The sequence below is a fragment of the Escherichia sp. E4702 genome (assembly GCF_963883545.1).
In the GTDB taxonomy this organism is placed as follows: Bacteria; Pseudomonadota; Gammaproteobacteria; order Enterobacterales; family Enterobacteriaceae; genus Escherichia.
The window spans coordinates 55,921-171,263 of the sequence record NZ_CAWORF010000011.1 but is presented as its reverse complement, the minus strand read 5'-3'; the positions used below and the strand labels follow the sequence as shown (position 1 = coordinate 171,263).

At 51.8% G+C, this 115,343-nt stretch carries 96 protein-coding genes and 3 pseudogenes (2 of these 99 only partly in view); 35 read left to right on the top strand and 64 right to left on the bottom strand.

Annotated elements, in window-relative coordinates; all coding sequences use genetic code 11:
- Together rcsD and rcsB are read left to right on the top strand one after the other, a co-directional pair.
- Window positions 1-853, top strand: partial view of a phosphotransferase RcsD gene (rcsD, locus tag AACU94_RS05210; protein ID WP_135489052.1) — the 3' end only. Its footprint begins 1,820 nt before the window's first position; 853 of the gene's 2,673 nt are visible here — the last part of the coding sequence; the start codon falls outside the window, past its left edge; the stop codon is at window positions 851-853.
- Window positions 854-869: 16 nt separating this feature from the next.
- A complete protein-coding gene (rcsB, locus tag AACU94_RS05205) occupies window positions 870-1,520 on the top strand; it encodes a response regulator transcription factor RcsB (protein WP_042290573.1) in 651 nt (216 codons plus the stop codon).
- Between the two features lie 287 nt (window positions 1,521-1,807).
- Here rcsB and rcsC read toward each other — a convergent pair whose 3' ends face one another.
- The gene (gene rcsC / locus AACU94_RS05200; protein ID WP_130221906.1) at window positions 1,808-4,657 is read right to left on the bottom strand and encodes a two-component system sensor histidine kinase RcsC; all 2,850 of its coding nucleotides are present in this window, start codon (window positions 4,655-4,657) and stop codon (window positions 1,808-1,810) included.
- A gap of 167 nt (window positions 4,658-4,824) precedes the next feature.
- Between rcsC and atoS the strand changes: the two genes are divergently transcribed.
- From atoS to atoB, 6 genes are all read left to right on the top strand, one after another.
- A complete protein-coding gene (gene atoS, locus AACU94_RS05195) occupies window positions 4,825-6,651 on the top strand; it encodes a two-component system sensor histidine kinase AtoS (protein ID WP_135489051.1) in 1,827 nt (608 codons plus the stop codon).
- Window positions 6,648-8,033, top strand: coding sequence for an acetoacetate metabolism transcriptional regulator AtoC (gene atoC / locus AACU94_RS05190; protein ID WP_135489050.1), 1,386 nt, complete (start codon window positions 6,648-6,650; stop codon window positions 8,031-8,033). Before atoS ends, atoC begins: the two co-directional genes overlap by 4 nt.
- Before the next feature lie 195 nt (window positions 8,034-8,228).
- Window positions 8,229-8,891 carry an acetate CoA-transferase subunit alpha gene (atoD, locus tag AACU94_RS05185; RefSeq protein WP_130257496.1) on the top strand — a complete coding sequence of 221 codons (663 nt, stop codon included), beginning with the start codon at window positions 8,229-8,231 and terminating at the stop codon, window positions 8,889-8,891.
- On the top strand, window positions 8,891-9,541 hold the full coding sequence (locus tag AACU94_RS05180) for a 3-oxoacid CoA-transferase subunit B (protein WP_135404799.1): 651 nt from the start codon (window positions 8,891-8,893) through the stop codon (window positions 9,539-9,541). The genes atoD and AACU94_RS05180 overlap by 1 nt, the downstream gene beginning before the upstream one ends.
- Window positions 9,538-10,860, top strand: coding sequence for a TIGR00366 family protein (locus AACU94_RS05175; protein WP_130217052.1), 1,323 nt, complete (start codon window positions 9,538-9,540; stop codon window positions 10,858-10,860). Before AACU94_RS05180 ends, AACU94_RS05175 begins: the two co-directional genes overlap by 4 nt.
- 25 nt (window positions 10,861-10,885) lie before the next feature.
- Window positions 10,886-12,070, top strand: coding sequence for an acetyl-CoA acetyltransferase (gene atoB, locus AACU94_RS05170; protein ID WP_135489049.1), 1,185 nt, complete (start codon window positions 10,886-10,888; stop codon window positions 12,068-12,070).
- A gap of 73 nt (window positions 12,071-12,143) precedes the next feature.
- Here the strand turns inward: atoB and AACU94_RS05165 are convergent, their stop codons facing one another.
- The 6 genes from AACU94_RS05165 to gyrA all read right to left on the bottom strand — a co-directional run bounded on the left by AACU94_RS05165 (window position 12,144) and on the right by gyrA (window position 24,209).
- On the bottom strand, window positions 12,144-12,920 hold the full coding sequence (locus AACU94_RS05165; protein ID WP_135487508.1) for a YfaP family protein: 777 nt from the start codon (window positions 12,918-12,920) through the stop codon (window positions 12,144-12,146).
- Window positions 12,921-12,924: 4 nt separating this feature from the next.
- Entirely contained in the window at window positions 12,925-14,574 is a 1,650-nt protein-coding gene (locus AACU94_RS05160; RefSeq protein WP_135489048.1) for a YfaQ family protein, read from the bottom strand.
- On the bottom strand, window positions 14,575-19,089 hold the full coding sequence (locus AACU94_RS05155; protein ID WP_205713091.1) for an alpha-2-macroglobulin family protein: 4,515 nt from the start codon (window positions 19,087-19,089) through the stop codon (window positions 14,575-14,577).
- 35 nt (window positions 19,090-19,124) lie between these two features.
- Window positions 19,125-19,748 (bottom strand): DUF1175 domain-containing protein, encoded by a 624-nt coding sequence (locus AACU94_RS05150; protein ID WP_135489047.1) that lies wholly within the window; start codon window positions 19,746-19,748, stop codon window positions 19,125-19,127.
- The gene (locus AACU94_RS05145; protein ID WP_135489046.1) at window positions 19,745-21,433 is read right to left on the bottom strand and encodes a DUF2138 domain-containing protein; all 1,689 of its coding nucleotides are present in this window, start codon (window positions 21,431-21,433) and stop codon (window positions 19,745-19,747) included. The genes AACU94_RS05150 and AACU94_RS05145 overlap by 4 nt, the downstream gene beginning before the upstream one ends.
- Before the next feature lie 148 nt (window positions 21,434-21,581).
- Entirely contained in the window at window positions 21,582-24,209 is a 2,628-nt protein-coding gene (gyrA, locus tag AACU94_RS05140) for a DNA topoisomerase (ATP-hydrolyzing) subunit A (protein ID WP_001281237.1), read from the bottom strand.
- Window positions 24,210-24,355: 146 nt separating this feature from the next.
- Here gyrA and ubiG point away from each other — a divergent pair, with 146 nt between their 5' ends.
- Complete coding sequence (gene ubiG / locus AACU94_RS05135) at window positions 24,356-25,078, top strand: bifunctional 2-polyprenyl-6-hydroxyphenol methylase/3-demethylubiquinol 3-O-methyltransferase UbiG (RefSeq protein ID WP_000990772.1); 723 nt, start codon at window positions 24,356-24,358, stop codon at window positions 25,076-25,078.
- 140 nt (window positions 25,079-25,218) lie between these two features.
- Here ubiG and yfaL read toward each other — a convergent pair whose 3' ends face one another.
- Entirely contained in the window at window positions 25,219-28,977 is a 3,759-nt protein-coding gene (yfaL, locus tag AACU94_RS05130) for an AIDA-I family autotransporter adhesin YfaL/EhaC (protein WP_135489045.1), read from the bottom strand.
- 679 nt (window positions 28,978-29,656) lie between these two features.
- Here yfaL and nrdA point away from each other — a divergent pair.
- From nrdA to yfaE, 3 genes are all read left to right on the top strand, one after another.
- Window positions 29,657-31,942 carry a class 1a ribonucleoside-diphosphate reductase subunit alpha gene (gene nrdA, locus AACU94_RS05125; protein ID WP_135487503.1) on the top strand — a complete coding sequence of 762 codons (2,286 nt, stop codon included), beginning with the start codon at window positions 29,657-29,659 and terminating at the stop codon, window positions 31,940-31,942.
- 141 nt (window positions 31,943-32,083) lie between these two features.
- Window positions 32,084-33,214 (top strand): class Ia ribonucleoside-diphosphate reductase subunit beta, encoded by a 1,131-nt coding sequence (nrdB, locus tag AACU94_RS05120; RefSeq protein WP_130207160.1) that lies wholly within the window; start codon window positions 32,084-32,086, stop codon window positions 33,212-33,214.
- Window positions 33,214-33,468, top strand: coding sequence for a ferredoxin-like diferric-tyrosyl radical cofactor maintenance protein YfaE (gene yfaE / locus AACU94_RS05115; RefSeq protein ID WP_130217032.1), 255 nt, complete (start codon window positions 33,214-33,216; stop codon window positions 33,466-33,468). The genes nrdB and yfaE overlap by 1 nt, the downstream gene beginning before the upstream one ends.
- 53 nt (window positions 33,469-33,521) lie before the next feature.
- Here yfaE and inaA read toward each other — a convergent pair whose 3' ends face one another.
- The 3 genes from inaA to glpT form a co-directional block, all read right to left on the bottom strand.
- Window positions 33,522-34,172, bottom strand: a complete 651-nt coding sequence (inaA, locus tag AACU94_RS05110) for a lipopolysaccharide kinase InaA (protein ID WP_135489044.1) — start codon at window positions 34,170-34,172, stop codon at window positions 33,522-33,524.
- Window positions 34,173-34,411: 239 nt separating this feature from the next.
- Window positions 34,412-35,488 (bottom strand): glycerophosphodiester phosphodiesterase, encoded by a 1,077-nt coding sequence (glpQ, locus tag AACU94_RS05105; RefSeq protein WP_135489043.1) that lies wholly within the window; start codon window positions 35,486-35,488, stop codon window positions 34,412-34,414.
- 4 nt (window positions 35,489-35,492) lie between these two features.
- On the bottom strand, window positions 35,493-36,851 hold the full coding sequence (gene glpT, locus AACU94_RS05100; protein ID WP_064526704.1) for a glycerol-3-phosphate transporter: 1,359 nt from the start codon (window positions 36,849-36,851) through the stop codon (window positions 35,493-35,495).
- Between the two features lie 271 nt (window positions 36,852-37,122).
- Here glpT and glpA point away from each other — a divergent pair, with 271 nt between their 5' ends.
- The 4 genes from glpA to AACU94_RS05080 all read left to right on the top strand — a co-directional run bounded on the left by glpA (window position 37,123) and on the right by AACU94_RS05080 (window position 42,306).
- Entirely contained in the window at window positions 37,123-38,751 is a 1,629-nt protein-coding gene (glpA, locus tag AACU94_RS05095) for an anaerobic glycerol-3-phosphate dehydrogenase subunit A (RefSeq protein WP_135489042.1), read from the top strand.
- A complete protein-coding gene (gene glpB, locus AACU94_RS05090; protein ID WP_135489041.1) occupies window positions 38,741-39,997 on the top strand; it encodes a glycerol-3-phosphate dehydrogenase subunit GlpB in 1,257 nt (418 codons plus the stop codon). The genes glpA and glpB overlap by 11 nt, the downstream gene beginning before the upstream one ends.
- Window positions 39,997-41,187: an anaerobic glycerol-3-phosphate dehydrogenase subunit GlpC gene (gene glpC / locus AACU94_RS05085; protein ID WP_001000392.1), complete on the top strand. Its 1,191-nt coding sequence runs from the start codon at window positions 39,997-39,999 to the stop codon at window positions 41,185-41,187. Before glpB ends, glpC begins: the two co-directional genes overlap by 1 nt.
- Before the next feature lie 192 nt (window positions 41,188-41,379).
- Complete coding sequence (locus tag AACU94_RS05080; protein ID WP_135489040.1) at window positions 41,380-42,306, top strand: ISNCY family transposase; 927 nt, start codon at window positions 41,380-41,382, stop codon at window positions 42,304-42,306.
- Window positions 42,307-42,348: 42 nt separating this feature from the next.
- On the opposite strand, the gene yfaU is transcribed toward AACU94_RS05080, so the two are convergent.
- From yfaU to AACU94_RS05050, 6 genes are all read right to left on the bottom strand, one after another.
- The gene (yfaU, locus tag AACU94_RS05075) at window positions 42,349-43,152 is read right to left on the bottom strand and encodes a 2-keto-3-deoxy-L-rhamnonate aldolase (protein WP_130257805.1); all 804 of its coding nucleotides are present in this window, start codon (window positions 43,150-43,152) and stop codon (window positions 42,349-42,351) included.
- 16 nt (window positions 43,153-43,168) lie between these two features.
- Window positions 43,169-44,458, bottom strand: a complete 1,290-nt coding sequence (locus AACU94_RS05070; protein ID WP_135489039.1) for an MFS transporter — start codon at window positions 44,456-44,458, stop codon at window positions 43,169-43,171.
- Between the two features lie 56 nt (window positions 44,459-44,514).
- Entirely contained in the window at window positions 44,515-45,720 is a 1,206-nt protein-coding gene (gene rhmD, locus AACU94_RS05065) for an L-rhamnonate dehydratase (protein ID WP_135489038.1), read from the bottom strand.
- A 14-nt stretch (window positions 45,721-45,734) separates the two neighbouring features.
- Window positions 45,735-46,517 carry an IclR family transcriptional regulator gene (locus tag AACU94_RS05060; RefSeq protein ID WP_135489037.1) on the bottom strand — a complete coding sequence of 261 codons (783 nt, stop codon included), beginning with the start codon at window positions 46,515-46,517 and terminating at the stop codon, window positions 45,735-45,737.
- Between the two features lie 219 nt (window positions 46,518-46,736).
- Window positions 46,737-47,939, bottom strand: coding sequence for a nicotinamide mononucleotide deamidase-related protein YfaY (locus AACU94_RS05055; protein ID WP_135489036.1), 1,203 nt, complete (start codon window positions 47,937-47,939; stop codon window positions 46,737-46,739).
- 99 nt (window positions 47,940-48,038) lie between these two features.
- Window positions 48,039-48,581 carry a YfaZ family outer membrane protein gene (locus AACU94_RS05050; protein WP_130207171.1) on the bottom strand — a complete coding sequence of 181 codons (543 nt, stop codon included), beginning with the start codon at window positions 48,579-48,581 and terminating at the stop codon, window positions 48,039-48,041.
- Between the two features lie 279 nt (window positions 48,582-48,860).
- On the opposite strand from AACU94_RS05050, the gene nudI reads away from it, so the two are divergent.
- On the top strand, window positions 48,861-49,286 hold the full coding sequence (gene nudI, locus AACU94_RS05045; RefSeq protein WP_135489035.1) for a nucleoside triphosphatase NudI: 426 nt from the start codon (window positions 48,861-48,863) through the stop codon (window positions 49,284-49,286).
- Between the two features lie 38 nt (window positions 49,287-49,324).
- On the opposite strand, the gene ais is transcribed toward nudI, so the two are convergent.
- Entirely contained in the window at window positions 49,325-49,927 is a 603-nt protein-coding gene (gene ais, locus AACU94_RS05040) for a lipopolysaccharide core heptose(II)-phosphate phosphatase Ais (protein ID WP_130217014.1), read from the bottom strand.
- 319 nt (window positions 49,928-50,246) lie between these two features.
- Here ais and arnB point away from each other — a divergent pair, with 319 nt between their 5' ends.
- From arnB to arnF, 7 genes are read left to right on the top strand one after another with little or no spacing between them, the layout of a single operon-like run.
- Window positions 50,247-51,386 (top strand): UDP-4-amino-4-deoxy-L-arabinose aminotransferase, encoded by a 1,140-nt coding sequence (gene arnB, locus AACU94_RS05035; RefSeq protein WP_135489034.1) that lies wholly within the window; start codon window positions 50,247-50,249, stop codon window positions 51,384-51,386.
- Between the two features lie 3 nt (window positions 51,387-51,389).
- Window positions 51,390-52,358: an undecaprenyl-phosphate 4-deoxy-4-formamido-L-arabinose transferase gene (gene arnC / locus AACU94_RS05030; RefSeq protein ID WP_130221923.1), complete on the top strand. Its 969-nt coding sequence runs from the start codon at window positions 51,390-51,392 to the stop codon at window positions 52,356-52,358.
- Window positions 52,358-54,340 (top strand): bifunctional UDP-4-amino-4-deoxy-L-arabinose formyltransferase/UDP-glucuronic acid oxidase ArnA, encoded by a 1,983-nt coding sequence (gene arnA / locus AACU94_RS05025; RefSeq protein ID WP_130207176.1) that lies wholly within the window; start codon window positions 52,358-52,360, stop codon window positions 54,338-54,340. The genes arnC and arnA overlap by 1 nt, the downstream gene beginning before the upstream one ends.
- Window positions 54,337-55,230 carry a 4-deoxy-4-formamido-L-arabinose-phosphoundecaprenol deformylase gene (gene arnD / locus AACU94_RS05020; protein ID WP_135489033.1) on the top strand — a complete coding sequence of 298 codons (894 nt, stop codon included), beginning with the start codon at window positions 54,337-54,339 and terminating at the stop codon, window positions 55,228-55,230. The genes arnA and arnD overlap by 4 nt, the downstream gene beginning before the upstream one ends.
- Window positions 55,227-56,879: a lipid IV(A) 4-amino-4-deoxy-L-arabinosyltransferase gene (arnT, locus tag AACU94_RS05015; protein ID WP_135489032.1), complete on the top strand. Its 1,653-nt coding sequence runs from the start codon at window positions 55,227-55,229 to the stop codon at window positions 56,877-56,879. Before arnD ends, arnT begins: the two co-directional genes overlap by 4 nt.
- Entirely contained in the window at window positions 56,876-57,211 is a 336-nt protein-coding gene (arnE, locus tag AACU94_RS05010) for a 4-amino-4-deoxy-L-arabinose-phosphoundecaprenol flippase subunit ArnE (RefSeq protein ID WP_130217002.1), read from the top strand. Before arnT ends, arnE begins: the two co-directional genes overlap by 4 nt.
- The gene (gene arnF / locus AACU94_RS05005) at window positions 57,211-57,597 is read left to right on the top strand and encodes a 4-amino-4-deoxy-L-arabinose-phosphoundecaprenol flippase subunit ArnF (protein WP_130217000.1); all 387 of its coding nucleotides are present in this window, start codon (window positions 57,211-57,213) and stop codon (window positions 57,595-57,597) included. Before arnE ends, arnF begins: the two co-directional genes overlap by 1 nt.
- Here arnF and pmrD read toward each other — a convergent pair.
- From pmrD to AACU94_RS04960, 9 genes and pseudogenes are all read right to left on the bottom strand, one after another.
- Window positions 57,591-57,857: a signal transduction protein PmrD gene (gene pmrD, locus AACU94_RS05000; RefSeq protein ID WP_135489031.1), complete on the bottom strand. Its 267-nt coding sequence runs from the start codon at window positions 57,855-57,857 to the stop codon at window positions 57,591-57,593. The genes arnF and pmrD overlap by 7 nt on opposite strands.
- Window positions 57,858-57,966: 109 nt before the next feature.
- Complete coding sequence (gene menE / locus AACU94_RS04995; protein WP_130216996.1) at window positions 57,967-59,322, bottom strand: o-succinylbenzoate--CoA ligase; 1,356 nt, start codon at window positions 59,320-59,322, stop codon at window positions 57,967-57,969.
- Window positions 59,319-60,281: an o-succinylbenzoate synthase gene (menC, locus tag AACU94_RS04990; protein ID WP_130216994.1), complete on the bottom strand. Its 963-nt coding sequence runs from the start codon at window positions 60,279-60,281 to the stop codon at window positions 59,319-59,321. The genes menE and menC overlap by 4 nt, the downstream gene beginning before the upstream one ends.
- Window positions 60,281-61,138, bottom strand: coding sequence for a 1,4-dihydroxy-2-naphthoyl-CoA synthase (menB, locus tag AACU94_RS04985; protein WP_000639996.1), 858 nt, complete (start codon window positions 61,136-61,138; stop codon window positions 60,281-60,283). Before menB ends, menC begins: the two co-directional genes overlap by 1 nt.
- 14 nt (window positions 61,139-61,152) lie before the next feature.
- Window positions 61,153-61,911, bottom strand: coding sequence for a 2-succinyl-6-hydroxy-2,4-cyclohexadiene-1-carboxylate synthase (gene menH, locus AACU94_RS04980; RefSeq protein WP_135489030.1), 759 nt, complete (start codon window positions 61,909-61,911; stop codon window positions 61,153-61,155).
- A pseudogene (menD, locus tag AACU94_RS04975) lies at window positions 61,908-63,577 on the bottom strand (2-succinyl-5-enolpyruvyl-6-hydroxy-3-cyclohexene-1-carboxylic-acid synthase). Before menD ends, menH begins: the two are co-directional and overlap by 4 nt.
- 88 nt (window positions 63,578-63,665) lie before the next feature.
- Window positions 63,666-64,961 (bottom strand): isochorismate synthase MenF, encoded by a 1,296-nt coding sequence (gene menF / locus AACU94_RS04970; RefSeq protein ID WP_135489029.1) that lies wholly within the window; start codon window positions 64,959-64,961, stop codon window positions 63,666-63,668.
- Between the two features lie 78 nt (window positions 64,962-65,039).
- Complete coding sequence (gene elaB / locus AACU94_RS04965; protein ID WP_000070621.1) at window positions 65,040-65,345, bottom strand: stress response protein ElaB; 306 nt, start codon at window positions 65,343-65,345, stop codon at window positions 65,040-65,042.
- Between the two features lie 54 nt (window positions 65,346-65,399).
- On the bottom strand, window positions 65,400-65,861 hold the full coding sequence (locus tag AACU94_RS04960) for a GNAT family N-acetyltransferase (protein WP_135489028.1): 462 nt from the start codon (window positions 65,859-65,861) through the stop codon (window positions 65,400-65,402).
- Window positions 65,862-65,925: 64 nt separating this feature from the next.
- Here AACU94_RS04960 and rbn point away from each other — a divergent pair, with 64 nt between their 5' ends.
- A complete protein-coding gene (rbn, locus tag AACU94_RS04955) occupies window positions 65,926-66,843 on the top strand; it encodes a ribonuclease BN (RefSeq protein ID WP_130207200.1) in 918 nt (305 codons plus the stop codon).
- A 112-nt stretch (window positions 66,844-66,955) separates the two neighbouring features.
- On the opposite strand, the pseudogene AACU94_RS04950 reads toward rbn, so the two are convergent.
- Window positions 66,956-67,730: pseudogene (locus AACU94_RS04950) on the bottom strand (YfbK domain-containing protein).
- 137 nt (window positions 67,731-67,867) lie between these two features.
- Between AACU94_RS04950 and AACU94_RS04945 the strand changes: the two are divergent.
- Window positions 67,868-68,839 (top strand): M28 family metallopeptidase, encoded by a 972-nt coding sequence (locus tag AACU94_RS04945; RefSeq protein WP_135489027.1) that lies wholly within the window; start codon window positions 67,868-67,870, stop codon window positions 68,837-68,839.
- Window positions 68,840-68,941: 102 nt separating this feature from the next.
- A complete protein-coding gene (locus AACU94_RS04940; RefSeq protein WP_000525358.1) occupies window positions 68,942-69,445 on the top strand; it encodes a YfbM family protein in 504 nt (167 codons plus the stop codon).
- Window positions 69,446-69,513: 68 nt separating this feature from the next.
- Here the strand turns inward: AACU94_RS04940 and nuoN are convergent, their stop codons facing one another.
- The 14 genes from nuoN to lrhA form a co-directional block, all read right to left on the bottom strand.
- Entirely contained in the window at window positions 69,514-70,971 is a 1,458-nt protein-coding gene (nuoN, locus tag AACU94_RS04935; protein WP_000156701.1) for an NADH-quinone oxidoreductase subunit NuoN, read from the bottom strand.
- A 6-nt stretch (window positions 70,972-70,977) separates the two neighbouring features.
- Window positions 70,978-72,507: an NADH-quinone oxidoreductase subunit M gene (gene nuoM / locus AACU94_RS04930; protein ID WP_130216980.1), complete on the bottom strand. Its 1,530-nt coding sequence runs from the start codon at window positions 72,505-72,507 to the stop codon at window positions 70,978-70,980.
- Between the two features lie 165 nt (window positions 72,508-72,672).
- Complete coding sequence (gene nuoL / locus AACU94_RS04925) at window positions 72,673-74,514, bottom strand: NADH-quinone oxidoreductase subunit L (RefSeq protein WP_001056622.1); 1,842 nt, start codon at window positions 74,512-74,514, stop codon at window positions 72,673-72,675.
- The gene (gene nuoK / locus AACU94_RS04920) at window positions 74,511-74,813 is read right to left on the bottom strand and encodes an NADH-quinone oxidoreductase subunit NuoK (RefSeq protein ID WP_000612644.1); all 303 of its coding nucleotides are present in this window, start codon (window positions 74,811-74,813) and stop codon (window positions 74,511-74,513) included. The genes nuoL and nuoK overlap by 4 nt, the downstream gene beginning before the upstream one ends.
- Entirely contained in the window at window positions 74,810-75,364 is a 555-nt protein-coding gene (gene nuoJ, locus AACU94_RS04915) for an NADH-quinone oxidoreductase subunit J (protein ID WP_000393511.1), read from the bottom strand. The genes nuoK and nuoJ overlap by 4 nt, the downstream gene beginning before the upstream one ends.
- Before the next feature lie 11 nt (window positions 75,365-75,375).
- Window positions 75,376-75,918, bottom strand: a complete 543-nt coding sequence (nuoI, locus tag AACU94_RS04910; protein WP_000172749.1) for an NADH-quinone oxidoreductase subunit NuoI — start codon at window positions 75,916-75,918, stop codon at window positions 75,376-75,378.
- A gap of 14 nt (window positions 75,919-75,932) precedes the next feature.
- Entirely contained in the window at window positions 75,933-76,910 is a 978-nt protein-coding gene (nuoH, locus tag AACU94_RS04905; protein WP_000118507.1) for an NADH-quinone oxidoreductase subunit NuoH, read from the bottom strand.
- A complete protein-coding gene (gene nuoG, locus AACU94_RS04900) occupies window positions 76,907-79,633 on the bottom strand; it encodes an NADH-quinone oxidoreductase subunit NuoG (RefSeq protein ID WP_135489026.1) in 2,727 nt (908 codons plus the stop codon). The genes nuoH and nuoG overlap by 4 nt, the downstream gene beginning before the upstream one ends.
- 52 nt (window positions 79,634-79,685) lie before the next feature.
- On the bottom strand, window positions 79,686-81,023 hold the full coding sequence (nuoF, locus tag AACU94_RS04895) for an NADH-quinone oxidoreductase subunit NuoF (RefSeq protein WP_000789500.1): 1,338 nt from the start codon (window positions 81,021-81,023) through the stop codon (window positions 79,686-79,688).
- On the bottom strand, window positions 81,020-81,520 hold the full coding sequence (gene nuoE / locus AACU94_RS04890; RefSeq protein ID WP_000545042.1) for an NADH-quinone oxidoreductase subunit NuoE: 501 nt from the start codon (window positions 81,518-81,520) through the stop codon (window positions 81,020-81,022). The genes nuoF and nuoE overlap by 4 nt, the downstream gene beginning before the upstream one ends.
- A gap of 2 nt (window positions 81,521-81,522) precedes the next feature.
- Window positions 81,523-83,325, bottom strand: a complete 1,803-nt coding sequence (gene nuoC, locus AACU94_RS04885; RefSeq protein ID WP_000247878.1) for an NADH-quinone oxidoreductase subunit C/D — start codon at window positions 83,323-83,325, stop codon at window positions 81,523-81,525.
- A 93-nt stretch (window positions 83,326-83,418) separates the two neighbouring features.
- Window positions 83,419-84,081, bottom strand: a complete 663-nt coding sequence (gene nuoB / locus AACU94_RS04880; RefSeq protein WP_000386733.1) for an NADH-quinone oxidoreductase subunit NuoB — start codon at window positions 84,079-84,081, stop codon at window positions 83,419-83,421.
- Between the two features lie 15 nt (window positions 84,082-84,096).
- The gene (nuoA, locus tag AACU94_RS04875; RefSeq protein ID WP_000062997.1) at window positions 84,097-84,540 is read right to left on the bottom strand and encodes an NADH-quinone oxidoreductase subunit NuoA; all 444 of its coding nucleotides are present in this window, start codon (window positions 84,538-84,540) and stop codon (window positions 84,097-84,099) included.
- Between the two features lie 621 nt (window positions 84,541-85,161).
- Window positions 85,162-86,100 carry a transcriptional regulator LrhA gene (gene lrhA / locus AACU94_RS04870; protein ID WP_130216970.1) on the bottom strand — a complete coding sequence of 313 codons (939 nt, stop codon included), beginning with the start codon at window positions 86,098-86,100 and terminating at the stop codon, window positions 85,162-85,164.
- A gap of 924 nt (window positions 86,101-87,024) precedes the next feature.
- Here lrhA and alaA point away from each other — a divergent pair.
- Both alaA and yfbR read left to right on the top strand, forming a co-directional pair.
- Window positions 87,025-88,242, top strand: a complete 1,218-nt coding sequence (gene alaA / locus AACU94_RS04865) for an alanine transaminase AlaA (RefSeq protein WP_064526608.1) — start codon at window positions 87,025-87,027, stop codon at window positions 88,240-88,242.
- Between the two features lie 83 nt (window positions 88,243-88,325).
- A complete protein-coding gene (yfbR, locus tag AACU94_RS04860; RefSeq protein WP_135489025.1) occupies window positions 88,326-88,925 on the top strand; it encodes a 5'-deoxynucleotidase in 600 nt (199 codons plus the stop codon).
- A 59-nt stretch (window positions 88,926-88,984) separates the two neighbouring features.
- Here yfbR and AACU94_RS04855 read toward each other — a convergent pair whose 3' ends face one another.
- From AACU94_RS04855 to yfbV, 4 genes are all read right to left on the bottom strand, one after another.
- On the bottom strand, window positions 88,985-90,817 hold the full coding sequence (locus AACU94_RS04855; protein ID WP_130216966.1) for an SLC13 family permease: 1,833 nt from the start codon (window positions 90,815-90,817) through the stop codon (window positions 88,985-88,987).
- 86 nt (window positions 90,818-90,903) lie between these two features.
- Window positions 90,904-91,554: a hexitol phosphatase HxpA gene (hxpA, locus tag AACU94_RS04850; RefSeq protein WP_130216964.1), complete on the bottom strand. Its 651-nt coding sequence runs from the start codon at window positions 91,552-91,554 to the stop codon at window positions 90,904-90,906.
- 10 nt (window positions 91,555-91,564) lie between these two features.
- Entirely contained in the window at window positions 91,565-92,059 is a 495-nt protein-coding gene (locus AACU94_RS04845) for a YfbU family protein (RefSeq protein WP_064526599.1), read from the bottom strand.
- Between the two features lie 83 nt (window positions 92,060-92,142).
- Window positions 92,143-92,598, bottom strand: coding sequence for a terminus macrodomain insulation protein YfbV (gene yfbV, locus AACU94_RS04840; RefSeq protein WP_000106627.1), 456 nt, complete (start codon window positions 92,596-92,598; stop codon window positions 92,143-92,145).
- A gap of 338 nt (window positions 92,599-92,936) precedes the next feature.
- Between yfbV and ackA the strand changes: the two genes are divergently transcribed.
- From ackA to yfcC, 3 genes are all read left to right on the top strand, one after another.
- Entirely contained in the window at window positions 92,937-94,139 is a 1,203-nt protein-coding gene (gene ackA / locus AACU94_RS04835; protein ID WP_130207228.1) for an acetate kinase, read from the top strand.
- A gap of 73 nt (window positions 94,140-94,212) precedes the next feature.
- Window positions 94,213-96,357 (top strand): phosphate acetyltransferase, encoded by a 2,145-nt coding sequence (gene pta / locus AACU94_RS04830; protein ID WP_130207230.1) that lies wholly within the window; start codon window positions 94,213-94,215, stop codon window positions 96,355-96,357.
- Between the two features lie 190 nt (window positions 96,358-96,547).
- Window positions 96,548-98,068 (top strand): putative basic amino acid antiporter YfcC, encoded by a 1,521-nt coding sequence (gene yfcC, locus AACU94_RS04825; RefSeq protein WP_135489024.1) that lies wholly within the window; start codon window positions 96,548-96,550, stop codon window positions 98,066-98,068.
- A gap of 204 nt (window positions 98,069-98,272) precedes the next feature.
- On the opposite strand, the gene yfcD is transcribed toward yfcC, so the two are convergent.
- Genes yfcD through yfcF form a run of 3 tightly spaced genes read right to left on the bottom strand, consistent with a single transcriptional unit; the run spans window position 98,273 to window position 100,125 of the window.
- Entirely contained in the window at window positions 98,273-98,815 is a 543-nt protein-coding gene (gene yfcD, locus AACU94_RS04820) for an NUDIX hydrolase YfcD (protein ID WP_130207234.1), read from the bottom strand.
- Window positions 98,816-98,873: 58 nt separating this feature from the next.
- Window positions 98,874-99,425 (bottom strand): phosphodiesterase, encoded by a 552-nt coding sequence (yfcE, locus tag AACU94_RS04815; protein ID WP_064526570.1) that lies wholly within the window; start codon window positions 99,423-99,425, stop codon window positions 98,874-98,876.
- A gap of 55 nt (window positions 99,426-99,480) precedes the next feature.
- Window positions 99,481-100,125: a glutathione transferase gene (yfcF, locus tag AACU94_RS04810; RefSeq protein ID WP_135489023.1), complete on the bottom strand. Its 645-nt coding sequence runs from the start codon at window positions 100,123-100,125 to the stop codon at window positions 99,481-99,483.
- Between the two features lie 134 nt (window positions 100,126-100,259).
- Here yfcF and yfcG point away from each other — a divergent pair, with 134 nt between their 5' ends.
- Genes yfcG through AACU94_RS04795 form a run of 3 tightly spaced genes read left to right on the top strand, consistent with a single transcriptional unit; the run spans window position 100,260 to window position 102,240 of the window.
- Window positions 100,260-100,907: a GSH-dependent disulfide bond oxidoreductase gene (gene yfcG, locus AACU94_RS04805; RefSeq protein WP_130216956.1), complete on the top strand. Its 648-nt coding sequence runs from the start codon at window positions 100,260-100,262 to the stop codon at window positions 100,905-100,907.
- Window positions 100,908-100,963: 56 nt separating this feature from the next.
- The gene (gene folX, locus AACU94_RS04800; RefSeq protein ID WP_130207240.1) at window positions 100,964-101,326 is read left to right on the top strand and encodes a dihydroneopterin triphosphate 2'-epimerase; all 363 of its coding nucleotides are present in this window, start codon (window positions 100,964-100,966) and stop codon (window positions 101,324-101,326) included.
- 20 nt (window positions 101,327-101,346) lie between these two features.
- The gene (locus AACU94_RS04795) at window positions 101,347-102,240 is read left to right on the top strand and encodes a TIGR01777 family oxidoreductase (RefSeq protein WP_135489022.1); all 894 of its coding nucleotides are present in this window, start codon (window positions 101,347-101,349) and stop codon (window positions 102,238-102,240) included.
- Window positions 102,241-102,287: 47 nt separating this feature from the next.
- On the opposite strand, the gene AACU94_RS04790 is transcribed toward AACU94_RS04795, so the two are convergent.
- The 15 genes and pseudogenes from AACU94_RS04790 to AACU94_RS04720 all read right to left on the bottom strand — a co-directional run.
- Complete coding sequence (locus AACU94_RS04790; RefSeq protein WP_135489021.1) at window positions 102,288-103,178, bottom strand: Rpn family recombination-promoting nuclease/putative transposase; 891 nt, start codon at window positions 103,176-103,178, stop codon at window positions 102,288-102,290.
- A gap of 196 nt (window positions 103,179-103,374) precedes the next feature.
- On the bottom strand, window positions 103,375-104,148 hold the full coding sequence (hisP, locus tag AACU94_RS04785) for a histidine ABC transporter ATP-binding protein HisP (RefSeq protein ID WP_130260569.1): 774 nt from the start codon (window positions 104,146-104,148) through the stop codon (window positions 103,375-103,377).
- Window positions 104,149-104,155: 7 nt separating this feature from the next.
- Window positions 104,156-104,872 carry an ABC transporter permease gene (locus tag AACU94_RS04780; protein WP_000569948.1) on the bottom strand — a complete coding sequence of 239 codons (717 nt, stop codon included), beginning with the start codon at window positions 104,870-104,872 and terminating at the stop codon, window positions 104,156-104,158.
- The gene (hisQ, locus tag AACU94_RS04775; protein ID WP_064526547.1) at window positions 104,869-105,555 is read right to left on the bottom strand and encodes a histidine ABC transporter permease HisQ; all 687 of its coding nucleotides are present in this window, start codon (window positions 105,553-105,555) and stop codon (window positions 104,869-104,871) included. The genes AACU94_RS04780 and hisQ overlap by 4 nt, the downstream gene beginning before the upstream one ends.
- Window positions 105,556-105,644: 89 nt before the next feature.
- Complete coding sequence (gene hisJ / locus AACU94_RS04770) at window positions 105,645-106,427, bottom strand: histidine ABC transporter substrate-binding protein HisJ (protein ID WP_113264275.1); 783 nt, start codon at window positions 106,425-106,427, stop codon at window positions 105,645-105,647.
- A gap of 220 nt (window positions 106,428-106,647) precedes the next feature.
- Window positions 106,648-107,430, bottom strand: coding sequence for a lysine/arginine/ornithine ABC transporter substrate-binding protein ArgT (argT, locus tag AACU94_RS04765; protein ID WP_064526540.1), 783 nt, complete (start codon window positions 107,428-107,430; stop codon window positions 106,648-106,650).
- Between the two features lie 264 nt (window positions 107,431-107,694).
- A complete protein-coding gene (gene ubiX, locus AACU94_RS04760; protein ID WP_000825688.1) occupies window positions 107,695-108,264 on the bottom strand; it encodes a flavin prenyltransferase UbiX in 570 nt (189 codons plus the stop codon).
- Window positions 108,265-108,358: 94 nt separating this feature from the next.
- Entirely contained in the window at window positions 108,359-109,876 is a 1,518-nt protein-coding gene (gene purF, locus AACU94_RS04755; protein ID WP_135489020.1) for an amidophosphoribosyltransferase, read from the bottom strand.
- A 36-nt stretch (window positions 109,877-109,912) separates the two neighbouring features.
- Complete coding sequence (gene cvpA / locus AACU94_RS04750) at window positions 109,913-110,401, bottom strand: colicin V production protein (RefSeq protein WP_000262113.1); 489 nt, start codon at window positions 110,399-110,401, stop codon at window positions 109,913-109,915.
- 258 nt (window positions 110,402-110,659) lie between these two features.
- A pseudogene (gene dedD / locus AACU94_RS04745) lies at window positions 110,660-111,321 on the bottom strand (cell division protein DedD).
- Window positions 111,311-112,579, bottom strand: a complete 1,269-nt coding sequence (gene folC / locus AACU94_RS04740) for a bifunctional tetrahydrofolate synthase/dihydrofolate synthase (RefSeq protein ID WP_135489019.1) — start codon at window positions 112,577-112,579, stop codon at window positions 111,311-111,313. Before folC ends, dedD begins: the two are co-directional and overlap by 11 nt.
- A gap of 73 nt (window positions 112,580-112,652) precedes the next feature.
- Entirely contained in the window at window positions 112,653-113,567 is a 915-nt protein-coding gene (gene accD, locus AACU94_RS04735; RefSeq protein WP_064526523.1) for an acetyl-CoA carboxylase, carboxyltransferase subunit beta, read from the bottom strand.
- Window positions 113,568-113,722: 155 nt separating this feature from the next.
- Window positions 113,723-114,382 carry a DedA family protein gene (locus AACU94_RS04730; protein WP_000364330.1) on the bottom strand — a complete coding sequence of 220 codons (660 nt, stop codon included), beginning with the start codon at window positions 114,380-114,382 and terminating at the stop codon, window positions 113,723-113,725.
- A gap of 82 nt (window positions 114,383-114,464) precedes the next feature.
- On the bottom strand, window positions 114,465-115,277 hold the full coding sequence (gene truA / locus AACU94_RS04725; RefSeq protein ID WP_001283597.1) for a tRNA pseudouridine(38-40) synthase TruA: 813 nt from the start codon (window positions 115,275-115,277) through the stop codon (window positions 114,465-114,467).
- A protein-coding gene (locus AACU94_RS04720; RefSeq protein ID WP_130207262.1) for an aspartate-semialdehyde dehydrogenase crosses the window boundary here: on the bottom strand, window positions 115,277-115,343 show its end. The gene runs 947 nt beyond the window's last position; only the last 67 of its 1,014 coding nucleotides appear in the window; the start codon falls outside the window, past its right edge; its stop codon occupies window positions 115,277-115,279. The genes truA and AACU94_RS04720 overlap by 1 nt, the downstream gene beginning before the upstream one ends.

The window sequence follows — 115,343 nt, the reverse complement described above, 5'->3', positions numbered from 1 at the left end:
CATTCTGGACACCGGAGATGGCATAAGCATTCATGAAATGGATAATTTGCACTTCCCGTTCATCAACCAGACCCAAAGCGATCGCTACGGTAAGGCGGATCCGTTAGCATTCTGGTTGAGCGATCAACTGGCGCGTAAGCTAGGCGGTCATTTAAACATCAAAACGCGCGACGAGCTTGGTACACGTTATTCCGTGCATATCAAAATGCCCACTGCGGAACCGGAAGTAGAAGAGGAAGAAGAGCGTTTACTGGATGATGTTAGCGTGATGATGGACATAACTTCCGCAGAAATTCGGAATATTGTCACTCGCCAGTTAGAAAATTGGGGGGCAACCTGCATCACACCGGATGAAAGATTAATTAGTCAAGATTATGATATCTTTTTAACGGATAATCCGTCTAATCTTACTGCCTCTGGCTTGCTTTTAAGCGATGATGAGTCTGGCGTACGGGAAATTGGACCTGGTCAATTGTGCGTCAACTTCAATATGAGCAACGCTATGCAGGAAGCGGTCTTACAATTGATCGAAGTGCAACTAGCGCAGGAAGAGGTGACAGAATCGCCTCTGGGCGGAGATGAAAATGCACAACTCCATGCCAGCGGCTATTATGCGCTCTTTGTAGACACAGTACCGGATGATGTTAAGAGGCTATATACTGAGGCAGCAACCAGTGACTTTGCTGCGTTAGCCCAAACGGCTCATCGTCTGAAAGGCGTGTTTGCCATGCTTAATCTGGTACCCGGCAAGCAGTTATGTGAAACGCTGGAACATCTCATTCGCGAGAAGGATGTCCCAGGAATAGAAAAATACATCAGCGACATTGACAGCTATGTCAAGAGCTTGCTGTAGCAAGGTAGCCTATTACATGAACAATATGAACGTAATTATTGCTGATGACCATCCGATAGTCTTGTTCGGTATTCGCAAATCACTTGAGCAAATCGAGTGGGTGAATGTTGTCGGCGAATTTGAGGACTCTACAGCACTGATCAATAACCTGCCGAAGCTGGATGCGCATGTTTTGATTACCGATCTCTCCATGCCAGGCGATAAATACGGCGATGGCATAACCTTAATCAAGTACATCAAGCGCCACTTCCCAAGTTTGTCGATTATTGTTCTGACCATGAACAACAACCCGGCTATTCTTAGCGCGGTACTGGACCTGGATATCGAAGGGATCGTTCTGAAACAAGGTGCGCCGACCGACCTGCCGAAAGCGCTCGCCGCGCTACAGAAAGGTAAGAAATTTACTCCGGAAAGCGTTTCTCGGCTGTTAGAGAAAATCAGTGCTGGCGGTTACGGTGACAAGCGCCTCTCACCAAAAGAGAGTGAAGTTCTGCGCCTGTTTGCCGAAGGCTTCCTGGTTACCGAGATTGCTAAAAAGCTGAACCGAAGCATTAAAACCATCAGTAGCCAGAAAAAATCCGCAATGATGAAGCTGGGTGTCGAGAACGATATCGCTCTGTTGAATTATCTCTCTTCTGTGACGTTAAGTCCGGCGGATAAAGAGTAATCTCCCGACAGGCCAGATAAGCACCGACCGCCGGATGCGGCGTAAACGCCTTATCCGGCCTACAAATTCCATTATTTCAATGGATTACAATAATGTAGGCCAGATAAGACGCGTCAGCGTCGCACCTGGCATTTGCACCGATTACCGGATGCAGCGTAAACGCCTTATCCGGCCTACGATTCCCATTATTTCAATGGATTACAATAAGGTAGGCCAGATAAGACGCATCAGCGTCGCATCTGGCATTTGCACCGATTACCGGATGCAGCGTAAACGCCTTATCCGGTCTACGATTCCCGCGCTTTCCTGACCCTCTCCGCATACATCGTCAGCGTCTGTTTGATGACATCCAACGTCACTGGCTTAGACAGACAGCTATCCATACCGGACTCCAGACACCGCTGTTTCTCTTCAGCCAACGCATTGGCCGTTACCCCTATTACCGGCAACGTCAGTCCCAACTGGCGGATACGTTGCGTTAACCGGTAACCATCCATATTCGGCATGTTGACATCACTTAGCACTATATCAATGTGATTCTTACTAAGGACATTAAGTGCATCAACACCATCATTCGCCGTCTTACACTGATAGCCCAACGATCCAAGCTGATCGGCCAACAGACGACGGTTAATTGGATGATCGTCTACGACCAGAATCATCATATCGTCGTTATTGCTGACCACTTTGTCGGTCGACGGCAGAGAGTTAGCAGGATCGTCGCTCTCCATTTCTATCAGATAGATGCGCGCCAGCAATGCCGGTAGCTCGTGCGGGGCTGCCACACTGTGTACCCATTCACCAGGCGCTTTCTCCAGAGGAATACCGATATGGCGACGACAGAAAGTCACAACCGCCCTGCCCTGCCATTTTTTACTCACCACATCATCGGTGATCAACACATCTTCGGGAGTCGGTTCCTGCCCTTCGTATGTTGCAACGACTATGCCGCTACGCTGCAAACTGGTTTCCAGGAACTGACAGAGCGACGCATTGCGTACCGCCAGCCAGCAACGTTTACCCGTTAATCCTTCGACACCTTTTTTCTGCGGATACTGCGCGCCATACAGTGGAATACGCACCGCAAACTGGCTGCCCATTCCCGGTTCAGAATCCACCGAGATGTCACCGTCCATCATGCTGATCAGTTTTTCACAAATCGCCAGCCCCAGACCAGTACCCTGGAAGTTACGCTGTACGCCCGTCCCTACCTGGAAGAATGGATCAAATAACCGCACCACTTCTTTAGCTGGAATGCCCACCCCGGTATCGCGTACGCGAATAGAAAGATAATCACCATCAACGCGAACATGCAGAACAATGCAGCCGGTATCGGTAAATTTAATAGCATTACTCAACAGGTTGGAGATCACCTGCTGTAAGCGCATTGGGTCGCCATTGAGCGCCATCGGTACATCTGGCTCAATAAAACAGTACAAACCAAGTTGCTTGCGTACCACCAGCGGCAAATAGTTGGCGGTGATGTGGTTCATGACTTCGCGCGGTGAAAACTCGCGTGGTTCGATTTTCAACTGTTCCGATTCAATCTTCGAGAAATCGAGAATGTCGCTAATAATCTTCAATAACAGGCTGGAAGAGTTATTCATTGCCGTCACCAGACGGTCAACACCTTTTGGTAACTCTTTGGTTTGTAATAGATCCAGGTTGCCGATAATGCCATACAGCGGCGTTCGCAGTTCGTGGCTGACGGTTGCAAGGAACATCGATTTTGACTGGCTCGCCTGTTCTGCTGCCTGCGCCATTTCTTGCAGCGACTCTTCCATCTTCACACGTGAAGACACATCGACCAGTACGCAAATTGCCACGTTTTCATTACGATAGCGCGAATGAACAAAGCTGATTTGCAGGTTGGTATTGTTACTGGTAAGGACATCGACAAAATTGACCTGCTGGCCACAAATAATTTGCGTCAGCCGTTGGCGATCCTCATGCGTAAGCATGTTGAGATAGGTATGCGCCAGTTCGTTACTCAAAATATTAACGCCATCGACAGTTCGCAAAATGCAGATCCCCACAGGCGCAGAGGCGACTATCTTGCGGTTAAACTGCTCATGCTCTTCCAGTCGCTGGGCGTCACTTTCCGCCGGAATAAAAATACGTCGCTCATACATTCGTGCGAGGGTAAACAATGCAGCACCCGCAATCACGTTCAGCAAAATCGCGTTAAGTATCAACATGCGAATACGTTCCAGCACCTGATCAACAGGCACGGAATAGACAATACTTAGCGAAGACGGCGGTAGATTTTTTTTCAGCACCAGCTCACGGAAACCTGGCGTATAGCCAAACCAGGATCGCTCCTGCATCCAACGCGGTTCGGCTTTAATCTTACTTTCCGGTCCGGTCAGCGAAATCAGGGTATGGCCATTTTCATCAAGAATGGTGACGCCCATCGGCAACGTCCCCGGCAGGAAGAAGTTCTCCATCCGAATTGTCTGTTCTACGCCTAAAAGCGCTTGCAAACGGTTTGCCAGATAAACCGGCGTCAGCGCGTAGAAATATCCCACCCCAGGACGCGGCCCTTCACTGATCCAGAAAAGGTTACTGCCACTGTCATCCTGTGGCGCGTTACGATATTTGTTAATGCGTTCATGCAGGGCTTTCAGAGCGGTGTCACGTTCGACGGGCATATCACGCAGGCCAAAGTTAGCCATACAGAGGTTATCGCTGCCGATTAAAAACACACGGTTGAGATCGTAAGCCGCAGAGAAGTTATCGCGCCAGTAGCGCATAAACCACGCCAGTGACTCCAGGGATCCTCGCCAGGTGTTGCTCATTGCGGAACAATCGGAATCAGCAAACAGCGGTTCGAAAACCGGCACATCCGCTTGCGTTTCACGCCCACGCGGAGAAAGCACGCCGTTTTCCACGGATAAGCGATTTTCAGCAATGTACTTCAGCTCTTTCATGACATCAGAGGTGCGCTGAATAAACCGCTGAGCCTGATCGGAGCTCAGATTAAATTCCTGACGAATCTCAGATTCTCGTTGATGTAAAGCGTTGACGATGTAAAACACTGATGAAAAAGCAATCAACAGCCAGATCAATAACGCCAGCGCTCTGAACATGTAGCGCGAGACTTTCAGGGTTGTGCGAAAAGAAGCAAGGTATTTCAAAGGGGCGAAGCTCCGCCTCAGGTGACCGATGGAGTGTGGTTAAGGTAGCGGTAAAAGCGTGTCACCGCAATGTTCTCTCTTCTCTGGAATATGATACACCGCCGAGAAATCATTACCTTAACCCCTGATAATCGTCGTTTGCCTGAAAAACAACCCGGATACCCAGCATGCACTCTCTGAAGTGGTTGTACCCACGTCGTCTGCGCAACCAGCTCATTATGATGGCAATCCTGATGGTCATCATTCCGACGCTATCTATTGGTTATATCGTAGAAACTGAGGGTCGGTCAGCGGTCTTATCTGAAAAAGAGAAAAAATTAGCGGCGGTTGTGCAGTTGCTGAACGCCGCACTGGAAGAACGCTTTGCGCTTTACCAACATCTGCCTCGTGAGGCACGCATCCGGGCGCTGAATCATGAGTTGGCTCCTATTACCGAACGTATTACCCAAGCTTTTCCCGGTGTCGGGGCTGGCTATTACCACAAAGAACTGGACGCAATTATCACTTATGCCCCATCGGCACTCTATCAAAGCAATGTAGGTATTAGTATCACCCCGGATCATCCCGGCAATATCGTCATGCAAACCAACACGCCACAACTCTTTTCCGGCAGGCAAGTCCGCGGCGATATTATGAATTCCATGATCCCAATAGAACGCCAGGGCATCGTGCTTGGTTATATCTGGGCGAATGAATTAACAGAGGATATTCGTCGTCAGGCATGGAAAATGGACGTGCGGATAATCATTGTCCTTTCTGCCGGTCTGCTGATTAGCCTGCTGTTGATTGTGCTTTTTTCTCGCCGTTTAAGCGCCAACATCGATATCATCACTGCGGGTCTGTCGACGCTGGCGCAGAATAATCCGACGCAATTGCCACCGCTACCTGGCGAACTAGGGCAAATCAGCCGTTGTGTGAATAACCTTGCCGACGCGCTTCGTGAATCGAAAACACTCAATGACCTGATTATTGAAAATGCCGCCGATGCAGTGATTGCCATTGACCGACAAGGCGATGTGATCACCATGAATCCTGCAGCGGAAGCCATCACCGGATACAAACGTCAGGAACTGGTAGGCCAGCCTTACGCCACCCTCTTTGCCAACACCCATTTTTATAGTCCGGTTCTTGATACGCTGGCGCATGGTATCGAACATATGGCGCTGGAAATCAGCTATCCCGGACGCGACCGAACCATTGAAATCAGCGCCACCACCAGCCGAATCCATGACGGACATGGAGACATGATTGGCGCTTTAGTGATTTTCTCCGATCTGACGGCACGTAAAGAAAGCCAACGGCGACTGGCGCAGACAGAAAGACTCGCCACCCTTGGGGAACTGATGGCAGGCGTAGCGCATGAAGTACGCAATCCTCTCACCGCCATCAGGGGTTACGTGCAAATCATTCGCCAACAGACACCTCAGCCAGAACATCAGGAATATCTGTCAATTGTACTGAATGAGATTGATTCGATTAACAAAGTTATTCAGCAGCTTTTGGATTTTTCCCGCCCACGTAAAAGTCAGTGGCAGCAAGTGTATCTCAATGCCCTGATCGAAGAGACGCTGATCCTTGCCCAAACCTCCGGCGTACAGGCACGGATCGACTTTATTACAGAGCTTGATCCTTCACTAACAGCGATCGTGGCTGATCGGGAACTGCTCAAGCAGGTAATCCTGAATATGTTGATCAATGCCGTGCAAGCTATCACCGCACGGGGTGAAATCCGCATTCGCACATGGATGTATACGGCCAACCAGCAGGCGATCACGATTGAAGACAACGGCTGCGGCATCGAGCTGTCTCTACAGAGAAAAATCTTTGATCCCTTCTTTACCACTAAAGCGTCCGGCACAGGACTTGGCCTTGCCTTAAGCCAACGAATTATTAATGCGCACCAGGGCGATATTCGCGTCGCCAGCCTGCCCGGCTGCGGTGCCACATTCACCCTTATCTTACCGATTGATCCGCAGGAAAATTTGCCCTTATGAATGCTGTTTACCGAATCCTGATTGTTGACGACGAAGAGAATGTGCGTCGCATGCTATCCACCGCTTTTTCTTTGCAGGGGTATGACACTCATTGCGCCTGTAACGGCAATGAAGCATTGCCACTGTTCACCCGTGTGCAACCGGACGTGGTGCTGATGGATATCCGTATGCCGGAAATGGATGGTATCAGTGCGTTAAAAGCGATGCGTGGTCATAATCCACGCACGCCCATTGTCCTGATGACCGCATATGCCGAAGTCGAAACGGCAGTAGAAGCCTTACGCAGTGGTGCGTTTGATTACGTCATCAAACCGTTTGATCTGGATGAGCTGAACCTGGTCGTGCAGCGCGCATTGCAGTTGCAGTCAATGAAAAAAGAGATTCGCCAGCTACATCAAGCGCTAAGTGCCAGTTGGCAGTGGGGCCATATATTAACCAGTAGCCCGGTCATGAAGGCGATCTGCAAAGACACGGCAAAAATTGCCCTCTCGCAGGCCAGCGTGTTAGTCAGTGGCGAAAGCGGTACTGGTAAGGAGCTGATTGCCCGGGCGATCCATTACAACTCCCGCCGCGCCAATGGGCCATTTATTAAAATTAACTGTGCCGCGCTACCAGAATCCCTGCTGGAAAGCGAACTTTTTGGTCATGAAAAAGGCGCATTTACCGGTGCACTGACCCTGCGCCAGGGACTGTTTGAGCGTGCCGACAGCGGCACATTATTCCTTGATGAAATTGGTGAAATGCCGTTGGTATTGCAGGCTAAATTGTTGCGCATTTTGCAGGAGAGGGAATTTGAACGCATAGGCGGCCATCAAACCATCAAAGTCGATATTCGCATCATTGCCGCTACCAATCGCAACCTGGACGCGATGGTAAAAGAAGGAACTTTCCGTGAAGATCTCTTTTATCGACTCAACGTGATTCATTTAATGTTGCCGCCACTTCGCGAGAGACGAGAAGACATTTCCCTCTTAGCCAATCATTTTTTGCAAAAATTCAGTAGCGAAAACCAACGCGATATTATCGAAATCGACCCCAGCGCAATGTCATTGCTTACCGCCTGGTCGTGGCCTGGCAATATCCGTGAGCTTTCTAACGTCATTGAGCGCGCGGTGGTAATGAACTCGGGGCCGGTGATTTTTGCAGAAGATCTACCACCACAATTTCGCCAGCCTGTCTGTATGAATCACGATGTGAAAAGCTCGCCACCGGGCGAGCGCAATCTCAAAGAAGAAATTAAGCGCGAAGAGAAACGGATCATTATTGAAGTGCTGGAGCAACAGGAAGGAAACCGTACTCGCACCGCGCTGATGCTCGGTATCAGTCGCCGTGCGTTAATGTACAAACTGCAAGAATACGGCATTGATCCAGTCGGTGCGTAAGACAAAAACTGCTATGCAGAAATTTGCACAGTGCGCAAAATCCTGCATAGCAGTGCAATATCCCCTCACCACCATCCTCCTTTTTATTTCAATATTTTCAATATATTAGAAATTATTTCCGCATAATTTCATTCTGGCACTCCCCTTGCTATGCCTTCTGTGTACCCACAACGGTGTATTCAAGAGGGATAAAAAATGAAAACAAAATTGATGAGCATAGAGGACGCCGCCAGCTTCTTTCGTGATGGCATGACCATTATGGTTGGCGGTTTTATGGGAATTGGCACGCCTCCCCGCCTCGTTGAGGCATTACTGGAATCCGGTGTCAGGGATCTGACCTTAATCGCCAATGACACGGCATTTATTGATACTGGTACTGGCCCGCTGATTGTCAACGGTCGGGTCAGCAAAGTCATCGCTTCACATATTGGCACTAACCCGGAAACCGGACGGCGCATGATTTCTGGCGAAATGGAGGTCGTTCTCGTACCGCAAGGTACATTGATTGAGCAAATTCGCTGTGGCGGTGCCGGACTTGGTGGTTTTCTCACCCCAACCGGTGTCGGCACCGTCGTCGAAGAAGGCAAACAAACGCTCACCCTCGATGGCAAAACCTGGTTGCTTGAACGTCCATTGCGGGCAGACCTGGCGTTGATCCGCGCCCACCGTTGCGACGCACTCGGAAACCTCACCTACCAACTCAGCGCCCGCAACTTTAACCCCCTGATTGCTCTCGCAGCAGACATCACGCTGGTGGAACCCGACGAACTGGTCGACACCGGCGAATTGCAACCTGACCACATTATCACCCCCGGCGCTGTTATCGACCACATCATCATTCCACAGGAGAGCAAATAATGGACGCGAAACAACGTATTGCGCGCCGCGTGGCGCAGGAACTTTGTGATGGTGACATCGTTAACTTAGGGATCGGTTTACCCACAATGGTCGCCAATTATTTACCGGAGGGTATTCATATCACTCTGCAATCGGAAAACGGCTTCCTCGGTTTAGGCCCGGTCACGACAGCGCATCCCGATCTGGTAAACGCTGGCGGGCAACCGTGCGGTGTTTTACCCGGTGCAGCCATGTTTGATAGCGCCATGTCATTTGCGCTAATCCGTGGTGGTCATATTGATGCCTGTGTACTCGGTGGCTTACAGGTCGATGAACAAGGCAATCTCGCCAACTGGGTCGTGCCAGGAAAAATGGTGCCTGGTATGGGTGGTGCGATGGATCTGGTGACCGGGTCGCGCAAAGTGATCATTGCCATGGAACATTGCGCCAAAGATGGTTCAGCAAAAATATTACGTCAATGCACCATGCCGCTAACCGCGCTTCACGCAGTTCATATGCTGGTGACAGAACTGGCGGTGTTCCGCTTTATCGATGGCAAGATGTGGCTCACTGAAATTGCCGAAGGTTGTGATTTAGAAACTGTGCGTGCCAAAACTGAAGCGCAGTTCACCGTAGCTGATGATCTTTTGCTCCCACAGGGGGCGCTATGATCGGTCGCATCTCGCGTTTTATGACGCGCTTTGTCAGTCGCTGGCTTCCCGATCCCCTGATCTTCGCCATGCTACTGACATTAATCACCTTTGCCGTAGCTCTCTGGTTAACGCCACAAACCCCTCTCAGCATGGTGAAACTATGGGGTGACGGCTTCTGGAATCTGCTGGCATTCGGGATGCAGATGGCGCTCATCATCGTGACCGGACATGCACTCGCCAGTTCTGGTCCGGTGAAAAGTTTGTTACGTACTGCGGCGTCAGCAGCCAAAACGCCTACCCAAGGGGTCATGTTAGTCACCTTTTTTGGTTCCGTCGCCTGCGTAATCAACTGGGGATTCGGTCTGGTGGTTGGCGCAATGTTTGCTCGCGAAGTTGCACGTCGGGTACCAGGTTCCGACTATCCGTTGTTGATCGCTTGCGCCTATATCGGCTTTCTCACCTGGGGCGGTGGTTTTTCCGGCTCAATGCCGCTACTGGCAGCAACACCGGGGAATCCCGTTGAGCACGTCGCAGGGTTAATTCCGGTCAGCGATACCCTGTTTACTGGCTACAACATCTTTATCACCCTGGCCCTGATTGTGGTGATGCCGTTTATCACCCGCATGATGACGCCTAAGCCTTCCGACGTGGTGAGTATCGATCCGAAGCTGTTGTTGGAAGAAGCGGATTTCCAGAAGAAGCTCCCTGCAGACGCCCCACCTTCAGAGAAACTGGAAGAAAGTCGCATCCTGGCGTTGATTATTGGTGCTCTGGGCATTGCTTATCTGGTGCTGTACTTCTCCGAGAAGGGATTCAACATCACCATCAACACCGTCAACCTGATGTTTATGATTGCCGGTCTGTTGTTGCATAAAACGCCGATGGCCTATATGCGGGCGGTAAGTGCGGCTGCGCGCAGTACTGCCGGGATTCTGGTGCAATTCCCCTTCTATGCCGGGATCCAGTTAATGATGGAACACTCCGGCCTCGGTGGCCTGATCACCGAATTTTTCATCAATGTCGCCAACAAAGATACCTTCCCGCTGATGACCTTTTTTAGCTCTGCGCTAATTAACTTCGCCGTGCCTTCTGGCGGTGGACACTGGGTTATTCAGGGGCCATTCGTCCTTCCTGCCGCGCAGGCGCTAGGGGCCGATCTGGGTAAATCAGTAATGGCGATAGCTTACGGTGAACAGTGGATGAACATGGCACAACCGTTCTGGGCGCTACCTGCACTGGCAATAGCCGGACTCGGTGTCCGCGACATCATGGGCTATTGCATCACTGCCCTGCTCTTCTCCGGCGTCATTTTCGTTATTGGTTTAACGCTGTTCTGACGGCAACTTTATAAAAGGAAGAAAAATGAAAAATTGTGTCATCGTCAGTGCGGTACGTACTGCCATCGGTAGCTTTAACGGTTCACTCGCCTCCACCAGCGCCATCGACCTGGGGGCAACGGTGATCCAGGCCGCTATAGAACGCGCAAAAATCGATTCACAACACGTTGATGAAGTGATTATGGGTAACGTGTTGCAAGCCGGGCTGGGGCAAAATCCGGCACGTCAGGCGCTGCTAAAAAGCGGACTAGCTGAAACGGTGTGCGGATTCACGGTCAACAAAGTGTGCGGTTCAGGTCTGAAAAGCGTGGCGCTTGCTGCACAGGCGATTCAGGCAGGTCAGGCACAGAGCATTGTGGCGGGGGGTATGGAAAATATGAGTTTAGCGCCCTACTTACTCGATGCAAAAGCACGCTCTGGTTATCGTCTGGGAAACGGGCAGGTTTATGACGTAATCCTGCGCGATGGCCTGATGTGCGCCACCCATGGTTATCATATGGGGATTACCGCCGAAAACGTGGCTAAAGAGTACGGAATTACCCGTGAAATGCAGGATGAACTGGCGCTACATTCACAGCGTAAAGCTGCAGCCGCAATTGAGTCCGGTGCTTTTACAGCCGAAATCGTCCCGGTTAATGTTGTCACCCGGAAGAAAACCCTCGTCTTCAGTCAAGACGAATTCCCGAAAGTGGATTCTACGGCTGAAGCGTTAGGCGCATTGCGCCCGGCCTTCGATAAAGCAGGAACAGTCACCGCCGGGAACGCGTCTGGTATTAACGACGGTGCTGCCGCTCTGGTGATTATGGAAGAATCTGCGGCGCTGGCAGCAGGCCTTACCCCCCTGGCTCGCATTAAAAGTTATGCCAGCGGTGGCGTGCCCCCCGCATTGATGGGTATGGGGCCAGTACCTGCCACGCAAAAAGCGTTACAACTGGCGGGGCTGCAACTAGCAGACATTGATCTCATCGAAGCTAATGAAGCATTTGCCGCGCAGTTCCTTGCCGTTGGGAAAAACCTGGGCTTTGATCCTGAGAAAGTGAATGTCAACGGCGGGGCCATCGCGCTGGGGCATCCTATCGGTGCCAGTGGTGCTCGTATTCTGGTCACACTATTACATGCAATGCAGGCACGCGATAAAACGCTGGGGCTGGCAACACTGTGCATTGGTGGCGGCCAGGGAATTGCCATGGTGATTGAACGGTTGAATTAACGAACAAAAACGCCCGATAGCGAAAGTTATCGGGCGTTTTCTTGAACATCGACAGCGAAGGTAACCCCATTACTCACCAGTCAAAACTTTTCACCAGCGTTAGTTCACCTGCATTACGCATCGGTACAATAAAAGTTTCCTGTTTCTCATTGACCGACCCTTCATCGGTGATCAGCGTCAGTTGGGCGGTCGTCAATTCCGTTTCGCTGCGTCCGCCAAAGTAGTTGATATACACCTGATAGCGCCCGTGAACTGGCGCTGGCATGGCGAAAATCTCAGGTCCGTACCCCGTCGTGACATCCATATCCAGTGCACCACTGTTTTTCAGCACCGTGTTACCGTACCAGGCATGTTCACCATCAGGCGTAACGACATGAAGATCGAGGTCAGTATTGTCCGTATCCCACGAGAGAACCAGCCGTAAACGCGCGCGAATTGCTCCAGCGCCCGGCGTTGAGTAAAACTGCATTTTTTGTCGGCTTTGCCCATCGGGGCTGATGACCTGCACGCTGTTACTGCCTTCCGTGAAAATATAAGGGCGTGCAAATGAACCATCGGATTCAATTCTCTGCGGCATACTGGCACCGTTGACCACCAGTCGCCCCTGCTGGACTTTACCCGCCGCAGCATAATTTTTTATTTTGCCGCGGATTTGCGCAGAGATATTTTGATCATCAGCCATGTTGACAGATGACGCGGGGTAATTGATCGACTGTGAAAAACTGGCATCTTCGCCCTCTGCCGGATGCCAGCCAGAGAGCGGCGCATCAATCTCGACTTCCTGCACACCTTCACTGTGAGCGACAGGCGAAAGCGCCACCAGTAACAACGGAAGAAAAATCTTTCGCATAGCATTAGTCCATTAATAATTGTCGGGTCAGCGTTTCGATATAGTTCTCATCAAGCCCGGTGGGATAACCATCAAAGGCCAGGTGAAGATACTCATGGGTTAAATCAAGACGATCCTGAAGCGTAAAGAAGTTACGAATAAACAGCCGTTTCTGCTGCCGATCGGTAAAGGGGAATCCCGAGGCTAAACGGCAAACCGCAAATACATCTGGTTCGTTGTAACCCGTCTCGCCTTGTAACACGCGTCGCCACTGGGGCATTTTTTTCGCCAGCCAGGCTTTCGCTTTTGGCAAAATCTGGCAAGTGGAGCGTGGAGCTCCCCAGCGACTAAGGCTGTTATCGGGATAAGCAAAGGCGAGTATCTGATCGTAACGTTCACCTTGCACCGCCTGGACCGTGGCTTTACGCCAGGATAACGTGCCTTCGGCAGCACGGCTGCCGTGATAATGAACCGGATCGCCTGCATAGATGAGATCCTGCGTCCAGGCGGTCATCGTTCGCGCCCCCGTGGTAGCTGGCGAAGCAGAAACACGCTGCGTGGCGCTGCTGTCCGGGATGGTCAGGCAATCGCCTTCCCGATCGGCATTTTGCTGTAAAAACGTGCGAATCGCCACGGTCATGGCTTTCGCTGCTTCAGGAGGCGTGCTTTTCGCTTCGCGATCCAGAACTCTGGCAACATACTCTTCACGATCGAGATGCGACTGTAATTTCAGTTTGCCCTTCTCCGTAAGTAACGTCGTCTCACCACGGCTAACAAACGTAATGTGGTTACCATTGGCGAACGTCACACGATAACGCCCATTGAGCACACCAGGTTTTACTGCCGTCGAGCTCTTTTCCTCAGTGACTTTTTTCAACGGATAGCGAGCAAACAGATCCACCAGTACACATTGCCCGCTGGCAACTTGCGTCGGCACAGGCAAAACCTGATTAAGTACCGTCGCATAACGGGTTAGTACCGTTTTGCTGGTGCCGCCACCTGCAACCCACAGCGGCGTGCCATCAGTTAACCATCCGGCAAAACCACCCTGGCGGATTTCCTGTTTATCATCGGCAAACCAGCTCCAGGTTTTCACCCGCACACGACTACCGAGCATAGACGCAACACCGATTTTCGCCTCGTCCAACACCACATCCAGTAAGACGTCCTGAGCTTTGTTTTGCGCGGGTAACGTCGCTAATGAATCAAGCAGCGATGTAACGGTTACCGACGTTTCTGGTTTCAGCATAGAAAGAGATGCTAACCACGCCGGAGCCTGACGCGGTTGCCAGTATTGCCCCCATACATCTGCACTAATGTGCAACCGCTGCGGTGCAAAATAGAGTCCACAGGAGCGTACCAGCGCGGTATCGCGCGTTATGCTCTCCCCCGCCTGGCAACAATAAACCTCTTCCGGGGAGTTTCCGCGACACTGGTAGGGCTGCTCCGGTTGATGGGTATCCTCCAGCCAGGCGTAAACATACAGTTTCCACAAACTCCCTAACGGCGTGGTGAGCGTGTCAGGTAACGTCGAGACATTTGTCACGCCTGACGACGATAACTGATACAGTTGGTCATGCTGCGCGCCCCGCAGCGCCAGTTGTAACGGCGTCTCCTGTGCAAACGTCGGCAGGGTAACCAGCGTTAATAGCCAAACGACTCTGCGCCAGTTCACTTATTTCACCTGCATCCCGGTCCATTCGCTACCTGCCACAACACTTTGCTGCGCAGGTGCATAGGAACGCACATAGCGAGCAGGCGGCAGAACGAATTGCCCTTTTTGCGAGAAGCGCAGCAGATGGCGGAAAGTGACCGTTCCCGTCAGTTCTTTCACCGGCACCATATAGGCCAGTTCGCCCATTTCATTACGCGCTTTTTCCAGCAATTGCCCCTGCTGTTTCGCGGCGTTGGGTTTATTGACCGATATTCCCCACGTTGTCCGTTCAACATCGGCTCCCGGCGGCAGTGGGACTTCTACCTGACCGTAGCGCAGAGATGCATTCTGCTCGTTAGTAAGGGTGATTTCATCGAGATACAGCGCATCGCTGTTAATCTCATTGCTGGTCACCGGCTGCAACGTAAAACTCATGTCTTCATCACCGGGGATAAGCCGATACAACTGGCGTTCAACGGTCACCGGAATATTACTTTGTTGAGCCGTTTTTGCCGGTTCACGCCAGCGGACCTGCACGTTTTGCGGCGGTAATTCGTCACCCAAAGAGAGAATTTCCGGCACGCCCTGACCAACCCAACGCCAGTATTCGCCCCCTCCGGTTAACTTATGTTTGGCCCATGCGCCCGCAGGCGCAGGCAACACAACTGGAGGCATCGTCGCCATATATTTCGCCAGCCAGTTCATGGCCAGCGCGCGCTCAATAGTGGATTGCTCAGCGGTCAAACCACTTAAAATAGCGGCCGCCTGGGTGGTGTCGCCACCGCTATTGAGCAGCACAACCGTGTGCGCCAGCGGCTGATTGCTGTTTGCCGCTTTATCCCACGCATATTGCTGAACCTGTGGCATCACAGTGGACTTCAACTGCGCTTTTTTCAGCAACGTCATGGTTAAGACGTTTGCCACCGCATCTGCCAGCGGAGATTCCGGTGTATCGAGGATCAAACTGTCATTGATATCGCTGGTGTCTTCCTCAGAGAAATCTTCTGTTTTAGTTCCGCGCCGGGCGATAACTTCATCCAACCCTTTCAACAACGTTTTGCACGGCAGATTCATCTCCTGCGCCCACGCCAGCACCAGCGCCCGATGCAATAACGGCATGTTATCCGCCTGCTCCGCGTAGCTGTCGAGCATATGTTGCCAGTATTCCGGTTGTTGCGTTACGCCGAGCGCCTGGCTGGCCTGCCAGTCGGCGTACCATGCCCATGCCGTGAGGAATGCATCGCCATTGCCATCTTCACCCCACCAGGTAAAGCGCGCTCCTGGCCCCGCCAGTTGCATCAGCCGCAGACGGTTATCCTGAATCATCTGACGAATGTCGTTAGCGGCGGCACTTTGATGATCGGCAAGCGAACGCCAGGCAAGACTGAGCGGGATCAGACGGCTACCGGTGTTGATCACGCCCCCCCAGGGTTCCTCTATTAACGCATCAAGATTGTTGCGGAAAATCTCCTGCGGTGTTTCGCTACTTTGCAGCCGGATATTACTCGCCTGCTCGGGCAACATCAGCGCGTTATCGCCACCACCGAGCATGACGTTTTTCTGCTGTTCAACGGGCCAGCTGTTATCAACAAAAGACAGTTTTGTGCTAATGCTGTCCTGCACTTGCCCATTTTGTTGCAGTTCTGCGCTTAACAAGCCAGATTGCTGAATGTTCTGCGCCAGCGAAATATAGTTCGCCCCCTTATGCAGTGTCAGCGTCTGGCGCATCTCGTCGCCCGCAAATTTACTCACCAACTCTACCGGTTCGTTATCCTGCTGACTGAAGATAAACAGCCCTGCCGCCGGTTTGTCGCCCATGCGATACACCGTTGGCATACTCCACTTCATGTAGAGATTTTTTTCCGAGCGCAAATACGCACGCCCCTGCCCGACCAGTCCGTCGCCGTTCATCCCTCGAGCGGTAATGCGCCAGCGCGTTAACGAATCCGGCATCAGGAATGTAAAGTACGCTTTGCCTTGTTTATCCGTGGTTAGCGACGGTATCCATGCCGCGGTATCCACCTCTTCACGCCGTGGACGTTCAAGCATTTTTACTCGCCGCTCGCTGCGGTTAGTCGCCCCAAGCGCAACCGGCTCGCTGGAGAGCGCCTGATCGTAGCTGATAAATGACAGGCTGGAACTGGTGCGTACATTGTTACGCCCCAGCGGATAGAAAAATTTGCCGATATTCGGCGCGATTTCCGGTTGCAGCGCGTAGATCATTTCATCGACCACACCAACCGTTAGCTGCGCAGAAACAGGTTTACCTTTCAGCGACGAGGTTAATTCGACATTGACCAGTTCACCTGGCTGGTAATGGGTTTTGTCCGTTTTCACCCGGATATCCAGCCGAGGAACGGCAACTTTGATCCCGGCGTTCTGAAAACTGTACTGACCGTTACGGGTATACAGCACCGAAAAAGTGATGTTGGGCGCAAAGGTATTGCTCACCGGAACGCGGGCTTCATACTGGGTATCGTTTAAGCGTTGTAGCGTCAGCCAGTTTGCCGGATGCGATAGCAGCGACTGCTGTTCCACGCGATCGCGTTCCAGCGTCAATAACGCTTCATCAATTGGCTCCGGGAAGGTAATCAGCATCTTCGCGGTTTCGCCTGGCTGGTACAGCGTTTTATCCGCCACGATATCTACCGTGCCAGTATGCGCCGTGCTGCCCTTACCGCTGACGGCATGGCTTAACCCGGCGAGAATTAAGCCGTCTTTATCGCGTAATGTCAGATTGTAGTTGCCAGGTTTTTCGAAATTAACGGTGAAGGATTTACCGCCAGACGGTAGATCTCCGCTGTGGCTTGTTCGGTCTTCCAGACGTAACCACTCATACTTAACAGGAACCTGCTTTGAAGATTCCAGCGCGGCATAACGGAAAACAACCGACTCGCCGCTATTACTGTATTGTGCGGCGGTGCTTAGAGAGTAATGCGCCAGACCGCGTTCAATGAGGATCTCTTTGGTTGTGGTAACACGATATGCCGCGCCGTCGCTGGCAGAGACAGTCAGTAAATAGCGGCTCGGTTTATCTGCTGCGGGAAGATTTAACGCCACATGACCGCTGGCGTCTGAAACTGTTTCACTGCCTTCAAGCGACACAGGGAAGCGCCCGGCATAACGCAAATCGTTACCGACCATCGAAAGTTGTTGGGCGCGCAAACTTAACTGCACGCGGGCATCTTTTACCGGTTCGCCATCCGGATAGAGCAGTTGCAATTTGCCGCTGACCGCTTCGCCAGTTTTGAAATCTTTTTTGTCGAGGGCTAAGCCAATCTCAAAATGTGGTTTGATGTAGTTGGCTACGCGAAAACTACTGCTGTAGACCTGATTGCGGTAAGCCAGGCGTAACTCATAACCTCCGGCAACGGCATTTTCTGGAAGGCGGAAACTACCCTGCCCGCCATTGCGCGCATCCAGCGTGACATTGACGGTTTGCAACAGGCTGCCGTTGGCGTCCAGCACTGAAAGCTTCGCCGGTGCGCTGACGATAGGGGATGAATGCAACGGATCGTGGAACTCGCGGCCCATCACTTTAACATCGACACGATCGCCTGCGCGGTATAGAGGGCGATCGGTAAAGATATACAAGCGGGTGTTGTAGATTTCGCTTTCGTAGAAGAAGTTCTCGGAGACAAAAACGCCGCCTTCAGCATCCTTACCCAGAATGTATGAACGTTCAGGCGATATATGTTGTAACTGCAAGGTGCCGCTGTCATTGGTGACGCCTCGGGTCATCACGCCAAGACCGTCAGTCCACAGGATTTCTGATCCAGGCTTCGCTTCCCCCTGCTTTTTGCCAGCGGTCCACACCAGAAGCTCGTTACCCGACACTTTACTCAACGCCACGGTATTGGAGACAAACACCACCGTTGTTGCCCGATAACCACCCACCATCGCTTCGACGAGATACAGCCCCGGCTCTTGTTTGCCGAGAGGAATATAGATGTTGCCAGGCTGCGGCGAGATGAAGTTACTGGATGCGCCTTCCAGTTTTACCCCTTGCTGCGGCTCAACCGGTTTTGCCTGCCATAGTGGATAACGGAACTGTTCCACCAGTGGATATTTCTTCAGCGGTGAAAACTGGCTGTTTTGTACATAACGGGAAGGTTTGATGATGGCATTGCCGAGCTGCAATTCCGGTAATGCCTGGGTCACATTCTGCCGTGACTGATAAGAGAAAGAACGCTGCATGACACGGCGAGATTTGCCGTACCAGTTATCCCACAGCCAGGTTAGCGTATTGTTCAGACCGTCACCCAGATACTGCGGTTGTACTACAATGCGGTGCAGGTTTTTCTGCTGACGCAGAAATGCCATCGGATCAGGAATACGATACAGGCGAACATCCACGCCGCCGTACTCTTCCATCTGATAACGTTGATAATCGCGCCCCGGCGCTTCTAGCCGCACTTTCGCCTCTTCGCTGCTGCTAAAACTGCTGTCAGCGAGCAAAAAGAACGTTCCCCCGGCTGGCGGCGCATAGTTGCTGGAAGGAAGCGAATCGTCAGCATTAACAAGCCCTGTTCCCACAAGAGACAGGCACAGGCACAGGCACAGGCAGGCCGCTATTGCGCCAGAAAATTTAAACGATAAATGCCAATGAAATTGGGATTGGAATCGTTGGGTATCCATCGGGTGTCCTTCCATGTCATAAGTTGTTGCAGACTGACTGCGCGCATTCCGTTGTCAGTTTTCGTGGCGCTTCCGGTGTGGTAGATGACGTAACGCCCCATCCAGACCATTAAATGCTGGGCATCGCCCTGATCGAAAAAAATCATATCGCCAGGCAGCGCCTGGTTTATGTCCTGGCCAATAAACTGGCTGTTATACTGAATCAAATTAATCGCGGTCACATAGGGTCCGGTTTTCCCGTTCCCCTGGTTCCAGTTTTGTGCCAGTTGTCGTTGCTCAGGTGTTAGCGTCATTTCTGGCGGTAGATACTGGTTTGACAGACCGTTACTTTTAAGCCATTTGCTATCGTGAACTTTCAGCGACTCGTTCGCTGCAAAGCGCACCAGACCTGCGCAATCCTGTTGATACCAACGTGGGCTTGGCCCCTGGCGTAGCTGTTCCTGCGCAATGCGCACAAACCAGGCACGAAACAGCCCCGATTGTTCGACATTCAGCATTTCACTCTGAACGCAAAAACAACACAGCCAGCAAAGCAGTGCCAGCAGTCCACGCCTCATAATGGCTGCCAGTTGATTGGTAACCATTGCCAGGCGGCGCCCGGTTTCATCTGGTCCAGCTTCATGACATAACGAGGCTGTTGCGATAAAGCGTCCAGCTTCGGCATTAATAAAGTTTGTGCGGCGTTATAAAAAACCGGTTCGAGATTCTTCGGCAGACTGGTCAACGTTTCGTTACGCAGCAGTTTCGCCATTCCTTGTGGATTGATATAGAGCGGAACGACACCATCAGTGGGTATCACATCCACCATTGCAGGGCGGGTTTTATTCAGTGTTTGCAGCGCGTTATTAACCAGCATGTCATCGAGGGAGAAAAGCAGCGTTTTGTTTTGCATCGCCAGCGACACGCGGAAAAAATAATCCGACATTAATTGATCGGGTTGCGCTGACTGTGCTTTCGGATACTGACCGTATCGGGAACTCACTTCGCGACGCCAGATTTGCGCTTCACCCTGCTGAGTCTGGGTTACCGGCAATATACCTTCTGGCGCTTTGCTTTCACGAGCACCAATATTTTGGGTAAACAGTTTCCCTGGCAATTGCGCCTGTTCGGCTGAGCCATCAAACTGACCAACAAACAGCGGGGTTTGCAATTTTGAGTCTTCATACCAGCACAGCCCGGCGGCACCATCTAAAGCTCCGTTCAACTTGTCGTTTTCCTGAGCGATTTGTGAGAGCATTTCTTCAGCAATACCGTGCGAGTAAGGCACCGCCACGCAGAAGCTGGCCCCGGCAGGCATACTGCTCCATACCGGCGTAAAATCGAAACTGGCATCTACGCTTGCGGATTCATCATTTAACGCCAGAAAGCTATGCCAGCCGTCGTTGTTCATTTCAAAGCGCACGCCAGCAAAAGAAGGCATTAATCGCTGGTAGCCAAAACCCAGCAAATTTGCGCTAACCACGATGCGCTGGCGTACTGGCGTTTTTCCGGCAGTACGATTTTCCAGGCCAAAACTGGCCTCCCAGCGTTTTTTACCGCTCAACAAATCACTTGCGATCGCTGTGGCTTCGGTATCCTGCTGGTCATCTTTAAACAACATATCCGTGCTGGAAAACACCAGCATCTTGTCCTGATATGTCGCGAACATCAGGGCGTTATTGCCGTTATAGCGCAACTGATAAACAGGGATGGTTTCACTATTTAGCTTAATACTACTGATTTCCGTCTTGCTTAATTGGCTGTCGCTGGTAGCAGCAAACAGCAATGGCTCCAGCAACTTGCTCAAGCCACTACGCTGGATAAGCACCATGTAATGTGAAAGATGGCCTTGTTTATCGTGCCACAGTGCCGCCTGCGCGGGCTGGTCTAAGAGTGACGAAAAGAGCTTATCTTTCAGCGTGAGATCGTGTTCATAGACAATGCGGCGAATACTGCCTTCAATGCCCAGACGATCGGCATGATTCTGATAATAGAAAACGAAATCTTCACTCAGGACATCGTGGAGAAAAGGAATAGTAAGGAGATCTTTGGGAAGCTGGCTTAGAGAGTCGCTATCGAGAAAGAGGTCAGGCTCATTGAGATCGATTTGCAAATTATTGTGCACCACCAGCGGCGACAACGTTTTTTCTGGACCACTGCCAGTGTATTGCAATGCCCAGACGCCCGCGGAAAGGAGCGCAACAACACCGACACCTACAAGGCCATAAAACTGCCAGCCTTTCGCCTTTTTTTCACCGCTCATTGCCACATTCCTTGTGTATAACCGTCATTTTTGACGAACGAACTCGCCCTTTAGCGCGCCCTAATACGACAAAAGCCCAGACTTTGCAGCCTGGACTTTTCATTTCGAAGAAGGGATGTTTACTCCCTTCTGTCATGAAGCGATGAAATTATTCTTCTTCCGGTTCGTCGTCAACGTCCACTTCCGGAGCGATTTCATCGTCCCCTTCCGCGGCACTGCCGTCGATGGTATCCAGATCTTCTTCGTCAACCGGTTCAGCAACACGTTGCAGACCCACTACGTTTTCATCTTCCGCTGTACGGATGAGGATCACGCCCTGGGTGTTACGGCCCACGATGCTGATTTCCGATACGCGAGTACGTACCAGCGTACCGGCATCGGTGATCATCATGATCTGGTCGCAATCATCTACCTGCACCGCGCCAACCACTAAACCGTTACGTTCGGTAACCTTGATGGAGATAACCCCTTTCGTCGCACGCGACTTAGTTGGGTATTCCGCCACTGCGGTACGTTTACCATAACCGTTCTGCGTTGCGGTGAGGATTGCGCCATCGCCACGAGGCACGATCAGAGAGACGACTTTATCGCCTTCGCCTAAACGAATACCGCGAACACCGGTGGTGTTGCAGCCCATCGCACGGACAGAAGACTCTTTAAAGCGCACCACTTTACCTTCGGCGGAGAACAGCATTACTTCGTCTTCACCGCTGGTCAGGTCAACGCCGATCAGCTCATCGCCTTCAACCAGTTTGATCGCCACTTTACCGGCGGTACGCAGACGGTTGAATTCGGTGAGGACGGTTTTCTTCACAGTACCGTTAGCGGTCGCCATGAAGACTTTCACGCCTTCTTCAAACTCGGTCACCGGCAGGATCGCGGTGATACGTTCGTCCTGCTCCAGCGGCAGCAGGTTGACGATCGGACGACCGCGTGCACCACGAGAGGCTTCCGGCAACTGGTAAACTTTCATCGAATAGACGCGACCACGGCTGGAGAAGCACAGAATATGGTCGTGGGTGTTCGCCACCAACAGCCTGTCGATAAAGTCTTCTTCTTTAATACGTGCGGCAGATTTACCTTTCCCGCCACGACGCTGCGCTTCGTATTCAGAAAGCGGCTGATACTTAACGTAGCCCTGGTGAGAGAGCGTCACTACCACATCTTCCTGAGTGATCAGATCTTCCAGGTTGATGTCTGCACTGTTGGCGGTGATTTCAGTACGACGTTTGTCACCGAACTGTTCACGAACCAGCTCCAGCTCTTCACGGATCACTTCCATCAGACGATCGGCGCTACCCAGAATACGCAACAGTTCCGCGATCTGATCCAGCAGCTCTTTGTATTCGTCGAGCAGTTTTTCGTGCTCAAGGCCAGTCAGTTTCTGCAAACGCAGATCCAGAATCGCCTGGGCTTGCTGTTCGGTCAGATAGTACAGACCATCGCGCACGCCGAACTCTGGCTCCAGCCATTCCGGACGCGCAGCATCGTCGCCAGCACGTTCCAGCATCGCGGCAACGTTGCCCAGCTGCCACGGATTAGCAACCAGCGCGGTTTTCGCTTCTGCAGGGGTAGGCGCATGACGGATCAGTTCGATGATCGGGTCGATGTTTGCCAGCGCCACGGCCAATGCTTCAAGGATATGCGCACGGTCGCGAGCTTTACGCAGTTCGAAAATGGTACGACGGGTCACCACTTCGCGGCGGTGACGAACAAACGCCGCGATGATGTCTTTCAGGTTCATGATCTTCGGCTGACCATGGTGCAATGCCACCATGTTGATACCGAAAGAAACCTGCAACTGGGTCTGGGAGTAGAGGTTGTTGAGCACCACTTCACCGACCGCATCGCGTTTCACTTCAATCACGATGCGCATGCCGTCTTTGTCAGACTCGTCACGCAGCGCGCTGATGCCTTCCACGCGTTTTTCTTTTACCAGTTCCGCAATCTTCTCGATCAGGCGCGCTTTGTTCACCTGATACGGAATTTCGTGGACGATAATGGTTTCACGCCCGGTTTTGGCGTCGACTTCCACTTCTGCACGGGCGCGGATGTATACCTTGCCGCGACCGGTACGGTAAGCTTCTTCAATACCGCGACGACCGTTAATGATTGCCGCCGTCGGGAAGTCCGGACCCGGGATGTGTTCCATCAGCCCTTCAATGCTGATGTCTTCATCATCGATATACGCCAGACAACCATTGATGACTTCCGTCAGGTTGTGCGGCGGGATGTTGGTTGCCATACCTACGGCGATACCGGAGGAACCGTTCACCAGCAGGTTAGGAATTTTGGTCGGCATGACGTCAGGAATTTTTTCCGTGCCGTCATAGTTATCAACGAAATCGACCGTCTCTTTTTCGAGATCGGCCATCAGTTCATGGGCAATTTTCGCCAGACGGATTTCCGTATAACGCATTGCCGCCGCAGAGTCGCCGTCGATAGAACCGAAGTTACCCTGACCGTCTACCAGCATATAACGCAGCGAGAATGGCTGCGCCATGCGGACGATCGTGTCATAGACCGCCGAGTCACCATGGGGATGGTATTTACCGATTACGTCACCAACGACACGGGCAGATTTTTTATAGGCTTTGTTCCAGTCATTGCCTAGTACGTTCATGGCGTAAAGTACGCGACGGTGTACCGGCTTCAGGCCATCTCGGACATCTGGCAGCGCACGGCCAACAATGACCGACATCGCATAATCCAGATAGGAGCTTTTCAGCTCTTCCTCAATGTTGACCGGTGTAATTTCTCTCGCAAGGTCGCTCATCTAACCGCTATCCCTCTACTGTATCCCGGATTCAAAGGTCGCAAATTATAACACAGCCGCGAAGATCTAGGTAAACCTATACGCTTTATTCACATCCAATGCCTGATATACTCGATTGTCTTGCCAATTACGGAGTAGAAGTGCCAATGAATGCCGAAAAATCGCCGGTAAACCATAACGTAGACCACGAAGAGATCGCTAAATTTGAAGCCGTCGCCTCCCGCTGGTGGGATCTGGAAGGCGAGTTCAAACCACTGCACCGCATTAACCCGCTGCGTCTGGGCTATATTGCCGAGCGTGCTGGCGGTTTATTTGGCAAAAAGGTGCTCGATGTCGGTTGTGGCGGCGGCATTCTGGCCGAGAGTATGGCGCGCGAAGGCGCGACGGTGACCGGTCTGGATATGGGCTTTGAGCCATTGCAGGTGGCAAAGCTGCACGCGCTGGAAAGCGGTATTCAGGTAGAGTACGTACAGGAAACCGTGGAAGAACACGCGGCAAAACATGCCGGGCAGTATGATGTGGTGACCTGCATGGAGATGCTGGAACACGTTCCCGATCCGCAGTCAGTGGTCAGAGCCTGTGCACAACTGGTAAAACCGGGTGGCGATGTCTTTTTCTCCACGCTTAATCGTAATGGCAAGTCGTGGCTAATGGCGGTGGTCGGCGCTGAATATATTTTGCGCATGGTGCCTAAAGGCACGCACGACGTGAAGAAGTTTATTAAACCGGCAGAATTGCTGGGCTGGGTGGATCAAACCAGTTTAAAAGAGCGGCATATCACTGGGCTGCATTACAACCCGATCACTAATTCCTTTAAGCTCGGCCCCGGCGTAGATGTGAACTATATGCTGCACACGCAGAATAAGTAAGGTTGTTGTTTGGATTCATCCGGCAACCGCGCCAATGCCTGATGCGACGCTTGCCGCGTCTTATCAGGCCTACAAATGCTCCCCGTCGGCCGGATAAGGCGTTGATGCCGCATCCGGCAACGATGCCGGGCGGACAGCGATTACCATTTCACCGTCATCGACAAAAACCCGGCCGTCTGGGCAAAATCATCGCTTCCTTTCTGCCACGCCACGCTGCCACGCAGCGAAACTCGCTGACTGATATTGCCCGTTACTCCCACTTTTATTTCACCACGCTGCTTCGCCGCATCGTCGCTGATTTGGCTACCATCTTCTTCAATTTCCGTCGAATGGGGATCGTGATAATAATTCAAATCCAACGTTGGCGTGATATGAAGCGCAGTATGCCATTCGCTGTGTAATCCCAGCCGCGTCTGAATATCATCGCCCTGCGATTGTGACACCCGCGCATGGTTAGCGGCGGTAAAATCATCCTGCTGCACGCCCTGATAAATCACCTGCGCCTGCGGTTCAATCACCACACCACGCCCCGGTAACCACTGATAGCCGGCTTCCAGCGAAGCAACGATCCCCGACGAATGGTAATGATCCGCACCATCACCTTGTTCAGAAACATCATTGCTAAACCAGGCATATTGCAGCCAGCTATCCAGCCATGCCCCTTGTTTTTGACTACCGTGCTGAAACCAGCTTGAGGTCAGCCCAACAGCATAACCGTGGTTCTGGTTATCGGCGCGAGTTCCGGTCATGTTTGAGCGACTGTCCCCCTGATTATCACTGTAGCCACCTACGGCCCCTAGCATCCACTGGCCATCATCGCCCCAGTCTCCGCTTAACAGGTTGCCGCTAAGCTGTACCGTAGAAATGTCTTCATGCTGGGCCAACTGCCCTGCTGCTGTGTAATGATAATCTCCGCCGATAACACGTAAATTCAGCGTCTGACCATCGCCACCAGCGTGATCGTGTCGCTCCATCACAAATGCCTGATTTGCCGCCCGCAAATTATTAAGATATCCCCCAACTTTGGCATTCAGCACAGGCTGATAAGCGGGTGTAGGTTCCGGGTCGGGTGTTGGATCAGGATCCGGCGAGGGATCGGGAGTCGGATCCGGATCGGGTGGTGGCGTCGGAGTGACTTTTTGCGAACGCAGATACCAGTCATTATCATCTTCCACCAACGTATAGTCGTAAGCGCCCATATTGACGTAGCCGCTGCCCGCCAGACTAAACTGCGCATTGTTTTGAAATTGCGTGGGATCGGCTGCGAAATCAATCACTTTAATGCCTGTAGATGTCGGCTCACCAATCCCGGTAATGGGGTTAACCACCACGGTCGTGTTGCCAGCAGTATTACCGTTCAACACCAGTTGGTCGCTTGCTGAGTCATCGCCGTTTAATTCGCTATCGAGCAGTAGCGTACCGCCGCCGGTATAATCACCGTTTACCGTCAGCGTATCGCCAGCGACGCCATTTTGCAGGCTAACCGCACCGGACGTATTGGTCAGATCACCATTGACCGTCACGTCTGAAAGATAAGTCAGGCTGTCGGTTTCCAGGTTGGTATTAAGCTCACCTGTCAACATCACGCCATCGGTGGCATTCACCAACGTACCGTCGCCGCTAAACAGCGAGGCATCCAGTGCGGCGGAAGTATCCTGACTAGTCAGGCGCAAAACCGTACCATCGCTGATGTTGATAGTGCCGCTGGAAGTAGCATCAATAGACTGAATATCCTGATCCGCGCCAGTCTCGAACGTAGCCCCGTCACCGACCCACAGTGACGAAGCATAAGGAAAGATATCCGCAACATCGCCTTTCAGGGTGCCGTCTTCTACTCTCACCGCCGACTGCGTCGTACCGCTGGTAGTCAGCTCCAGCGTGCCAGCCCCCGTTTTAGTCAATGTGCTACCCACATCCTGATGCTGCCCGCTGCTGTCAGCCATCAGTGCGCCCCACTGCGTGTCTACACCCGCATCCACCATCACTTCACCATCGGCGCGCATTTCGATATCACGTCCGTGGCCTGCCGCATCTGAACGCGTGTCAACGTCGGAGGTAATCTCCATCGTGCTATCTTGTTGATTATCAGTAAAGATAACCTGGCGGTTATAGTGGGTATCACCAAGCTGAGAGTTGTCGCTCACCACCAGCGTACCGGAAGCGATTTGTGTTGTGCCGAGGTATTGATTGTCATTTGCCAGGCTGACCTGCCCGTCACCTGCATCCACCACCACATAAACACCATTATTCCCGTCATCGCCAATATGCAGATCATCGCCACCGTAAAGATCGACAACATCCTGCTGACCAATCACCGTACCGCCGCTGCCACTGATTTCCAGACCATCGTTCTCTGACGTACCGCTCTGCCAGGTAGTGAAATCGGAGAGATCCAATACGCCGCCGTTTAACACGATGGACTGCGGATCGTCCTGCATATCCGCAAGGTCCGTGGCGTTACCCGAAAGCGAGAGGATTGCGCCATCTTCCACCACAATATCGCCAGTCAGCGCCATCGACTGCGCCCCCGCCAGCACATAGCTGCCGTTTTCAGCAATCGTGAGTTGCCCTTCCCCCTGAATAGTTCCGGCAAAACCGCCCTGGTTGACGGTAACATTGCCGCCAGCGTCAATATTTAAAGTGCCATTCTGAAAACCCATTAACGAATGTACAAATGTTTGCTGAGTCGAACCGACGTTAAGCTCTGCCTGATTATCTGTGTGTCCGATACTGCCAACGCTCAGTCCATAACAATCTTGAGGATTGCTCTGGCACTGGCTGTCACCCACATTCATCAGCGAATTATTCCGCCCTAGCGTGACTTCACCGTTTTTAATTCTCATCTCGCCGGTAAAATCATTGTTATCAGCGTTAAGTACCAGTTCTCCCGCTCCGGCTTTGGTAATAACGCCAGTCCCCGCAATGGAGTCGATAGCCCCATCATTTTTTGTACTGCCAATGATCAAGGTTTTATCAGCCGCAACATCAAAACGGATTTCACTTGACCCTGTATACAGAAAGCCTCCAGCTGCTGCCGAAGCGTCTTCACCATAAGCGGAGGCGCTGTTATTCACATCTACTAATACGCCCCCGTTCTGGCTGTAGCTGTCATCAACAGCGATATCAATAAGATAAGGAGAAGTCGTGCTACTGGTATAAATTGCGCCACCATAACCTTCAGCAGTGTTATTTATGAACGAAGTATTGTTAATTACGGTAAATCCTGATGGGTGTGTTTTATCGCTATTATTATCAGTAATATCGATGGCTCCACCATCACCATCACTGTAACTTGTTGATGTATATGCCTGATTATTATCAAAAACAGTGTTATTTAAGTAGACATTATTATTAATCGAATAAATTGCGCCACCTTTACCATCATTAGCAACATTATCCGTAAATACAGCATTGGTAATGCTAAGATCAATATCACCAGCGTCATTTGTTCCCGCAGAGTAGATCGCCCCTCCATAACCTCCAGCGATGTTATTATCAAAAATAACCTGAGTAAGGTTCAGCGTTGAGTTTTCTTTTGCAAAGATAGCTCCGCCATTATTATATTCACCGCTCACGGCATTATTTTCAAACAGAGTCATCCCTGTTCCGCCTTGTGCTGATAATGTGAAATCAGCACCTTGTTGTAAAAATACCGCGCCTCCACTGGCATCATTTGCCATAGAGGAAAAAACAAGCCATTGCCCGTCAGCAACATTCCAGGTCTGTGTACTACCTGAAAGGCTTTGATAGCTGGCCCGACAACTGGCAGTAACATTAACACCCTGACATGAAGCCAGAACCTGCGACGCTGCGTTTGCACGCGTAAACACGCAAGCAACGACGGCTGGAATAATTAGTAGATATCCTTTCCTGATAAAAACAATCCGTTTTTTATTCATAATCTGACAGCCTGTGAGAAATAACACGCCATCATTAAAAGACATATTGTGATTGTAGATAATGATTAATTGTAAATAAGAAATATTTAAAACATATATACTAAAATAATATCTTCTAAAAGAAATAAATTATTCCTTTTGACACTGACCAATTTATGAAATAACAATAATTAAAACACATTAAACTGATTAATTCGTTTCTTGTTTACCTGGAATAATCAACATAACAAACTTTTATTTCACATCTGTTGATTAAAAAATACCTGTTCCGTGAACCGCAGCCATTTACATTCGCTCACATAATAAACATAACATTAAGTGCCGACGTTATATGAATTTGTGATGGCATCAATTTTCACCACACCTGACAAAAGCGCAACAAATAACCTGGATCAATAATTATCTTAAATTGAACGTTCAAGAAATCACCGAACGGTTATTTTTAACAAATTTTTCTCTTCCCATTGACTTTCCCGAACACCTTGTCTGACCTAAGGTACGCGGAAGTCGCTTTTTCCTTCCTGAGTTATCCACAAAGTTATGCACTTGCAAGAGGGCCGTTTTCACACTATCTTGCAGTGAATCCCAAACATACCCCCTATATATAGTGTTCGTTGCAGCTTTCCTTACTACAGGTAGTTGGCGTGAAACTATTGCGGAAAAAACAGGTACGACATACATGAATCAGAATCTGCTGGTGACAAAGCGCGACGGTAGCACAGAGCGCATCAATCTCGACAAAATCCATCGCGTTCTGGACTGGGCGGCAGAAGGACTGCATAACGTTTCGATTTCACAGGTCGAGCTGCGCTCCCATATTCAGTTTTATGACGGTATCAAGACCTCCGACATCCACGAAACTATTATCAAGGCTGCCGCAGACCTGATCTCCCGTGATGCGCCGGATTATCAGTATCTCGCCGCGCGCCTGGCGATCTTCCACCTGCGTAAAAAAGCCTACGGCCAGTTTGAGCCGCCTGCGCTGTACGACCACGTGGTGAAAATGGTCGAAATGGGCAAATACGATAATCATCTGCTGGAAGACTACACGGAAGAAGAGTTCAAGCAGATGGACACGTTTATCGTTCACGATCGCGATATGACCTTCTCTTATGCTGCCGTTAAGCAGCTGGAAGGCAAATATCTGGTACAGAACCGCGTGACCGGCGAAATCTACGAGAGCGCCCAGTTCCTCTATATTCTGGTTGCCGCGTGCCTGTTCTCGAACTACCCGCGCGAAACGCGTCTGGAATACGTGAAGCGTTTTTACGACGCGGTTTCCACATTTAAAATTTCGCTGCCAACGCCAATCATGTCAGGCGTGCGTACTCCGACTCGCCAGTTCAGCTCCTGCGTGCTGATCGAGTGCGGCGACAGCCTGGATTCCATTAACGCGACCTCCAGCGCGATTGTGAAATACGTTTCCCAGCGTGCGGGGATCGGCATCAACGCCGGGCGTATTCGTGCACTGGGTAGCCCGATTCGTGGCGGTGAAGCGTTCCATACCGGCTGCATCCCGTTCTACAAACATTTCCAGACGGCGGTAAAATCCTGCTCCCAGGGCGGCGTGCGCGGCGGTGCGGCAACGCTGTTCTACCCAATCTGGCATCTGGAAGTGGAAAGTCTGCTGGTGCTGAAAAACAACCGTGGTGTAGAAGGCAACCGCGTGCGTCATATGGACTACGGGGTACAAATCAACAAACTGATGTATACCCGCCTGCTGAAAGGTGAAGATATCACCCTGTTCAGCCCGTCCGACGTACCGGGGCTGTACGACGCGTTCTTCGCCGATCAGGAAGAGTTTGAACGCCTGTACACCAAATATGAGAAAGACGACAGCATCCGCAAGCAGCGTGTGAAAGCCGTTGAGCTGTTCTCACTGATGATGCAGGAACGTGCGTCTACTGGTCGTATCTATATTCAGAACGTTGACCACTGCAACACCCACAGCCCGTTTGATCCGGCTATTGCGCCAGTGCGCCAGTCTAACCTGTGCCTGGAAATCGCTCTGCCGACCAAACCGCTGAATGACGTTAACGACGAAAACGGTGAAATCGCGCTGTGTACGCTTTCTGCTTTCAACCTGGGGGCAATTAACAGCCTGGATGAACTGGAAGAGTTGGCCGTTCTGGCGGTACGCGCACTTGACGCGCTGCTGGATTATCAGGATTACCCGATCCCGGCAGCCAAACGCGGGGCGATGGGTCGTCGTACGCTGGGTATTGGTGTGATCAACTTCGCTTACTATCTGGCGAAGCACGGTAAACGCTACTCCGACGGCAGCGCCAACAACCTGACGCATAAAACCTTCGAAGCGATTCAGTATTATCTGCTGAAAGCCTCTAACGAGCTGGCGAAAGAGCAAGGCGCGTGCCCGTGGTTTAACGAAACCACTTACGCGAAAGGGATCCTGCCGATCGATACCTATAAGAAAGATCTGGATGCCATCGCTAATGAGCCGCTGCATTACGACTGGGAAGCACTGCGTGAGTCAATCAAAACGCACGGTCTGCGCAACTCCACGCTTTCTGCCCTGATGCCGTCCGAGACGTCTTCACAGATCTCTAACGCCACTAACGGTATTGAACCGCCGCGCGGTTACGTTAGCATCAAAGCATCGAAAGACGGTATTCTGCGCCAGGTGGTGCCGGACTATGAACATCTGCACGACGCCTACGAGTTGCTGTGGGAAATGCCGGGTAACGATGGCTACCTGCAACTGGTTGGTATCATGCAGAAATTTATCGATCAGTCGATCTCTGCGAATACTAACTACGATCCGTCACGCTTCCCGTCAGGAAAAGTGCCGATGCAGCAGTTGCTGAAAGACCTGCTCACCGCCTACAAATTCGGGGTCAAAACGCTGTATTATCAGAACACCCGTGACGGCGCAGAAGATGCGCAGGACGATCTGGTGCCGTCAATCCAGGACGATGGCTGCGAAAGCGGCGCATGTAAGATCTGATATTGAGATGCCGGATGTGGCGTAACCCTTATCCGGCCTACGGTTCGAATTTGTAGGCCTGACAAGACGCGCCAGCGTCGCATCAGGCACAGGATGCGGCGTAAAATGCCTTATCCGGCATTAAAACCACAGGACACATTCATGGCATATACCACCTTTTCACAGACGAAAAATGATCAGCTCAAAGAGCCGATGTTCTTTGGTCAGCCGGTCAACGTGGCCCGCTACGATCAGCAAAAATATGAAATCTTCGAAAAGCTGATCGAAAAGCAGCTCTCTTTCTTCTGGCGTCCGGAAGAAGTTGACGTCTCCCGCGACCGTATCGATTATCAGGCGCTGCCTGAACACGAAAAGCACATTTTTATTAGCAACCTGAAGTACCAGACGTTGCTCGATTCAATTCAGGGTCGTAGTCCGAACGTAGCACTGCTGCCGCTGATCTCGATCCCGGAACTGGAGACCTGGGTCGAAACCTGGGCATTTTCAGAAACAATTCACTCTCGTTCTTATACCCATATCATTCGTAATATCGTTAACGATCCGTCTGTTGTATTCGACGATATCGTCACCAACGAGCAGATCCAGAAACGCGCAGAAGGCATTTCCCGCTATTACGATGAACTGATAGAGATGACCAGCTACTGGCATTTGCTGGGCGAAGGCACCCACACTGTTAACGGTAAAACCGTAACCGTTAGCCTGCGCGAGCTGAAGAAAAAACTTTATCTCTGCCTGATGAGCGTTAACGCGCTGGAAGCGATTCGTTTCTACGTCAGCTTTGCTTGTTCCTTTGCCTTTGCAGAACGCGAACTGATGGAAGGTAACGCCAAGATTATTCGCCTGATTGCCCGTGACGAAGCCCTGCACCTGACTGGCACTCAACATATGCTGAATCTACTGCGCAGCGGCGCGGATGACCCGGAAATGGCGGAAATAGCCGAAGAGTGTAAGCAAGAGTGCTATGAGCTGTTTGTTCAGGCGGCACAGCAGGAGAAAGACTGGGCGGATTATCTGTTCCGTGACGGTTCGATGATTGGTCTGAACAAGGACATTCTCTGCCAGTACGTCGAGTACATCACCAACATCCGCATGCAGGCAGTTGGTTTGGATCTGCCGTTCCAGACGCGTTCCAACCCGATCCCGTGGATCAACACCTGGCTGGTGTCGGATAACGTGCAGGTTGCCCCACAGGAAGTTGAGGTGAGTTCTTATCTGGTCGGTCAAATTGACTCGGAAGTGGACACCGACGATTTGAGTAACTTCCAGCTCTGATGACCCGCGTTACCTTGCGCATCACTGGCACACAACTGCTGTGCCAGGATGAACACCCTTCCCTTCTGGCGGCGCTGGAATCTCATAATGTGGCGGTTGAGTACCAGTGTCGCGAAGGCTACTGCGGCTCCTGTCGCACACGTCTGGTTGCAGGTCAGGTTGACTGGATTGCCGAACCGTTAGCCTTTATTCAGCCAGGGGAGATTTTGCCCTGTTGTTGCCGGGCAAAAGGCGATATCGAAATAGAGATGTGATCTGGCACTAGTGCCAGATGCGACGCGGATGCGTCTTATCTGGCCTACGACGATTACATGGCGTAGTAATACGCTTTCACCTGTTCCCAGTCGGCTTTGGGAATCGGCTCCAGATATTTTTCCAGTTGGCGGAAATCATGATTGATCGCTTTATGGCGCCGTAAACGACGGCGGCTTTTCTCCAGGTCAAGAAAACCAGCTTCTGCTTTACCTTCCGTTTTCACATAGATATGGCGAACATAACAGCAACCATGCTGCCGATTAACGCTATGCATTTTCTTAAACGCCAGCGCTACCGCTTTTAGCATCCCTTCGCGAACATCATCAGCAAAAGGCGTAATTGCATGTTGCGCATACCAGTCAGCAATGCTGACAAACCCCGCCATATCTTCTGTCACCAGCAACGCACGCCATTCGCCATCAATTTTCACGGCTTCACCAAAAACGATTTTCGGCACAATCACGCCAGCGCGTTCCAGATCTTTTATCACCGCAACCTCGCGCACAATCGTCGGGCGACCAAACGGATAGCGGAGGGAATGAAACAGGTGCTGAGTCATGCGCTTCACGTAAATTTTTTGCCCGTCTCGTTCAACGCATTGCACCCCACTCATGCCATTGCGGCGGAAATTAGGCTCTTCAACCCAGTCACCTTCCGTTGCCCACCAGTGATTAAATTCATCGAGTTTTGCTGAAACAACCATACCCTGTCGCCTGTTGTTATTGTTAACGACAACGACTATAGGTGTTCACCTTAAGAAAAACTTAATAAAAAGTGTTTATTAATGGGTTTCTTTTGCCGGAAACAAGTCATCCCGCGCTAAATAACAGCAAGTAAGGATAACCAACAGATTTTATTGAAGAATTAACTATGCCCACTATGTGTAGGGGTGTGGATGAAGAGTGGTATCGGATGGCACATAAGTGCCATCCGACACTGAATTTACTCTTTGTTGAGGAATTTTACCGCCTTGTCAGGGAAGTCGGTAAATAACCCATTAACACCGGCTTTATTGTACAGAATGTCATACAACTGATTCACATCGGTGGCATATTCCGGTAGCTTGTCGGCCCGCACGGTATAAGGATGCACCACCAGCTTATTCTGCTGTGCATCTTTTACCATTCCGGTAAGCTTGATATTACCCGGCTGCGATGTCTCATCAATCACCATATGGTAATCCGGGCCAATACCATCAGCGTATTCCGCCACCTGTTTCATGGCACCTGGCTTAAACATCCAGTCGTAACTGTAATTAACCCAGGTTCCGTCCGGTTGTTTCTGCTGAGTTTCGTTCCAGTCGGTATAGGCAATCAGCTGTACCAGGTTGAGGTCCATACCCATTTTGGGTTCCAGCTCATTCTTAATACGCTTCAGTTCATCAGCATCAAAGCATTGCAGATAAACCTTATCATCCTTACCGGTGTAGCCATATTTCTTCAGCACTTCCAGGGTTTTTGCCGCAATATCCTTCCCTTCCTGATGATGGAACCACGGCGCTTTAATCTCTGGATAGATACCAATATTTTTCCCGGTCGAATGGTTTAGCCCCTGAACAAATTCAATTTCCTCTTCGAAAGTGTGCACCCGGAAGTCAGATTTACCCATCGGGAAACGTCCGGGGAAAGTCTGTACTTTTTTACCGTTTTCAATATCGAAGCCTTCAGTGAATTTTAAAGACTTAATTTCATCCAGTGTAAAATCTATCGCGTAGTAACGGCCATCTTTGCGCGCCCTGTCCGGGAAACGATCGGCGACATCGGTTACCCGGTCAAGATAGTGGTCATGCAGAACGACCAGATGGTCATCCTTCGTCATCACCAAATCCTGTTCAAGATAATCGGCCCCCTGCGCATACGCCATCGCCTTTGCAGGCAGCGTATGCTCCGGCAAATAACCACTGGCACCGCGATGGGCAATCACTATTTTCTCACTGTTATCCGCCGCCATTGCACTGCTTCCCATGATCATTCCACTCATCATGATAGCCATGCTAAGGTTTTTCAGCGTCAATTTCATGCCATTAGCCTCCGTTGCGTTTTTGCTGTAATTCCTGATGGCGACGTTTTTCGCCAATCATTACGACAATTAACAAGATAACTGCCAGGATGCTGCCGCCAATCATCACCATGAAGCCGCCATCCCAGCCAAAGTAGTCAACGGTGTAGCCGACAATCGCGCTTGCCGCTACGGAACCACCAAGGTAACCAAACAGTCCGGTAAAGCCCGCCGCCGTACCTGCCGCTTTCTTCGGCGCCAGTTCCAGCGCGTGCAGACCAATCAGCATGACTGGGCCGTAGATCAGGAAGCCGATAACAATCATACAAATCATATCGACGGTTGGGTTGCCTGCCGGGTTCATCCAGTAAACGATGGTGGCGATGGTCACCAGTGTCATAAAGAAGACGCCGGTTGCCCCACGGTTACCGCGGAAGACTTTGTCCGACATCCAGCCGCACAGCAGGGTGCCCGGAATACCCGCATACTCATAGAAGAAGTAGGCCCAGGAGGATTTATCCAGCGCGAAGTGTTTCACCTCTTTCAGGTAAGTCGGTGACCAGTCGAGGATACCGTAGCGCAGCAGATAGACGAACACGTTGGCGATGGCGATGTACCACAGCAGTTTGTTCGGCAGCACGTACTGCATGAAGATCTGTTTCGCGGTCAGTTCCTGTTCCGCTTTTTCGTTATAGTCGTCCGGGTAATCATTTTTGTACTCTTCGATCGGCGGCAGGCCACATGATTGCGGGGTATCGCGCATCATCGCAAAGGCGAACAGAGCCACCAGAATGGCACAGAAAGCCGGCATATAAAGCGCCGCGTGCCAGTCATTGAACCAGGCCATCCCCAGCAGGAACAACAGCGGCGGAATACCACCACCGACGTTATGCGCACAGTTCCACACCGACACAATGCCGCCACGTTCTTTCTGCGACCACCAGTGCACCATAGTACGACCGCACGGCGGCCATCCCATCCCCTGGAACCAACCGCAGAGGAACAGCAGCACAAACATCACCGCAATGCTCGATGTCGCCCACGGAACAAAGCCCATAAAAAGCATAACTGCCGCAGCAAGAATCAGACCTGCTGGCAGGAAAACGCGCGGATTCGAGCGGTCCGACACCGACCCCATGATGAATTTCGAAAATCCATAGGCAATTGAGATCCCTGAAAGGGCAAAACCTAAATCGCCACGTGAAAACCCCTGCTCCACCAGGTAGGGCATCGCGAGAGCAAAGTTCTTACGAACCAAATAGTAAGCGGCATAACCAAAGAATATCCCCAGGAAAATTTGCCAGCGTAATCGACGGTAAGTCGGGTCGATCTCCGCAGCAGGTAAGCGCGCCTTGTGTGGCGCTGGTTTAAAAATACTCAACATTTATAGCCTCCGTGGCCGTGGTCTTATTTATGATTAACAGCCTGATTCAATGGAAGAACCTGCCGTTTCTTGAGTTGCCGCGATGTTAATTAATCATTCATTCCATGAATGTGAATTACCGCACACATTATTAAATAAGATTTACAAAATGTTCAAAATGACGCATGAAATCACGTTTCACTTTCGAATTATGAGCGATTATGCGCGAAATCAAACAATGTATGTTTTTTCTGTGGCTAAATGAGACAAAACGAACTTTTGAGGGATAACAATGAAAACTCGCGATTCGCAAACAAGTGACGTGATTATCATTGGCGGCGGCGCAACGGGAGCCGGGATTGCCCGCGACTGTGCCCTGCGCGGGCTGAAAGTGATTTTGGTTGAACGCCACGACATCGCAACGGGAGCCACCGGGCGTAACCACGGTCTGCTGCACAGCGGCGCACGCTATGCGGTTACCGATGCGGAATCGGCCCGCGAATGTATTAGTGAAAACCAGATTTTAAAACGCATTGCGCGTCACTGTGTCGAACCAACCAACGGCCTGTTTATCACCCTGCCGGAAGATGATCTCTCCTTCCAGGCCACTTTTATTCGTGCTTGCGAAGAGGCTGGAATCAGTGCTGAAGCCATTGATCCGCAGCAAGCACGCATTATCGAACCTGCCGTTAACCCGGCACTGATTGGCGCGGTAAAAGTTCCGGATGGCACCGTTGACCCATTCCGGCTGACCGCAGCGAACATGCTCGATGCAAAAGAACATGGTGCCGTTATCCTTACCGCTCATGAAGTCACGGGACTAATTCGTGAAGGCGCGACGGTGTGCGGTGTTCGTGTACGTAATCATCTCACCGGCGAAACTCAGGCACTTCATGCGCCTGTCGTAGTTAATGCCGCCGGGATCTGGGGGCAACACATTGCCGAATATGCCGATCTGCGCATTCGCATGTTCCCGGCGAAAGGATCGCTGCTGATCATGGACCACCGCATTAATCAGCATGTGATCAACCGCTGCCGTAAACCTTCCGACGCCGATATTCTGGTGCCTGGCGATACCATTTCGCTGATTGGCACCACCTCTTTACGCATTAATTACGATGAGATAGACGACAACCGAGTGACGGCAGAAGAAGTGGATATTCTGCTGCGTGAAGGGGAAAAACTGGCCCCCGTTATGGCGAAAACGCGCATTTTGCGGGCCTACTCTGGCGTGCGCCCGTTGGTTGCCAGCGATGACGACCCAAGCGGCCGTAACGTCAGTCGTGGCATCGTGCTGCTCGACCATGCCGAACGCGATGGCCTGGACGGATTTATCACCATCACCGGCGGCAAACTGATGACCTATCGTCTGATGGCGGAATGGGCTACGGATGCCGTCTGCCGCAAGCTGGACAACACGCGCCCCTGTACGACCGCCGATCTGGCACTTCCTGGTTCACAGGAGCCCGCTGAAGTCACCTTGCGTAAAGTCATCTCCCTGCCTGCCCCGCTGCGCGGTTCTGCGGTTTATCGTCATGGCGATCGCACACCCGCCTGGTTAAGTGAAGGCCGTTTGCACCGCAGCCTGGTTTGTGAGTGTGAAGCCGTTACCGCTGGCGAAGTTCAGTACGCAGTAGAAAATTTAAACGTCAACAGCCTGCTGGATTTACGTCGCCGCACCCGTGTGGGGATGGGGACTTGCCAGGGCGAGCTCTGCGCCTGCCGGGCAGCTGGATTGTTGCAACGCTTTAACGTCACCACCTCCGCGCAATCTATCGAACAACTTTCCACCTTCCTTAACGAACGCTGGAAAGGCGTGCAACCCATTGCCTGGGGGGATGCACTGCGCGAAAGCGAATTTACCCGCTGGGTTTATCAGGGACTGTGTGGTCTGGAGAAGGAGCAGAAAGATGCGCTTTGATACTGTCATTATGGGCGGCGGCCTCGCCGGATTACTCTGTGGCCTGCAACTGCAAAAACACGGCCTGCGCTGTGCCATTGTCACTCGTGGTCAAAGCGCGCTGCATTTCTCGTCCGGTTCGCTGGATTTGCTGAGCCATCTGCCAGATGGTCAACCGGTGGCAGACATTCATGCAGGGCTGGAGTCTTTGTGTCATCAGGCACCTGCCCACCCTTACAGTCTTCTCGGCCCACAACGCGTACTGGATCTCGCTTGTCAGGCGCAAGCATTAATTGCGGAAAGTGGCGCGCAATTGCAGGGCAGCGTGGAACTGACCCATCAGCGCGTTACCCCGCTCGGCACTTTGCGTTCGACCTGGTTAAGTTCGCCAGAAGTTCCCGTCTGGCCGCTACCCGCGAAGAAGATATGTGTAGTGGGGATTAGCGGGCTGATGGATTTCCAGGCGCATCTTGCGGCGGCTTCGTTGCGCGAACTGGATCTTTCGGTTGAAACTGCTGAAATTGAACTGCCGGAACTGGATGTGCTACGCAATAACGCCACCGAGTTTCGCGCGGTGAATATCGCCCGTTTCCTTGATAACGAAGAAAACTGGCCGCTGTTAATTGATGCGCTAATCCCTGTCGCCAATACCTGTGAAATGATCCTGATGCCCGCCTGCTTCGGCCTGGCCGATGACAAACTGTGGCGTTGGCTGAATGAAAAACTACCTTGTTCACTTATGCTTTTGCCAACGCTGCCGCCTTCCGTGCTGGGTATTCGTCTGCAAAACCAGTTACAGCGCCAGTTTGTGCGCCAGGGCGGCGTGTGGATGCCGGGCGATGAAGTGAAAAAAGTGACCTGCAAAAACGGCGTGGTGAGCGAAATCTGGACCCGCAATCACGCCGATATCCCACTGCGTCCACACTTTGCGGTGCTTGCGAGTGGCAGTTTCTTTAGCGGCGGGCTGGTAGCAGAACGCGACGGCATTCGTGAGCCGATTCTCGGCCTTGATGTACTGCAAACCGCCACGCGGGGTGAGTGGTATAGAAGTGACTTTTTTGCTGCGCAACCGTGGCAACAGTTCGGCGTGACCACTGACGAGGCGCTACGCCCGTCACAGGCTGGTCAAACAGTAGAGAACCTGTTTGCCATCGGTTCGGTGCTGGGCGGATTTGATCCCATCGCCCAGGGATGCGGCGGCGGCGTTTGTGCCGTCAGTGCTTTACATGCCGCTCAACAGATTGCCCAACGCGCAGGAGGCCAATAATGAACGATACCAGCTTCGAAAACTGCATTAAGTGTACCGTCTGCACCACCGCCTGCCCGGTGAGCCGGGTGAATCCGAGCTATCCAGGGCCAAAACAAGCCGGGCCGGATGGCGAGCGTCTGCGTCTGAAAGATGGCGCACTGTATGACGAGGCGCTGAAATATTGCATCAACTGCAAACGTTGTGAAGTCGCCTGCCCGTCCGATGTGAAGATTGGCGATATTATCCAGCGCGCGCGGGCGAAATATGACACCACGCGCCCGTCGCTGCGTAACTTCGTTTTAAGCCATACCGACCTGATGGGCAGCGTTTCCACGCCGTTCGCACCAATCGTCAATACCGCTACCTCGCTGAAACCAGTGCGGCAACTGCTTGATGCGGCGTTAAAAATCGATCATCGCCGCACGCTACCGAAATACTCCTTCGGTACATTTCGTCGCTGGTATCGCAGCGTGGCAGCCCAGCAAGCGCAATATAAAGACCAGGTCGCTTTCTTTCACGGCTGCTTCGTTAACTACAACCATCCGCAGTTAGGTAAAGATTTAATTAAAGTGCTCAACGCGATGGGCACCGGCGTGCAACTGCTCAGCAAAGAAAAATGCTGCGGCGTACCGCTGATCGCCAACGGTTTTACCGATAAAGCACGCAAACAGGCAATTACGAATGTAGAGTCGATCCGCGAAGCTGTGGGAGTAAAAGGCATTCCGGTGATTGCCACCTCCTCAACCTGTACATTTGCCCTGCGCGACGAATACCCGGAAGTGCTGAATGTCGACAACAAAGGCTTGCGCGATCATATCGAACTGGCAACCCGCTGGCTGTGGCGCAAGCTGGACGAAGGCAAAACGTTACCGCTGAAACCGCTGCCGCTGAAAGTGGTTTATCACACTCCGTGCCATATGGAAAAAATGGGCTGGACGCTCTACACCCTGGAGCTGTTGCGTAAAATCCCGGGGCTTGAGTTAACGGTGCTGGATTCCCAATGCTGCGGTATTGCGGGTACTTACGGTTTCAAAAAAGAGAACTACCCCACCTCACAAGCCATCGGCGCACCACTGTTCCGCCAGATAGAAGAGAGCGGCGCAGATCTGGTGGTCACCGACTGCGAAACCTGTAAATGGCAGATTGAGATGTCCACAAGTCTTCGCTGCGAACATCCGATTACGCTGCTGGCCCAGGCGCTGGCTTAAACTCCTTTCTGATGCCCGGTAAGCATGTGGTTACCGGGCATTTTTGCGTACACGATTCCGTGCCCAATGTATGCGTTGCAACGCAGTGAAAATTCCTCTGAAAACGTCTCGCAAAGGCTGAAACTGGCAGATGTCAAAGGCCTGGGATAACCGTAATGTCACGTCATCATAAATATCAGGTGACGGACAACCATGACCGAATCAACAACCTCCTCCCCGCATGATGCGGTGTTTAAAACGTTTATGTTCTCGCCCGAAACCGCACGGGATTTTCTGGAAATACACCTGCCGGAACCGCTACGTAAGCTTTGCAACCTGCAAACCTTACGCCTGGAACCCACCAGTTTTATTGAAAAAAGTTTACGCGCTTACTACTCGGATGTTTTGTGGTCGGTAGAAACCACCGACGGCGAAGGTTATATCTACTGCGTGATTGAGCATCAGAGTACTGCGGAAAAAAACATGGCCTTCCGACTGATGCGTTATGCCACTGCCGTCATGCAGCGCCATCTGGACAAAGGCTATGACAGAGTCCCTCTGGTAGTGCCAATGCTGTTTTATCATGGCGAAACTTCACCCTACCCATATTCACTTAACTGGCTGGATGAATTTGACGACCCGCAGCTTGCCCGGCAGTTGTACACCGAAGCTTTTCCGTTGGTGGATATCACCATCGTACCTGACGATGAGATCATGCAACATCGGCGTATAGCTCTGCTGGAACTGATTCAAAAGCATATTCGCGAGCGCGATTTAATCGGTCTGGTCGACAGGATCACCACGCTTTTGGTTAGGGGCTTCACTAATGACAGCCAGGTGCAAACGCTGTTTAATTATCTACTGCAATGCGGCGATACCTCCCGTTTCACCCGCTTTATTGAGGAAATTGCCGAACGTTCACCACTACAAAAGGAGAGATTAATGACTATTGCTGAACGGCTGCGGCAGGAAGGACACCAGATTGGCTGGCAGGAGGGTAAATTAGAAGGTTTGCAGGAAGGCATGCATGAACAAGCCATTAAAATTGCCTTGCGAATGCTGGAACAGGGCATCGATCGTGACCTGGTACTCGCAACTACCCAGCTAAACGAAGCCGATCTGACAGCGAAAAACCACTAACTAACATACCGGCCCACAGGTAATCCCTATGGGCCTTTGATATCAATAACTACCTTTTATGCGTGGCCCATTTTTGCCTGATTTAAATATCGCCAGTCGTTGATCCAGGGCATCGCTATAGAGCATCGTGTCAACGCCAACAGCGACAAAGTTCGCTCCCCACGCCAGGCATTGCTGCGCCATATCAGGAGCCACAGCCAGAAAACCAGCCGCTTTACCCGCAGCGCGGATCCGGCGAATGCTTGCTTCAATAATACGCTGTACTTCCGGGTGGCCGGCGTTATCCGGATACCCCAACGACGCTGAGAGATCCGCAGGCCCAATAAATACGCCATCAATCCCCTCGACTTCGAGGATTTCGTCCAGGTTATCCAGTGCCGTTTTACTTTCCACCTGCACCAACAGACAAAGCGAGTCGTTGACTTGCGCCATGTAGTTCTCAATGCGTCCCCAGCGCGCAGCACGAGCCACGCTGGCCCCGACACCACGCTCACCGTAGGGTGGATATCGGGTAGCAGACACCACCTGACGTGCCTGTTCGGCAGTATCGACCATCGGGATCAGTAGGGTTTGAGCGCCAATATCCAGTACTTGTTTAATCAGCGACTTACTCCCCTCCACCGGGCGGATCACGGGTTGGCTGGCATAGGGCGCTATCGCCTGTAACTGGTGATAAAGATCCTGAATGGTATTTGGCGCGTGCTCTCCGTCAATCAGCAACCAGTCATAACCGGAAGTAGCGGCGATTTCTGCCATATAGGCAGTCGTTGAGCTTAACCATAGACCAATTTGCACTTCACCTTTGCGTAAGCGTTCTTTGAAGGGATTGGTTAATAATGCGTTCATCATATTCCTTAACCTATTAGTGATGTGCCACGTTAGTCTGCACAACTGAGCGACTTACACGTAGAGTGAAAATAATCAGCGAGCCGACGACCGCCACCGCAGCCAGCGTCAGCAATCCTGCCGCATCGCTGGCAAACAAGGTTTCTGCTCTTACGCGCAGGATCGGGGCGATAAATCCGCCCACTGCGCCAAACAGGTTAACAAAACCAATCCCCGCCGCCAGCGCCGTACCAGAAAGCAGTTGTGTCGGCATAGTCCAGAACACCGGCTGCACGGCAATAAACCCTATTGCTGCAACACATAGCGCAACGATTGCCAGTACTGGCGAAAGTAGCCCGGAAAGGCCAATACCAATGCCCGCGGCCAGCAATGTCAGCGCCGCGACATTGCGCCGTTCGCCGGTTTTATCGGAATAGCGCGGAATAAGCCAGGTCCCAAACAATGCCGCAACCCACGGAATAGCGGTGACCACAGAGGCCGTAAAGCCCACTTTTGTCCCCAGCAATGCAGCAACCTGGGTCGGCAGGAAGAAAATTAATCCGTAAACCGCCACCTGAATGGTCAGGTAGATAATCGCCAGTTGCCAGACTCGCCCATTACGCAGTGCATCGCTCAGTCGAGAAGTCACTTTCTGTTGCTCTTCACTAGCCAGTTGATTGATAAGCAACGTTTTTTCTTCTTTACTCAGAAATCGTGCCTGCTCCGGTGTGTCATCAAGCCAAAAGAATGTGAATACCCCAGCGCCGACTGCCAACAATCCTTCAATCACAAACATCCAGAACCAGCCGGGATGCCCCATAAATCCATGCATCTCCAGCAGCGCGCCGGAAAGCGGTGATCCCAGCGTTAATGCCAGCGGTGCGCCCATATAGAACAGCCCCATAATGCTGGCGCGATTACGCTGCGGAAACCATTGCGAGGTGAGATAAATCATACCGGGGAAGAATCCGGCTTCCGCTGCGCCAAGCAGAGTGCGAACGATCAGAAATTTCGCTTCAGTATCGGCCCATGCCATTGCCGCCGAAAGAAATCCCCATAGTAGTGTCGTCGTACCAATCCAAGTTCTGGCCCCCAGTTTGCGCATCAACAGATTCGCCGGTACACCTAGAAACGCGTAAACCACAAAGAAAATACCCGCCCCCAGCGCATAAGCTTCATTACTCAGCCCGGTATCAATCTGGTAGGTCTGTTTGGCAAAACCAATATTCGAACGATCGAGAAACGCCAGCACATACAGTGCCAACATAAACGGGATCAAACGCGCGCGGTTTTTCTTCACCACGGCGTCAAGCAAAGCGGTGCTCATAAGAAGCTCCTTAGAACATGTGAGCGTTGCCGTTATCACGGCAACGCCCTGAGTGATTAGTGGCTGTAAGGGCGTTTCAGATTGCAGTCACGATTGAGTTCGACGCCGAAACCAGGTTTATCAAGTACTGATTTGTGAATACGACCATTCACCGGAACCGGCTCATTGAGCAGAATGGGGTCAAACTGCGGACGCATCGTTGAACAATCCGGACTGGTCATCAGGAATTCGCTAAATGGGGTATTAGTGAAGGTGATTACCGCATGGTGGGAGTAAACAGACGAACCGTGCGGCACCACTAGCTGTCCGCGTGATTTGGCAATTGCGGCAATTTCCACCAGCGTGGTTAAGCCACCACACCAGCCCACATCCGGCTGCATGATGTCGATACCGGTTTCTGAAAGCGTACGAAAAGATTGCAGTGTGCCGTGGTGCTCACCACTGGTGACCATCATTCCCGCTGGCGCGTTGCGTTTTAGTTCGCGATAACCTTCATACTGTTGTGGCGGCAGGCACTCTTCGATCCATTTCAGGTTATAGGGAGCACAAGCGTGGGCTAGTTTGGTGGCATAGTTCACGTCCTGGCTCATCCAGCAGTCGAGCATTAACCAGAAATCTTCACCACATTTCTTACGCATATCCGCGACCATAGCGGCATCTTTGCGGATCCCCGCATCGCCATCATGTGGCCCCCAGTGCGTCGGCATTTTGCCACCGATAAATCCCATCTCTTTTGCCAGATCCGGACGTGCGCCAGTGGCGTAGAACTGGATTTCATCACGGACTGCGCCACCTAACAGTTTGTAAACCGGAAGCCCAACCACTTTGCCGAACAGGTCCCACAGTGCCAGATCGACACAGGAAATCGTGTTCATCACCAGGCCACCAGAACCGGAGTAATACAGGGTGGCATTGAGCATTTGATCGTGGATCAGTTTGATATCACTGACACATTTACCCTCAATGAAACGGTTAAGGTGTTTTTCGACGATAAAACAGCCCATTTCACCGGCTGTCGAAACAGCGAATCCGGTCTGGCCGTTTTCTGCTTCGACTTCAACAACCAACGTGCCAAGAACGTTAATGCCAAATGACTGGCGTGACTGCTCGTAATCGCGGTATTTACTCATCGGGGTGGCAATATGATCGTCTATCCAGTGATTCGCCCCCTGGTCGTGATAATCACCTCCGCCAGCGCCTTTTTCTGCTGTCGCACCGCCAGTAAACCAGGCGCGAACCTGTTTGATTTTTGGTAGGGTCATGATGTTCTCCATTGTTATGAGGCCTGTAAGTCAAAGGGACTTTTCCATCCCAACAGACGTGAAATATCCCTGGCGCAGGCAATGGCTTTGCCCGCCAGATAGTCACGGTATTCTTCGTTGATTTGTAAGCGAGTACCGACCACCGAGATCGCGGCGGTAAGTTCGTTATTGGCGTTAAACACCGGAGCGGCGACGCAACGAACATCGGCGTAATCTTCGCAGTTGTCATAGCTCCAGCCCTGACGGCGAATACGCGCCAGTTCCTCGTGGAGCAGTTGTGGATGAGTCATTGTGGTAGGTGTCGCCTTTTCCCAGACCAGTCCTTCGATAATGCTTTGCTGGACAGCGGCTGGTTGCCAGGCAAGAAGGCATTTCCCGATGCCGGAACGATAAAGCGAAAGGCTTTTCCCTTCATGGGAACGCACACTGATGGTGGCTGAAGACTCCACTTTCAGAATGTAATAAGCACTACCGTTATCGATGATCCCAAGGTGGCATAACAGCCCAGTGGTATCCATCAGTTGCGTCAGGCGTGGTCGCGCCAGCTCCCTGAGATCCATCTTGCTTAACGCATGAGCGGAAAGCTCCACCAGCTTGGTCCACAAACAAAAATTTTCCTGGTGATCAAGGCTAAGAAAACGCTGGCGTTTAAGTTCGTTAAGCAGCAGATAGGCCGTGCTTTTAGGGATCCCCAATGTGTCAATGATCGTCGCAGCATTACAGGGGCCAATGCGGGCAATCAAATTGAGAATATCAATAGCCCGTGTCAGGGCGGGAACTTTGCTTGATTCCAACATACTGGACTCCAGTCTTAGATACTGGAATCAGTCTCGTCGCTCAGGGTGAGTAAAATTGTGAAGCGCATCAAATCCCGTTTCTCGTCCAGCGGACTGGAGAAATTACGCACAAATTTGTGAATCAGCGCACGGATTTTTTCTTATTGAGTACAACAGGTTGGACAAATTTTGCCGGAGGGGGAATGTGCCGGTGCAGTAAACCGGCACAGCGTGACTGAATCAGACGGATAAGGTCATGGACTCAACAACCTCAATCCAGCCATGCTCGCTGGCGATGTCCTGACCGTTCAGCCAACGGCGCAGCATATTAAGCGCCATCATTGCACACACTTCCTGACGAATAGCCAGACTGTAACGCGTGGCGCTGAAATGTACGCGCAGAGCATAAGTGCCGTCCGGCGTGGCTAGCGCAAAGTTGAGATGTTCGTTCTCGAAACCTGAAACAGCCAGTGCCAGCCCGGCAAAATGGTTGGCCCGCCGCTCTGTGATCCAGTGCGCGGTTTGTGCCAGGGTTTCTTCCTGTGAAGGAACCACTTCACACGCCAGCAATGGAGCACCTGCGCGAGAAAGTTGCAAAGCCAATAAACCACCGGTGAATTGCTCGCTCAACGTCAGGCTGAACTGGCGGTTTTGCAATTCGCGACTGATCTGCGCGGGCAGTCCTTCGGTGCCTTCGAAAATCACGCTCTGTCCGGCAACACGTTTAACGTCCAGCCACAGTTTTTCCATCGCCTGTTGCTCGCTTGCCGGTCCAGTAAGTTTCAGTTCGATGATCGGCATTGAGGAGCGATAGCCCATTGTTACGCCAAGCGGCAGTTGTAGAGTGTCCAGGCTTTGTGCCAGATCGCTTTCCGAACGACCAAAGGTAGTCAAACGCAGACAAACCGGCGGCTGCGGTAAAGAAAAACGCTCGCGCAGGCGCGGCAGGATTTCGTGCTCGACCATCACCTTAAATTCTGACGGTACGCCGGGGGTAAAGAACATCAGGCAACGATTAAGCTGCACGGCAAAACCACAGGCGGTGCCTACGGGGTTATTGATGAACTCGGCACTCGCTGGCAATTCTGCCTGTTTACGGTTGCTCGGCGCCATCACGCGACCACGTTCGCGGAAATAATGTTCCATCTCTTTAAGCCAGGCTTCATGTAGCACCAGACCTTCACCTTTTGCTGTCGCAGCAGCGAGCGCGCTTAAATCATCGCTGGTTGGCCCCAGTCCGCCGTTGACGATCAGCACATCGGCGTGCTGACTGCGCTCACGAAGAATGGTGACTAAATCTTCAAGGTTATCGCCCACCGTATTACGGCGAGATAGCGGCAAGCCCTGATGAAAGAAAAAGTCGGCCAGCCAGGCTGCATTCGTGTCAACGATTTGCCCGTGTAACACCTCATCCCCGGTGGATAGCATTTCCACTTTTAACATGGTTATCTCCTGCTTTTGTTATCGAATCACTATAACGCAAAGGGAGATAAGGCGTAGTAAGAAACTGAATGGCGCGACAGAACGCCGCGCCGGAAGGTATCAGAAGCTGGCGTTAACCCCGACATAAGGGCCGTCGGCCACGGCATTATCGCGATTGCCGTCTTTCCCCGACAGGTTCAGATAACGGTAGCCTGCCTCAATACTGACTGGACGCATAATGGTATAACGCGCGCCAGCATTCGCTTCTTCATAACTTTGAATACCGCTGGAGAGCGAATCCGGAGAGTAATAATACTCGCCAAACAGACGGAAGCTGTCGCCAATTTGCCACTGCAAACCACCACCGACTGCTGCCGCGTAACCTTCATCGCCGTAATTCGGGTTGGTATAAACACCTTTCCCACCTACAGTTGCCATTAACGGCCCCAGAGGAAGATTCAGGCCCAGCCCCACGCCCGCGACATCACCGTCGTCGTCGTTATGTGTCCAGTTACCGCTTAACGCCAGTCCCGTAGACTCGGTCCCGAAACCGACGCCAATATTGGTGTATTCCTTACCTGCCTGGCCGCTGATGCTTATCGCATTTGCCGATGCAGAAACCAACAGCATTCCAGCCAGAACTGGTAGCGCAAATTTTTTCATTTTTACCTTTTTCCGCAAGAAGATAATCAACATTCCCCAAAGCTGCGGGATTGTACTGCCTGACGCAGAGGATTCAATGCGTGAAAAAAGCGATCTGCTAACTTATTGTAACTAAATACGTCTTTAATAATTTAACGCCGAAAAAATAAACATGATTTACGTTATAAACCAAAATAATAATCAGCGCAGTTATCATCGCAAAAGAGACTAATGTCACTTTCGCATATTTCTGAGTTGCCGTATTCTCTTAGTTTATTTTCGATTATAAGGAACATCCCTGTGCGACAACGGACTATTGTTTGCCCTTTGATTCAAAATGATGGTGCTTATCTGCTATGCAAAATGGCTGACGATCGCGGCGTTTTCCCGGGTCAATGGGCGCTTTCGGGTGGTGGCGTGGAACCTGGCGAACGTATTGAAGAAGCATTACGCCGTGAAATCAGAGAAGAGTTAGGCGGGCAACTGATTCTTACTGGCATAACTCCGTGGACTTTCAGCGATGACATTCGTACTAAGACGTATGCAGATGGTCGTAAGGAAGAGATTTATATGATTTACCTGATCTTTGACTGCGTTTCTGCCAATCGTGAAGTGAAAATAAACGAAGAGTTTCAGGAATACGCGTGGGTAAAACCAGAAGATCTGGCGCAATACGATTTAAATGTCGCTACCCAGAAAACATTACGTTTGAAGGGTCTTCTGTGATAGTGATGACAGCCATTACTGGCTGTCAGATTCAAAGATCAGTGATTGACAAATTCCCCATCCAGTAAAACTTTACCGTTTTCCACATGCATCACCAGTCCATCCAGATAATCTGGTTTAAATGTCACGTTACGTTTATCTTTCGCGATATACGTCAGACAGTGGTTGTGGGTGAAGATAACAATATTTTTATCAGGCGCTTTACTTTGTAAGTCTTTAATTGCGCTATAAATCTCATTACCACATTGTAACAGTCGTTTATCTACCGTCAGTTTTTTGCCCGCAGAAAACCAGGTTGCCGACTGAATAGTCCGAACGGTATTACTGGAATAAAGATCGAAATCAGGGATATCTGCGCTGAAGGCTTTGCCCAGTTCACGCGCATCCTGAGAGCCATTTACCGTAATACCTGTTTTGTCTGACAAGCATTGATTGGAGGAACGATCGCAGCGTTCTCCATGGCGAAACAGAACCACCACCGGATGCTGCTGCGCCAGCCTGGCCAACGTTTTATTGTCGATTCGTGGTAACCCATTGCTACTCCAGGCAGCATGACTACCCAACCCGGCAATTACAGCAAGCACCAGTAAAATGAAGATATATTTTTTAGACTTCATCGAAGTCCGACAAAAAGCTAACACTTAAGCTCCACCTATAGACACGCGTAGCCAGCTAAATGACCGTGAAAAAAATAACATTTTCATCGGAAAATAGGGGCTGGGGATAGTATTAAAACATTACGATGCACGCAAAATGCCTTAAATTTTGTCAAATGAAAAGCCCGAAAAAGATAAAAAAACGAAAAAATAATATTTAAGTACTATATTAGTTCCTTAAGGTTAAATTAATATTCTACCCTTAGAATTTTACTCCAAATGGCAAAATACATATAACGCTCCCTATAACAAATATTAGTGAATAGATGGGAAAAGTATTCAATGGCCGAAGGAATAATTAATAATGTCAGATTTTTTGCCCTTTTCACGTCCGGCAATGGGTGTGGAAGAACTCTCTGCAGTTAAAGATGTTCTCGAATCTGGATGGATCACCACAGGTCCGAAGAATCAGGCGCTTGAACAAGCCTTTTGCCAGTTGACGGGAAATCAACATGCCATCGCGGTCAGTTCAGCCACAGCCGGAATGCATATCACGCTGATGGCGCTGGAGATAGGTGCTGGCGATGAAGTGATCACGCCTTCTCTGACCTGGGTATCAACCCTCAATATGATTTCTTTGTTGGGCGCTACGCCGGTAATGGTAGATGTCGATCGCGATATGCTGATGGTCACGCCTGAAGCGATCGAAGCAGCCATTACGCCGCGTACCAAAGCCATCATTCCAGTGCATTATGCCGGTGCGCCAGCAGATATTGACGCCATTCGCGCCATTGGCGAACGTTACGGTATCGCGGTTATTGAAGATGCCGCCCATGCCGTCGGTACGTATTACAAAGGCCGACATATTGGTGCGAAAGGTACTGCTATTTTTTCGTTTCACGCCATCAAAAATATTACCTGTGCAGAAGGCGGCCTGATTGTTACTGATAATGAAAACCTCGCCCGCCAGCTACGGATGCTGAAATTTCACGGTCTGGGTGTCGATGCATATGACAGGCAAACCTGGGGCCGCGCACCGCAGGCAGAAGTATTAACGCCGGGCTATAAGTACAATCTGACCGATATTAACGCCGCAATTGCCCTGACACAGTTAGCCAAATTAGAGCAACTCAACACCCGTCGTCGGGAAATTGCCCTGCAATATCAGCAAGCACTGGCAGCTCTCCCGTTCCAGACTTTAAGCCTTCCCGCATGGCCGCACGTTCACGCCTGGCATCTGTTTATTATTCGTGTCGATGAACAACGTTGTGGTATCAGCCGCGATGCGTTGATGGAAGCGTTAAAAGAAAAAGGCATTGGCACCGGGTTACATTTCCGCGCCGCTCACACGCAAAAATATTATCACGAGCGTTTTCCCACGCTGTCGTTACCGAATACCGAATGGAACAGCGAACGCATCTGTTCGTTGCCGCTTTTTCCAGATATGACCACCGCCGATGCCGACCGCGTCATCGCTGCCCTTCAGCAACTCGCAGGACAATAAGCCATGTTTGAAATCCACCCTGTTAAGAAAGTCTCGGTGGTTATTCCCGTTTATAACGAGCAGGAAAGCTTACCGGAATTAATCAGGCGCACCACCGCAGCCTGCGAAACGCTGGGGAAAGAGTATGAGATCCTGCTGATTGATGACGGCAGTAGCGATAATTCCGCACAAATGCTCGTCGATGCCTCACAAGCAGAGGGCAGCCACATCGTGTCTATTTTGCTTAATCGTAATTACGGACAGCATTCGGCGATCATGGCAGGTTTCAGCCACGTTACCGGCGACTTAATTATCACCCTCGATGCCGATCTCCAGAATCCGCCAGAGGAGATCCCCCGTCTGGTAGAAAAAGCCGATGAAGGTTACGACGTAGTGGGTACTGTGCGCCAGAATCGCCAGGATACCTGGTTTCGTAAAACGGCATCGAAGATGATTAATCGACTTATTCAGCGCACCACCGGCAAAGCGATGGGCGACTATGGCTGTATGTTACGCGCCTATCGCCGTCATATTATCGATGCCATGTTGCACTGCCATGAACGCAGCACCTTTATCCCGATTCTGGCGAATATCTTCGCTCGCCGCGCCATTGAAATTCCGGTACATCATGCCGAGCGTGAGTATGGCGAATCTAAATACAGCTTTATGCGCCTGATTAATTTGATGTACGACCTGGTGACCTGCCTCACGACCACACCGCTACGTATGCTGAGTCTTCTCGGCAGCGTGATTGCGATTGGGGGTTTCAGCATTGCGGTACTGCTGGTGATTTTACGCCTGACCTTCGGACCACAATGGGCCGCGGAAGGCGTCTTTATGCTATTTGCCGTGCTGTTTACTTTTATTGGCGCTCAGTTTATCGGCATGGGATTGCTCGGTGAATATATTGGCAGGATCTACACCGATGTCCGCGCCCGCCCCCGCTATTTTGTTCAGCAAGTTATCCGTCCATCCAGCAAGGAAAATGAATAATGAAAACCGTCGTTTTTGCCTACCACGATATGGGATGCCTCGGTATTGAAGCCCTGCTGGCTGCCGGTTACGAAATTAGCGCCATTTTTACCCATACTGATAATCCTGGCGAAAAAGCTTTTTATGGTTCAGTCGCTCGCCTGGCGGCGGAAAGAGGCATTCCGGTTTACGCGCCGGATAACATTAATCATCCGCTGTGGGTGGAACGCATTGCCCAACTGTCACCAGAGGTGATTTTCTCTTTTTATTATCGCCATCTCATTAGCGATGAAATTTTACAGCTCGCTCCCGCAGGTGCATTTAATCTGCATGGTTCGCTGTTACCAAAATATCGTGGTCGCGCGCCGCTGAACTGGGTGCTGGTGAACGGTGAAACGGAAACGGGCGTTACATTGCACCGAATGGTTAAACGTGCCGATGCTGGGGCCATTGTTGCCCAACTGCGCGTTGCCATTGCGCCAGATGATATCGCCATTACGCTGCATCATAAATTGTGCCATGCCGCGCGTCAGTTGCTGGAACAGACGTTACCCGCCATTAAACACGGTAAGATTCTGGAAATAGCCCAACGCGAGAACGAAGCCACCTGTTTTGGTCGCAGAACACCAGAAGACAGCTTCCTCGAGTGGCACAAACCGGCAGCCGTATTGCATAACATGGTCCGCGCCGTCGCCGATCCGTGGCCGGGTGCCTTCAGCTATGTTGGTAATCAAAAATTTACCGTCTGGTCGTCACGCGTACATCCTCATACATCCGCAGCGCAGCCGGGAAGCGTGATTTCTGTTGCGCCATTGCTGATTGCCTGTGGCGATGGCGCGCTGGAAATCGTCACCGGACAGGCGGGCGACGGTATTACCATGCAAGGCTCACAATTAGCCCAGACGCTGGGGCTGGTGCAAGGTTCACGCTTGAATAGCCAGCCTGCCTGTGCCGCCCGACGCCGTACCCGGGTACTCATCCTCGGGGTAAATGGTTTTATCGGTAACCATTTGACAGAACGCCTGCTGCGCGAAGATCACTATGAAGTTTACGGTCTGGATATTGGCAGCGACGCGATAAGCCGTTTTCTGAATCATCCGCATTTTCATTTTGTTGAAGGCGATATCAGCATTCATTCCGAATGGATTGAGTATCACGTCAAAAAATGTGATGTCGTGTTGCCGCTGGTGGCGATAGCCACGCCGATTGAATATACCCGCAACCCGCTACGCGTATTTGAACTCGATTTTGAAGAGAATCTGCGCATTATCCGTTATTGCGTGAAGTACCGTAAGCGAATCATCTTCCCGTCGACTTCAGAAGTTTATGGGATGTGTAGCGATAAATACTTCGATGAGGACCATTCTAATTTAATCGTCGGCCCGGTGAATAAACCACGCTGGATTTATTCGGTGTCAAAACAATTACTTGATCGGGTCATCTGGGCCTATGGCGAAAAAGAGGGGTTGCAGTTCACCCTCTTCCGCCCGTTTAACTGGATGGGGCCACGACTGGATAACCTTAATGCGGCGCGAATTGGTAGCTCACGCGCGATTACGCAACTCATTCTCAATCTGGTGGAAGGTTCACCGATTAAGCTGATTGATGGCGGAAAACAAAAACGCTGCTTTACTGATATTCGCGATGGAATCGAAGCGTTATACCGCATTATCGAAAATGCGGGAAATCGCTGCGACGGCGAAATTATCAACATTGGCAATCCTGATAACGAAGCGAGTATTGAAGAGCTCGGCGAGATGCTGCTGGCGAGCTTCGAAAAACATCCGCTGCGCCATCACTTCCCACCGTTTGCGGGCTTTCGCGTGGTAGAAAGTAGCAGCTACTACGGCAAAGGATATCAGGACGTAGAGCATCGTAAACCGAGCATCCGCAATGCCCGCCGTTGCCTCGGCTGGGAACCGAAAATTGATATGCAGGAAACCATCGATGAAACGCTGGATTTCTTCCTGCGCACTGTCGATCTTACGGATAAGTCATCATGACCAAAGTAGGTTTACGTATTGATGTCGATACTTTTCGTGGCACCCGCGAAGGGGTGCCACGTCTGCTGGAAACCTTAAGTAAGTATAATATTCAGGCCAGCATTTTTTTCAGCGTCGGCCCGGACAATATGGGCCGCCATCTCTGGCGACTGGTGAAGCCACAGTTTTTGTGGAAGATGCTGCGCTCAAACGCGGCATCGCTTTATGGCTGGGATATTTTACTGGCAGGTACGGCATGGCCAGGAAAAGAGATTGGTCATGCCAATGCCGATATCATTTGTGAAGCGGCTAAATACCACGAAGTCGGCCTGCACGCCTGGGATCACCACGCCTGGCAAGCCCATAGCGGCAACTGGGATCGGCAAACGATGGTCGACGATATTGCACGCGGCCTTCGCACCCTGGAAGAGATTATCGGCCAACCGATAACCTGCTCCGCTGCCGCTGGCTGGCGTGCCGACCAACAGGTGATCGAAGCAAAAGAAGCGTTCCATTTGCGCTACAACAGCGATTGTCGTGGGGCCATGCCGTTTCGTCCCTTGCTCGAATCAGGAAAACCTGGCACTGCACAAATTCCAGTGACATTACCTACCTGGGATGAAGTGATTGGCCGGGATGTGAAAGCGCAAGATTTTAACGGCTGGCTACTCAACCGCATCCTGCGAGATAAAGGGACGCCGGTTTATACCATCCATGCTGAAGTTGAAGGTTGTGCTTATCATCCTGATTTTGTTGATCTCCTGAAGCGTGCCGCCCGTGAAGGCATTACGTTTTGTCCATTAGGCGAGCTGCTGCCGGAGACGTTGCCGCTCGGACATGTGGTGCGTGGAAGAATCGCTGGACGTGAAGGCTGGCTGGGTTGCCAACAAGTTGCGGGAACTCGTCCATGAAATCCATTCGCTATTACGCAGTATTCTTTGCGTTTATTACCGTCTATTATCTCTTGCCGATTAATTATCGCCTGCTCTGGCAACCTGATGAAACGCGTTATGCGGAAATCAGTCGGGAAATGCTGGCTTCCGGCGACTGGATTGTGCCCCATCTGTTAGGGCTACGTTATTTCGAAAAACCGATTGCCGGATACTGGATTAACAGTATTGGGCAGTGGCTGTTTGGCGCGAATAACTTTGGTGTGCGAGCAGGTGTTATCTTTGCGACCCTGTTAACCGCCGCGCTGGTGGTCTGGTTTACTCTGCGCTTATGGCGCGATAAACGTCTGGCACTACTCGCCGCCGTGATTTATCTCTCGCTGTTTATTGTCTACGCCATCGGCACTTACGCCGTGCTCGATCCGTTTATTGCATTCTGGCTGGTGGCGGGAATGTGTAGCTTCTGGTTGGCAATGGATGCGCAAACCTGGAAAGGCAAAAGCGCGGGATTTTTACTGCTGGGAATCACCTGCGGTATGGGGGTAATGACCAAAGGTTTTCTCGCCCTCGCCGTGCCGGTATTCAGCGTGCTGCCGTGGGTGGCGACGCAAAAACGATGGAAAGATTTCTTTATTTACGGCTGGCTGGCAATCATCAGTTGTGTACTGACGGTTCTCCCCTGGGGGTTAGCAATAGCGCAACGGGAGCCTGACTTCTGGCATTATTTTTTCTGGGTTGAGCATATTCAACGCTTTGCGATGGCTGATGCCCAACATAAAGCCCCGTTCTGGTACTACTTGCCTGTCATCATTGTCGGTAGCCTGCCGTGGCTGGGATTACTCCCCGGTGCGCTGCGTTCTGGCTGGAAAAACCGCAACCATTCCGCAACCGTCTATTTGTTGAGCTGGACGGTGATGCCACTGCTGTTTTTCTCCGTCGCTAAAGGCAAGCTGCCGACCTATATTCTTTCCTGCTTTGCGCCTCTGGCAATACTGGTGGCGTATTACGCGTTGCAGGCAGCAAAAAATAATCCTCTGGCGCTGCGGATTAATGGCTGGATCAATATCGCATTTGGCGTCACTGGCATTATTGCCACGTTTGTAGTCTCTCCCTGGGGACCAATGAGTACGCCAGTCTGGCAAACTTTCGAAATCTATAAAGTCTTTTGCGCATGGTCGATTTTTTCGCTATGGGCATTTTTCGGCTGGTACACATTAACGAACATTGAAAAAAACTGGCCTTTTGCGGCACTTTGCCCGTTGGGGCTGGCGTTGCTCGTGGGAATTGCGATTCCTGACAGAATTATGGAAGGCAAACATCCGCAATTTTTTGTCGAGATGACGCAAGAATCACTTCAGCCGAGCCGCTATATTCTTACTGATAGCGTCGGCGTTGCCGCAGGTCTGGCATGGAGTCTGCAACGCAATGACATCATCATGTATCGTCAGACGGGTGAGTTGAAATATGGCCTTAACTACCCGGATGCGAAAGGCAGATTTGTCAGCGGTGATGATTTCGCCAACTGGCTTAATAAGCATCGTCAGGAGGGGATTATTACTCTCGTACTTTCGGTTGACCACGATGAAGACATTAACAGTCTCCCCATTCCACCTGCAGACGCCACCGATCATCAGGGACGTCTGGTGCTCTTTCAGTATCGGCCTAAATGATCTGGCTGATATTAGTGTTTGCCAGCTTGCTTAGTGTTGCCGGGCAAATCTGCCAGAAACAGGCGACGAGCTTTGTGGCGATAAACAAACGGCGTAAACATATCGCGCTGTGGCTGGGGCTGGCATTGGTTTGTCTGGGGCTGGCAATGCTGCTCTGGCTGCTGGTATTGCAGAACGTACCGGTAGGCATTGCTTACCCAATGTTGAGTCTGAATTTTGTCTGGGTGACGCTGGCAGCAGTAAAACTGTGGCATGAACCCGTGTCTTTTCGTCACTGGTGTGGGGTGGCCTTCATTATTGGTGGCATTGTGATTTTGGGGAGCACGGTGTAATGGGCCTGATGTGGGGATTATTCAGCGTCATTATTGCTTCTGCTGCGCAATTAAGCCTGGGTTTTGCGGCAAGTCATCTACCACCGATGACGCAGTTGTGGGATTTTATCGCTGCGCTTTTGGCTTTTGGCCTGGATGTCCGGATGCTGTTGATCGGGCTACTGGGTTATCTGCTTTCCGTTTTTTGTTGGTACAAAACACTTCATCAACTCACACTCAGCAAAGCCTATACTTTGCTGAGTGTGAGTTATGTACTGGTATGGATTGCATCAATAGTACTTCCCGGCTGGGAAGGGACTTTTTCTGTGAAGGCACTGCTTGGAGTGGCCTGTATTATGGGTGGATTAACGCTGATTTTCCTGCCAGTTCGAAATAAAAATCACTGACGATTTCTGGCCATTTTGCGTACATTCTCCCACTCTTCGCCACTGTAGCTTCGGGCATCAATAACTTTAATTGTGCGTTGGGTATCCCGGTTAATACAGTACATAGCATCCTGTAGCGGTGAGAGTAAATCGCCAGGCTGAACAATGACATCATTGCACACTTCGGCAATCATTTTGAGAGCACCACTGGTATCACTAAGGACCAATACATGACGATTTTTCGCCACGCCGCAACACGTCTTTTTTACTAACCACTCCATTGTACCTCCCTGTCAGATAAGAATTTTCACATTAATTTACAGATTAACAGATAAACTCATTATCAATGGCAATGGAATGGTAAAAATGAGAAGTGAAACGGATGGTTAATTATTGCAGGCGTTGCACCCACTCTTTTAGCGCCTGACGTGAAATCTTAATGCCTCCGTTTTTCAATTCAGGCGGAAGCGTCAGCCAACGCACCGGTTGTTGAAAACGGGCCAACTTGTCTTTCACCCATTCGCTAAGATCAACGGTTTCGTGGTCATACTCCACCACCGCTACCGGTCGATGACCAAACTCCTTGTCAGTAACGGGGACGATAAACACCTGCAAAACCGCAGGATGCGCGGCAATCACACGTTCGACTTCTTCTGGCTGAATGCCTTCGCCACCACTGAAGAACAGATTGTCTAAACGTCCGACAATGGTCAGCTTGCCATTATGCATCTCACCGCGATCGCGCGTGGCGTACCAGCCTTCATCATTAACCAGCGGCACCAGTTGCCCGTTACGCCAGTAACCTTCTGCCATACTGGCAGCCCGCAGCCACACTTCATCGTTAACGATTTTTACTTGCCGCCCCGGCAGAGGCGAACCGACGTCAGCCAGGCCGTCCGCTTCTTTCGCGCAAACCGTGGAAGCGAACTCCGTCAGACCATAGCCACAAAAGCAACGAATCCCCTGTTCGCGCGCCTGTTCCGTCAACTCGACCGGGATCGCCGCGCCGCCGAGTAACACCGCTTTCAGGGAAACGGAACTGCGGTTAACCAGCAAACGCCAGAGCTGTGTTGGCACCAGTGAAGCGTGAGTACAGCCTGCCAGCATTTGCTCCAATGGCTGTTTATCACGTACCGTCATCCGCGCACCAGCGTATAACCAGCGCCACATAATTCCCTGACCAGAGACGTGAAACAACGGCAAAGAGAGCAGCCAGTCATCATGCTCGCCAAACTGAATCAGCGATAACACCCCTTCGGCACTGGCAAGATGGGCCTGATAAGTATGAACTGCGGCTTTCGGCAAGCCAGTGGAGCCAGAGGTTAACGTCATTGAGCACAGACGCGTCGGCTGCCACGCAGCGGCATGTGCGCCTTCAACCAGCTGAATATGCAGCGACGTTAACGCCGGAAACGTGTTTTCCCCTTCCGGCACCAGCGCAAATTGCAGAGTGAGATTTGGCAGCAATTCTTCAAGCAACGGTTGCGGCAGTTGTGGATTCACGGGCAACACCCGCGCTCCACATTGCAGTAACGCCAGCCAGGCTAGCAGCGTTTGCGGCGTATTCCACGCCCGCAACATTACGCCGCTGCCCGCAACCACCCCCTGCGCAGCAAAACCGGAGGCTAATTCATCGACGCGAGCACAAAGCTCGCACCAGTTGAGTGGCTCGTCATTAAGACGTAAGGCAATGGCTTCTCCCCGCACCTGCCGCCAGTGACGCCACGGCCAGTCAGAGAAGATCATAACAGCCGCTCCAGTGCATCAACTTCCACTAATGGCAGCGGGCTACCCGGCCAGCGACGAACCTGCTGCGCCTGCATCAGATCCAGCGTATCCAGCCCCGGAATGGTGTCTGGCGTTAACCAGGCAGCAATCCGCGCCAGTTGCGTTAAGCCTAAGCTCGACTCGATGGAAGAACTGATCACTGCCGTCAGCCCCAGCGCGTGCGCCGCCTGCACCTGCTCGCGGACTTTCTCCAGGCTGCCCGTGAGCGTGGGTTTGATCACCACCGCTCGCACGCCCTCTTCCGCCACAAAGGCAAAATCCGGCTCGCGCAGGCTTTCATCCCAGGCAATGGCAATGCCGGTTTCGCGGGCAAACGCACGCGAATCATCGCGGGTTTTGCACGGTTCTTCGAGAAACGCGATGCGGTGGCGATAATCCGGGTTAACGTATTTGGCAAACTGCTGGCCTTTCAGCGGCGTCCAGGCGCGGTTCGCGTCAAGACGCAAATGCAGATCCGGAATTGCCTCCAGCAAAAGATTGACCACCATGCCGTCGCGCACGGCTTCGTACAATCCCACTTTGACCTTCGCCACTTTCTCGCCAGGCATATCGGCAAGTTTGAGGATCAGATCGTCCGGATCGCCATTACACAACGGTGCAGCACGGTAATTGGCCGCCTGCGGGAGCGTATCTGCCAGTTCAGCCAGCGCGCAGCTCACGCCAAAGGCGACGGAAGGCGTCTGTGGTAGCTCGCAATCACCTGCCAGCCAGTCATTTACCCAGGCAAGCAGCACACTTTGCGCCTCTTCCCAGGTTTCCTGACTGAAGCCCGGCAGTGGGGAGATCTCCCCCCACCCTTCACGCTCGCCCTCACGCAGGCAAACATACAGCCCGTCGCGGGTTTTTAACCGCCTGTCGCGCAGAACCACCCCCGCGTCCATGGGGATCTGCCAGCGGTATACCTGCGCGCTACGCATTACGGATTCCGTTTAAATTTGCTGAAATCAGGCTGACGTTTCTGGTTGAAAGCGTTGCGACCTTCCTGACCTTCTTCCGTCATGTAGAACAGCATGGTGGCGTTACCCGCCAGTTCCTGCAGACCTGCCTGACCGTCACAGTCGGCGTTCAGCGCAGCTTTCAGGCAACGCAGCGCCATCGGGCTGTTTTGCAGCATTTCGCGGCACCAGCGGACGGTCTCTTTTTCCAGATCGGCCAGCGGCACCACGGTGTTCACAAGGCCCATATCCAGCGCCTGTTTTGCATCGTACTGACGGCACAGGAACCAGATTTCACGCGCTTTTTTCTGCCCGACGATGCGAGCCATATAGGAAGCTCCCCAGCCGCCGTCGAAGGAACCGACTTTCGGGCCAGTCTGACCGAAGATGGCATTATCTGCCGCGATAGTCAGGTCGCACATCATGTGCAGAACATGACCGCCGCCGATGGAGTAGCCAGCCACCATCGCGACGACCGGTTTCGGGCAGGTACGGATCTGACGCTGGAAGTCCAGCACGTTGAGGTGATGTACGCCGGAATCATCTTTATAACCGCCGTAGTCGCCACGTACTTTCTGGTCACCGCCGGAGCAGAACGCTTTATCGCCCGCGCCAGTCAGAATGATCACGCCGATGTTGTCGTCATAACGGGCATCTGCCAGCGCCTGGATCATCTCTTTTACCGTCAGAGGACGGAAGGCATTGCGCACCTGCGGACGATTAATGGTGATTTTTGCGATACCGTCGGTGGATTTTTCATAACGAATGTCCTCGAAACCTTCGGAGCAGTCGTGCCATTCAACCGGTGCGTAAAGCATTGCTTCATCAGGATAAATCATATTGTGTCCTTTAGTCAGAAACGCAAGATCTGCGCCAGACTTGCGATTACGCCAGCGGGATTTTCCCGATGCGCGTTATGTCCGGCGCGAGGAATGACATGGCATTCGGCAGCCAGTTCCGCCGCCAGGGCGCGGAATTTGCTGTCACGTTCACCACATAAATAATAAAACGCAAATGTGCGGGCGCTAAGGTTAGCACGTAAATCGGGCTGGACGGCGAGAGAAGTGGCCTCCAGCATCGCGGCAAGGGTTGCGCCATTATTGTTGCTGCGCAGCGCCACCAGCTCCCGGCGTTGATCATCATTGAGCGAGGCAAAAACAGGCTGTTGGTACCAGTCGGTAAACACCGCCGTTAATGGTTCTGTGCGAAAACGCTGCGCCCAGCGATGATCGGAAAGCTGACGTTCCGTGCGTTGTTCAGCATGTTGCAGCCCGGGATGCCCACCTTCGACAATCACGCCACAAAGCCCCGCCATCTCCTGACAAGCCGCCATCATCGCCACCCGTCCGCCGAGCGAGTACCCCACCAGCCAGAAGTTTAGGATGTTGTAACTAACAAGGGTTTTACGCAGTACGTCGGTGACATCATCAAATCCATCGACGCTAATTGCCGCCGAACCACCGTGACCTGGCAGATCAACATACAACCGCGAGTAGTCGGCAAACGCCTCGCCGACTTCTTGCCATTCATGGCAATCGCCGGAGAAACCATGCAAAAACACCAGCCAGGGTAAACCTGGCTTGCCGTGTTTTGCCTGTGCGTGCAGGATCATAAATGGCTTACCTGCGCCAGCAGTTGCTGGAGGGTTTGCGCGCCGTCGGTGTCGTTAACCACCATTTCAATTACCGTGGTGGTCGGAGTGCACCAGGCGTCGGCAAGTGCCGTTTCAAGTTCCTGCCAGTTTTGCGGACGATGATATTTCAGCTCAAACATCGCGGCAGCGTGCTCAAAATGGACGTTTTGCGGCATCAGATAGAAACGCTCGCGCTCGCTTTTCGGCGTCGGCAACAGCGAGAAAATTTGTCCGCCGTTGTTGTTCACCACAATTAATACCAGCGGCGCGGAAACCTGACGCAATAGCGCCAGCGCGTTGAGATCGTAAAGAGCAGAGAGATCGCCCACAATCGCCAGCGTCGGTTTACCACTGGCCCGCTGAACGCCTGCGGCGGTAGAGAGCAGCCCATCAATTCCGCTGGCCCCACGGTTGCTGTACACCGGATAGCCTGCCGGAAGTTGCGAGAGAGCATCGATCAAACGTACCACCAGGCTGTTACCGACAAACAGTTGCCCCTGTTCAGGCAAATAGTCTCTGATGCGGTGCGCCAGTTGTGCTTCGCCAAACGCATCACGACGGGCAACAACTGCCTGCATTGCCTGTTCAGCCAGACGCGGGATCTCCACGCACCAGGCTGACGTTTTTCAGCCGGATGCAACTCCAGCCAGTCGGCAATATTGGCGACCAGGCGACGTCCACGGTGGTGTGCCGGGTCAAGCTGCCCTTCGATGTTATCAACAATCCAGTACTCTTCTGGCTCACAGCTCGCCTGCCATTGCAGTAACCGTTTGCCAGTCAGGCTGCTCCCCAGTTGCACGACAATCTGCGCCTGCTGTAACTCACTCACCGCTTTGGCATTGCCTAACCAGAGATCGGCACACGGCAGCGGCTGCCCGGTTTGCGACAGCACGTCGCCAATCAGCGGCCAGCCAAGAGTTTGCGCCCACAATGCAACTTTTTTGCCCTCTTCCGCACTCATGCGCCCGGCAACCACCACGCCGCGCTTTTGCCGCCAGAAGAACCAGTCGCGCTGTTTTTCGCTCTCAAGACGAGGCGCTTCACGCAGCCACGGTTTGTCGCCCTGCCACCAGTCGCCAAGACGTTGTTGCCAGCTAAGTCCGGTATCGTCCATCTCGCCATAAAGCGGTTCGGCAAACGGGCAGTTGATATGGACTCCACCCGCATGCAGCGGGCCTAAAGCGTGGTCGATAGTAGAAACCAGCCAACGGGCGGGAATATCCTGAGTCGGGCGCGGTAGTGAAATGCTATGCGTAGGATGAGAGGCGAACATACCCGGCTGACGAATTGCCTGATTCGCGCCGCAGTCAATCAGTTCCGGAGGACGATCGGCGGTTAACAGGATCAGTTTTTCTCCGGTTAACCCAGCTTCAATCAGTGCCGGATAGAGATTCGCTACCGCCGTGCCGGAAGTCACTATCACCGCCACTGGCTGTTTGCTGACCTTTGCCAGTCCCAGCGCCAGATGCCCCAGCCCACGCTCATCAAAATGAGTGTGATGAATGAATGCGGAATTTTCCGCCGCCGCCAGAGTTAATGGCGTAGAACGAGAGCCAGGGGCGATGCAGACGTGTCTGACGCCGTGACGTGTTAATGCTTCCAGAATGACCGCCGCCCAGCGTCGGTTAAATGCGCTTACTGACATGAGTTTGTCCGGTATCAATATTGCGGCTAAGTATAAGGAGCTACAAAAATAGATTATTGATATGAATCGGTAATGATGCGACTCATTACTATTCCAATTGTAATAAAGTGCGCAGTCCTGCCGCTTTGTTGTCGATTTCCTGCCACTCCAGTTCGGGGTCTGAGCCTCGGACAATACCCGCTCCGGCATACAATCGCACGACATTGCCACTGATTTTCGCCGAGCGCAGGGAAACGCAGAATTCGCTTTGTTGCAATGAGAGATAGCCCGCAGACCCCGCATACCATTCACGGGTAAACGGTTCGTGCCGGGCGATGAACTGCCGTGCCAAATCGCGCGGTAAACCAGCCACCGCTGCCGTTGGCTGCAACTGATGCAGACAAACCACATCATCTGCCGTATTAAGCGAGGTCCAGATACAGCGACGCAGATGCTGCACTTTACGCAGACGAAGCACCTGTGGCGGTAAAACATCCAGCGCCTGGGTATCTGCCTGTAATCGCTGGCAGATATCTTCCACCACCAGCATATTCTCGCGCTGGTTTTTATCATCCGCCATCAGCCACTCACCCAGTTGCTGCGCCTGTTTATCATCAGGATGATTCGCTACCGTTCCCGCCAGTGCTTCAGTACGCAACGCTTTGTCACGCCGCCGCCAAAGCCGCTCAGGAGATGAACCCAGGAACGCACTTTCGCCATCAAAGGCCATGTAGAAATGGTAGCAGTTCAGGTTCAACCGACGGCTGGCAGCCATCATTGCCGCCGCGTTAACTGAATCGGAGAAATGCAGATCGGTCGCCCGCGCCAACACCACTTTATCCAGTTCACCTTCAGCAATGGTGTCGGTCGCCAGTTTAATTAACCCCGTCCAGGCTGGTTTGTCCGGCCAGTGATTTTCTTGGGTGATGGTTAAATGCAGAGCTGGCAACGGTTTAATGTTTGCCAGAGCCGCAATGAATTCCTTTGCCTGATGTGCGTCGTGCTGAAGGGAGTTTTCGCTGAAAAGGGTCAGTCGAAGGGTCGCTTTGCCTGCACAGCGTCGCCATTCCAACCGCGGGAGGAGTAAATTGCCCTGGGAAGGGTCAAACGCATTCAGCCCCCAGATACGTAAGTCGGTGTGATCCGGGTATTGTCGGAGAAAACGCTGCGCCTGCGCCAGCGACGAAAAGCTGGCTATTGTACCCAGTACGGCAGCCTCTTCATCACCATTGCGTTGTTGCCAGTAAAATTGCGGATACATTTTCTGGCTGGCCAGCCAGCTTAAGGCATCAAAGGCGTCATTTAATGGGAAAGGAACATCAAAAACCCGAATGCCGGGCGTCGCTGGAAACTCTTGCGACAGATGGCGCAATAGATTTTCCAGCGCCGTAGTGAGTGATTGCACGCGGACCTCTCCCTGTTAAAAGCCTCACATTATACGGGGTACTGCAAAAAAAATGCAGTACCCCAGTGTAGGGAGGTTTTAACGGCGTGCCAGCAACAGTCCTAATACCAAACCAACCGCAGCGCCAACGCCAATCCCCTGCCACGGTTTTTCATGAACGTAGTCGTCGGCACGATAAACCGCTTGCTTCGCCCGATAGTAATAGCTGTCTGAAGCCTGACTGACTCTTTTTTTCACATCATCCAGCGCCTTCTCTGCTCGCGCCTTCAGCTCAACATATTTCTGATCGGCGGGATCGCCAGAGGAGCGCAGCACTTCTTCCAGCGTTTCACTCAGCAACGTCAGGTCGTCATCGATGCGTGTATCACCAAATTGATTAGACATTCTCGTTCTCCATTTGCTTAAAACCTGCCACTAACTATAGACAACGGTTATCAATTACGCCTGAATGACTTCGCGCGCCATCCCGATGTGGGGAATACCATCTTCCTCGTAAATGTCGGTCACAGGGATAAAGCCAAAACTGCGGTAAAAGTTTTGTAAGTGCGCCTGCGCTCCCAGATAAATCGCCTTGTCCGGCCAGTGGCGCGTACATGATTCCAGCGACTTACTCATCAGTTGCTGCCCCACTTTTTCGCCCCGCAACGCTTCGCCGACAATCACCCGACCAATCACCACCGGTTCGAGATCATCATCACTTTTCAGAATCCTCGCATACGCTGCTAGTTTTCCGTTTTGCCAGCCGAGAATATGACGATTTTCACCTACCAGATCGTCACCATCGACATCCTGATAAGGACAGTTTTGTTCGACAACGAATACCGCACAACGCAGTTGTAATAAGGCATAAAGCTGAGAAACCGATAATTCAGAGTGATGAAGATCCTGCCAGTCGATCATGATGCGCTCCTTTTGGTTGTATGCCTTATACTAGCCGGATTATTTTTAGAAATGTGATGGTCTTATGGAATTAATTTTCTTAGGTACTTCGGCGGGAGTTCCAACCCGGGCGCGTAATGTCACGGCGATATTGCTCAATCTGCAACATCCGACCCAGGCCGGACTTTGGTTATTTGACTGTGGCGAAGGCACTCAACACCAAATGCTGCACACGGTGTTTAATCCCGGCAAACTGGACAGGATTTTTATTAGCCATCTTCACGGCGATCATCTTTTCGGTCTGCCCGGTTTGCTGTGCAGTCGTTCCATGTCAGGCATTGTGCAACCCTTAACCATTTATGGTCCGAAAGGTATCCGTGAATTTGTTGAGACAGCGTTACGTATTAGTGGCTCGTGGACCGATTATCCACTGGAGATTATTGAAATTAGCGCAGGCGAAATACTTGATGATGGCTTGCGTAAAGTGACAGCTTATCCGATGGAACATCCGCTGGAATGTTACGGCTATCGCGTAGAAGAACATGATAAGCCTGGTGCGCTGAATGCTCAGGCATTAAAGGCCGCGGGCGTACCGCCTGGCCCATTGTTTCAGGATTTGAAAGCCGGAAAAACTGTCACATTGGAAGATGGTCGGCAGATTAACGGCGCTGATTACTTAGCCGCGCCTACACCAGGAAAAGCGATCGCCATTTTCGGCGATACGGGTCCTTGCGATGCCGCGCTGGCGCTGGCTAAAGGTGTCGACGTAATGGTTCACGAAGCGACTCTGGATTTGGCGATGGAGGCCAAAGCCAACAGCCGCGGCCACAGCTCCACACGCCAGGCGGCGGCACTGGCCCGTGAAGCTGGTGTCGGTAAGCTAATTATTACCCATGTTAGTTCACGCTATGATGATAAAGGCTGTCAGCACTTGTTACACGAGTGCCGGACGATTTTCCCGGCAACTGAACTGGCGAGCGATTTCGCGGTGTTTAGCATTTAAGTCGAAAGCGATGGTAAGTTGGCTGATTAATTTAATGATGCCAACGCACTTATTTTTCATCTGTTTGCCGAATACGCTTGATGTCGATATCCGGCAAACAGATTTATCATTTTTAGTTTTGGGAATTGTTCAGACCTTCCGCCAGCCCAATCAGGCGAATAAATTCCGCTCTGTAGCCTTGTTGATCCGGTCCTTTCGCTTGCCGCGCCCACTGTTCGATCTGCTGCCAGGAGGTATTATTCAGGTATTCAGAACCGCGCAATTTTTGCCCAAATGCAGCGACTGCTGCGCGAAAACGCATATCTTCTGACGGTGCGTTTATTGTGGGTGCCAACGGAAATTCAACTAACTGACTTTCTTTTCCCTGCGGGTATTTCCAACGAATCTTTAACCAGGCCAGTTCTTTCGCTTTATCTGATTTCGCTGATTTGCTATCCGGGGCATAGCGTAACTTATCAATTGATGCTTTTTGCCCATTCAGCGTTAGCTGCCGGTGTCGACGTCAAGGCTAAACGTCGCCAACGGGTTTTGCGCTACCTGCTTAACCGGATTATCATCGAACTGCTGATAGCGAGCGGTTCCTGGATTTGCGATACGTGTAGCTTTTGCTTTAGCCGCTCTTTCAAATGTTGGCGCTTCCTGCAATCGCCCCTGCAAAGCCTGTTTGTCTGAGGATTGTTGCGCTTCATGCTGGGCTAGGTTTTTGCTTTAGCGGCGGCGGCTCTTTGCTCCGCCACTTTTGTTGCCGCTTGTTGCGCGGCAAGTACTTGCTGGTCTGTGGGTGTAGTAGATTGTTGTTGCTGACTTTCCTTATCATCAGATTCCGGCCCACATCCTGACAAAATAAAACCACTAATAAGCAACATGATTATATTTTTATTTCGCATATAAAATCCTTTTAAATAAACTCAGCCACCAGACATAAAATAGACTCTTTGTATAATCCGACCAATCTTAATAAAATACAATCTCGAAACCCATAACAAATAATGATTCAACAACGAAACCCATTAATAATTTGCATATGAAAAAAATAACTTTTCCCTTTTTTATATTGTTCCTGCTTTCACTTCCTCTGATTGTTTTTTATCAACCCTGGGTCAATGCATTACCGCCAACGCCCCAGCACGCAAGTCCCGAGCAATTAGAAAAAACAGTTCGTTATTTTACACAAACTGTGCATCCACGTAGTGCCGACAATATTGATAATCTGAATAGATCCGCAGAGTATATAAAAGAGGTCTTTATCAGTAGCGGCGCCAGAGTTACCGGGCAGGACGTCCCCATTACTGGTGGCCCCTACAAAAACATTGTTGCTGATTATGGTCCTGCCGATGGACCGCTGATTATTATTGGTGCGCACTATGACTCTGCCAGCAGTTACGAAAACGATCAATTAACCTATACGCCGGGCGCGGATGATAACGCCAGCGGCGTGGCAGGATTACTCGAACTGGCACGTTTGTTACAACAGCAAGCGCCGAAAATAGGTGTGCAACTGGTCGCCTATGCGTCGGAAGAACCGCCCTTCTTTCGTAGCGATGAAATGGGGAGCGCGGTACACGCCGCTTCGCTTGAGCGTCCAGTGAGATTAATGATAGCGCTGGAGATGATTGGCTATTACGACTCTGCGCCTGGGAGTCAGGATTACCCTTACTCTGTCATGTCCTGGCTTTATCCCGACCGTGGTGATTTTATTGCTGTCGTCGGCAGAGTGCAGGATATCAGCGCTGTGCGTCAGGTAAAATCTGCGTTGTTATCAGCAACAGAGTTGCCTGTTTATTCTATTAATGCGCCAGGTTTTATTCCCGGTATCGATTTCTCCGACCACCTAAATTATTGGCAACACGATATTCCCGCCGTAATGATTACCGACACCGCTTTTTATCGTAATAAACAATATCACTTACCTGGTGATACCGCAGACAGACTCAATTATCAGAAAATGGCTCAGGTGGTGGATGGCGTTATAACCTTGTTGCAAAATAGTAAATAATAAAAATTCCTCGAGGAGGATCCAGAAAAAGCAACATGCACATTTTATTTTCCCTCGTCTGTTTTAAGATGCGAAAAATTAAATTCAACGGAGGAAAAACAAATGGGAATGATTGGCTATTTTGCAGAAATTGACTCAGAGAAAATTAACCAACTGCTTGAGTCTACTGAAAAACCTTTGATGGATAATATACATGACACGCTTTCAGGATTGCGCCGACTGGATATTGATAAACGCTGGGATTTTTTACATTTTGGCCTGACGGGTACATCTGCATTTGACCCCGCGAAGAATGATCCGCTAAGTCGCGCAGTGCTTGGTGAACACAGCCTCGAAGATGGCATAGATGGCTTCCTGGGATTGACCTGGAATCAGGAGTTAGCCGCGACAATCGACCGCCTGGAAGCTCTGGATCGAAGTGAGCTGCGTAAACAGTTTTCCATTAAGCGACTCAATGAAATGGAGATTTATCCGGGAGTGACCTTTTCAGAAGAGTTAGAGGGCCAACTCTTTGCTTCGATCATGCTTGATATGGAAAAGCTGATTAGCGCGTATCGACGTATGCTGCGACAAGGGAATCATGCGCTGACGGTTATTGTTGGGTGATGGTGTCAAAGGCACCATAAAAAAACCGCCGAACATGTCGGCGGCTTCCTGACTTACAAACTAACAGATTACATCAGCGGCATTGCCAAACGCACAATACTAATCAGCGGTTGTGGCCATACACCCAGCACCAGAACCAGCAGTGCAGAGATCAGCACCACGATACCGCCTGCGCTATACTGCCAGTTTGACGGTGCATCGCGACCCGGTTGTTCCGGTGCGTGCAGGTACAGGCTCACCGCCACACGCAGATAGTAGTAAAGGCCGATTGCCGAACCGACAACCACGGCACCCACCAGCCACCACAAGTGTGCCTGGACACCGACCGCCAGCACGTAGAACTTACCAATAAAGCCCAGCGTCATCGGGATACCGGCCAGAGACAGCATCATCACCGTCATCACCGCCGCGAGGATCGGACGATGCCAGAACAGTCCGCGGTAAGAGAACAGGGAATCAGCATCCGGGCCACGATACGGGCTGGACATCAGGCTGACCACACCGAACGCGCCGAGGCTGCTGAACAGATAACCGGCCAGGTAAACCCCTACCGCTTCCATCGACATCTCGCCGGTTTGCAGTGCAATCAGCGCCACCAGCAGATAGCCGAGGTGAGAGATAGATGAGTAACCGAGCAGACGCTTGATATTGGTCTGGCTCAGCGCCATCAGGTTACCGAAGATGATGGAGGCAAAGGCGATAATCGCCAGCACCACGCGAATCGCTTCGCTGTCACCCACCGGTGCGTAGAGGAACAGACGCATCACCACACCGAAGATAGCGATTTTGCTCGCCGTCGCCAGAAAAGTGGAAACCGGCGCAGGCGCGCCCTGGTATACGTCTGGCGTCCACAGGTGGAACGGCACCAGAGAGAGTTTGAAGCCGAGGCCAACAATCATCAGGCCGAAACCTGCCAGCAACAGCGGCTCGTTGAGCATACCGTCGCCGAGGTTTTTACCCAGCGCGACAAACGACAGGTCGCCAGACTGCGCATACACCAGCGCCATACCGAACAGCAGGAAAGAAGACGCTGCGGCAGAAAGGATAGTGTATTTGATACTGGCTTCCAGAGAACGTTTCTGGCGGAAAGCGTAACCGACCAGGCCAAACAGCGGCAAAGAGATCAGTTCGATACCGAGGAACAGAGACGCCAGATGGTTAGCATTCGCCAGCAGGATCCCGCCCAGGGCGGCAATTAACACCAACAGGTAGAACTCGTCCTTGTTGTCGTTATAGCCTTCAAGCCACGGGTAGGCGAAAGTACAGGTGGCGAGGCTCGCCAACAATACCAGCCCGGTGTAAAGCATGGCGAAACCATCAACGCGCATCAGCGGCGTAACGTCCATAGCGCCCGCCTGGCCGACAAACCAGAGCGAAACCAGCGCCGCGTTAAGCCCAATAACCGAGAGCGTAGCGTTGAGGAAATGATTGCGTCGCCACGCAATGGAGAGCATCACAACCACCACCGTCAAGCCGACGATCAGCAACGGTAGCAGTGCGATCAGGTTTTGTGGAGTTATTGTCATGGCGATTTACGGCCTTGTAGTAGTAACGGAATTAACAAACCACTGCTGGATATTGCCAATCGCGGAGTGCGAGGTATCCAGAATCGGCTGCGGATAGAAGCCCAGCAGTACCAGCAGCACCACCAGCAACAGGATCATAAACAGCTCACGCAGCGACATCCCTGGCAGTTCCTGGCTGGCAATCTCGCTTTTCGCTTTACCGAAGTAAGCGCGATGTAACATCGCCAGCGAATAAACAGATGCAAAGACCAGCCCAAAGGTAGAGATAACGGTAATCACCGGGACAACCTGGAAGCTGCCGAACAGAATCATAAATTCGCCGACGAAGTTACCGGTGCCAGGCATCCCAAGCGTTGCCACCGCAAAGAACAGCGACAGTGCTGGCAGCCATTTCATTTTGCTCCACAGACCGCCCATCATGCGCATGTCGCGGGTATGGATACGTTCATAGAGCTGACCGCAGAGAATAAACAGACCCGCCGCTGACAAGCCGTGCGCAATCATCTGAATTACCGCGCCCTGGTAGGCCAACTGGCTGCCGGTGTAGATGGCAATCAGCACGAAGCCCATGTGGGAAACCGAGGTGTAGGCGATCAGACGTTTGATATCGGTCTGGGCGAAGGCCATCCACGCACCGTAGAAGATGCCGATAACACCCAGCCACATAGCGATTGGCGCAAACTCTGCCGACGCGTTCGGGAACAGCGGCAGGGAGAAACGCAGCAGACCGTAAGCGGCGGTTTTCAGCAAGATCCCTGCGAGGTCCACGGAACCAGCGGTCGGTGCCTGGGAGTGCGCATCTGGCAGCCAGCCATGCAGCGGAACCACCGGCATTTTCACCGCGAAGGCGATGAAGAAGCCCAGCATCAACAGATATTCCACACCACTGGACATCGGCGTATTCAGCAGCTCTTCATAGTTGAAGGTCCAGACGCCGGTCGCATTGTAGTGAACAAAAACCAGCGCCAGGATGGCGATCAACATCACCAGACCACTCGCCTGGGTGTAAATGAAGAACTTGGTTGCCGCCGTGATACGCGTTTTACCGTCAGAAGCTTTATGCCCCCACAGTGCGATCAGGAAGTACATCGGCACCAACATCATTTCCCAGAAGAAGAAGAACAGGAACATGTCGATGGCAAGGAACACGCCGATAACGCCGCCCAGGATCCACATCAGGTTGAGGTGGAAGAAGCCCTGATATTTTTCGATCTCGTTCCACGAACAGAGTACGGCCAGCACGCCGAGCAGACCGGTCAGCACGACCATCAGCAGTGACAAACCATCAATGGCGAGATGGATAGAGATACCAAAACGCGGGATCCACGGCATGTCGAATTCAGACTGCCACTGCGGAATTCCGGCGGATTGCGTCAGTGAATAACCGCCCTGCAACCACAGTTGCAGCGACAGCGCCAGCGTCAATCCCATGGTGATCAGCGCGATCCAGCGCGGCACCTTGACGCCAAAGCGTTCGGTCTGCCAGCACAGGAAGCCGCCAATAAAGGGAATTAATATTAGCCAGGGTAGTAACATGGCGATCTTTATTCCTTGTAAAAGTCCCGTCAGGACCGGATTTTCAACGAATTCTCACGACAGAAAATTCTCTTCGGATTGTGGTTGTAGTGTCGGATGCGCCGCGAAGACGGCTTATCCGACCTACGTTCTTATATGCCCAGGGGCAAGCCCACAATCCTTAACTCAACGCAGTACCATCAACAGTGCCAGCACCACGACCGCACCGATGCTCATGGATGCCACATACCAGCGCAGGTAGCCGTTCTCGCTTAACAGCAGGCCTTTACCTGCAAAGCGGGAAAGAACCGCCGGGATGTTCATCATTGAGTTCAGCGGATCGCGTTTCAGCAACCAGGCAATACCCAGGAACGGCTTGACGAACACTTTGTCGTACAGCCAGTCAAAGCCCCAGGCGTTGTACCACCAGGTACTCAGCAGGCGGCCCGGCGCACTGTTGGCGATGGAGGTCACCAGAGTACGTTTACCCAGCCACAGCCAGGCTGCCAGCAGAATGCCGACCACCGCGACCACGCCAGAGGTAATTTCCAGGGTCAACATGCTGCCGTGCGCCAGCTCCGTCGTTTGCGGAAGCACGCCCTGCAACGGCGGTACAATCAGTGCGCCAACGAAGGTGGAAAGGATCAGCAGCACAATCAGCGGCAGGCTGTGAGTTACCCCTTTCACGGCGTGAGCGTGAATTTGTTCTTTTCCGTGGAAGACAATGAAAATCATACGGAAGGTGTAGAGCGAGGTCATAAACGCACCGACCAGACCTGCCACCATCAGATTGATATGACCATTCGCCATCGCACCCGCGAGGATCTCATCCTTACTGAAGAAGCCCGCAGTGACCAGCGGCAGTGCCGACAGTGCTGCGCCGCCCACCAGGAAGCAGAGATAAACCAGCGGAATAGATTTACGCAGACCGCCCATCTTGAAGATGTTCTGTTCGTGATGGCAGGCCAGAATGACGGAACCGGATGCCAGGAACAGCAGCGCTTTAAAGAACGCGTGAGTCATCAAGTGAAAAATCGCCGCATCCCATGCCTGCACGCCAAGCGCGAGGAACATGTAGCCAATCTGGCTCATGGTAGAGTAAGCGAGAACACGTTTGATATCGGTCTGTACCAGCGCGGCAAAACCGGCCAGCAGCAGCGTAACCGCCCCGACAATGCCCACCAGATGCAGAACTTCCGGCGTCATCAGGAACAGGCCGTGGGTACGGGCGATCAGGTAGACACCCGCGGTTACCATCGTTGCAGCGTGGATCAGCGCGGAGACAGGCGTCGGGCCCGCCATCGCGTCGGCAAGCCATGTCTGCAACGGCAACTGCGCAGATTTACCGACCGCACCGCCCAGCAGCATCAGCGTCGCCCACATCAGCATGTTATTGCCGTCAGCAAAGTGCGCTGGTGCCAGTTCCACCATTTCGCGGAAGTTCAGCGTACCCAGTTCGTTGTAAAGAATGAACAGTGCGAAAGCGAGGAACACGTCACCCACACGGGTCACGACGAACGCTTTCATTGCCGCTGCGCCATTCTTCGGATCGGTGTAATAGAAACCGATCAGCAGATAGGAGCACAGGCCCACGCCTTCCCAGCCGAGGTACATCAGCAGCAGGTTATCGGCGAGAACCAGAACCACCATGCTGGCGATGAACAGGTTGGTGTAAGCGAAGAAGCGAGAGTAGCCCTCTTCACCACGCATATACCAGGAGGCGTACATGTGGATCAGGAAACCCACACCGGTGACCACTGAGAGCATGGTCAGCGACAGGCCGTCCAGCACCAGGTTAAAACCGATGTTAAAGTCGCCTACCGACATCCACGTCCACAGCGGCTGGCTGTATGCCTGCTCGCCGTTAGCGAAGAAGTCAACGCCGATAAAGGCAGTTACCAGCGCCGCCAGGCCCACAGAGCCAACGCCGACGATCGCCGAGACGTTTTCAGACCAGCGCCCACGGGAGAACGCCAGCAGGACGAAGCCAATCAATGGCAAAATAATGGTTAAGGCAAGCATGTTCATCCGCGCATCTCACTTACTGAATCGATGTTCAGGTTCTGGCGACGACGGTGAAGCTGCAGCAGCAGCGCAAGGCCGATACTCGCTTCTGCCGCCGCGAGGCTGATGGCGAGAATGTACATCACCTGACCGTCGGTCTGGCCCCAGTAGCTTCCGGCGACCACAAAGGCCAGCGCGGAAGCGTTAATCATGATTTCCAGACCAATCAGCATAAACAGCAGATTGCGACGGATAACCAGACCGGTTAAGCCAAGAACGAATAAGATTGCCGCGAGGATCAGTCCATGTTGTAAGGGGATCATGCGTGCTCCTCCGTTTTTCTTTTCGCGCTGTCGTCTTTACGATTGCTCAGCACTTCACCCGCACGCTCTTCACGACCGACGTGGAAGGCCACAACCAGACCCGCGAGCAGCAGCATAGAGGCCAGTTCCACCGCCAGTACGTAAGGCCCAAACAGCGTAATACCCACTGCTTTAGCACTGATTGGCGTACCGTCGATACCCTGATCGTTAACACCGAGAATGGCGTAAACAATCACCACCAGCATGATGGCCGACAAAATTGCCGGACCAATCCACACCTGCGGTTTCAGCCACTGGCGTTCCTGTTCGATTTCTGAACCGCCCAGGTTGAGCATCATCACCACGAACACGAACAGCACCATAATGGCACCCGCGTAGACGATAATTTCCAGCGCACCGGCGAAGTAAGCGCCTAGTGAGAAGAACACCCCGGAAATCGCCAGCAGCGAAATAATCAGGTACAGCAGTGCGTGTACCGGATTGGTATGGGTGATCACTCGCAAGGTCGCAAGTATGGCTATCAGGCCACAGATATAAAAAGCGAACTCCATTGCCCCTCTCCTTACGGTAACAGGCTCTTGACGTCGATAGGCTTGGCTTCGTTCTCTGCTTCGCCCTTATCTTTGCCGTCGATTGCCATACCTGCCATCCGGTAGAAGTTATATTCCGGGTATTTGCCCGGACCGGAGATCAGCAGATCCTCTTTCTCGTAAACCAGATCCTGGCGCTTGTATTCCCCCATTTCGAAATCCGGGGTTAACTGAATCGCCGTGGTCGGACAGGCTTCTTCGCACAGACCACAGAAAATGCAGCGTGAGAAGTTGATGCGGAAAAATTCCGGATACCAGCGACCGTCTTTGGTTTCTGCTTTTTGCAGCGAGATACAGCCGACCGGGCAGGCTACCGCGCAGAGGTTACAGGCTACGCAACGCTCTTCGCCGTCCGGGTCGCGGGTCAGAACGATACGACCACGATAACGGGGCGGCAGATAGACCGGCTCTTCCGGGTACATTCGCGTTTCGCGTTTGGCGAACGCGTGCAGGCCGATCATCCAGATACTACGAACCTGGGTGCCGAAACCTACTAACAATTCTTTTAAGGTCATGGTCTTATTGCCCCTTATTGCGCCTGCCAGAGAATGACAGCCGCCGTTACCAGCAAGTTGATCAGCGTCAGCGGCAGGCAGATTTTCCAGCCGAAGGACATTACCTGGTCATAACGCGGACGCGGTAACGACGCACGAATCAAAATGAACATCATCATAAAGAACGCGGTTTTCAGCGCGAACCAGATGAATGGCGGTAACAACGGGCCTTGCCAGCCACCGAAGAACAGCGTCACCATCAGTGCAGAGATGGTCACAATCCCGATGTACTCACCCACGAAGAACAGACCGAACTTCATACCGGAATATTCAATGTGGTAACCATCCGCCAGTTCCTGCTCGGCTTCCGGCTGGTCAAACGGGTGACGGTGACACACCGCCACGCCCGCGATGGCAAAGGTAATAAAACCAAAGAATTGCGGGATGACGTTCCACACATGCGCCTGGCTGTTGACGATGTCGGTCATGTTGAATGAACCGGCCTGCGCCACCACGCCCATCAGGGAAAGCCCGAGGAACACTTCGTAGCTCAGGGTCTGCGCAGAAGCACGCATCGCACCCAGCAGCGAGTATTTGTTGTTACTTGACCAGCCCGCAAACAGCACCGCGTAAACCGCCAGACCTGCCATCATCAGGAAGAACAAAATCCCGATGTTCAGGTCGGCAACCACCCAACCCGGACTGACCGGCACAATTGCAAAGGCCAGCAGCAGCGAGGTAAAGGCAATCATCGGTGCCAGGGTAAAGATGACGCGATCCGAGAATTTCGGGATCCAGTCTTCTTTAAAGAACATTTTGATCATGTCCGCGACCAGCTGGAGCGAACCGCCCCAGCCAACACGGTTAGGTCCGTAACGGTTCTGGAACAGACCCAGCAGGCGACGTTCGCCAAAGCTCATGAATGCCCCACAGGTGACAACCACCAGCAGGATCACCACCGCTTTGAGGATGGTCAGCAGGATCTCAATCAGTTCCGGTGATATCCAACTCATTGTTGTGCCTCCTTGAGATCCTCAAGATGCGCGCCAGCCAGCACCGGAGCAATGCCGGACATACCCATCGGCAAGCCCACCTGCCCTGCCGTCAGCCCTTCGGCGATTTCAACCGGCAGCGTGACCGTGTTGCCATCGTAACTAAAGGAGACACTTGTCCCCGCATTCACGCCCAACTTCGCGGCATCCGCTGGGTTGAGTTTGATGTACGGTTGCGGCATACGGCTCTGGAAGACCGGAGCACGCTGTGACAATTCATCGCTGCCAAACAGGTGGTAGTACGGCGCGATACGCCATTTCCCGTCCTGCGGCTGGAAGCGTGCCGGTACACTGGTGAAGTAATCCAGACCATTTTCGCTGGTTTCAAACAGACGCACGCCCGGATCGCCAAAGCGCAGTTTGCCGCCCACTTCGTCCTGGAATTTGTTCCACGCCTGCGGGGAGTTCCAGCCCGGCGCCCATGCAAACGGCACTTGCGAACGGTGCGCGGTCGGCTGGTTGTTACCTTCCATCGAGAAGGTGAACATGGTGTCAATATCCTGCGGTTGACGCGGCTCATGAACGCTGATGTTGGCGCGCATGGCGGTACGACCGCTGTAACGGTGCGGCTCACGGGCCAGTTTCTGCCCACGAATGCGGAATGTCGCATCCGGTGCAGCATCTTTGATACCTGCCAGTTCCGGGATTTTCGCCACAACGGCGTCAATCACGTGGTCGAGCTGCGTCCAGTCCACTTCACGGCTCAGCAGGGTGCTGTGCAGCGAGTGTAACCAGCGCCAGCTTTCCAGCATGACAGTTTTGCTGTCGTAATAGGACGGGTCGTAAACCTGGAAGAAACGTTGGGCGCGGCCTTCATTATTAATTACCGTACCGTCGCTTTCAGCAAAGCTGGCGGCGGAAAGCACCAGATGGGCGTTTTCCATAATCGCTGTGCGTTGATGGTCAACCACCATCACCAGCGGCGCTTTAGCCAGCGCAGCATTCACGCGGGTAGCGGAAGCGTGACGATGCAGATCGTTCTCCAGCACAACCACCGCGTCGGCGCGTCCGGTTTCCAGTTCGGTTAACGCTTCTTCAAGTGATCCACCGCCCATAATGCCCAGCCCCATGCTGTTGACGGAACGGGCAACCATGGTGATACCGACGTCAGCGCCGCGACCTTTCAGGGCTTTCGCGACGTTAGCCGCAGCCTGAATCACCTCTAAGCTACCGGCGTTCGTCCCGGAGATAATCAACGGTTTCTTCGCACCAGCCAGTGCCTGCACGATGACGTCGATTTTGCTTTGCAGCTCAGGTTCGATACCGTCAACCGCTGGCGCGGAGTTATCCAGCGCATGGGCGATGGCAAAACCTAAACGCGCCTGATCTTCAACCGGTGCGCGGTAAGTCCACGCCGCGATATCATCCAGACGGGTGTCATCAACGTTGGTAACAAACAGCGGATGCTTCGCACGTTGGCCGATGTTGAGGATTGCCGCAATCTGCCAGTCAGCCACTTTCTGTGCTGCCGCCATTTCGCGTGCTTTTCCTTTCACCGCCTGACGCACTGCCAGCGCGACGCGCGCGCCGGTCTGGGTAACGTCTTCGCCCAGCACCAGTACCGCATCGTAAGATTCGATTTCGCGCAGTGCCGGCGTATAAATGCCGCCTTCACGCAGCACTTTCAGCGCCAGTTGCAGACGCTCCTGCTCACCGTGAGCGATACCGGTATAGAAGTTTTCTTCGCCCACCAGCTCACGCAGCGCAAAGTTGCTTTCCACGCTGGCGCGCGGAGAACCAATGCCGATCACTTTCTTCGACTGACGCAGAATATCTGCTGCGCCCTGCATTGCCTGTTCGGCGTTGAGGGTAATGAAATCATCGCCACGACGCTGTACTGGCTGACGCGGACGATCTTTCAGGTTGACGTAACCGTAACCGAAACGACCACGGTCGCAGAGGAAGTAGTGGTTTACCGTACCGTTGTAACGGTTTTCGATACGACGCAGTTCGCCATAACGCTCGCCGGGGCTGATGTTACAGCCGATGGAACATTGCTGGCAGATGCTCGGCGCAAACTGCATATCCCATTTACGGTTGTAACGCTCGGAGTGCGTTTTGTCGGTAAATACGCCGGTCGGGCAAATTTCGACCAGGTTACCGGAAAATTCGCTTTCCAGCGTGCCGTCTTCCGGGCGACCGAAGTAGACGTTGTCGTGCGCACCGTAAACGCCCAGATCTGTACCGTCAGCGTAATCTTTGTAGTAACGCACGCAGCGGTAGCAGGCGATGCAGCGGTTCATTTCGTGAGAGATGAACGGCCCCAAATCCTGATTACGGTGGGTACGTTTAGTGAAACGGTAGCGACGGAAGGTATGCCCGGTCATCACGGTCATATCCTGAAGATGGCAGTTACCGCCTTCTTCACATACCGGACAGTCGTGCGGGTGGTTGGTCATCAACCACTCGACCACACTTTCACGGAACTGTTTCGCTTCTTCGTCGTCAATGGAAATAAAGGTGCCATCGGAAGCCGGTGTCATACAGGACATCACCAGGCGACCACGCGTGTCTTCCGCGTTTTGGTATTGCTTCACCGCACACTGGCGGCAAGCACCGACGCTTCCCAGCGCCGGATGCCAGCAAAAGTAAGGAATATCAAGGCCCAGAGACAGACAAGCTTCCAGCAAGTTGTCCGCTCCGTTGACCTCGTATTCTTTGCCGTCTACATGAATTGTAGCCATTAGCATGCTTCCAGTTTTCTCGGTCAGGGACCGAGCGTTAATCGAAATTCGGTTACCAGCGCTCTTTCAGCAGGTTCGGCTGAATCCCATTAATCAAATGGGTATTGCTGAACGGCTGTTTGATTCCCGCCTCAAATTCTTCGCGGAAATATTTGATGGCGCTCTGTAACGGCTCCACTGCACCAGGTGCGTGGGCACAGAAAGTTTTACCCGGGCCTAAGAATCGACACAGTTGCTCAAGTGTTTCGATATCACCCGGCTGGCCTTCGCCACGCTCCAGCGCACGCAGAATTTTCACGCTCCACGGCAGACCGTCGCGGCACGGCGTACACCAGCCGCAGGACTCACGGGCGAAAAACTCTTCCAGGTTACGCACCAGCGACACCATGTTGATCTCATGGTCAACCGCCATCGCCAGCGCCGTACCCAGACGGCTTCCCGCTTTACCGATACTTTCGAATTCCATCGGCAGGTCAAGGTGCGCTTCGGTCAGAAAGTCAGTCCCCGCGCCGCCTGGCTGCCAGGCTTTGAATTTCAGACCGTCACGCATACCACCGGCGTAGTCTTCGAGGATCTCACGCGCGGTAGTACCAAACGGCAGTTCCCACAGGCCCGGATTTTTCACCCGACCGGAGAAGCCCATCAGCTTGGTGCCAGCATCTTTGCTTTTCGAGATGTTCTGATACCACTCCACGCCGTTTGCGAGGATTGCCGGAACGTTACACAGGGTTTCGACGTTGTTGACACAGGTCGGTTTACCCCATGCGCCGGAGGTTGCCGGGAATGGCGGTTTTGAGCGCGGGTTAGCGCGACGCCCTTCCAGGGAGTTGATTAACGCTGTTTCTTCGCCGCAGATGTAGCGCCCTGCCCCGGTATGGACGAACAGTTCGAAATCGAAACCTGTTCCCATAATGTTTTTGCCAAGCAGCCCTGCTTCGGTGGCTTCGGCAATGGCACGGCGCAGATTCACTGCCGCTTCGATATACTCGCCACGCAGGAAGATGTAGCCACGGTAAGCTTTCAGCGCAAACGCGGAGATGAGCATACCTTCCACCAGCAGGTGCGGCAGTTGCTCCATCAGCAGGCGGTCTTTATAGGTGCCCGGCTCCATTTCATCGGCGTTACACAGCAGGTAACGGATGTTCATGGATTCGTCTTTCGGCATCAGGCTCCATTTCAGGCCAGTCGAGAAGCCCGCGCCGCCGCGCCCTTTCAGACCAGCGTCTTTTACCTGATTAACGATTTCGTCCGGAGACAGCCCGGTCAGCGCCTTACGCGCGCCTTCGTAACCGTTTTTGCTGCGGTATTCGTCCAGCCACACTGGCTGTTTGTCATCGCGCAGACGCCAGGTCAGCGGATGCGTTTCGGGAGTACGGATAATGTTTTTCATTTATACCGCTCCAGCAGTTCAGGGATCGCTTCCGGGGTCAGATGCGCGTGAGTGTCCTCATCGATCATCATGTTTGGCCCTTTATCACAGTTCCCCAGGCAGCAAGTTGGCAGCAGCGTAAAGCGGCCATCAAATGTCGTTTGCCCTGGTTTGATGTTCAGCTTTTTCTCGAGCGCCGCCTGAATACCCTGGTAACCGTTGATATGACAAACCACGCTGTCGCAATAACGGATCACATGGCGGCCTACCGGCTGACGGAAGATCTGGCTGTAGAACGTTGCCACACCTTCGACGTCGCTCGCCGGAATACCCAGCACATCGGCGATCGCGTGGATCGCGCCATCCGGCACCCAGCCACGCTGCTTCTGAACGATTTTCAGCGCTTCAATGGACGCCGCACGCGGGTCTTCGTAGTGGTGCATCTCGTGCTCAATCGCTTCACGCTCTGCCGCACTCAGCTCAAAAGCCTCGGTTTGTGGTTGTTGATTCTCGTGCATAATTAGCGGTCCACATCTGACATAACAAAATCGATACTGCCCAGATAAACAATCAGGTCAGACACCAGGCTGCCGCGGATCGCCGCCGGAATTTGCTGCAAATGCGCATAACTTGGCGTACGGATACGGGTGCGATAACTCATGGTGCTGCCGTCACTGGTCAGGTAGTAACTATTGATCCCTTTAGTCGCCTCAATCATCTGGAAGGATTCATTGGCAGGCATCACCGGACCCCACGACACTTGCAGGAAGTGGGTGATCAGGGTTTCGATATGTTGCAGCGTGCGCTCTTTCGGCGGCGGCGTGGTCAGCGGGTGATCCGCTTTGAACGGGCCTTCCGGCATGTTGTTGAGGCACTGCTCAAGAATGCGCAGACTCTGGCGCAGCTCTTCCACTTTAAGCATTACGCGGGTGTAGCAGTCAGAAACACCACCACCCACCGGGATTTCAAAGTCGAAGTTTTCATAGCCAGAATAAGGACGCGCCTTACGCACGTCGAAGTCGATCCCGGTAGCACGCAGGCCCGCGCCAGTGGTGCCCCACTCCAGCGCCTCTTTCGCGCCATAGGCGGCAACGCCCTGGGAACGACCTTTCAGAATGGTGTTTTGCAGCGCCGCTTTCTCGTAAGACGCCAGACGTTTCGGCATCCAGTCGAGGAACTCACGCAGCAGGCGATCCCAGCCACGCGGCAGGTCATGCGCTACGCCGCCAATACGGAACCACGCCGGGTGCATACGGAAACCAGTGATTGCTTCCACCAGATCGTAAATTTTCTGACGATCGGTAAAGGCGAAGAACACGGGCGTCATTGCGCCGACGTCCTGAATAAAGGTCGAGATATACAGCAGGTGACTGTTGATGCGGAACAGTTCGGAGAGCATTACGCGAATGACGTTAACGCGATCCGGCACGGTGATCCCGGCCAGTTTCTCTACCGCCAGCACGTAAGGCATTTCGTTAACGCAGCCGCCGAGGTATTCGATACGGTCGGTATACGGAATGTAGCTGTGCCAGGACTGGCGTTCGCCCATTTTCTCCGCACCACGGTGGTGGTAGCCGATGTCGGGTACGCAGTCGACAATCTCTTCGCCGTCGAGTTGTAAAACGATACGGAAAGCCCCGTGCGCCGACGGGTGGTTCGGGCCGAGGTTGAGGAACATGAAGTCCTCGTTTTCGGTGCCGCGCTTCATCCCCCACTCTTCCGGTTTGAAGGTCAGGGCTTCCATCTCCAGATCCTGTTTGGCTTTGGTCAGCTCAAACGGCGAGAATTCGGTAGCGCGCGCTGGGTAATCTTTACGCAGCGGGTGACCTTTCCAGGTTTGCGGCATCATGATGCGGCGCAGGTTCGGGTGACCGTCGAAAGTAATGCCAAACAGATCCCAGGTTTCACGCTCATACCAGTTAGCGTTCGGGAACAGTTTGGTGAAGGTCGGTACGTGCAGGTCGTTTTCTGCCAGCGCCACCTTCAGCATGATGTCGCGGTTACGATCGATAGAAATCAGATGGTAGAAAACGGAAAAATCCGCGGCAGGTAACCCTTCGCGGTGTGTGCGCAGACGTTCGTCCATGCCGTGTAAGTCAAACAGCATGACGTAAGGTTTCGGCAGTTTCTTTAAGAAATCGCCCACTTCCAGTAATTGTTCACGCTTGATCCACACAACGGGAACCCCGGTGCGAGTCGCCTGAACAGTAAAGGCATCCGGCCCAAAACGGTTGCGCAGTTCGCCAATCACCGGATCATCAAGATGATCGCGGGTCTGCCAGGCGGGTTCTTGCGCGGTTAAGTCGGTCATATTGTTCACCATTGCAAATGGTCCGTGGTGACTGTCGGCGCAGTAAGCTTCGCGAAATAGATTTAGGAATAAGCGAAGAAAAATCCCTTTGCCGACAGGCGCAAATTAAATCTCGTCAGGTGTACGCAGGTTGGTTACGGCAATGCGTTCACCGCGCTTGCGTTCGCGCTCTGATTGCATATTGGCGCGATAAACGCCCTGATCGCCAACCACCCAGGAGAGCGGACGACGTTCTTTGCCGATAGATTCCTGCAACAGCATCAGTGCCTGCATGTACGCTTCAGGACGCGGCGGGCAGCCCGGGATATACACATCAACCGGGATGAATTTATCGACGCCCTGCACGACGGAATAAATATCGTACATACCGCCGGAGTTGGCACAGGCACCCATTGAGATAACCCATTTTGGTTCCAGCATCTGGTCATAAAGACGCTGAATAACCGGTGCCATTTTGGTAAAGCAGGTTCCTGCAACCACCATCAGGTCAGCCTGACGCGGCGAAGCACGCAATACTTCTGCGCCAAAACGCGCCACGTCATGCACCGCGGTAAACGAAGTCACCATCTCAACGTAACAGCAGGAAAGACCGAAGTTATACGGCCAAATTGAGTTTTTACGACCCCAGTTAACCATGTCATTGAGCTTGCCCATAAACACGTTTTTGTTAACTTCTTGCTCCAGAGGGTCGGTTACGATCTCCTGCTTTTGCAGGGGGTAACGGTCGTTCTCACCGTTGGGATCTATGCGGGTGAGCGTATAATCCATCTTAATGCCTCGCGGTTAGCGTTGACGATTAGCGATACTGTTCGTTTCCGGGTTCATACGCTCGCGGCGTGAACGCGCGGGCGTCCAGTCCAGCGCGCCAATACGCACCAGATAAACCAGACCTGCCAGTAACACAAAAATAAAAATTGCAGCTTCCACAAAGCCTACCCAGCCGCTTTCGCGGATAGAGGTTGACCATGCGAACAGATACAGCGCTTCAACGTCGAAGATAACGAAGAACATGGCCACCAGATAAAACTTGGCGGACAGGCGTAAGCGGGCGGAGCCGACCGAGTCGATACCGGATTCAAACGGCACGTTTTTTGACCTCGCGCGTGCGCGACCGCCCAAAAACCAACCGCCTACCAGCATCAGGCAACACAGGCCAATGGCAACGATAAGAAAGATAGCGAATGCCCAGTGATGAGCGATGACTTCAGTGGATGTTGACATACTCATTGCTTACTCATCAAAAGTAGCGCCAGATTCACTGCTCTTCACGGCAGATGGACGCCACATCGATTCATGGGGAGGAATAAAAAAAACCTTACAACTGCTGTAGTAACAATTTTACACAGTGAATTGATGTGGTCTTTTACCCCTTTCTATAACCTTTTGTCAACTTTAACAAAAGTTTCTTCACATTAATTTACATAATACCAACAACTTTTGCATTTAATGCTCTTCATCCCAGATCATTGACGACTCCAGGAAAATTAGATGTTGTTGAATCGTGTCCGTTGTGAAGCAATGGAAAAAATACGGGTCTATTTTGACAGGAATTTGTGTCGATTCCTCCCCCTAAAAGAGAGTATTTTCTTGATCTGTGACACGCTTTTGTTAATCCATAACAAAAACACAGCAACAAGTTCACGTATTTTTTAACATCATTGTAGCAGGAGATTTTTATCCGGCGATTTTTTGTTCGCGCGTATAGAGAATGGCGAGCGGTTGAAAAATGAACATTTTTGTTCAATATCAGGAAAAGTCGTTATCATTTATTGTAAAAAAAAGCCACTGACGTTCAAAAAAACAATCAGTGGCTTGTTTTTACAAATGTGGTTATCTGGTACCAGACAATTATTCGTAATCGCCTTCAATTAACAGAGAATCATCCCCTTCATGGGTACCTATCGTGCTGAACTGCCATGGATTCTGATAACTCTCCATTGCCTGGTATATCACCTGGGCCAGTTCATTACCGCTGGACGGATCATAGCAGAGCAAATATTCGGTATCTGGCAGTGGTGGTAAACCGTCCACAGCACTCAAGACGCGCAGGTCCGGACTCATCATCTCAACCGGCCTGGCCGTTACACCCAATCCCGCTTTCACGGCAGCACGGACCGCCGGCAACGTGGAGGCGACATAAGCCAGACGCCATGGAATATCTGCTTTATTGAGTGTTGCCAGAACCATATCGCGGAACGGACTAGGATCATCCAGCAACACCAGAGGGATCGGCTCGCCTTTTTGCAATACGTATTCCGCAGCGCAATACCAGTGCGTTGGAGAAGTTCTCAGGTTCAACGCCTTAAAGGTACCAGGACGATTTGTGGTAACCATTAAATCCACTTCCTGGGACTTCAGCATATCTGCCATATAGGCATTACGCTTAACGCGGACATCCAGCGCAAGTTTCGGATAAACCGAACTCACGCGATTAAGTAGGAAAGGTAAGATCGTATCAGCAGATTCATCTGAAGCGCCGATTGTTAACACGCCCTGAAGATTACTGAACATCAATGATGAGCAAGCTTCATCATTAAAACGCAGGATCTTCCTGGCATAGCCAAGAAGCTGAATGCCATGTTCAGTTAACAGTTTGTTACGACCATGCCGAGCGAACAGTTCTTTCCCAACGAGTTGTTCAAGACGTTGCATTTGCTGACTAACAGCGGACTGAGTACGACACACGGCGGCAGCTGCGGCAGCAAAAGTGTTCAGATCGGCAACAGCAACAAATGTTCTCAGCAGATCGAGGTCGAGGTTAATTATCGGACGATTTGCACTTATCATATATTATCACTTACTGGCGGCTCATACTGAGCTGGTTAATGCTGTGCACACACAAACAAGCAATTCCATTTGTAATGTGCCTCCCTGGCAGTTTCATCCGGAAGTCTGGATGAAAGTTAAAATGCATATGAGTTGCACTAATAAGAACGACTCACATTGTTCCGTTATAATGCCTGAAGTAGTTCACAGAATATATCTTCAGGAATCGCATATCTATTAAGTTACTCACTCTTTTCTATTTATGACATGCGAGTGTTTGTGTAAATGTAAATGTTGTTCCTTGTTCCACTACTAGCAAAGCGGCGCCAACCCAGCGTGAACACGCATAAGCGGCGATGATTTGTCTGCATCAAAAGTGGGGCTTCCGTCATTTAAGCGAGCATTTTACCCTAAAACCCATTTATTTATAAGGGCCATTGCGAATTATCTGATGCAAAGTTATGTTATGTTAGGCAAAGTAATCTTCTATTATTAATAAGCACAACAAAACCTTTTTGAATATTAAATAATAATTAATTAGCACACCCTGCATTCATTAATTCCGCTTAACAATAGTTTCGCACGTCATCACCTATACGACACTTCGGCGATCACTACTCTGTTAATGTTTCACTTATAATGAAAATATCATGAATATGTTATGTTCGCGATTTCTTAAATCAAAGGAAATTCGCACATTTATCTACCAGACAAAAAACTATGCATTAGATTAATACTTAGAATAAATCACTACAAAACACAAATCATTAAGCATATGCATCTCAATATTTAACGATTATTAAGTTATTAACAGCACATTCCCTTCTTTTACTCTCGCAAAATCTTGTTCTGCAGAACTTCAAAACACCGCCTCGGGGGAGTACATTGTTCTAAGCTGACTTCCACGGCAGGGAGTGGCGATAACAGCAAAAAAGGTCAAGATTCATGTCACCCATTGAAAAATCCAGCAAGTTAGAGAATGTCTGTTATGACATCCGTGGTCCGGTGCTGAAAGAAGCAAAACGCCTGGAAGAAGAAGGTAACAAGGTATTGAAACTGAACATCGGCAACCCTGCCCCGTTCGGTTTTGACGCTCCTGATGAGATCCTGGTTGACGTGATACGCAACCTCCCGACCGCTCAGGGCTATTGTGATTCAAAAGGCCTCTACTCTGCGCGTAAGGCCATCATGCAGCACTATCAGGCGCGAGGCATGCGTGATGTTACCGTGGAAGACATTTACATCGGCAATGGTGTATCGGAGCTTATCGTTCAGGCAATGCAGGCCTTGCTGAACAGCGGGGATGAAATGTTGGTTCCTGCACCTGATTACCCACTATGGACAGCGGCGGTTTCGCTCTCCAGCGGTAAAGCGGTGCACTACCTTTGTGACGAGTCCTCTGACTGGTTCCCGGACCTTGATGATATTCGCGCTAAAATTACGCCTCGTACGCGCGGTATCGTTATTATCAACCCGAACAACCCTACCGGCGCGGTTTATTCCAAAGAGCTTTTAATGGAAATTGTGGAGATTGCGCGTCAGCATAATCTCATTATCTTCGCCGATGAAATTTACGACAAAATTCTCTACGACGACGCCGAGCATCACTCGATTGCGGCGATGGCGCCTGACCTGCTGACCATTACCTTTAACGGTCTGTCGAAAACGTATCGTGTGGCAGGCTTCCGTCAGGGCTGGATGGTGCTGAACGGGCCGAAAAAACACGCCAAAGGCTACATCGAAGGTCTGGAGATGCTGGCCTCAATGCGACTTTGCGCCAACGTTCCCGCACAACACGCGATTCAGACCGCATTGGGCGGCTATCAGAGTATCAGCGAATTTATCTTACCAGGCGGGCGTCTTTACGAGCAGCGTAATCGCGCATGGGAGTTGATTAACGACATTCCAGGCGTTTCCTGCGTGAAGCCACGCGGCGCGCTGTACATGTTCCCAAAAATCGACGCCAAACGTTTTAATATTCACGACGACCAGAAGATGGTGCTGGACTTCCTGTTACAGGAAAAAGTTCTGCTGGTTCAGGGGACGGCTTTTAACTGGCCGTGGCCGGATCACTTCCGCATAGTTACGCTGCCGCGCGTTGATGATATCGAACTGTCATTAAGTAAATTCGCTCGTTTCCTTTCTGGCTATCATCAGCTGTAATCTTAAATTCACTGCCGGAGATTGCATCCGGCAGTGTTATCCCCCCACAATGATCTCATGAAGTTATCACACGCAAGGTCGTTATGAAGCAGAGCCATTTTTTTGCCCATCTCTCCCGTCTGAAACTCATTAACCGCTGGCCGTTAATGCGCAATGTACGGACAGAAAATGTGTCTGAGCACAGTTTGCAGGTGGCGATGGTCGCCCATGCGCTGGCAGCCATTAAAAACCGTAAGTTTGGCGGAAATGTCAACGCTGAACGCATCGCTCTGCTGGCGATGTACCACGATGCCTCTGAAGTGCTCACAGGCGATCTCCCTACCCCAGTGAAATATTTCAACTCGCAAATCGCTCAGGAATACAAAGCCATTGAAAAAATTGCCCAACAAAAGCTGGTCGATATGGTTCCGGATGAGTTGCGGGATATTTTCGCGCCATTAATCGATGAAAATGCGTATAGCGATGAAGAAAAGTCGCTGGTGAAACAGGCTGATGCACTTTGTGCCTATCTGAAATGTCTGGAAGAGCTCGCAGCCGGAAATAATGAATTTTTGCTGGCAAAAACGCGGCTGGAAGCGACGCTTGAAACGCGCCGCAGCCAGGAGATGGACTACTTCATTGAAGTCTTTGTTCCCAGCTTCCATCTTTCGCTCGATGAGATTAGCCAGGATTCGCCACTGTAAGCAGACAGATACCAGCGTCGCATCGGGCAATAAGCGCCAGATGCGACATCAGGCTCTCGTTAAAACGGAAACAGCATCGGAATCATCACCACGCAAACCGCCATCACAATAACGGTGAACGGTACTCCCAGCTTCACAAAATCACTAAAGCTGTAATTTCCCGGCCCTAAAACCAACGTGTTAACCGGTGAGGAAACTGGTGTCATAAAGGCGGCGGATGCTGCCATCGCCACCACCATGGCAAATGGATACGGCGAGACGCCCATTGTTTTAGCCGCGGCCAGCGCAATCGGCGCCATCAACACAGCCGTTGCCGTATTCGAAATAAACAAACCAATCACCGCCGACAAGACAAACAAACAGCCAAGCATCATATGTGGCCCATAACCGCCGCCGATGTCCATTAACCCTTTTACCGCCAGCGCGACACCGCCTGTTTTCTGTAGCGCCACCGCAAACGGCATCATCCCAACGATCAAAATAATGCTCGGCCAGTGAATAGATTTATAGGCGCTTTCAGCATCGATACAGCGGAATTTCCCCATCAGCAGGCAGGCAATGATAGCCGCGATGGGATTAGGGATTTCATCAGTCAGCATTAACGCCACCATCAACACCAGACAGAAAATGGCATGGGGTGCCTGACTGTGCGCAGGCGATGCTTCACTCACCTCTTCCGGTAAGTTCAGCGCCACGAAGTCGCGGCCCTGTTTTGCCAACATACCGATAAGCTTCCAGTTACCGACGACCAGAATGATATCGCCCAGCAGCAGAGGCTCATCCGCCAGCGAACCTTCCAGCGCCACGCCGTTGCGTTTCAGGCCCACCACATTCAGTCCGTAGCGCGTACGAAAGCCAATTTCGCGCACCGATTTACCAATCAACTCAGACTCAGGAATTAATGAAATCTCCGCCATGCCAACATCAAGGGCTTGATCGGAAAAATACTCGCCGCGCAGCACCATCGGTTCCAGCAATTGTTCACTACAAAATTGTCGGAGATCGACATCAGCCGCAGACATATCAATAAGCAAAACGTCACGCGCCCGGAATTCAGAAACCCCGTTCACGTTCACAATAACGCGACGAAAACGCCGCCAGCGTTCAACACCGATGACGTTAGCGCCATAACGTTCACGTAATTTGAGATCGTCCAGTCGCTGGCCAATCATCGGTGAACCGGGACGAATGGCCAGGCGACGCGCGCGCCCGGTAAGTCGGTATTCACGGATAAGATCGCGGAAGGTACGACGCGTCCAGCCTTCGCGCTGCGGGGTCTGGGTATCCCCTTTCAGCATGAAACGCATCACTAACATATACAAAATGCCCAGCACCAGTACGACCAGGCCGATGGGGGTTACGCTAAAGAAACTAAAACCATGATAGCCTTCACGCAGCAATTCACTGTTAATCACCAGGTTAGGTGGCGTTGCCACCAGCGTCATCATGCCGCTGATCAGCCCGGCAAAACTCAACGGCATCATCAGGCGCGACGGCGACGTTTGCATGCGCATAGCGACGCTTAACACCACAGGGATAAAGATAGCGACGACGCCCGTTGAACTCATAAACGCGCCAAGGCCCGCAACGGTCAGCATCAACAAAACCAACATTTTGATTTCACTGTTGCCTGCCACTTTAACCAGCCATGTCCCCATTACAGTGGCGACACCCGTGCGGACTAAACCATCACCAATAATAAACAAGGCGGCGATCAGTACCACGTTAGGATCGGAAAAACCGGAAAACACTTCAGGGACGGTCAGCGTACCGCTTAATGCAAACGCAACAATGACAAACAAAGCGACCGCATCCATACGCACTCTGCCAGTCGCAAACAAGACGATGGCAACCGCCAGTAATGAAAGAACCCAGATCAATTCACCGTTCACAACGTATCCTTGTTAATTGAGGGGGATGGCCTGATTCTGCCACAAAAAAGCCCCGTCGGGACGGGGCTAAATCATGATCTGGCGTTTCACGCAATAATAACGTCACCATTTGGCTGTTTGATCACAGTAATTTGTTCCAGACTATGGAGGACCAAATCTACCTCATTCAGACGCGGGGTATCAGCCGGTGAGTTAACCGCAATGACATGACACCCCGCGGCCAGGCCTGAAAGCACGCCAGCGGGAGCATCCTCCACCACCACACATTCCTGCGGCGCAAGGCCCAACAGTTGTGCACCTAACAGATATGCATCCGGCTCTGGTTTTCCACGTTTAACCCGCTCTGCGGTAACAAACACTTCCGGCGCGGGAAGTCCGGCGACTTTGTGACGTGCTCGCGCAACAGGCATGGAACCAGAAGTGACAATGGCCCACGGAATCCCCGCTTTATTCAAATGATTGAGTAAAGCTATCGCCCCTGGGAGTGCGGTAATACCTTCGGTTTCCGTGGCCTCGATTTGTTCCAGACGGGTAAACTCGGCGGCAATTTCCGTCTCCGATTTGCCCATCATGAAATGGCGCAGAGACGTAATCGCCTGTTTACCATGAATAAACGCCAGCACATCTTCCGGTGCTAGCCCATGACGTCTGGCCCAGTTGCTCCACGCCCGCTCTACCGCGGGCAGAGAATCCACCAGCGTTCCATCCAGATCAAACAGAAAACCTTTACACCGCACGCGGGCCTCCTCAGGCGTTGATGATTTGGTTAATTTCGTTAGCGCTCAGGTGATACTGACGCGGGCAGGCATGCCAGACATTCAACATGCGCAGATATTTCTCCCACATTGGCGTCTGGGCATTAAAGCCGTGAGTTCCGGCATCAAAATGGGTGTAACGCCCTTCAACGTTAACCATAAAGCGGACATATCCGAGATAACGCGCTTCGGTGGCGGCGTCAAAGCCGAGGAAGGTGACACGACGTTCATCGATGGATTGCTGGTCCTGTAAATTAGACCAGGAAACATGCAGCGCGTGATACATCTCCATAATGTCGATGATAGTGCGGCAGGTTTCTTCTTTCAGCTCGCCAAACTCGCGATCCAGTTCGCGCATTTGTAAACCATAACCACGCTCAATGATTGTTTGCAGGCGACGGTAACGTTCAGCATTTGCCGGATCGAGCATAGTCATCATTTTGTACTGGTTAGACAAAATAAGACGTTGCGCGTTGGTCATTTCCATTGTTGACTCCTGTATCACTCTACTACGGTGAAAAAAAAGAAGGCCGATGTCTGCCTTCTTTTATATGCGTAATCAGGGGTCAATTACAAATCATCAAGGAAAGTTTTATCCAGTTGTTTGAAGGCGCGCTTAAGCGTGTCAGCTAATGCCTGGTAATCAGGCTTGCCTTCAACAGGTGCCAGCACCTGTCCAGACTCCTGCAATTTACCGCGAACTTCATAAAACCAGTTGAGGATTGCAGGTGGTAGTGGCGTTACAGAACGCTTGCCCAGCCACCACAGTCCCTGCATGGGTAAGCTTAGGGCGAACAACGCAGTGGCGACTGCCGGACCAAGCTGACCGCCCAGCGCAATCTGCCAGCAGAGAGTAAACACGGCGATCGGCGGCATAAAGCGGATCGCATAACGCGTCATCTTAATGACTCGATTCTCAACAAAGACCGGGGCAAGGCGTTTTTCCAGCGGCCACGTCTTTGAGTAATGCTGTCCCCGGCGAAACAAGCTAAAAAAATTAACAGAACGATTATCCGGCGTTGACATGCTTCACCTCAACTTCACATATAAAGATTCAAAAATTTGTGCAAATTCACAACTCAGCGGGACAACGTTCAAAACATTTTGTCTTCCGTACCCACAATCAGGTATCCTTTAGCAGCCTGAAATGGCCTAGTAGTACATATTCATTGAGTCGTCAAATTCATAAACATTATGCCATTGGCTGAAAATTACGCAAAATGGCATAGACTCAAGATATTTCTTCCATCATGCAAAAAAAATTTGCAGTGCATGATGTTAATCATAAATGTCGGTGTCATCATGCGCTACGCTCTATGGCTCCCTGACGTTTTTTTAGCCACGTATCAATTATAGGTACTTCCATGTCGAGTAAGTTAGTACTGGTTCTGAACTGCGGTAGTTCTTCACTGAAATTTGCAATCATCGATGCAGCGAATGGTGAAGAGTACCTTTCTGGTTTAGCCGAATGTTTCCACCTGCCCGAAGCACGTATCAAATGGAAAATGGACGGCAATAAACAAGAAGCGGCTTTAGGTGCAGGCGCCGCTCACAGCGAAGCGCTCAACTTTATCGTTAATACTATTCTGGCACAAAAACCAGAACTGTCTGCGCAGCTGACCGCTATCGGTCACCGTATCGTACACGGCGGTGAGAAGTATACCAGCTCCGTAGTGATCGACGAGTCTGTTATTCAGGGTATCAAAGATGCAGCTTCTTTTGCACCGCTGCACAACCCGGCTCACCTGATCGGTATCGAAGAAGCACTGAAATCTTTCCCGCAGTTGAAAGATAAAAACGTTGCTGTATTTGACACGGCGTTCCACCAGACTATGCCGGAAGAGTCTTACCTCTACGCCCTGCCGTACAACCTGTACAAAGAGCACGGCATCCGTCGTTACGGCGCGCACGGTACCAGCCACTTCTATGTAACCCAGGAAGCGGCAAAAATGCTGAACAAACCGGTAGAAGAACTGAACATCATCACCTGCCACCTGGGCAACGGTGGTTCCGTTTCTGCTATCCGTAACGGCAAATGCGTTGATACCTCTATGGGTCTGACTCCGCTGGAAGGCCTGGTAATGGGTACTCGTTCTGGTGACATCGATCCGGCGATCATTTTCCACCTGCACGACACCCTCGGCATGAGCGTTGATGCCATCAACAAACTGCTGACCAAAGAGTCTGGCCTGCTGGGTCTGACCGAAGTGACCAGCGACTGCCGCTATGTTGAAGATAACTACGCGACGAAAGAAGACGCGAAGCGCGCAATGGACGTTTACTGCCACCGCCTGGCGAAATACATCGGTGCATACACCGCGCTGATGGATGGTCGTCTGGACGCTGTTGTATTCACCGGTGGTATCGGTGAAAACGCTGCGATGGTTCGTGAACTGTCTCTGGGCAAACTGGGCGTGCTGGGCTTTGAAGTTGATCGCGAACGCAACCTGGCTGCACGTTTCGGCAAATCTGGTTTCATCAACAAAGAAGGTACCCGTCCTGCGGTGGTTATCCCAACCAACGAAGAACTGGTCATCGCGCAAGACGCGAGCCGCCTGACTGCCTGATTTCACACCGCCAGCCCAGCTGGCGGTGCTGTTTTGTAACCCGCCAACCGGCGGTAACGAAAGAGGATAAACCGTGTCCCGTATTATTATGCTGATCCCTACCGGAACCAGCGTCGGTCTGACCAGCGTCAGCCTCGGCGTGATCCGTGCAATGGAACGCAAAGGCGTTCGTCTGAGCGTTTTCAAACCTATTGCTCAGCCGCGTACCGGTGGCGATGCGCCCGATCAGACAACGACTATCGTGCGTGCGAGCTCTTCCACCACGACAGCCGCCGAACCGCTGAAAATGAGCTACGTTGAAGGTCTGCTTTCCAGCAATAAAAAAGATGTGCTGATGGAAGAGATCGTCGCGAACTACCACGCTAACACCAAAGACGCTGAAGTGGTTCTGGTTGAAGGTCTGGTACCGACACGTAAACACCAGTTTGCCCAGTCTCTGAACTACGAAATCGCCAAAACGCTGAACGCGGAAATCGTCTTCGTTATGTCTCAGGGCACCGACACCCCGGAACAGCTGAAAGAGCGTATCGAACTGACTCGTAACAGCTTCGGTGGTGCCAAAAACACCAACATCACTGGCGTTATCGTTAACAAACTGAACGCACCGGTTGATGAACAGGGTCGTACTCGCCCGGATCTGTCCGAGATTTTCGACGACTCTTCCAAAGCTAAAATCAACAATGTTGATCCGGCGAAGCTGCAAGAATCCAGCCCGCTGCCGGTTCTCGGCGCTGTGCCGTGGAGCTTTGATCTGATCGCGACTCGTGCTATCGATATGGCACGCCACCTGAACGCCACCATCATCAACGAAGGCGACATCAACACTCGCCGCGTGAAATCTGTAACTTTCTGCGCACGCAGCATTCCACACATGCTGGAGCACTTCCGTGCAGGTTCTCTGCTGGTAACTTCCGCAGACCGTCCTGACGTACTGGTTGCCGCTTGCCTTGCTGCCATGAACGGCGTAGAAATCGGCGCCCTGCTGCTGACTGGCGGCTACGAAATGGACGCACGCATTTCTAAACTGTGCGAACGTGCTTTCGCCACCGGCCTGCCGGTATTCATGGTAAACACCAACACCTGGCAGACTTCTCTGAGCCTGCAGAGCTTCAACCTGGAAGTTCCGGTTGACGATCACGAGCGTATCGAGAAAGTTCAGGAATACGTTGCTAACTACATCAACGCTGACTGGATTGACTCTCTGACTGCCACTTCCGAGCGCAGCCGTCGTCTGTCTCCGCCTGCGTTCCGTTATCAGCTGACCGAACTGGCGCGCAAAGCGGGCAAACGTATCGTTCTGCCGGAAGGCGACGAACCGCGTACCGTTAAAGCAGCTGCCATCTGTGCTGAACGTGGTATCGCAACTTGCGTACTGTTGGGTAACCCGGCAGAGATCAACCGAGTTGCAGCGTCTCAAGGCGTAGAACTGGGCGCAGGCATTGAAATCGTTGATCCAGAAGTGGTTCGCGAAAAATATGTTGCTCGTCTGGTCGAACTGCGTAAGAACAAAGGCATGACCGAAACTGTTGCCCGCGAACAGCTGGAAGACAACGTGGTTCTCGGTACCCTGATGCTGGAACAGGATGAAGTTGATGGTCTGGTTTCCGGTGCTGTTCACACCACCGCAAACACCATCCGTCCGCCGCTGCAGCTGATCAAAACTGCACCGGGCAGCTCCCTGGTATCTTCCGTGTTCTTCATGCTGCTGCCGGAACAGGTTTACGTTTACGGTGACTGTGCGATCAACCCGGATCCGACCGCAGAACAGCTGGCTGAAATCGCCATCCAGTCCGCGGATTCCGCCGCAGCCTTCGGTATCGAACCGCGTGTAGCTATGCTTTCCTACTCCACCGGTACTTCTGGTGCAGGTAGCGACGTAGAGAAAGTTCGCGAAGCAACTCGTCTGGCGCAGGAAAAACGTCCTGACCTGATGATCGACGGCCCGCTGCAGTACGACGCTGCGGTAATGGCTGACGTTGCGAAATCTAAAGCGCCGAACTCTCCGGTTGCAGGTCGCGCTACCGTGTTCATCTTCCCGGATCTGAACACCGGTAACACCACCTACAAAGCGGTACAGCGTTCTGCCGACCTGATCTCCATCGGGCCGATGCTGCAGGGTATGCGCAAGCCGGTTAACGACCTGTCCCGTGGCGCACTGGTTGACGATATCGTCTACACCATCGCGCTGACTGCGATTCAGTCTGCACAGCAGCAGTAATCTCGTCATAATCCGCAGCCTTACTGCTGCGGATATCAGAACCGGAAATAGCCACTATTTCCGGTTTTTTATTCTCTTAATTTGCATTACTCCTTTCTGATTATCTTGCTTAACTGCGCTGCATCAATGAATTGCGTCATCTCACTTTGCATACTTACCACTTTGTCTTGTGCAAGGGAAAATTTGCGCTATGTCAGCAATCACTGAATCCAAACCAACCAGAAGATGGGCAATGCCCGATACTCTGGTGATTATCTTTTTTGTTGCTATTTTAACCAGTCTCGCCACCTGGGTTGTTCCGGTGGGAATGTTTGACAGTCAGGAAGTGCAATATCAGGTTGATGGTCAGACAAAAACACGCAAGGTTGTAGACCCTCACTCATTTCGCATTCTGACCAACGAGGCGGGCGAACCAGAGTATCACCGCGTGCAACTGTTCTCGACGGGCGATGAACGTCCCGGCCTGATGAACTTCCCGTTTGAAGGGCTAACTTCTGGCTCGAAATATGGGACCGCCGTTGGCATCATCATGTTTATGCTGGTGATTGGCGGCGCGTTTGGCATCGTGATGCGCACAGGAACTATTGATAACGGCATCCTGGCACTTATCCGCCACACACGAGGGAATGAAATTCTTTTCATTCCGGCGTTATTTATTCTCTTTTCACTCGGTGGTGCGGTATTTGGCATGGGGGAAGAGGCAGTCGCCTTTGCCATCATCATCGCGCCACTCATGGTACGGCTGGGTTATGACAGTATCACCACCGTCCTGGTAACCTATATCGCTACGCAAATCGGTTTTGCCAGCTCGTGGATGAACCCGTTCTGCGTGGTCGTCGCCCAGGGGATCGCTGGTGTTCCGGTGCTTTCTGGCTCCGGTTTGCGCATAGTGGTATGGGTAATCTCTACTCTGATTGGCCTGGTCTTCACCATGTTGTACGCCTCACGGGTGAAAAAGAATCCTCTGTTGTCACGCGTTCATGAGTCCGATCGTTTCTTCCGCGAAAAACAGGCGGATGTCGAACAGCGCCCATTTACCTTTGGTGACTGGCTGGTATTAATTGTTTTAACCGCCGTCATGATCTGGGTGATTTGGGGCGTTATTGTCAATGCCTGGTTTATTCCTGAAATTGCCAGCCAGTTCTTCGCTATGGGTCTGGTAATTGGCATCATCGGCGTTGTCTTCCGTCTGAATGGTATGACGGTAAACACCATGGCTTCATCATTTACCGAAGGCGCGCGAATGATGATAGCCCCCGCCCTGCTGGTTGGTTTCGCCAAAGGGATTTTGCTGCTGGTAGGTAACGGCGAAGCCGGTGATGCCAGCGTACTGAATACCATCCTCAACAGCATTGCCAATGCCATTAGCGGCCTTGATAACGCGGTCGCGGCGTGGTTTATGCTGCTCTTCCAGGCGGTATTTAATTTCTTCGTGACATCCGGTTCTGGCCAGGCCGCGTTAACCATGCCGTTACTGGCACCGCTTGGCGATCTGGTCGGCGTTAACCGTCAGGTTACCGTGCTGGCCTTCCAGTTTGGCGATGGCTTCAGTCATATCATTTACCCGACCTCGGCTTCATTAATGGCCACGCTCGGTGTTTGCCGGGTGGACTTCCGTAACTGGATCAAAGTGGGGGCAACACTGCTTGGACTGCTGTTTATTATGTCCAGCGTGGTGGTGATAGGCGCCCAGTTGATGGGCTACCATTAAAAACGTTAAGAGCCGCGATTGCGGCTCTTAGATTGATGACAACGGAAAAATTGCCTGATGCGCTACGCTTATCATGCCTACATGGCCCATGCAATATATTGAATTTGCAATATTTTGTAGGCCGGATAAGGCATTTACGCCGCATCCGGCATAAACAAAGCGCACTTTGTCTACAACCTGAGAGCCGCAACTGCGGCTCTTTTTTCATTCTGCCGTTTCAGTCTCTACGGCTTCATTGTTGGCATTGCGCTTCATCCACAACGCCAAAGCTTTTAGCGAGTCTGGTGTGAACTCATCGCAACGAGCGGTGATTTCTTCTGGCGTCAGCCAGCAGACCTCGCTGACTTCATCTTCCTGAAGGGCGAAGGGACCGTGAGAAACACAGCTGAACAACGCGCCCCAGACACGGCAATTTTTGTCTTCAAAATAGAACTGCCCGTGCTCGGCAAAGGGGACACCGGCAATGCCCAACTCTTCTTCCGCTTCGCGACGTGCGGATTCCAGCAGTTGTTCATCAGCCTGGACCACACCACCAGCAGTAGCATCTAACATGCCGGGTAAAAAGTCTTTTGTCTCGGTACGACGCTGGACCAGAATTTTGCCCATACCATCATGCACGACGATGTAAGTTGCACGATGACGCAGACACTGTGCCCGCATTTGTTCCCGGCTGGCTTGTGCAATGACTTCGTTATCTTCATTGACAATATCCACCCATTCAGTACTTGCCAAACGACGCTGTTCCATTATCAGGAAACCTTCTTTTTCTGGCGCTCTTACGGCGCATTTTGAGTTGTTGGGTAAATTACGGATTAATCGCGACCTGCGCAATGATACTTTGATCATTGAGTGCGATTACGCTTAGTACGTCATCTTCGAGCATGCCGTAGCTCGCCAGATTGCCGCCTTTCGGAATGCTAACCGAACCGGGGTTGAAGTGGAAAATCTCCCCCCGCTGCTCCGCCACCGGCAGATGGGTATGACCATACACCAGCACGTCGTTCTGGTTTAACGCCGGCAGATTATCCGGGCCAAACAGATGCCCATGTGTCAGAAACAGGCGCTGTTTTTCCAGCAACACCTGTTGCCATGGCGCGGTCATTGGGAAATGCAGCAGCATTTGGTCCACTTCACTGTCGCAGTTGCCACGTACAGCGATGACTTTATGCGCCACTTCATTCAAGCGTTCCGCCACCTTTGCCGGCGCATAGCCCTCCGGTAAAGCATTGCGTGGGCCGTGATTCAGCACGTCGCCAAGAATCACCAGCCACTGCGCGCCGCTTTGGGCAAACAACTCCAGTACACGTTCCGTCGCCGGTAACGACCCATGAATGTCCGATGCAAACATCAGTTTCATCACTCACTCCTCGTCGAAAAAACGTAAGCTATGATACTGGATTCTGTCGCTGCTATCAGCCAGATTGCTTTGCTGAAAGTGCAATAAAACGCTGAACTGAAGCCCGCTGCCACTGGAATGCCGCATAATCCACCAGACGCTCCGGCACCTCATCGCCGTGCAGCACCAGACGATTAATCATTAGCGCTAAATCAGTGTCGGCAATGCACCACTCGCCAAACAAATTAGGCTGGTTATGCGTCAGTAAATGTTCTGCCATTGCGAACAGTTTCTGCGCGCTGGCTTTTCCCTCCGCCGTTAGCGGTGCTTTTTTTACGCCAGCAAAAACGACATACGTCGAACGCTCTTCACGCAGAGGCATCAGGTCGCTCCGCAGCCATGCCTGAATTTGCCGTGCACGCGCCCGGTTTTGCAGATCTAATGGATAAATGCGTTCCCAGGTTGGCGGCGCAAAACGGTCTTCCAGATATTCCGCTATGGCAGAGGATTCACTCAACTCAAAATCATCAATCTGTAACAATGGCACGCGGCGTGTCTGCCCGTAACCTTGCCACGTCGGCTGTAAATGTTCACCGCTGTCAAGGTCGATAGTCTTTATATGAAAAGGTAGTCCTTTCTCCTGCAACGCCACCCAGGCGGATAACACATAGGGTGAGAAAAAATGGGCATCTGACCAAAGCGTGATAGCGGGTTTACTCATTATATCCTCGGCGATAAAGGGGCTTGCTCTCAAACTATAGAGCCTTTTTGTCACTGTTACTTGATGAAAACTCACGCGAGTCTCCGGGGTTTCTATACTTGAGATGTTCAGATTATTAGACAACCGGAGCTGCAATGATCGATCTCTATTACGCCCCTACCCCAAATGGCCACAAAATTACGCTGTTTCTCGAAGAGGCTGGTCTGGAATATCGTTTAATCAAGGTTGACCTGGGGAAAGGCAGTCAGTTTCGCCCGGAGTTTTTGCGCATATCGCCGAACAATAAGATTCCGGCAATTGTTGATCATTCACCGACTGATGGCGGCGAACCGTTAAACCTCTTTGAGTCAGGTGCAATTTTGTTGTATCTGGCAGAGAAAACGGGACTATTTTTAAGTCACGACCCGCGTGAGCGCGCCACCACCTTACAATGGTTATTCTGGCAGGTTGGCGGCCTGGGGCCAATGCTCGGACAGAATCATCATTTTAATCATGCTGCGCCACAGACTATTCCTTACGCTATTGAACGTTATCAGGTTGAAACCCAGCGTCTGTATCACGTACTCAATAAGCGCCTGGAAAACGCCCCCTGGCTTGGCGGCGAAGATTACAGCATTGCGGATATTGCCTGTTGGCCGTGGGTAAATGCATATGCTCGTCAGCGGATTGACCTTGCTATGTACCCGGCAGCGAAGAACTGGCATGAGCGGATCCGTTCGCGCCCTGCCACCGGGCAATCACTATTAAAGGCTCAATTGAATGATGAGATCTCAGATAGTTAACTGAGAAAGGTTCTCGTGTATTATTCCTGTCTAAGTAAAACAACAGGGAACCTGCAATGTCACAACCTGCCGCTATTATTCGTATAAAGAACCTTCGTTTACGTACATTTATCGGAATTAAGGACGAAGAGATTAACAACCGTCAGGATATCGTTATCAATGTCACGATCCACTACCCCGCCGATAAAGCGCGTACCAGTGAAGATATTAATGACGCGCTGAACTATCGCACCGTCACCAAAAACATCATTCAACACGTAGAGAATAACCGTTTCTCTTTGCTGGAAAAATTAACTCAGGATGTGCTCGATATCGCACGTGAACATCACTGGGTAACCTATGCTGAAGTGGAGATCGATAAACTGCACGCGCTGCGCTACGCCGATTCGGTATCAATGACCTTGAGCTGGCAGCGTTAACCGCCATATCGGGAGGCTGCATGAATATAGTGATCACCGGAGGGACGGGATTAATTGGTCGCCATTTAATCCCGAGTTTGCTGGAGTTGGGCAATCAGGTCACAGTGGTGACGCGTAACCCGCAGAAAGCCAGTTCAATCCTCGGCCCCCAGGTGACACTATGGCAAGGGCTTGCCAATCAAAGCAACCTCAACGGTGTTGACGCGGTAATCAACCTGGCTGGCGAACCGATTGCCGACAAACGCTGGACTCGCGAGCAAAAAGACCGACTGTGCCAAAGTCGCTGGAATATTACCCAAAAACTGGTGGATTTAATTAGCGCCAGCGACACGCCGCCGTCGGTCCTTATTTCCGGTTCGGCGACGGGATATTACGGTGATTTAGGTGAAGTTGTCGTTACCGAAGAAGAACCTCCGCATAACGAATTTACCCATAAACTCTGCGCTCGTTGGGAAGAAATTGCCTGTCGGGCGCAAAGCGACAAAACGCGAGTGTGCCTGCTGCGTACCGGTGTGGTACTGTCACCAGATGGCGGTATTCTCGGCAAAATGCTGCCGCCGTTTCGCCTCGGTTTAGGTGGCCCGATTGGCTCTGGTCGGCAGTATCTGGCCTGGATTCATATCGATGATATGGTCAACGGGATTCTCTGGCTGCTGGATAACGATCTACGCGGACCGTTTAATATGGTTGCCCCCTACCCGGTACGTAATGAACAATTTTCCCATGCGCTCGGCCATGTACTGCATCGCCCGGCAATTATGCGCGTCCCCGCGACTGCCATTCGGCTGTTAATGGGCGAATCTTCAGTTCTGGTGTTAGGTGGACAACGCGCGTTACCTAAAAGGCTGGAAGAAGCGGGTTTTGCGTTTCGCTGGTACGATTTAGACGAGGCGCTGGCGGATGTCGTTCGCTGATGTGGTTTACCGCGAACATCCGCCAGTTAGTGCCTGGTAATTCAGAATTAGTGGCTTTTCGCCAAAAGGTCGTCTGGCGAAAGTCGGGTCAACATCAGGATGACTTCGCGGTCAAATCCTTTTTCCAGCATCTCCTGAGCAATTCGCAGGGCTTCTTCGTGTTTGCCCTGCATTGCGCCTTCTTCACGTAATCTGTCAGCAATGGTCATCAGTTTCTCCTTTTCTTGTGGTGCACGTTCCGCTATCTCACCAATAAATGAGCGGAAGCGCTGGGCATCCCCCGTTTGTAATACGTAATTAAACAGGGCTTTTAGCTGCCTGTCATTAGTGTTGCCTGTAATAAGCAGAGAAACTATTTGATCGACTAATCCCAACAGATCGCGCTGGCGAATATGTTTCTGCATTAACTCCAGCAACGCCATTTTGCGGTGTTGCATAATCTCGTCATCCGGCACTACGGTAATATCCACCAGCGGAAAAGCCGATGAATAAATTTGGCGGGCAATAGCAGGTTCTGCAAATTCATCAAGCCAACATAGAGAATAAGGATAAGGACTTCTGCAACCATGATAAAACAGCATCGGAATCACCAAAGGCAGTTCTTTATAGCCTGCATCAAGATGGTTTTGCATTGCCGCGATAGAATAGCGCATCATGCGAAAAGCCATTAATTCTTCCACCTTACTTTGGTGTTCAATAACGACATAAATATATCCCATCCCCTCCTCAGTTTTCACTGACCACAAGATATCGGAATAATATTGCCGCAGGTTTTCATCAATAAAACTGTTTGGTTCCAGTTTTAACGTCGATAAATCGCAAAGTTTACGTAGCGGCGCAGGAAGGTGAATATCAATAAAATCCCGTGCGGTGTCCGGATGACGTAAAAAGGATTTAAATACCGCATCATGCGGTGTGGAAGTTGTCGATATGGTCATGGCGTTCCGTCACCCCTCAAATTTAAGATGACGAGACAATAACCACTCTTTATAAGCAATGCAGCAGGCAGTTTTTATATCTGGACAGTGAATTCAGAACTATTTTAAGTGGACTGCAATATATACATGTCAATGGAAGCCAACTCGCAAATTAGCCTTGAAAATACTCCGGCAGCATTAGCCACCGGAGAGGAAATTATTTCAGCGATCCCTTAAGGAATTGTTGCAAACGAGGACTTTGCGGGTTGCCAAATAATTGTTCTGGCGCACCCTCTTCTTCGATTTTCCCCTGATGGAGGAAAATAACATGTGTGGAGACATGGCGAGCAAATTCCATTTCGTGGGTTACCACCACCATCGTTTTCCCCTCTTCCGCCAGCTGCTGCATAATGCGCAGCACTTCGCCCACCAGCTCTGGGTCAAGGGCCGATGTAGGTTCATCAAACAGCAGAACTTCTGGTTCCATTGCCAGCGCCCTTGCGATGGAAACACGCTGTTGCTGACCGCCAGAAAGGTGCACAGGATATTTCCCCTGCGCACGTTCGTCTATGCCGACTTTCGCCAGATATTTCACCGCCCGCTCGCGCGCTTCATGCTTGCTCAGGCCCAGCACCTGAATGGGCGCTTCCATGACGTTTTCCAGCACCGTCATATGACTCCAGAGATTGAAGTGCTGGAATACCATCGTCAGGCGTGTGCGCAGCAAGCGCAGCTGATTTTTATCGGCGACTTTGAGTTGGCCGTCTTTATCCCGCACCAGATTGATAGTCTGGCCGTTAACCACGATCGAGCCTTCACTCGGTTTTTCGAGGAAGTTAATGCAACGCAGAAAGGTACTTTTCCCCGATCCCGACGATCCGATGATGCTGATCACATCCCCGGCGTTCGCTTGCAGTGACACCCCTTTCAGCACTTCATGTTCGCCGTAGCGTTTGTGCAAATCGATAACGTTTAATTTATTCTCGGACATCGTATTCTCAGTGCGTTGAAGAAGGTTTCACATGCTGCAACCAGCGTTTTTCCGCTCTGCGAAAGAGGCTGATCAGGACATAAGAGATGATTAAATAGAGTACCGCAGCAATGCCAAAGGCGGTAAAAGGTTGATACGTCGCGGCGTTGATATCACGGGCAATTTTCAGCAGATCCGGCACCGTGGCAGTAAACGCCAGCGCAGTCGAGTGCAACATCAGGATCACTTCGTTGCTGTAGGCCGGTAAAGCAATGCGCAGCGCCGACGGTAAAATAATGCAGCGATACATTTTAAAGGTCGAGAAACCATAGGCTCTGGCAGCTTCAATTTCCCCGTGCGGCACCGAGCGAATCGCTCCGGCAAAAATCTCGGTGGTGTAAGCACAAGTGTTAAGCGTCAGCGCCAGCACGGTACAGTTCAGGCCACTGCGGAAGAAAGCGTTAAGAAACTCGGTACCCTTAACAATCTCCAGCGTGTACATGCCGGAATAGAACACCAGCAACTGCACATACAGCGGCGTACCGCGAAAAATATAGGTAAATAACCAGATTGGAAACTGGATGTATTTATTACTTGAGACACGACCAATCGCCAGAAACAGCGCCAGAATTCCGCCTATCACTACTGACAAAATCAGCAACCAAAGGGTAATCGCCACGCCGGTAAAGCGATAACCGTCGGTCCACAACAGCGGTTTCCAGTATTCATGTAAGATTTCGATCACAGGTCAGCCCTCTTCACACCCACGGAGTAGCGGCGCTCAAGGAACAGCAGCACACCATTGGAAACGGTGGTGAAAACCAGATAAATCACGCCACAGACGATGGCGAAATAGAACGGTTCCCAGGTACTTTTGCCTGCCAGTTGGGTGGCTTTCACCACATCTTCCAGGCCGAGTAACGAAACCAGGGCGGTAGATTTGAGGATCACCTGCCAGTTGTTGCCAATGCCCGGCAGAGCGTAACGCATCATCGCCGGAAACATAATCCGCCGAAACACTTGCCCACGAGTAAAACCGAACGCCGTAGCCGCCTCTATTTGCCCTTTCGGCACCGCCATAAACGCGCCACGGAACGTTTCGGTGAAGTAAGCACCGTAAATAAAACCCAGGGTGATAATACCGGCAACCATCGGGTCAATATCAATCTGTCCGACGCCCATCGCCTCCGTCACCGTATTTAACGCAATCTGCAAACCGTAAAATATCAGCAGCATCAACACTAAATCCGGCACACCGCGAATCAGCGTGGTATATCCTTCGAAAATCAGCCCCGAGAGTCGATTTTGCGAAAGCTTACCGCCAGCGCCAATTAAACCGATGATTACAGCGAGCACTACAGAGCTGATGGCCAGCTCCAGCGTGACGAGAGCCCCCTGTAAAATAACACCTGAAAACCCATACAACATGCTGCCTGTCCTGTCGTGTGTGGTGAATTACCGCCTCTTGTCTCCCTCCGGTTACCCGAAGGGAGCGGGCTTTCTTTCACCGATGGTGATTAACCACCATAAACATCAAAATCGAAGTACTTTTTCGCTAATTTCTCGTAAGTACCGTCAGCGCGCATTTCGGCAAAGGCTTTGTTCAGTGCCTCGCGCAGTTCGTTATCTTCTTTACGCAGGCCCATGCCGGTGCCTACGCCAAACAGTTTTTCATCTTTAACAGACGGGCCACCGAATTTGTAATCTTTACCGACTGGCTGTTTGAGGAAACCTTCGCTGGCGGCAACTTCGTCCTGGAACGCGGCATCAATACGCCCGGCGGTCAGGTCAGAATAAATATTGTCCTGCCCCTGATAAGAGACGATTTCAATGCCTTTTGGCGCCCAGTGCTCGTTACCAAATGTCTCCTGGGTCGTGCCCTGCAATACGCCCACCCGCTTGCCTTTCAGCGATTCTACTGTCGGCTGAATGTCGGAATTTTTCGCCACAACCAGGCGAGAATCGGCGGCGTACAATTTGTCGGTGAAGGCTATTTCCTGCTGACGTTTTTCGGTGATGGAAAGCGATGACATGATGGCGTCAATCTTCTTCGCTTTTAATGACGGAATTAACGCATCCAGCGGGTTTTCGACAAATGTACATTGCGTATTGATGCGTTTGCACAGTTCCTTCGCCAGCTCGATATCAAAGCCAACCAATTCACCTTGTGAATTTTTTGATTCAAACGGTGCATAAGTCGGGTCAGTACCGATGCGAATATTTTGCGGAATAGCAGCAAAAGCAGCAGTCGCGCTGGAGAAGGCCAGAACCAAGGAGAGCGATAGCACCAGTTTTTTCATAATGTCCTCAACTGACAGTCTTTTAATAGGGAATATTTACAGGTTTGTTACACTTATCGTGCCATAAAATTGACCAACAAGGCAAAATATCCTGGCCAGTTAATCGTATTATTTTTCATTAAAATTGCTTAAGTATGCATTTCAATGCACCACGATAGTGCAACAAACCTATAATGCACCATGATAATGACGCTATCAGATGCAGCTTCCCTGCGACGTATCAGTCACCATAGACATTAAAATCGAAGTACTTTTTCGCCATCTTGTCGTAAGTACCATCCTGGCGCAGCTCGCCAAGCGCTTTGTCAAAGGCGGCTGTCAGTTCGGCATCATCTTTACGCAGCCCGACACCGGTACCGTCACCGAAGTATTTTTTGTCTTTCACTGAAGGGCCAGCAAAGGCGAACTCTTTACCGGCAGGTTGCTTAAGGAATCCTTCACTAGCGGCGACTTCATCTTGTAACGCAGCATCCAGACGCCCCGCAGCCAGATCGGAATAAACTAAATCCTGGTTGGCATAAGCCACAACATCAATACCTTTACTGCGCCAGGTATCGTTAGCGTAGGCTTCCTGAGTGGAGCCTTGCAGCACTCCGACATGTTTACCTTTCAGTGAATCCAGCGTTGGTTGAATCGGCGAACCTTTAGCGGCAATCAGACGGGAATCCGCGGCGTACAGCTTGTCGGAGAAAGCAATCTCCTGCTGACGTTTATCGGTAATGGAGAGCGACGAAATAATAGCGTCGATTTTTTTCGCTTTCAGTGAGGGGATCAGCGCATCAAAGTCACTGGCAACCCAGGTACATTTCACCTGCATCCGTTTGCACATCTCGTTACCGAGATCGATATCAAAGCCAACAAAGTCACCTTTGGCATCTTTCGATGAGAACGGTGCATAGGTGGTATCCGTTCCGATACGTACCGTCTCCGGCAGCGCCGCGTAGCTGGAAGCTGCTGCGGAGATACCGACTAACAAAGACAGAGCGAGAATCGACTTCTTCATACATAACCCTCAAGTGAAATGGCTTTTTTATATTGTGTATTGTGTTGTGTGTTTGCAGGCTCGTTCATGCAGGTCTTATGCCATCTTGCCGACAGCAGCAACATTCAACGTAAAATATGTTAATGAGACGTTGCATTATTGTCCTGAAATTGAAGATAGCAGGTATGGCGGTTGAATCGCAGCGTTTCGATTCAATGGAAGGAACAAAATGTCGAGGATTTGATCGCGGTTGCAAAATTGCCCTGAAACAGGGCAACAGCAGAGTTATGCGCCCTGCCAGCGGGCAAAGAGATCTTCGGGAAGGGTTATCGCAAACTGGTCAAGAACACGGTTAACCGTCTGATTTATCACATCATCAAGGGATTGCGGGCGATGATAAAACGCCGGAACGGGAGGCATAATCACCGCACCGATTTCAGCCGCCTGAGTCATTAAACGCAGGTGGCCTAAGTGCAACGGTGTTTCACGCACGCAGAGCACCAGCGGTCGTCGCTCTTTCAGCACCACATCTGCCGCGCGGGTCAGTAAGCCATCAGTATAGCTATGGACAATGCCGGAAAGGGTCTTGATTGAACAGGGTAAAATTACCATGCCCAGCGTCTGGAAAGAACCAGAAGAGATGCTGGCAGCAATATCGCGCGCATCGTGCGTGACATCGGCTAACGCCTGCACTTCGCGCAGGGAAAAATCCGTTTCGAGGGATAAGGTCTGGCGCGCCGCCTGGCTCATGACCAGATGCGTTTCGATGTCTGCAACATCGCGCAGAACCTGTAATAAGCGCACGCCATAAATCGCGCCGCTGGCACCACTGATGCCTACAATGAGTCGTTTCATAGAGAGTTGCCCTGTCAGACTTGCTGGCAGACTTTGCAGGATTTCGGCGAGAGTTGCAAGTCAGGGTGCCAGACTGGCACCCTGAGTGAAGGCATCATCCTTCGTTATGCATTTCCAGGTTTTCCACTTCGTTCTGACGTTGCAATGCTTTGGCGTCGTCATTACGTAAAGTATCGAGAAAATCGAGGTAGCCCTGATCAACATCTTTGGTGACGTAGACGCCGTTGAACACCGAGCATTCAAACTGCTGGATATCCGGATTTTCAGCGCGAACTGCTTCGATCAGATCGTTGAGATCCTGGAAAATCAAACCGTCGGCACCGATGATCTGGCGAATTTCATCCACTTCACGGCCGTGAGCGATCAGTTCCGTGGCACTCGGCATATCAATACCATAAACGTTCGGGAAGCGAATTTCCGGTGCCGCAGAAGCGAGGTACACTTTCTTCGCTCCGGCTTCGCGTGCCATCTCGATAATCTGCTCAGAAGTGGTGCCACGGACGATGGAGTCGTCGACCAGCAGGACGTTTTTATCGCGGAACTCAGCGCGGTTGGCGTTCAATTTACGGCGCACAGATTTACGACGCAGTTGCTGACCCGGCATGATGAAGGTACGACCAACATAGCGGTTTTTAACAAAGCCCTGGCGGTACGGTTTACCCAGAATTCGGGCAATTTCCAACGCGATATCGCAGGAAGTTTCCGGAATCGGGATCACCACGTCGATATCAAGATCTTCCCATTCACGGGCAATTTTCTCGCCCAGTTTCGTGCCCATATTCACACGCGCGCTGTAAACGGAAATTTTGTCGATGAACGAGTCAGGACGGGCAAAGTAAACATACTCAAACAGGCACGGATTGCTGACCGGATTGTCAGCACACTGACGGGTAAACAACTGCCCTTCTTCAGTGATGTAAATCGCTTCGCCTGGGGCGACGTCACGTAGGAACTCAAAGCCCAGCGTATCGAGCGCAACGCTTTCGGAAGCGACCATATATTCTGTGCGATTCTCGTCGATATCACGTTTCCCCAACACCAGCGGACGAATCCCGTTAGGATCGCGGAAAGCAACCATACCGTGGCCGATAATCATCGCCACACAGGCATACGCGCCGCGGATTAAGCGGTTTGTAGCAGCGATGGCGGCGAAAATGTTGTCGGCTTCCAGCGGGTAGTGGCGGAAGTTGTCCAGCTCGCTGGCGAAGATATTAAGCAGAATTTCCGAGTCGGAAGTGGTGTTGATGTGGCGGCGTTTTTCTTCAAACAGTTTTTTACGCAACTCGTGAGCGTTGGTCAGATTGCCGTTGTGGGCAAGCGTAATGCCATACGGGGAGTTAACGTAAAACGGCTGCGCTTCAGAGGCACTGGAGCTGCCAGCCGTAGGGTAACGCACATGACCAATGCCCATATTGCCCTGCAAACGCTGCATATGGCGAGCTTCAAATACATCGCTCACCAGCCCGTTCGCTTTACGCAAACGGAAGCAGTTATTGGCATCTATGGTGATGATGCCGGCGGCATCCTGACCGCGATGCTGAAGCACCGTTAAGGCATCATAAATCGACTGGTTAACCGGCATAACACCGGCGATACCGACAATACCGCACATACGTCTTTTTCCTCGTTAAGCCACATCTCAGAGCACTTACGCCCTGGGCAAGAAACTTGACGAGCTTTGCAGATAATCAAAAAACCATCTGATGATAAAACTGAACTGCGGGATCAGCTGTGATTTGCTCCAGTCTTCGCTTTTCGACACTCCAGTAAAGGAGTCGAGAAAGAAGAGAATGGCAGCAACAATCAACACACCGCGCAACGCACCGAAACAGACGCCCAGCACCCGATCGGTGCCTGACAACCCCGTTTTCTCCACCAGCTGGCCTATCACGAAGTTCACGATAGCACCAACGATCAGGGTAGCGATAAACAGTACCGCGATGGCAATCCCATTTCGAACCAGTTCGTCTTCAAAGCCCGTAAACCAGACTGACAGGTAAGTGTAGTAATGACTGGCGACAAAGAAAGCACAACCCCATGTCACCAGCGATAACGCTTCACGAACAAAGCCGCGGATCAGGCTAACCAGAGAGGAAAAAGCAATCACCGCGATTATGGCGTAATCAATCCAGACCATATGTGTCCCACGATTTTACGCCCTGTCATCCTGTTCGGGGCGCATTCTAACAGAAAAAGAAAACGTTTGCGTAGGGATTTCCTTCCCGCGCATCAATAAAAATGGCGCTGAAAAAATATTCAACGCCATCGACTTTTTATGCCTTTGCGGCATCGGGCAACCATTGTCGGATGCGGCGTGAACGCCTTATCCGACCTACGGTTCTGCTCCAGCACAGGCCTGATAAGACGCGCTGGCGTCGCATCAGGTAAAACCGTATTAATTCGGCGTGTAGCCATAACCACGCCGCTCAAACCAGAGATCTGCTTCAGTTCGCCAAGCGATCCTTTCAGCTTATCTTTTGAGGCATCTGGCCCCACGAGAATACGGGTGATTTTACCCTGCACTGGCGTTGACGGCGAAGTATAAACCCGATATCCCGCGCCACGCAGCTTACCGACAATCTCATTCACTTTATCGGCATTTTTCAGCGCGCCCAGTTGCACAACATAGGCTTTACCCGTCGGCGCTGCCTTTTCTTCAACAACCGGCTTCGGTTCTGGCTTCGGCGGGGGCGGCACTTCAACCTTCGGCTTAGGCGGATCCACTGGTTTCGGTTTCGGTGGAGCGACCGGTGCAGGCTCCGGTTCAAACACGGTATTATTGGCCGCAATGGTTGTCGGGTCGAGCGAAGGCGCTGCGGCATCACCTGCCCGCACCTCTTCTGCCGCGCCTTCTGGCGGCTGTGTCGGCAACGCCTGAGTGGCGGCTGGCATCATATCTGGCTCGTCACGATCGCCCGCTTTCGGCACCAGCGGGATCGCTGCGAACTCATCCTGATAATGTTTTTTCTGCCCATCAAGCAATCCTGGAAGCACAATAACTCCCAGAGCTACCAGCACAATAGTGCCAACTAACCGATTCTGAAACTTACTCGCCACCGCTTCTCCTCGCGTCAATCACTTCCATGACATGTGCGACCGTATGGAACGAACCACACACCAGCACGGTATCTTCCGGTTTAGCGTCCGCCATTGCGGCTTCCCATGCCTGCGCAACGCTATCGAATGGTTTGCCGTTCCCCAGATGCTCAAGCAGTTGTGCTGCCGTGGCACCGCGCGGCCCTTCCAGTGGCGCACAATACCAGTCATCAACCACGCTTTTCAACCAGGCCAGTGTTCCGGCAATATCTTTATCATGTAGCATACCGATAACCGCCAGCACGCGCCCGTTTTTCGGTAACGCTTTCATGCGTCCGGTAAGATATTCCGCCGCATGAGGATTATGGGCGACATCAAAAATAACGCGTGGCGTCTCGCTCACAATCTGGAAACGTCCAGGCAAAATTGCGCTGGCAATACCGTCGCGAATTGCCTTTTCACTGACTTCCAGGCCGCTGGCACGCAGTGCCGCCAGCGCTGTTGCGGCATTCGGTTGCGGGACAAGTGGCAACGGTAACCCCGCCAACGTGCCGTGAGCGTCGGTAAATGACCAGTTATGGTCAGCGACGGAATAATTCCACTCAACGCCACAACGTTGCAACAGTGCGCCTTTCTCCTGTGCTACATCGGCAATGGTGTAAGGCATTTCCGGTTCACCGACGATTGCCGGTTTTTCGCTGCGGAAGATCCCCGCTTTCTCACGACCAATGCTTTCACGATCTGGCCCCAGCCAGTCGGTATGATCCAGCGCAATACTGGTCACCACGGCAACATCAGCATCGACAATGTTAGTCGCATCCAGACGACCGCCCAGACCTACTTCCAGAATCACCACATCGAGTTGCGCCTCTTTGAACAACCACAATGCCGACAGCGTACCGTATTCAAAATAAGTCAAAGAAATATCGCCGCGCTCGGCCTCAATCTCGGCAAAAGAAGCCGTATGGGCCGACTCCGCCAGTTCTTTGCCCTGTATACGAACGCGCTCGGTATAACGCACCAGATGCGGCGAGCTGTACACACCCACTTTGTACCCTGCCGCCATCAGAATCGACTCCAGCGTACGGCAGGTCGTGCCTTTGCCATTAGTTCCCGCAACGGTAAACACAAACGGTGCAGGTTTAAGGACGCCAAGACGCGCGGCAACCTGGCTGACGCGCTCAAGGCCGAGATCGATAGTTTTACTGTGCAGGTTTTCCAGATAAGAAAGCCACGAAGCCAGAGGCGACGCGGCTTGAAGAGTGCGTTTGATAATCATGGTATCCGCTGATTCGTTACGGGGAGAATAAATAGCAAAAGGGCAGAGCCAGTGGCCCTGCCCTTATCAGTTATCAGGCCTCTGGTTCCTGATCCGGCACCGGTGGCACCACTTCGCCTTCACGCGGCGCATCAGGATTAGGCGCTGGCAGATTCATCAGCTTCGCCAGAATGCTAGCCAGTTTCAGGCGCATTTCCGGTCGACGGACGATCATATCGATGGCGCCTTTCTCGATCAGGAATTCACTGCGCTGGAATCCTGGCGGCAGTTTTTCGCGAACGGTCTGTTCGATAACGCGAGGACCGGCAAAGCCGATTAGCGCTTTCGGTTCAGCAATATTGAGATCGCCCAGCATCGCGAAGCTTGCAGAAACACCGCCCATAGTCGGGTCGGTCAGTACAGAAATGTACGGTAACCCGCGCTCCTGCATTTTCGCCAGTGCCGCAGAGGTTTTCGCCATCTGCATCAGCGACATTAACGCTTCCTGCATACGTGCGCCACCAGAAGCGGAGAAGCAGATCAGCGGGCAGTTATCTTCCAGCGCTTGCTCAACGGCACGCACGAAACGAGCGCCAACCACTGAACCCATTGAACCGCCCATAAAGGCGAATTCGAATGCCGCAGCGACAACCGGCATACCGTACAGAGTGCCTTTCATCACCACCAGCGCGTCTTTTTCGCCGGTTTCTTTCTGCGCAGAGGCCAGACGGTCTTTATACTTTTTGGAGTCACGGAACTTCAGCACATCTTTCGGCTCAAGCTCGCTACCCAGCTCCACAAGGCTGCCTTCATCTAACAAGCTATGCAGGCGGTTACGCGCCGACATACGCATGTGATGGTCACACTTCGGACAGACCTCAAGATTACGTTCCAGTTCAGCGCGGTATAAAACCTGACCGCAGCTATCACACTTAGTCCACACACCTTCAGGAATGCTCGCCTTGCGGGTGGGAGTAATGTTGCTTTTAATTCGTTCAATCCAGCTCATTAGGGACCTTTCTGTCTGAACCTGGTTCGATGCCAGTTTTATCTTTGGGGACGCATAATGCCATTTTTGCCCCCAACAGACCATGAATGTTGCACATTAAAACATAACAGCCCGAAACTTTGGATAAAAAAGTGGTCGAACCGCGGAGTTACTTTTTATTTTGCGGCGCGGGCCGCAGCGCGTTTGTGACGAATAAATTCGAAAACCCCAGGCAATATTGAAACAAAAATAATGCCAACAATCATCAGTTTAAGGTTACTCTGAATGAAAGGGAGCGTGCCGAAGAAATAACCTGCGTAGGTAAAAATCAGTACCCACAACAGTGCACCAATCACGTTAAAAGCGGCGAAATGACGATACGACATGTGGCCCATTCCCGCAACGAACGGCGCGAACGTTCTGACGATCGGTACAAAACGGGCGAGAATAATTGTTTTGCCGCCATGTCTCTCGTAAAACTGATGAGTCTTATCAAGATAACTACGACGGAAAATTTTCGAATCCGGATTACTGAACAGTTTGTCACCAAATAACCGTCCAATGGTGTAGTTGACTGCATCACCCACAATTGCAGCAATCAACATCAGTACCACCATCATATGGACGTTGAGATCATTAGTCTCCAGAGATGCCAACGCGCCAGCGACAAACAGCAACGAATCACCAGGCAGGAATGGCGTTACCACAAGCCCGGTTTCACAGAACAGAATCAAAAACAGAATGGCATAAACCCAGACGCCGTACTCTGCGACCAGCTCAGCCAGATGCACATCAATATGCAAAATAAAATCGATGAGGAAATAAATCAGGTCCATAATTGCCTATGCCTTGTACTCTTCATTTCTCAGGCTGTAACTGCGTTGGCTACAGCCTGAAATTTTTAGAGCATTATTCTCATTAGTCCGCCAGAAACAGCGGGCCCATTGGCGGTTTTGGAAGATCAAATCGGTCAGGGTAATCTACCGCAACCAGATACAGCCCTTCCGCTTTCGCCGTTGCTGCCGCCAACGTTCTGTCCTTTGCCGCTAACAGCTCTGCTATCCAACTCTCTGGCTGGTTGTGGGCGCCTACTTCCATCAGGCTACCGACAATATTCCTCACCATATGATGTACAAAGGCATTCGCTTTGATATCTACCACCACATAAGGACCATGTCGCGTGACGTTAATATGCATAACGTTGCGCCACGGCGTTCGGGACTGGCACTGCACCGCGCGAAATGAGGTGAAATCATTCTCGCCCAACAAGCATTGCGCAGCCCGATGCATCCGTTCGGCATCCAGCGGTTCGTAGAAGTGGGTCACACCTTTACTCAACACCGCCGGGCGCAGCCGATGATTGTAGATGATGTAGCGATAACGGCGAGCCGTGGCGCTAAATCGGGCATGAAAATCATCAGGTACAGCTTTAACCCAACGCACGGCGATGTCACCAGGTAAATTCGCATTTACGCCTAATGTCCACGCGGCGTCTTTGCGCTGCGCGGTGGTTTCGAAATGCACTACCTGCCCGGTGCCGTGTACGCCTGCATCAGTACGCCCGGCGCAGAAGACGGTGATGGGCTCGTTCGCCACCTGGGAGAGCGCCTTTTCCAGCTTCTCCTGCACACTGCGGACTTCGTTCTGCCGTTGCCAGCCGTAATACCTACTGCCGTCGTACTCAATGCCCAGCGCAATTTTATAAACTGGCGGTTGTTGCTGGTCGGACATTAGTACAGATACTCCTGCACCAGTTTCTCGGCGATTTTCACTGCCATCAGTGCGCCGCCAAAACGG

Coding starts and splice junctions, on each gene's coding strand:
- AACU94_RS04945 (WP_135489027.1), top strand. CDS start 67,868: ATGAAAAAAATAACTTTTCCCTTTTTTATATTGTTCCTGCTTTCACTT.
- nuoE (WP_000545042.1), bottom strand. CDS start 81,520: ATGCACGAGAATCAACAACCACAAACCGAGGCTTTTGAGCTGAGTGCG.
- nuoB (WP_000386733.1), bottom strand. CDS start 84,081: ATGGATTATACGCTCACCCGCATAGATCCCAACGGTGAGAACGACCGT.
- atoB (WP_135489049.1), top strand. CDS start 10,886: ATGAAAAATTGTGTCATCGTCAGTGCGGTACGTACTGCCATCGGTAGC.
- nuoH (WP_000118507.1), bottom strand. CDS start 76,910: ATGAGTTGGATATCACCGGAACTGATTGAGATCCTGCTGACCATCCTC.
- nuoG (WP_135489026.1), bottom strand. CDS start 79,633: ATGGCTACAATTCATGTAGACGGCAAAGAATACGAGGTCAACGGAGCG.
- yfbR (WP_135489025.1), top strand. CDS start 88,326: ATGAAGCAGAGCCATTTTTTTGCCCATCTCTCCCGTCTGAAACTCATT.
- nuoM (WP_130216980.1), bottom strand. CDS start 72,507: ATGTTACTACCCTGGCTAATATTAATTCCCTTTATTGGCGGCTTCCTG.
- pmrD (WP_135489031.1), bottom strand. CDS start 57,857: ATGGAGTGGTTAGTAAAAAAGACGTGTTGCGGCGTGGCGAAAAATCGT.
- menB (WP_000639996.1), bottom strand. CDS start 61,138: ATGATTTATCCTGATGAAGCAATGCTTTACGCACCGGTTGAATGGCAC.
- nuoI (WP_000172749.1), bottom strand. CDS start 75,918: ATGACCTTAAAAGAATTGTTAGTAGGTTTCGGCACCCAGGTTCGTAGT.
- AACU94_RS05150 (WP_135489047.1), bottom strand. CDS start 19,748: ATGAGGCGTGGACTGCTGGCACTGCTTTGCTGGCTGTGTTGTTTTTGC.
- atoC (WP_135489050.1), top strand. CDS start 6,648: ATGAATGCTGTTTACCGAATCCTGATTGTTGACGACGAAGAGAATGTG.
- yfaL (WP_135489045.1), bottom strand. CDS start 28,977: ATGAATAAAAAACGGATTGTTTTTATCAGGAAAGGATATCTACTAATT.
- yfcC (WP_135489024.1), top strand. CDS start 96,548: ATGTCAGCAATCACTGAATCCAAACCAACCAGAAGATGGGCAATGCCC.
- arnF (WP_130217000.1), top strand. CDS start 57,211: ATGGGCCTGATGTGGGGATTATTCAGCGTCATTATTGCTTCTGCTGCG.
- nuoA (WP_000062997.1), bottom strand. CDS start 84,540: ATGAGTATGTCAACATCCACTGAAGTCATCGCTCATCACTGGGCATTC.
- arnC (WP_130221923.1), top strand. CDS start 51,390: ATGTTTGAAATCCACCCTGTTAAGAAAGTCTCGGTGGTTATTCCCGTT.
- atoD (WP_130257496.1), top strand. CDS start 8,229: ATGAAAACAAAATTGATGAGCATAGAGGACGCCGCCAGCTTCTTTCGT.
- rbn (WP_130207200.1), top strand. CDS start 65,926: ATGGAATTAATTTTCTTAGGTACTTCGGCGGGAGTTCCAACCCGGGCG.
- glpA (WP_135489042.1), top strand. CDS start 37,123: ATGAAAACTCGCGATTCGCAAACAAGTGACGTGATTATCATTGGCGGC.
- menH (WP_135489030.1), bottom strand. CDS start 61,911: ATGATCCTGCACGCACAGGCAAAACACGGCAAGCCAGGTTTACCCTGG.
- yfaU (WP_130257805.1), bottom strand. CDS start 43,152: ATGAACGCATTATTAACCAATCCCTTCAAAGAACGCTTACGCAAAGGT.
- AACU94_RS05180 (WP_135404799.1), top strand. CDS start 8,891: ATGGACGCGAAACAACGTATTGCGCGCCGCGTGGCGCAGGAACTTTGT.
- yfaE (WP_130217032.1), top strand. CDS start 33,214: ATGACCCGCGTTACCTTGCGCATCACTGGCACACAACTGCTGTGCCAG.
- nrdB (WP_130207160.1), top strand. CDS start 32,084: ATGGCATATACCACCTTTTCACAGACGAAAAATGATCAGCTCAAAGAG.
- AACU94_RS05175 (WP_130217052.1), top strand. CDS start 9,538: ATGATCGGTCGCATCTCGCGTTTTATGACGCGCTTTGTCAGTCGCTGG.
- hisJ (WP_113264275.1), bottom strand. CDS start 106,427: ATGAAAAAACTGGTGCTATCGCTCTCCTTGGTTCTGGCCTTCTCCAGC.
- yfcE (WP_064526570.1), bottom strand. CDS start 99,425: ATGAAACTGATGTTTGCATCGGACATTCATGGGTCGTTACCGGCGACG.
- ubiG (WP_000990772.1), top strand. CDS start 24,356: ATGAATGCCGAAAAATCGCCGGTAAACCATAACGTAGACCACGAAGAG.
- yfcF (WP_135489023.1), bottom strand. CDS start 100,125: ATGAGTAAACCCGCTATCACGCTTTGGTCAGATGCCCATTTTTTCTCA.
- inaA (WP_135489044.1), bottom strand. CDS start 34,172: ATGGTTGTTTCAGCAAAACTCGATGAATTTAATCACTGGTGGGCAACG.
- yfcG (WP_130216956.1), top strand. CDS start 100,260: ATGATCGATCTCTATTACGCCCCTACCCCAAATGGCCACAAAATTACG.
- ubiX (WP_000825688.1), bottom strand. CDS start 108,264: ATGAAACGACTCATTGTAGGCATCAGTGGTGCCAGCGGCGCGATTTAT.
- arnA (WP_130207176.1), top strand. CDS start 52,358: ATGAAAACCGTCGTTTTTGCCTACCACGATATGGGATGCCTCGGTATT.
- ackA (WP_130207228.1), top strand. CDS start 92,937: ATGTCGAGTAAGTTAGTACTGGTTCTGAACTGCGGTAGTTCTTCACTG.
- nuoL (WP_001056622.1), bottom strand. CDS start 74,514: ATGAACATGCTTGCCTTAACCATTATTTTGCCATTGATTGGCTTCGTC.
- nuoJ (WP_000393511.1), bottom strand. CDS start 75,364: ATGGAGTTCGCTTTTTATATCTGTGGCCTGATAGCCATACTTGCGACC.
- glpQ (WP_135489043.1), bottom strand. CDS start 35,488: ATGAAATTGACGCTGAAAAACCTTAGCATGGCTATCATGATGAGTGGA.
- AACU94_RS05050 (WP_130207171.1), bottom strand. CDS start 48,581: ATGAAAAAATTTGCGCTACCAGTTCTGGCTGGAATGCTGTTGGTTTCT.
- purF (WP_135489020.1), bottom strand. CDS start 109,876: ATGTGCGGTATTGTCGGTATCGCCGGTGTTATGCCGGTTAACCAGTCG.
- truA (WP_001283597.1), bottom strand. CDS start 115,277: ATGTCCGACCAGCAACAACCGCCAGTTTATAAAATTGCGCTGGGCATT.
- AACU94_RS05145 (WP_135489046.1), bottom strand. CDS start 21,433: ATGAGCGGTGAAAAAAAGGCGAAAGGCTGGCAGTTTTATGGCCTTGTA.
- arnB (WP_135489034.1), top strand. CDS start 50,247: ATGTCAGATTTTTTGCCCTTTTCACGTCCGGCAATGGGTGTGGAAGAA.
- argT (WP_064526540.1), bottom strand. CDS start 107,430: ATGAAGAAGTCGATTCTCGCTCTGTCTTTGTTAGTCGGTATCTCCGCA.
- nuoF (WP_000789500.1), bottom strand. CDS start 81,023: ATGAAAAACATTATCCGTACTCCCGAAACGCATCCGCTGACCTGGCGT.
- AACU94_RS04730 (WP_000364330.1), bottom strand. CDS start 114,382: ATGGACCTGATTTATTTCCTCATCGATTTTATTTTGCATATTGATGTG.
- gyrA (WP_001281237.1), bottom strand. CDS start 24,209: ATGAGCGACCTTGCGAGAGAAATTACACCGGTCAACATTGAGGAAGAG.
- glpT (WP_064526704.1), bottom strand. CDS start 36,851: ATGTTGAGTATTTTTAAACCAGCGCCACACAAGGCGCGCTTACCTGCT.
- nuoN (WP_000156701.1), bottom strand. CDS start 70,971: ATGACAATAACTCCACAAAACCTGATCGCACTGCTACCGTTGCTGATC.
- folX (WP_130207240.1), top strand. CDS start 100,964: ATGTCACAACCTGCCGCTATTATTCGTATAAAGAACCTTCGTTTACGT.
- cvpA (WP_000262113.1), bottom strand. CDS start 110,401: ATGGTCTGGATTGATTACGCCATAATCGCGGTGATTGCTTTTTCCTCT.
- AACU94_RS04790 (WP_135489021.1), bottom strand. CDS start 103,178: ATGACCATATCGACAACTTCCACACCGCATGATGCGGTATTTAAATCC.
- nuoC (WP_000247878.1), bottom strand. CDS start 83,325: ATGGTGAACAATATGACCGACTTAACCGCGCAAGAACCCGCCTGGCAG.
- rcsB (WP_042290573.1), top strand. CDS start 870: ATGAACAATATGAACGTAATTATTGCTGATGACCATCCGATAGTCTTG.
- accD (WP_064526523.1), bottom strand. CDS start 113,567: ATGAGCTGGATTGAACGAATTAAAAGCAACATTACTCCCACCCGCAAG.
- menC (WP_130216994.1), bottom strand. CDS start 60,281: ATGCGTAGCGCGCAGGTATACCGCTGGCAGATCCCCATGGACGCGGGG.
- atoS (WP_135489051.1), top strand. CDS start 4,825: ATGCACTCTCTGAAGTGGTTGTACCCACGTCGTCTGCGCAACCAGCTC.
- AACU94_RS04940 (WP_000525358.1), top strand. CDS start 68,942: ATGGGAATGATTGGCTATTTTGCAGAAATTGACTCAGAGAAAATTAAC.
- alaA (WP_064526608.1), top strand. CDS start 87,025: ATGTCACCCATTGAAAAATCCAGCAAGTTAGAGAATGTCTGTTATGAC.
- hisQ (WP_064526547.1), bottom strand. CDS start 105,555: ATGTTGTATGGGTTTTCAGGTGTTATTTTACAGGGGGCTCTCGTCACG.
- AACU94_RS04795 (WP_135489022.1), top strand. CDS start 101,347: ATGAATATAGTGATCACCGGAGGGACGGGATTAATTGGTCGCCATTTA.
- yfbV (WP_000106627.1), bottom strand. CDS start 92,598: ATGTCAACGCCGGATAATCGTTCTGTTAATTTTTTTAGCTTGTTTCGC.
- glpC (WP_001000392.1), top strand. CDS start 39,997: ATGAACGATACCAGCTTCGAAAACTGCATTAAGTGTACCGTCTGCACC.
- arnT (WP_135489032.1), top strand. CDS start 55,227: ATGAAATCCATTCGCTATTACGCAGTATTCTTTGCGTTTATTACCGTC.
- elaB (WP_000070621.1), bottom strand. CDS start 65,345: ATGTCTAATCAATTTGGTGATACACGCATCGATGACGACCTGACGTTG.
- yfcD (WP_130207234.1), bottom strand. CDS start 98,815: ATGGAACAGCGTCGTTTGGCAAGTACTGAATGGGTGGATATTGTCAAT.
- folC (WP_135489019.1), bottom strand. CDS start 112,579: ATGATTATCAAACGCACTCTTCAAGCCGCGTCGCCTCTGGCTTCGTGG.
- AACU94_RS05055 (WP_135489036.1), bottom strand. CDS start 47,939: ATGTTAAAAGTGGAAATGCTATCCACCGGGGATGAGGTGTTACACGGG.
- AACU94_RS05165 (WP_135487508.1), bottom strand. CDS start 12,920: ATGCGAAAGATTTTTCTTCCGTTGTTACTGGTGGCGCTTTCGCCTGTC.
- glpB (WP_135489041.1), top strand. CDS start 38,741: ATGCGCTTTGATACTGTCATTATGGGCGGCGGCCTCGCCGGATTACTC.
- AACU94_RS05080 (WP_135489040.1), top strand. CDS start 41,380: ATGACCGAATCAACAACCTCCTCCCCGCATGATGCGGTGTTTAAAACG.
- arnE (WP_130217002.1), top strand. CDS start 56,876: ATGATCTGGCTGATATTAGTGTTTGCCAGCTTGCTTAGTGTTGCCGGG.
- AACU94_RS05070 (WP_135489039.1), bottom strand. CDS start 44,458: ATGAGCACCGCTTTGCTTGACGCCGTGGTGAAGAAAAACCGCGCGCGT.
- AACU94_RS04960 (WP_135489028.1), bottom strand. CDS start 65,861: ATGATCGACTGGCAGGATCTTCATCACTCTGAATTATCGGTTTCTCAG.
- rhmD (WP_135489038.1), bottom strand. CDS start 45,720: ATGACCCTACCAAAAATCAAACAGGTTCGCGCCTGGTTTACTGGCGGT.
- menE (WP_130216996.1), bottom strand. CDS start 59,322: ATGATCTTCTCTGACTGGCCGTGGCGTCACTGGCGGCAGGTGCGGGGA.
- AACU94_RS05060 (WP_135489037.1), bottom strand. CDS start 46,517: ATGTTGGAATCAAGCAAAGTTCCCGCCCTGACACGGGCTATTGATATT.
- nuoK (WP_000612644.1), bottom strand. CDS start 74,813: ATGATCCCCTTACAACATGGACTGATCCTCGCGGCAATCTTATTCGTT.
- arnD (WP_135489033.1), top strand. CDS start 54,337: ATGACCAAAGTAGGTTTACGTATTGATGTCGATACTTTTCGTGGCACC.
- AACU94_RS04845 (WP_064526599.1), bottom strand. CDS start 92,059: ATGGAAATGACCAACGCGCAACGTCTTATTTTGTCTAACCAGTACAAA.
- nrdA (WP_135487503.1), top strand. CDS start 29,657: ATGAATCAGAATCTGCTGGTGACAAAGCGCGACGGTAGCACAGAGCGC.
- hisP (WP_130260569.1), bottom strand. CDS start 104,148: ATGTCCGAGAATAAATTAAACGTTATCGATTTGCACAAACGCTACGGC.
- lrhA (WP_130216970.1), bottom strand. CDS start 86,100: ATGATAAGTGCAAATCGTCCGATAATTAACCTCGACCTCGATCTGCTG.